The organism is Rhizobium sp. WSM1274 (assembly GCF_025200775.1).
GTDB classification, from domain to species: domain Bacteria; phylum Pseudomonadota; class Alphaproteobacteria; order Rhizobiales; family Rhizobiaceae; genus Rhizobium; species Rhizobium leguminosarum_I.
This window is the reverse complement of sequence record NZ_CP104141.1, coordinates 225,722-307,811: the sequence shown is the minus strand read 5'-3', so window position 1 is coordinate 307,811 and position 82,090 is coordinate 225,722. Positions and strand designations below refer to the sequence as shown.

The 82,090-nt window shown below is 60.4% G+C and carries 83 protein-coding genes (1 of these 83 only partly in view); 39 read left to right on the top strand and 44 right to left on the bottom strand.

Annotated features, from left to right (window positions below; all coding sequences use genetic code 11):
- Positions 1-241: 241 nt before the first annotated feature.
- On the bottom strand, positions 242-418 hold the full coding sequence (locus tag N2600_RS33285) for a hypothetical protein (protein WP_260112086.1): 177 nt from the start codon (positions 416-418) through the stop codon (positions 242-244).
- An 847-nt stretch (positions 419-1,265) separates the two neighbouring features.
- The gene (locus N2600_RS33280) at positions 1,266-2,351 is read right to left on the bottom strand and encodes an ROK family protein (RefSeq protein WP_260299760.1); all 1,086 of its coding nucleotides are present in this window, start codon (positions 2,349-2,351) and stop codon (positions 1,266-1,268) included.
- A 123-nt stretch (positions 2,352-2,474) separates the two neighbouring features.
- On the opposite strand from N2600_RS33280, the gene otsB reads away from it, so the two are divergent.
- From otsB to N2600_RS33245, 7 genes are all read left to right on the top strand, one after another.
- Positions 2,475-3,254: a trehalose-phosphatase gene (otsB, locus tag N2600_RS33275; RefSeq protein ID WP_170255378.1), complete on the top strand. Its 780-nt coding sequence runs from the start codon at positions 2,475-2,477 to the stop codon at positions 3,252-3,254.
- A gap of 201 nt (positions 3,255-3,455) precedes the next feature.
- On the top strand, positions 3,456-4,340 hold the full coding sequence (locus N2600_RS33270; protein ID WP_170277447.1) for a helix-turn-helix domain-containing protein: 885 nt from the start codon (positions 3,456-3,458) through the stop codon (positions 4,338-4,340).
- Positions 4,341-4,564: 224 nt separating this feature from the next.
- Positions 4,565-5,638 carry an ABC transporter substrate-binding protein gene (locus N2600_RS33265; protein WP_222384941.1) on the top strand — a complete coding sequence of 358 codons (1,074 nt, stop codon included), beginning with the start codon at positions 4,565-4,567 and terminating at the stop codon, positions 5,636-5,638.
- Between the two features lie 71 nt (positions 5,639-5,709).
- The gene (locus N2600_RS33260) at positions 5,710-6,531 is read left to right on the top strand and encodes an ATP-binding cassette domain-containing protein (RefSeq protein WP_260299759.1); all 822 of its coding nucleotides are present in this window, start codon (positions 5,710-5,712) and stop codon (positions 6,529-6,531) included.
- A complete protein-coding gene (locus N2600_RS33255) occupies positions 6,528-7,787 on the top strand; it encodes a sugar ABC transporter permease (RefSeq protein WP_260299758.1) in 1,260 nt (419 codons plus the stop codon). Before N2600_RS33260 ends, N2600_RS33255 begins: the two co-directional genes overlap by 4 nt.
- A 26-nt stretch (positions 7,788-7,813) precedes the next feature.
- Positions 7,814-8,542, top strand: coding sequence for an SDR family oxidoreductase (locus N2600_RS33250; RefSeq protein WP_260299757.1), 729 nt, complete (start codon positions 7,814-7,816; stop codon positions 8,540-8,542).
- A 55-nt stretch (positions 8,543-8,597) separates the two neighbouring features.
- Positions 8,598-9,362, top strand: a complete 765-nt coding sequence (locus N2600_RS33245) for an SDR family NAD(P)-dependent oxidoreductase (protein WP_222384938.1) — start codon at positions 8,598-8,600, stop codon at positions 9,360-9,362.
- Positions 9,363-9,417: 55 nt separating this feature from the next.
- On the opposite strand, the gene N2600_RS33240 is transcribed toward N2600_RS33245, so the two are convergent.
- Complete coding sequence (locus N2600_RS33240) at positions 9,418-9,858, bottom strand: VOC family protein (RefSeq protein ID WP_222384937.1); 441 nt, start codon at positions 9,856-9,858, stop codon at positions 9,418-9,420.
- A 94-nt stretch (positions 9,859-9,952) separates the two neighbouring features.
- Positions 9,953-10,381 carry a Tautomerase enzyme gene (locus N2600_RS33235; protein ID WP_260299756.1) on the bottom strand — a complete coding sequence of 143 codons (429 nt, stop codon included), beginning with the start codon at positions 10,379-10,381 and terminating at the stop codon, positions 9,953-9,955.
- A gap of 120 nt (positions 10,382-10,501) precedes the next feature.
- Here N2600_RS33235 and N2600_RS33230 point away from each other — a divergent pair, with 120 nt between their 5' ends.
- Positions 10,502-11,101, top strand: coding sequence for a TetR/AcrR family transcriptional regulator (locus N2600_RS33230; protein WP_170259957.1), 600 nt, complete (start codon positions 10,502-10,504; stop codon positions 11,099-11,101).
- Between the two features lie 111 nt (positions 11,102-11,212).
- Here N2600_RS33230 and N2600_RS33225 read toward each other — a convergent pair whose 3' ends face one another.
- The 3 genes from N2600_RS33225 to N2600_RS33215 are packed head-to-tail and all read right to left on the bottom strand — an operon-like array spanning position 11,213 to position 14,478.
- On the bottom strand, positions 11,213-12,235 hold the full coding sequence (locus tag N2600_RS33225; protein WP_260299755.1) for a sensor histidine kinase: 1,023 nt from the start codon (positions 12,233-12,235) through the stop codon (positions 11,213-11,215).
- Positions 12,235-12,939: a response regulator gene (locus N2600_RS33220; RefSeq protein ID WP_260299754.1), complete on the bottom strand. Its 705-nt coding sequence runs from the start codon at positions 12,937-12,939 to the stop codon at positions 12,235-12,237. Before N2600_RS33220 ends, N2600_RS33225 begins: the two co-directional genes overlap by 1 nt.
- Positions 12,940-12,987: 48 nt before the next feature.
- Positions 12,988-14,478: a DUF4153 domain-containing protein gene (locus N2600_RS33215; RefSeq protein WP_260299753.1), complete on the bottom strand. Its 1,491-nt coding sequence runs from the start codon at positions 14,476-14,478 to the stop codon at positions 12,988-12,990.
- Between the two features lie 454 nt (positions 14,479-14,932).
- Here N2600_RS33215 and tkt point away from each other — a divergent pair, with 454 nt between their 5' ends.
- Positions 14,933-16,969 (top strand): transketolase, encoded by a 2,037-nt coding sequence (tkt, locus tag N2600_RS33210; RefSeq protein ID WP_260299752.1) that lies wholly within the window; start codon positions 14,933-14,935, stop codon positions 16,967-16,969.
- A 55-nt stretch (positions 16,970-17,024) separates the two neighbouring features.
- Here tkt and N2600_RS33205 read toward each other — a convergent pair whose 3' ends face one another.
- Together N2600_RS33205 and rapA2 are read right to left on the bottom strand one after the other, a co-directional pair.
- Positions 17,025-17,213 carry a hypothetical protein gene (locus N2600_RS33205; RefSeq protein ID WP_026154631.1) on the bottom strand — a complete coding sequence of 63 codons (189 nt, stop codon included), beginning with the start codon at positions 17,211-17,213 and terminating at the stop codon, positions 17,025-17,027.
- Between the two features lie 164 nt (positions 17,214-17,377).
- Positions 17,378-18,091: a calcium-binding lectin RapA2 gene (gene rapA2, locus N2600_RS33200; RefSeq protein ID WP_260299751.1), complete on the bottom strand. Its 714-nt coding sequence runs from the start codon at positions 18,089-18,091 to the stop codon at positions 17,378-17,380.
- 646 nt (positions 18,092-18,737) lie between these two features.
- Between rapA2 and rpsU the strand changes: the two genes are divergently transcribed.
- The 4 genes from rpsU (at position 18,738) to N2600_RS33180 (ending at position 20,368) form a co-directional block, all read left to right on the top strand.
- Positions 18,738-18,974 carry a 30S ribosomal protein S21 gene (rpsU, locus tag N2600_RS33195; protein ID WP_260299750.1) on the top strand — a complete coding sequence of 79 codons (237 nt, stop codon included), beginning with the start codon at positions 18,738-18,740 and terminating at the stop codon, positions 18,972-18,974.
- Positions 18,975-19,036: 62 nt separating this feature from the next.
- The gene (locus N2600_RS33190) at positions 19,037-19,231 is read left to right on the top strand and encodes a hypothetical protein (protein WP_017968820.1); all 195 of its coding nucleotides are present in this window, start codon (positions 19,037-19,039) and stop codon (positions 19,229-19,231) included.
- A gap of 12 nt (positions 19,232-19,243) precedes the next feature.
- Positions 19,244-19,822 (top strand): alpha-ketoglutarate-dependent dioxygenase AlkB, encoded by a 579-nt coding sequence (locus N2600_RS33185; RefSeq protein ID WP_260299749.1) that lies wholly within the window; start codon positions 19,244-19,246, stop codon positions 19,820-19,822.
- 66 nt (positions 19,823-19,888) lie between these two features.
- The gene (locus N2600_RS33180; RefSeq protein ID WP_170255370.1) at positions 19,889-20,368 is read left to right on the top strand and encodes a pyridoxamine 5'-phosphate oxidase family protein; all 480 of its coding nucleotides are present in this window, start codon (positions 19,889-19,891) and stop codon (positions 20,366-20,368) included.
- 42 nt (positions 20,369-20,410) lie between these two features.
- Here N2600_RS33180 and N2600_RS33175 read toward each other — a convergent pair whose 3' ends face one another.
- Positions 20,411-21,322, bottom strand: coding sequence for a LysR family transcriptional regulator (locus N2600_RS33175; protein WP_260299748.1), 912 nt, complete (start codon positions 21,320-21,322; stop codon positions 20,411-20,413).
- Between the two features lie 119 nt (positions 21,323-21,441).
- On the opposite strand from N2600_RS33175, the gene N2600_RS33170 reads away from it, so the two are divergent.
- The gene (locus N2600_RS33170; protein WP_170255368.1) at positions 21,442-22,317 is read left to right on the top strand and encodes an aldo/keto reductase family oxidoreductase; all 876 of its coding nucleotides are present in this window, start codon (positions 21,442-21,444) and stop codon (positions 22,315-22,317) included.
- Between the two features lie 99 nt (positions 22,318-22,416).
- Here the strand turns inward: N2600_RS33170 and ppk2 are convergent, their stop codons facing one another.
- The 7 genes from ppk2 to N2600_RS33135 all read right to left on the bottom strand — a co-directional run bounded on the left by ppk2 (position 22,417) and on the right by N2600_RS33135 (position 30,385).
- On the bottom strand, positions 22,417-23,331 hold the full coding sequence (gene ppk2 / locus N2600_RS33165) for a polyphosphate kinase 2 (protein WP_260299747.1): 915 nt from the start codon (positions 23,329-23,331) through the stop codon (positions 22,417-22,419).
- Positions 23,332-23,441: 110 nt separating this feature from the next.
- The gene (locus tag N2600_RS33160) at positions 23,442-25,094 is read right to left on the bottom strand and encodes a GMC oxidoreductase (RefSeq protein ID WP_260299746.1); all 1,653 of its coding nucleotides are present in this window, start codon (positions 25,092-25,094) and stop codon (positions 23,442-23,444) included.
- 83 nt (positions 25,095-25,177) lie between these two features.
- Complete coding sequence (locus N2600_RS33155; RefSeq protein ID WP_260299745.1) at positions 25,178-26,260, bottom strand: ABC transporter ATP-binding protein; 1,083 nt, start codon at positions 26,258-26,260, stop codon at positions 25,178-25,180.
- A gap of 7 nt (positions 26,261-26,267) precedes the next feature.
- Positions 26,268-27,152: a carbohydrate ABC transporter permease gene (locus N2600_RS33150; RefSeq protein WP_260299744.1), complete on the bottom strand. Its 885-nt coding sequence runs from the start codon at positions 27,150-27,152 to the stop codon at positions 26,268-26,270.
- Positions 27,152-28,039, bottom strand: coding sequence for a carbohydrate ABC transporter permease (locus N2600_RS33145; RefSeq protein WP_170281399.1), 888 nt, complete (start codon positions 28,037-28,039; stop codon positions 27,152-27,154). The genes N2600_RS33150 and N2600_RS33145 overlap by 1 nt, the downstream gene beginning before the upstream one ends.
- A gap of 103 nt (positions 28,040-28,142) precedes the next feature.
- On the bottom strand, positions 28,143-29,375 hold the full coding sequence (locus tag N2600_RS33140; RefSeq protein WP_260299743.1) for an ABC transporter substrate-binding protein: 1,233 nt from the start codon (positions 29,373-29,375) through the stop codon (positions 28,143-28,145).
- Between the two features lie 59 nt (positions 29,376-29,434).
- Complete coding sequence (locus tag N2600_RS33135) at positions 29,435-30,385, bottom strand: sugar phosphate isomerase/epimerase family protein (RefSeq protein ID WP_170281397.1); 951 nt, start codon at positions 30,383-30,385, stop codon at positions 29,435-29,437.
- A 220-nt stretch (positions 30,386-30,605) separates the two neighbouring features.
- Between N2600_RS33135 and N2600_RS33130 the strand changes: the two genes are divergently transcribed.
- Positions 30,606-31,676: a LacI family DNA-binding transcriptional regulator gene (locus N2600_RS33130; protein ID WP_260299742.1), complete on the top strand. Its 1,071-nt coding sequence runs from the start codon at positions 30,606-30,608 to the stop codon at positions 31,674-31,676.
- Positions 31,677-31,958: 282 nt separating this feature from the next.
- On the opposite strand, the gene N2600_RS33125 is transcribed toward N2600_RS33130, so the two are convergent.
- The 7 genes from N2600_RS33125 to N2600_RS33095 are packed head-to-tail and all read right to left on the bottom strand — an operon-like array spanning position 31,959 to position 39,446.
- On the bottom strand, positions 31,959-32,492 hold the full coding sequence (locus tag N2600_RS33125; RefSeq protein WP_170277466.1) for an NADH-quinone oxidoreductase subunit B family protein: 534 nt from the start codon (positions 32,490-32,492) through the stop codon (positions 31,959-31,961).
- Positions 32,493-32,504: 12 nt separating this feature from the next.
- Complete coding sequence (locus tag N2600_RS33120; protein WP_170277467.1) at positions 32,505-34,019, bottom strand: hydrogenase large subunit; 1,515 nt, start codon at positions 34,017-34,019, stop codon at positions 32,505-32,507.
- Positions 34,020-34,035: 16 nt separating this feature from the next.
- A complete protein-coding gene (locus N2600_RS33115) occupies positions 34,036-35,499 on the bottom strand; it encodes a hydrogenase 4 subunit F (RefSeq protein WP_170277468.1) in 1,464 nt (487 codons plus the stop codon).
- Complete coding sequence (locus N2600_RS33110) at positions 35,496-36,161, bottom strand: hydrogenase-4 component E (protein WP_026154626.1); 666 nt, start codon at positions 36,159-36,161, stop codon at positions 35,496-35,498. Before N2600_RS33110 ends, N2600_RS33115 begins: the two co-directional genes overlap by 4 nt.
- On the bottom strand, positions 36,161-37,117 hold the full coding sequence (locus N2600_RS33105; RefSeq protein WP_170277469.1) for a respiratory chain complex I subunit 1 family protein: 957 nt from the start codon (positions 37,115-37,117) through the stop codon (positions 36,161-36,163). The genes N2600_RS33110 and N2600_RS33105 overlap by 1 nt, the downstream gene beginning before the upstream one ends.
- Positions 37,108-39,129, bottom strand: a complete 2,022-nt coding sequence (gene hyfB / locus N2600_RS33100) for a hydrogenase 4 subunit B (protein ID WP_260299741.1) — start codon at positions 39,127-39,129, stop codon at positions 37,108-37,110. The genes N2600_RS33105 and hyfB overlap by 10 nt, the downstream gene beginning before the upstream one ends.
- The gene (locus N2600_RS33095) at positions 39,126-39,446 is read right to left on the bottom strand and encodes a helix-turn-helix domain-containing protein (RefSeq protein WP_170277471.1); all 321 of its coding nucleotides are present in this window, start codon (positions 39,444-39,446) and stop codon (positions 39,126-39,128) included. Before N2600_RS33095 ends, hyfB begins: the two co-directional genes overlap by 4 nt.
- 235 nt (positions 39,447-39,681) lie before the next feature.
- Between N2600_RS33095 and N2600_RS33090 the strand changes: the two genes are divergently transcribed.
- The 3 genes from N2600_RS33090 (at position 39,682) to N2600_RS33075 (ending at position 43,452) form a co-directional block, all read left to right on the top strand.
- The gene (locus N2600_RS33090) at positions 39,682-41,100 is read left to right on the top strand and encodes an NfeD family protein (RefSeq protein WP_222384922.1); all 1,419 of its coding nucleotides are present in this window, start codon (positions 39,682-39,684) and stop codon (positions 41,098-41,100) included.
- The gene (locus tag N2600_RS33085) at positions 41,097-41,882 is read left to right on the top strand and encodes a slipin family protein (protein ID WP_260299740.1); all 786 of its coding nucleotides are present in this window, start codon (positions 41,097-41,099) and stop codon (positions 41,880-41,882) included. Before N2600_RS33090 ends, N2600_RS33085 begins: the two co-directional genes overlap by 4 nt.
- A gap of 457 nt (positions 41,883-42,339) precedes the next feature.
- Positions 42,340-43,452: a site-2 protease family protein gene (locus N2600_RS33075; RefSeq protein ID WP_260299739.1), complete on the top strand. Its 1,113-nt coding sequence runs from the start codon at positions 42,340-42,342 to the stop codon at positions 43,450-43,452.
- Positions 43,453-43,629: 177 nt separating this feature from the next.
- On the opposite strand, the gene N2600_RS33070 is transcribed toward N2600_RS33075, so the two are convergent.
- Both N2600_RS33070 and N2600_RS33065 read right to left on the bottom strand, forming a co-directional pair.
- Positions 43,630-43,797, bottom strand: coding sequence for a hypothetical protein (locus N2600_RS33070; RefSeq protein ID WP_260299738.1), 168 nt, complete (start codon positions 43,795-43,797; stop codon positions 43,630-43,632).
- A 123-nt stretch (positions 43,798-43,920) separates the two neighbouring features.
- Positions 43,921-44,866 (bottom strand): IS630 family transposase gene (locus N2600_RS33065; RefSeq protein ID WP_222282285.1). Its coding sequence is split into 2 segments (ribosomal slippage): positions 43,921-44,526 and positions 44,528-44,866, totalling 945 coding nucleotides; the frame shifts between segments, so codons are not numbered across the junction.
- Positions 44,867-45,153: 287 nt separating this feature from the next.
- Here N2600_RS33065 and N2600_RS33060 point away from each other — a divergent pair.
- Both N2600_RS33060 and N2600_RS33055 read left to right on the top strand, forming a co-directional pair.
- The gene (locus N2600_RS33060; RefSeq protein WP_170277474.1) at positions 45,154-45,393 is read left to right on the top strand and encodes a DUF4167 domain-containing protein; all 240 of its coding nucleotides are present in this window, start codon (positions 45,154-45,156) and stop codon (positions 45,391-45,393) included.
- 315 nt (positions 45,394-45,708) lie between these two features.
- Positions 45,709-46,035 (top strand): hypothetical protein, encoded by a 327-nt coding sequence (locus N2600_RS33055; RefSeq protein ID WP_260299737.1) that lies wholly within the window; start codon positions 45,709-45,711, stop codon positions 46,033-46,035.
- A 390-nt stretch (positions 46,036-46,425) separates the two neighbouring features.
- On the opposite strand, the gene N2600_RS33050 is transcribed toward N2600_RS33055, so the two are convergent.
- Together N2600_RS33050 and N2600_RS33045 are read right to left on the bottom strand one after the other, a co-directional pair.
- The gene (locus N2600_RS33050; protein WP_260299736.1) at positions 46,426-46,686 is read right to left on the bottom strand and encodes a hypothetical protein; all 261 of its coding nucleotides are present in this window, start codon (positions 46,684-46,686) and stop codon (positions 46,426-46,428) included.
- A 326-nt stretch (positions 46,687-47,012) separates the two neighbouring features.
- Positions 47,013-47,459 (bottom strand): hypothetical protein, encoded by a 447-nt coding sequence (locus tag N2600_RS33045; protein WP_170277476.1) that lies wholly within the window; start codon positions 47,457-47,459, stop codon positions 47,013-47,015.
- A 995-nt stretch (positions 47,460-48,454) separates the two neighbouring features.
- On the opposite strand from N2600_RS33045, the gene N2600_RS33040 reads away from it, so the two are divergent.
- The 6 genes from N2600_RS33040 (at position 48,455) to N2600_RS33015 (ending at position 53,326) form a co-directional block, all read left to right on the top strand.
- The gene (locus N2600_RS33040; protein ID WP_020486284.1) at positions 48,455-48,694 is read left to right on the top strand and encodes a hypothetical protein; all 240 of its coding nucleotides are present in this window, start codon (positions 48,455-48,457) and stop codon (positions 48,692-48,694) included.
- Positions 48,695-48,712: 18 nt separating this feature from the next.
- Positions 48,713-49,177, top strand: coding sequence for a YbhB/YbcL family Raf kinase inhibitor-like protein (locus N2600_RS33035; protein ID WP_170277477.1), 465 nt, complete (start codon positions 48,713-48,715; stop codon positions 49,175-49,177).
- A gap of 421 nt (positions 49,178-49,598) precedes the next feature.
- Positions 49,599-49,871 carry a hypothetical protein gene (locus N2600_RS33030; RefSeq protein WP_260299735.1) on the top strand — a complete coding sequence of 91 codons (273 nt, stop codon included), beginning with the start codon at positions 49,599-49,601 and terminating at the stop codon, positions 49,869-49,871.
- 206 nt (positions 49,872-50,077) lie between these two features.
- Complete coding sequence (locus N2600_RS33025; RefSeq protein ID WP_260112069.1) at positions 50,078-52,072, top strand: protein-L-isoaspartate(D-aspartate) O-methyltransferase; 1,995 nt, start codon at positions 50,078-50,080, stop codon at positions 52,070-52,072.
- Positions 52,073-52,087: 15 nt separating this feature from the next.
- The gene (locus N2600_RS33020; protein WP_246709781.1) at positions 52,088-52,990 is read left to right on the top strand and encodes a hypothetical protein; all 903 of its coding nucleotides are present in this window, start codon (positions 52,088-52,090) and stop codon (positions 52,988-52,990) included.
- A 66-nt stretch (positions 52,991-53,056) separates the two neighbouring features.
- A complete protein-coding gene (locus N2600_RS33015; protein ID WP_017968767.1) occupies positions 53,057-53,326 on the top strand; it encodes a hypothetical protein in 270 nt (89 codons plus the stop codon).
- Between the two features lie 468 nt (positions 53,327-53,794).
- Here N2600_RS33015 and N2600_RS33010 read toward each other — a convergent pair whose 3' ends face one another.
- The 6 genes from N2600_RS33010 to N2600_RS32985 form a co-directional block, all read right to left on the bottom strand.
- A complete protein-coding gene (locus N2600_RS33010) occupies positions 53,795-54,100 on the bottom strand; it encodes an alkylphosphonate utilization protein (RefSeq protein ID WP_017968764.1) in 306 nt (101 codons plus the stop codon).
- A gap of 486 nt (positions 54,101-54,586) precedes the next feature.
- Positions 54,587-55,573, bottom strand: a complete 987-nt coding sequence (acuI, locus tag N2600_RS33005; protein ID WP_222384918.1) for an acrylyl-CoA reductase (NADPH) — start codon at positions 55,571-55,573, stop codon at positions 54,587-54,589.
- Between the two features lie 179 nt (positions 55,574-55,752).
- Entirely contained in the window at positions 55,753-56,757 is a 1,005-nt protein-coding gene (locus N2600_RS33000) for an NADP-dependent oxidoreductase (protein WP_260299734.1), read from the bottom strand.
- 156 nt (positions 56,758-56,913) lie between these two features.
- Positions 56,914-57,504 (bottom strand): TetR/AcrR family transcriptional regulator, encoded by a 591-nt coding sequence (locus N2600_RS32995; protein WP_170277484.1) that lies wholly within the window; start codon positions 57,502-57,504, stop codon positions 56,914-56,916.
- A gap of 51 nt (positions 57,505-57,555) precedes the next feature.
- Positions 57,556-58,374: an oxidoreductase gene (locus N2600_RS32990; protein WP_260299733.1), complete on the bottom strand. Its 819-nt coding sequence runs from the start codon at positions 58,372-58,374 to the stop codon at positions 57,556-57,558.
- A gap of 783 nt (positions 58,375-59,157) precedes the next feature.
- A complete protein-coding gene (locus N2600_RS32985) occupies positions 59,158-60,015 on the bottom strand; it encodes a PDZ domain-containing protein (protein ID WP_260299732.1) in 858 nt (285 codons plus the stop codon).
- Between N2600_RS32985 and N2600_RS32980 the strand changes: the two genes are divergently transcribed.
- Positions 59,992-60,252 carry a winged helix-turn-helix transcriptional regulator gene (locus tag N2600_RS32980; RefSeq protein WP_222384915.1) on the top strand — a complete coding sequence of 87 codons (261 nt, stop codon included), beginning with the start codon at positions 59,992-59,994 and terminating at the stop codon, positions 60,250-60,252. The genes N2600_RS32985 and N2600_RS32980 overlap by 24 nt on opposite strands.
- Positions 60,253-60,293: 41 nt before the next feature.
- Here the strand turns inward: N2600_RS32980 and hpaI are convergent, their stop codons facing one another.
- From hpaI to N2600_RS32945, 7 genes are all read right to left on the bottom strand, one after another.
- On the bottom strand, positions 60,294-61,109 hold the full coding sequence (gene hpaI, locus N2600_RS32975) for a 4-hydroxy-2-oxoheptanedioate aldolase (RefSeq protein ID WP_222384914.1): 816 nt from the start codon (positions 61,107-61,109) through the stop codon (positions 60,294-60,296).
- A 10-nt stretch (positions 61,110-61,119) separates the two neighbouring features.
- The gene (hpaH, locus tag N2600_RS32970) at positions 61,120-61,923 is read right to left on the bottom strand and encodes a 2-oxo-hept-4-ene-1,7-dioate hydratase (protein WP_222384913.1); all 804 of its coding nucleotides are present in this window, start codon (positions 61,921-61,923) and stop codon (positions 61,120-61,122) included.
- 1 nt (position 61,924) lies between these two features.
- Complete coding sequence (locus tag N2600_RS32965) at positions 61,925-62,794, bottom strand: fumarylacetoacetate hydrolase family protein (RefSeq protein ID WP_222384912.1); 870 nt, start codon at positions 62,792-62,794, stop codon at positions 61,925-61,927.
- 20 nt (positions 62,795-62,814) lie between these two features.
- A complete protein-coding gene (gene gabD, locus N2600_RS32960) occupies positions 62,815-64,269 on the bottom strand; it encodes an NADP-dependent succinate-semialdehyde dehydrogenase (RefSeq protein WP_260299731.1) in 1,455 nt (484 codons plus the stop codon).
- Positions 64,270-64,334: 65 nt separating this feature from the next.
- Complete coding sequence (hpaD, locus tag N2600_RS32955; protein WP_222384910.1) at positions 64,335-65,315, bottom strand: 3,4-dihydroxyphenylacetate 2,3-dioxygenase; 981 nt, start codon at positions 65,313-65,315, stop codon at positions 64,335-64,337.
- Positions 65,316-65,353: 38 nt separating this feature from the next.
- Entirely contained in the window at positions 65,354-66,871 is a 1,518-nt protein-coding gene (gene hpaE / locus N2600_RS32950) for a 5-carboxymethyl-2-hydroxymuconate semialdehyde dehydrogenase (protein WP_222384909.1), read from the bottom strand.
- A gap of 91 nt (positions 66,872-66,962) precedes the next feature.
- On the bottom strand, positions 66,963-67,355 hold the full coding sequence (locus tag N2600_RS32945; protein WP_260299730.1) for a 5-carboxymethyl-2-hydroxymuconate Delta-isomerase: 393 nt from the start codon (positions 67,353-67,355) through the stop codon (positions 66,963-66,965).
- A 102-nt stretch (positions 67,356-67,457) separates the two neighbouring features.
- Between N2600_RS32945 and hpaR the strand changes: the two genes are divergently transcribed.
- Positions 67,458-67,949, top strand: coding sequence for a homoprotocatechuate degradation operon regulator HpaR (gene hpaR / locus N2600_RS32940; RefSeq protein WP_407766908.1), 492 nt, complete (start codon positions 67,458-67,460; stop codon positions 67,947-67,949).
- Positions 67,950-68,000: 51 nt separating this feature from the next.
- Here the strand turns inward: hpaR and N2600_RS32935 are convergent, their stop codons facing one another.
- A complete protein-coding gene (locus N2600_RS32935) occupies positions 68,001-68,513 on the bottom strand; it encodes a flavin reductase (RefSeq protein ID WP_003550320.1) in 513 nt (170 codons plus the stop codon).
- A gap of 9 nt (positions 68,514-68,522) precedes the next feature.
- Positions 68,523-70,085 (bottom strand): 4-hydroxyphenylacetate 3-hydroxylase family protein, encoded by a 1,563-nt coding sequence (locus N2600_RS32930; protein ID WP_222384907.1) that lies wholly within the window; start codon positions 70,083-70,085, stop codon positions 68,523-68,525.
- 52 nt (positions 70,086-70,137) lie between these two features.
- On the opposite strand from N2600_RS32930, the gene N2600_RS32925 reads away from it, so the two are divergent.
- The 11 genes from N2600_RS32925 to N2600_RS32875 all read left to right on the top strand — a co-directional run bounded on the left by N2600_RS32925 (position 70,138) and on the right by N2600_RS32875 (position 81,738).
- Entirely contained in the window at positions 70,138-71,073 is a 936-nt protein-coding gene (locus N2600_RS32925; RefSeq protein WP_260299729.1) for an AraC family transcriptional regulator, read from the top strand.
- Between the two features lie 170 nt (positions 71,074-71,243).
- Positions 71,244-72,188, top strand: a complete 945-nt coding sequence (locus tag N2600_RS32920) for a helix-turn-helix domain-containing protein (RefSeq protein ID WP_407766912.1) — start codon at positions 71,244-71,246, stop codon at positions 72,186-72,188.
- Positions 72,189-72,314: 126 nt separating this feature from the next.
- A complete protein-coding gene (locus N2600_RS32915; RefSeq protein WP_222384905.1) occupies positions 72,315-73,721 on the top strand; it encodes an aldehyde dehydrogenase family protein in 1,407 nt (468 codons plus the stop codon).
- A gap of 3 nt (positions 73,722-73,724) precedes the next feature.
- On the top strand, positions 73,725-75,320 hold the full coding sequence (locus tag N2600_RS32910) for a GMC family oxidoreductase (protein ID WP_170260121.1): 1,596 nt from the start codon (positions 73,725-73,727) through the stop codon (positions 75,318-75,320).
- Between the two features lie 69 nt (positions 75,321-75,389).
- Complete coding sequence (locus N2600_RS32905; RefSeq protein WP_170260120.1) at positions 75,390-76,646, top strand: ABC transporter substrate-binding protein; 1,257 nt, start codon at positions 75,390-75,392, stop codon at positions 76,644-76,646.
- An 85-nt stretch (positions 76,647-76,731) separates the two neighbouring features.
- The gene (locus tag N2600_RS32900) at positions 76,732-77,598 is read left to right on the top strand and encodes a branched-chain amino acid ABC transporter permease (RefSeq protein WP_170260119.1); all 867 of its coding nucleotides are present in this window, start codon (positions 76,732-76,734) and stop codon (positions 77,596-77,598) included.
- Entirely contained in the window at positions 77,595-78,632 is a 1,038-nt protein-coding gene (locus N2600_RS32895) for a branched-chain amino acid ABC transporter permease (RefSeq protein WP_170260118.1), read from the top strand. Before N2600_RS32900 ends, N2600_RS32895 begins: the two co-directional genes overlap by 4 nt.
- Positions 78,629-79,333, top strand: coding sequence for an ABC transporter ATP-binding protein (locus N2600_RS32890; RefSeq protein WP_222293753.1), 705 nt, complete (start codon positions 78,629-78,631; stop codon positions 79,331-79,333). Before N2600_RS32895 ends, N2600_RS32890 begins: the two co-directional genes overlap by 4 nt.
- A gap of 1 nt (position 79,334) precedes the next feature.
- Entirely contained in the window at positions 79,335-80,054 is a 720-nt protein-coding gene (locus tag N2600_RS32885) for an ABC transporter ATP-binding protein (RefSeq protein ID WP_170260116.1), read from the top strand.
- 15 nt (positions 80,055-80,069) lie between these two features.
- Positions 80,070-80,786: an SDR family NAD(P)-dependent oxidoreductase gene (locus N2600_RS32880; protein WP_170255330.1), complete on the top strand. Its 717-nt coding sequence runs from the start codon at positions 80,070-80,072 to the stop codon at positions 80,784-80,786.
- Positions 80,787-80,796: 10 nt separating this feature from the next.
- Entirely contained in the window at positions 80,797-81,738 is a 942-nt protein-coding gene (locus N2600_RS32875) for a helix-turn-helix domain-containing protein (protein ID WP_260112056.1), read from the top strand.
- A gap of 21 nt (positions 81,739-81,759) precedes the next feature.
- On the opposite strand, the gene N2600_RS32870 is transcribed toward N2600_RS32875, so the two are convergent.
- Positions 81,760-82,090, bottom strand: the 3' portion of a protein-coding gene (locus N2600_RS32870) for a nuclear transport factor 2 family protein (protein WP_260112055.1). It continues 59 nt past the right edge of the window; the window shows 331 of its 390 coding nt (coding positions 60-390); the start codon falls outside the window, past its right edge — the gene reads right to left on this strand; it ends in the stop codon at positions 81,760-81,762.

The window sequence follows — 82,090 nt, the reverse complement described above, 5'->3', positions numbered from 1 at the left end:
TCACGCAAATCCTGATAAATCGGGTCATTTTGCGCAAATGATCGTGAGTCTGCCGATTCCGTCAAGCGATTTCTTGGTTAGCCAATGGATAACAAACCGGATTCGACAAAAAAATCATCTGGAATTTCGGAATCTTAGCTGAGTTGTCAGCTGACAATGGCGGTCGTGTCCGAATCCATCAAAGCCAATAATAAAGTATCGCAGCACATCTTCGATGCGACTCAGCGTCGTTACCGGATCATCATTTATAAGCGGACGAATGGTGCAAGTTTTCGGTTTCCAGCCCATGGACGGGTTCATTGCCGGAAGACTTGTCATTTCCGTCCTGTGTTTCAGGATCGCGGCGTGACTGGGCAAGGCCGAGCATCTGTTCGAGACGACCAGCATTGAGCGGAGCGCTTATTCCCTTGAAGTTCATGATCCATCTTTCGTCTGCGCATCGATTGCGTGAAGGCGCAAAGGTTAAGCGCAATTTGGATCTGCCGAGAACCATCCGTCGACGTTATCACCATCTTTTCCGATGCGAGGCGAGAAAGGGGAGGAGACCTCCATCTTTCAAGCGCCGCTCTGAAATGCAGTCTTCGGCGGCGGCGCTCGCCGTCTCGGATCTCTTCTGCGCGCAAAGATCGAAGAGCGCCGCGCAGGTGCCGCCTGCCATGCGAAAGGCCACATCTTTGCCGACACCGGCGAACCGGCGCTGTCTCCGATCATGCGGCATCGGAGTTCCGAGCTGCCGGTGTGGGTGTTACTCCAGGACAGCGCTGTTGCTGCGCGCCATCGGGGAGGGGGCGTGCAGCCTGAATGTTCTTGCCGATCTAAGTCGGCGGAATGCTGAGGGGGCAGGTGCCGTTAAGGAAGTTGGGGGTCGTATGTCCGAGATCCGATCAATCGTCAGGCCAAGCCGCTGCCACCGGTCCAATCACATGCCGGCAGTTGAGCACGAACAGGGTTGACGACATCCCGATGCGTCATCAACCGCAAAGATCACAACAGCGCATGCTAGGCGAATCAGGTCTCGGCGGGTATGATCGGCAGGTGCCGTTGTCGCACACGTTCTGCCGCTAGCCCGATTGATCAGATCCCACTCCATGTCTCGCAAAGCGGCAATCTTTCCTAACGGAACTTATCGACCAGTTCGCTTCCGCCTAGGGAATTCCTTCTTGTTTACCTGCTATTTACCATAATCCTCCACGGCGCCGGCCGAGCCCGCATCGCGGTCGCTCGTGCGTTCCTTGACAGCAGGGTTGCGCGGCGCAAGGATTCCACTAACGCGCCTTCGTTCCCTCGCGATTGGTAAAATGCGCGTTGCCCAATCCCGTGCCGATGGTAAGCACTGCCCATCTCGACACGTCGTTCATAAAAGGGATCTGCGACAATCCCTGCACGACGGCGTCGTTGTGCATCATCACGAATGTGCTGTCGTCGCCGATCTCAGGAATAGCCTTCATCAGTGCGGCGGGAAGGTTGAAGCTGTCGCTCTCCCAGTTTCCGCCGGGCAGGTTCTGTCCGCCGCGTTCGATCGAGCCGTCGGCTTTGATGATGCCGGGACATGCTATGCCGATGATTGGCGCAGGCTTCAGATTGGCTTTCTCGGCCTTGCCGATTTGATCCTCTAACATTGCGGCCAGCTTCTCGACGGTCGCGGTGCGGCTCGGCTCGTCGTCGGCATGACGCCAGATGGCGGATTCCCAGACGCTTGCATCCCCAAAATTTGGCACGTCGTCCTTTCCGAATTTAACAACGCCAGCGCGAACATTCGTGCCGCCGATATCGACGGCGAGGATCGCCTCGTGACCTTTGAACATCCAGCGCGGCATCAGGTGGACCGCGCCGATCAGTCCGGCCTCATCGGGGTGGTGAACGATCGGCACGACTTCGACGTCGACCCCGGCCGCTTTGAGAATGACCATCGTCCTGGCGATAGTTAGTTCGCCAAAGTGGCTCCGACGGAAGCCGCCGCCAACGACGATGCGTTCTGTCTTTCCCCAACGTTTATCCTTCAGAAACTTGCCGATCACATCGGCAAAGTCTTGCGCAAAATCCTCCACTGCTCCCATGACCAACGCCGCCGCCGCCAAATCATCGCCCTTCAAAAGGGCGTCGATTTTTTTCTTGGAGAGTTTCTCCGTCGCGGTCTTGCCTATTGGGTCGTCTCCGACCTTGCGGATGCGTTTTCTCCAATCGTCGAGCTTCTGTTGGAACGTCTTTTTATTTGCGTTGTCGCCAACGAAACCATCCTTGTCACGCAGTTCGTTGTTGTAGTCGTCGATCGTCACCAATGGCAGATTTAAAGCGCCATGTGCCAGCGGGGCATTGACCTGATCACGGGGATCGGAACTGCTTTTGGCCATCAATGTACCTTCTACGGCGCGAGTGCTCGAACGGGCGGCGAGATACAACGCGGACCAGCCTTGTATGTTCCGGAGTCTGAAAGGCCACCTTGTCCCCGTCGACTAGCGACCTAGCTTCAATAATTGCAGAGTTTGGAGAATGCCGTGCAGGACGACACCGCTACTCAGGAAATGCTTTCAATGGTCTTGGAGGAACCGGACCACTGGGCGATGTTTCTCGATATCGACGGGACGCTGCTCAACCTTGCGCCTACACCGGATGCGATCGAGGTGCCGGAGGAGCTTCCTGGACAACTTCATAGGCTGTCGAACAAGCTCGGCGGTGCCTTGGCATTGGTCACCGGACGATCGCTTGCCTATGCAGACGCGCTGTTCAAACCCTTTGCATTTCCGACAGCAGGCCTGCACGGCGCAGAAATCAGGAACGCCGCCGGCATGCAGACGATCGAGGCGACAGCTGAGTTTCAGGCGCTGAAGCGTGCCCTGACCGCGGAAGCCGAGCACTATCCTGGCGTCTTGATCGAGGACAAGGGCGCGGCCGTTGCCGCCCATTACCGGCTCGCGCCTGAATATGAAAAGGTGCTCGAAGACCGGATGCATCATTATGCGGAGCTCGCCGGCCCGAACTGGGCATTGCAACTCGGTAAGATGGTATTCGAGCTGCGTCCGGCACGATCAAGCAAGGGCGATGCGCTGGAGCGGTTTTTTCAGTCCGACCCGTTCAAGAACCGCTCCCCGATTACTATCGGCGATGATCTGACCGACGAGTCGATGTTTGCGATCGCCAATGCGCGTGGCGGCGTTTCCGTGCGTGTTGGCGCAATCGGTGCCCCGAGCTGCGCCACGAGCCGGCTGTCCTCTTCTGCGCTGGTCAGAAACGTCATTGCAGCCTTGGCCGCTTGAGGCCGGCCCCGGGCAATGTGCAAATGCGGATTGCTGTCGTCTTTACGACGGCTGCGCAGCGTCAATTGTCAAAAAAGTATCGGTTTTGACCGGGAATCGTGGTGGCGGGCGTGACACGAGCCCATTACACTCCGCTTCAACAATAAAGCCAAAAAGGGAATTTGGCTGGCGGGCTTCGAACCGTCCTCGGAGGAGGAAACAATGGAACCTGACTTGGAAGTCATTCAGATCAGGCCAGGCGAATCTTTCGCAACGAAGGCGCATGGCTATCCCTATCATACGGTTCGTTGGCATTTTCACCCGGAATACGAACTGCATCTCGTCGTGGCGACAACGGGACGCTATTTCGTCGGCGACTTCATCGGCGAGTTCGAGCCTGGCAACCTTGTGCTTGCCGGGCCTAATCTTCCCCATAACTGGATCAGCGATGTCCCGAAAGGATCGAGCATTCCGCTTCGATGTCAGCTCATCCAGTTCAGCGAGAATTTTATCAGCGACACGATGAAGGTGCTGGCCGAACTTGGCCCGTTCGATCCAGTTCTTGAAGCCTGCCGCCGCGGCGTGCTCTTCGGCGCCGACACGAGCCGGCAGGTTGCGCCTCTGATGAACGAGGTGCAGCAGGCCCATGGTGTGCGTCGCATCGAGCTCTTCATGATGATCGTCGGCCTGCTCAGCCGGGCGCAGGATTCCCAGCTTCTCGCCAGCCCGAACTATCTGCCGGATCCATCGGGCTACATGTCGGCCGGCATCAACAAGGCGCTCGCCTATATCAGGGAGAACCTGACGAAATCCTTCGACGAAGCGGATCTCGCGGCGATCGCCGAACAGTCGACCGGCGCCTTTTCGCGCGCGTTTCGCCGCCATACCGGCATGTCGCTGGTACAGTATGTGAAACGCCTGCGCATCAATCTCGCCTGCCAGATCCTGATGAGCGATGACCACGCATCGATCACCGATATCTGCTTCGAGGTCGGCTTCAACAATCTGTCCAACTTCAACCGGCAGTTTCTCGCGGAAAAAGGCATGACGCCTTCCCGTTTCCGGCGGTTGTTGGGTGACAATATCAACGTGGCAAAGGCGGCCTAGAGGAGCCGAACGAGCACGTCCAAAGGACGAGGGAGGACGAGGAGGAGGAGGAACGAAAACTGACACTGACTTGAACGCGGGCACGCGATGAGCGGCTCGCGACCGGAGATGCTTGTCCTCAAAAACGTCAAACCACCGGGACAGGCGCGACCGTTCATCCAGCCGAACGGCCACAGCGAAAACAGTGCAATCACGAACCTACACAATTATTTCAACGGGAGGAGATGGAAATGATGAAATTCTCAACACAGGCGGCAGGCGCCGCGGTATTTGTCCTGTCTTTGCTGGGCGGTACTTCCGCCTTTGCGCAAACGGCCGTTTCGGATGCGACAGTGGCATTCCTCATGCCCGACCAGGGCTCGACCCGCTACGAGGAGCACGATCACCCGGGCTTCGTCGCGGAAATGAAGAAGCTTTGCGCGTCGTGCAAGGTTCTCTATCAAAACGCCGATGCCGATATTGCAAAACAGCAGCAACAGTTCAATTCGGCCATCACGCAAGGCGCCAAGGTCATCGTGCTGGACCCGGTGGATTCGGCGGCCGCCGCATCGCTCGTCCAGCTCGCACAGAGCCAGGGCGTCAAGGTCATTGCCTATGACCGTCCTATCCCGAAGGGCAAGGCCGATTTCTACGTGTCCTTCGATAACAAGGCGATCGGCAAGGCAATCGCGGAATCGCTCGTCCAGCATCTGAAGGCTGAGAACGTGCCGACCGACGGCGGGGGCATCCTGCAGATCAACGGCTCGCCGACCGATGCGGCTGCCGGGTTGATCAAGGACGGTATTCACGAGGGTCTGGCGAGCGGTGGATACAAGACGCTTGCCGAATTCGACACGCCCAACTGGCAGCCCGCCAACGCCCAGCAATGGGCCGGCGGCCAGATCACCCGTTTCGGCAAACAGATCGTCGGCGTGGTCGCCGCCAATGACGGCACCGGTGGCGGCGCCATCGCAGCCTTCAAGGCCGCGGGTGTCGATCCCGTGCCGCCGGTGACCGGCAATGATGCGACGATCGCCGCGCTGCAGCTGATCATAGCAGGGGATCAGTACAATACGATCTCCAAGCCGAGCGAAATCGTCGCCGCCGCCGCTGCCGACGTCGCCGTGAAGCTCCTGGCCGGAGAAACGCCGAAGGCAGAAATGACGCTTTACGACACGCCCGCACAGCTCTTCGTACCGGCTGTCGTGACCGCCGAAAACCTAAAGGCGGAGATCATCGACAAGAAGATCAACACTGCCGAGGAGCTGTGCACCGGCCGCTATGCCGACGGTTGCAAGAAGCTCGGCATCACGAAGTAATCGAGCCAAGGGAAAGCGCGGCCGGGCCACCGGTCGCGCTTCCGATTTTCGCTTTTTCGAAAGGCCAGGCGATGTCTGAAACCTCTCATATTCCTGACCCTACCCGTCGGCCTGTCCTCAGTCTGCGGAGAATATCGAAGAATTTCGGGGCGGTGTCGGCGCTCACCGATATCGAACTCGACGTGTATGCCGGCGAGGTCGTGGCGCTGGTGGGTGACAACGGCGCCGGCAAATCGACGCTGGTCAAGATCCTGGCCGGCGTGCACCAGCCAAGCTCGGGTGCGATCTTCTTCGAAGACAAACCGGTCAACCTGTCGAGCCCGAGCGCGGCTCTCGACCTCGGCATCGCCACCGTCTTCCAGGATTTGGCGCTTTGCGAAAATCTTGACGTCGTCGCGAATATCTTTCTCGGCAAGGAGCTCAGTCCGTTTCAGCTCGATGAGGTCGCGATGGAGATCGCCGCCTGGAAGCTCTTGACCGAGCTTTCCGCCCGCATTCCGAGCGTGCGCGAACCCGTCGCCTCACTCTCCGGCGGACAGCGCCAGACGGTCGCGATCGCTCGATCGCTGCTGCTCGAGCCGAAACTGATCATGCTCGACGAACCCACAGCTGCACTTGGCGTTGCCCAGACCGCCGAGGTGCTTGACCTCATCGAGCGCGTTCGGGAGCGCGGCCTCGCCGTCATCATGATCAGCCACAATATGGAGGACGTTCGTGCCGTCGCGGACCGTATTGTCGTCCTTCGGCTCGGCCGCAACAACGGCACCATGCCGCCTGACGCATCCAACGAACAGCTTGTCAGCGCCATCACCGGCGCTTCCAACAATTCCGTCTCCCGCCGCGCGATGCGCCGCAAGGCGCAAAGCCAACAGAACGAGGAGGGCAGGCCATGATGAAGACCATCCAGAATGAACCGGCAGCACCGGCACTCCTCGACCGAAGTGACGAAAGAGTGCACCATGACGATAGCCTTGCCGGCTCGATCCGCGCCTTTGGGGATCGCATCCGCTCTGGCGATCTCGGTTCGCTGCCGGTCATTGTCGGCCTGGCGATCATCTGGACGGTGTTCCAGGCGCTCAATCCGGTGTTTCTCTCCAGCAGCAACCTCGTCAACATGCTGTTCGACTGCTCGACGGTCGGCGTCATCTCGCTTGGTATCGTCTGCATCCTGATGGTGGGTGAGATCGATCTGTCCGTCGGCTCCGTCAGCGGCTTCGCCTCGGCACTGGTCGGCGTCTTCTGGGTCAACCAGGGCTGGCCGGTGGTCTTGGCTATTCTCGCCGCGATGATAGTCGGCGCCCTGATCGGCTCGCTCTACGCGTTTCTCTTCAACCGCTTCGGCATGCCGAGCTTCGTGTCGACGCTATCGGGGCTGCTCGCTGTTCTCGGCCTGCAGCTTTATATCCTCGGAGCGACCGGCTCGATCAATCTTCCCTATGGTTCCTGGCTGGTGAGTTTCGGCCAGATCATGGTCATGCCGGACCCGGTCGCCTATCTGCTGGTGGCACTTGCCGGAATTGCCTACTTCTTCGCCAGCTACCGCACCTCGGCGCGCCGGCGGGCCGCCGGCCTGTCGGCGAAATCGGCTCGCGGGCTGCTTCTGCGCGCCGTCATCATCACACTGGCTCTTGAAGCTGTCGCGTTTTATCTCAACCAGTCGCGCGGCATTCCGTGGATGTTTGGGCTTTTCGTCGGGCTCACCGCCGCGATGAATTATGCGCTGACACGCACCAAATGGGGACGCTCGATGCATGCCGTCGGCGGCAACAGGGAGGCCGCCCGTCGTTCCGGCATCAACGTCTCTCGCATCTATACGAGCGCTTTCGTCATGTGCGCCCTGCTTGCGGCAACCGGCGGCGTGCTCTCCGCAGCGCGGCTGGCGACGGCAAGTCAGCAGGCCGGCACGGGCGACGTCAATCTCAATGCCATCGCCGCAGCAGTTATCGGCGGCACGAGCCTGTTTGGCGGGCGCGGCAGTGCCTATTCAGCCCTTCTCGGCATCATCGTCATTCAGTCGATCGCAAGCGGGCTGACGCTTCTCGATCTGTCATCGTCACTTCGATACATGATCACCGGCGCTGTCCTTGCCGTCGCCGTCATCGTCGACTCGCTGGCACGCCGATCGCGAATTTCGCACGGCCGAGCCTAAAGCAACCGAGAAAACAGAGGAAGAAAATGGGACAGGATCTGTCTGGAAAAGTCGCGGCCGTCACCGGAGCAGCGTCGGGTATCGGCCTGGAATGCGCCAAGGCTTTGCTTGCCGCGGGCGTTCGGGTGGTGCTGGTCGACCGTAACGAGGAAGCGTTGCGGGAAATCTGCTCGAAACTCGACGCCAACGCCATCCCCTTGGTCATCGATCTCATCGATCCAAAAAGCGTCGCAGGAATGATGCCTGAGATTCTGGAGAAAGCCGGCCAGCTGGACATCTTCCACGCCAATGCCGGCTCGTATATCGGCGGCGAGGTGCTGGGCGGCGATCCGGATGCCTGGGACCGGATGCTCAATCTGAACATCAACGCCGCATTCCGTTCGGTGCATGCCGTTCTGCCGCACATGGTCGAGCGCAAGACCGGGGATATCATCCTGACAAGTTCCGTTGCCGGCATGATCCCAGTCGTCTGGGAGCCGATCTACACGGCCTCGAAACATGCCGTCCAGGCATTCGTCCATACGCTGAGGCGGCAGGTGGCCAAGCATGGCTTGCGCGTCGGCGCCGTCGCTCCAGGCCCCGTGGTCACCGCCCTTCTCAGCGACTGGCCGCAGGAGAAGCTGGATGAGGCGCTCGCCGCGGGCGGCCTGATGGAGGCGAACGAAGTGGCCGAAGCCGTGCTCTTCATGCTGACGCGCCCACGCAACATCACAATCCGCGATCTTGTCATTCTGCCGCAAAGCGCCGACATCTGACGAAAGTGCGATCGCCTTCAACAATCGCGGAACGCCTACTCAAGAGGAAACGGCCATGATCTTCGACAGATTTCGCCTGAACGGACAGGTGGCATTGGTGACCGGCGGCACGCGCGGCATCGGGCTTGCGATCGCCGAGGCGCTCGGCGAGGCGGGCGCCAAAGTCCTCATCACGGGACGAACCCGCAATACAGCGGCGGAAGGCCAGCTCTCCAAGGCAGGCGTCGATTGCGATTTCATCGCCGCCGACCTCATGAAGGAAAGTGCTGCCGACGAACTCGTCGCTGAAACCCTTTCACGAACAGGACGGCTCGACATCCTCGTCAACAATGCCGGCATCGCCATTCATGGCGACAGCGGCGAGTTTTCCGATGCCATCTGGCGCGAGATCATGACCGTCAATGTCGACGCCGTCTTCCGCGCCTGCCGTGCCGCACTCGCACCCATGCGGCGCCAGGGCGGCGGCGTCATTCTCAATATCGGCTCGATGTCGGGCATCGTGTCCAATATCCCGCAGAACCAGGTCGCCTACAACACCTCCAAGGCAGCGGTCCACATGATGACCAAGAGCCTGGCCAGCGAGGTTGCCGCTGAAAACATCCGCGTCAACGCCATCGCCCCCGGCTATATCGAGACCGATTTGTCGCGCGGCGGCATCGACAATCCCGACTGGTTCCCGACCTGGCGCAACATGACCCCGATGGGACGCGTCGGGCAGCCGGAGGAGGTGGCGGGTGCCGCATTGTTCCTCTGCTCGGCGGCGGCAAGTTATGTCACCGGCGAAGTGCTGGTTATCGACGGCGGTTATACGACGCGCTGAGACGCGGACGCGAGATTGGGGGAGGGTGCTCGCGGCCGCTTGGTCGGGGCGAGGCTTAGAGCAGGATGGCGTCCGAAAACCGCTCACGCTTTTCGGCATCATGCTCTAGGCAATCGAGCATCCACTGGACGCCAAAACGATCGGTGAGCTTGCCGTAGTAGCTCCCCCATGGCTGGACGGCCAGTGGCGTCGTGATTTTGCCGCCTTGGACTAGCCGAGCGAAGAGCCTGTCGGTACTGTCGCGGTCGTCCGTGATCACGATATGGGCGGAGCCTCGCATCGGCTCGGCATCGTGATTGTCTGAGGCGAAGAACAGAATACCAGGTCCTTCGAAACGAGCGTGCATCACCTTGCCCCGCATGGCTTCGCTGGCAACGGACATCCCGTCAGCGCCGTGGCGCTTCAATTGCGTGATCCGGCCAAGCCCGCATTCGGCATAGAAGGCGAGCGCCTCTTCGCAACCGGTGGAAAAGAACAGATAGTTGGCAAGCTGCATGGCTGGCTCCGTCAAGGCGCCGGACCGCGACGCCTTGGTGTCGCCGGCCCGGCATTGCGTCAAGTCTGAGATTTCCGAGCGTACGCAGCGATCGTTACGAGGCGGCAACCGCACCCTGGACGGCGCCGACGAGATCGGCGTTGTTGTAGCTGCGGCCGGCGATACCCCAGGCCCCTTCAGGTGCGTAGACGATGTTCGACCATATGTGTTCGCGCTTGAGCCGGCCCTCGGCGGCCCGTTCGATGACATCGGCCGCTTTTTCGAAGAAGGACTGTCTTGCTTCAGCGCTCACCAGCGCTATCTCGGGCAGCTTGAGCTCGACGAATGCTGCAGCGACCGGCTCTCCCGCCGCAAGCACATGCTCCCGCGGCAGCACGTTGATCGTACCGATAATATTGGCTGTCATGAAGTCATTGCCGGTCAAGCCGGCGGCATCGAGCACTGCCTCCGTCAATCCGGCAAAGGCTTGGGCCTGAGCCTCCTGCGAAAGCAGGCCTTCAGGCACGGTGAGTGTGATAGGCATCGTATATCTCCCTGTTTGAACCGTGACCGCTTTTGATATATACCGATCACTCTTTATACGTACACATCGATCACTCTCTTAGCAAGGCATAAAGAGTGATCACTCTTACAAAGGATATTCATGCGATACAGTGCCGAACACAAGCAGGAGACCCGAACGCGCGTCATTGCGGCGGCTGGACAGGTTTTCAGAAAGGAAGGCTATGGCGGTGCGGGTATCGATGCATTGACCAAGGCGGCTGGCGTGACCAACGGTGCCTTCTATGGACATTTCAAGTCCAAGGGCGAAGCCTTTCGCACCGCCGTGCTGACGGGCCTCGAAGAGCTGCGGCAAGGAATTGCGGCGCTAAAGGCCAGTGAACCGAAAGACTGGCTAACGACATTCGTCGGCTACTATCTCGGCTATAAAAGAACCTGCGATCTGGGCGAGAGCTGCGCTCTGCCGAGCCTTTCCCCCGACGTCATGCGCGCAGACGATGAAACACGAAGCGCCTATACGACAGAGCTCAAACGTCTCATCGATGAAGTTGCTGTCGGCTTGCCGGAGGGTGAGATACCGGGTCAATCCAAAAGGCGCCGGGAAGATCAGGCGATCTTGCTGCTCGCCATGCTCAGTGGCGGTGTGACCCTCGCCCGCGCGGCTTCCGACCCGGCGCTATCCAAACGCATTGCCGATGTCATCGCGCAGGCTGCATTGACGGCGATAGAGCCTGGAAACTGATCCCTCAGGGCAGCGCGGGGCCTGATATTCCGTGAAGTGGCCTCGAAGACAAGTTGCGGCTCCCCGTCAAGAAGCGCAGTCAGTTCCGCCGCACATCGCTTCGGCGCGACCTCAGCCAGATATAATTTGCACGGGTATGGTGATCTCGAACTCGGCACCGGCGCCGGTCATCTGCAGCAGGCGGATCGTACCGCCATGGGAGCTCAGCATGGCGCGGACGATACCGAGGCCCATGCCGGTACCGCCCTGCTCGCGGCGGGTTGAGAAGAACGGCTGAAAGATCCTTTGACGATTTGCGTCGGAAATACCGGTGCCGTCGTCACGGACGAGAATGATGACTGTTCGGGCGTCGGCCGATACTCTGAGTTCCAAGAGCGTGGCGCCGTGCTGAAGAGCGTTTTCGGCAAGATTGGCAAAGACGATGCCGGCGGCTTCCTGAGGAAGGGCAACCGATATTTCTGTATCGCCTGCGCTGGAAATATCGAGAGCGGGAAATCGCCCGCGCAGCGAGGATAAGATGTCCGTCACGCTGCTTTTGCCCTCGGCCACGGGCGTTTCCGCCTGCGCAAGTTCCCGCAACCGCTGCAACAATGCATCGAGCCGGTCGGCGTCGGCGACGATGTTGTCGAGAAAGCGCAAACGCTGCACCTTCGTCATGGGCCTCTCTACGTCATCGTCACGCAAAAGTTCGGCGGCACCCCGGATGGCCGTCAGCGGCGATCTCAGCTCGTGGGAGATATGGGCGGCAAAGGAGCGGACATATTCGGTGCGATCGACCATTTTTCCGGCGAGATCGAGGAAGCTTTGCGACAGGACGGCGATCTCGCGCGTTCCATAGCTTTCCAGCGGCCGGATTGCTCCCTTGCCGCCGCGGGCGATCTCTTCGGTCCGAGCGATCAAAGCGTCGATAGGCCCAGTGATGGTGCGCGTCAGCACATAGGCAACGCCAAGCGTCAGGATGAAGACGACGGCGAGGGCGCCGATTTCCGCCGGCGCCATCCGGTTCGAACTCGCCTCCACGGCACGAAACCAGATGACGATCAGGATCGGCAATGCCATAACCGCGAGAAGCACGACATAGACGATCAGCGCCAGCGTCGGCCGCCATTTCGTCCTGACTTTCGGCGCCGGCATCAGGCCTTCCTCCCGCTTTCGATGCCGAGCTTGAAGCCGATACCGTGAACGGTTGCGATGATCCCCTGGCCGCCGGCCGCCAGGAACTTGGCCCGGATATTGCGGATATGGCTGTCGATCGTCCGGTCAGCAACATAGGTACCGGCGCCATAGGCCGCTTCCATCAGTTGCTCGCGACTGAAAACCATATCAGGGCGTGACAACAATGCGTCCAGGATTGCGAATTCGAGCGCTGTCATTGCGATGGTGCTCTCGCCAAACATGACCGTCCTGCCGCGCCGATCCAGGCTGAGCTCACCGGCGACGAGGGTGGCGTGGCGTCTTTCAGGCCCCGCTTCATTGCCGCTACGCTTCAAAATCGCCTTGATCCTCGCCACGAGTTCGCGCGGGCTGAACGGTTTGGTGACATAATCGTCTCCGCCGATTTCGAGACCCAGTACCCTGTCGATCTCCTCGTCACGCGCCGAAAGGAACAGGATCGGCAATGCCGACGTCCTGCGGATCTGACGGCAGACTTCCAGACCATCCATGTCGGGCATGCCGATATCGAGGATGATGAGATCGATGCCGCCGCGGCGGAAGGCGGTCATTGCTTCAGTGCCGCTGCTGGCGGCCAACCACGCGAGGCCGGCGCGCTCGAGCGCGAAGCAGATCACGTCACGGATGTGAGGTTCGTCATCGACGACGAGAATGCGAGGTGCCATCCACCAGTCCTGCGTTTGGTTGTCGTGCCTGTTGTTATCGTTCTCGTTCTATCTTGCAATGGAAGACCGGAGATAGTTATCCAGTCGTGCAGACCGGAAAGTCCAGCTCCGCCAGTCGCTCGGGCGCCGCTCGAAATCCACGGCGAGGGAATACCGTGCTCTTTGCGCTTCGTACATCTGGTCGATCAGCTGATCCGGAAGCTTGAGGAGATAGAGATCGAGGGCCGGAATGACGGAAGGACCGAGCGAGGAGAGATAATTGAGGTCGAGCGGCAGACCTTCCTGGCTAATTTCCTGGCTGTGGGCGACATTGAAGCGGGCGATCACAGCCGGGAAATCGATGAAGGCGCTGATGTAGAGGACCGCGATCAGGGAGGCGAGGTTGGTGGCGATCAGCCACTCGTTGGACCGGTTGAGCACGATACGCAGCAGGATCAAGGCAAGGCCGATGGCGACGATGCCCATCCAGAGACCGGCGGCGACACGCAATTCGGTCAGCGAATAGGCCTCGACGTAAAGCTCGAGCCGCAGCATCGAAGACAGGCAGAGAAGGATGTTCTGGCCGATCCAGGCATAGACGAAGCGGCGGATCAGCGAGCTTTTATCGCCGGGGCCGTCGGGTCGCATGGCAAGCAGCACGAAACCGGCAGCGAGAAGCGCTGTCGCAATCAGCGGATACGCGCCGCGATGAGCATATTCGGCGTGGCTCATGTGATCGGGCAAATCCGCGCCGCCCCAGAGATAGACGAGATCGAGAACCGTCTGCACGGCAAAGAGCGCATTGAAGAGAAGCAGCGAGCGCAACAGCGAGGCATGGCCGAGCGGCGAATTTTTGGTCGGCACGATCATGAACGCCCTTTCGGCTTGCAGCCTCGCAAATCGACGCTTCAGGCGTGGCCGCAGCAAAGCCCAGACCACAGCGGCTGTCATTATCCAGAAGCCGATCCGCCAGGGATCGAGGAACTGCAGCAGAACGTCGAAGCGGATGCTGCGCAGCGTGACCTCGATGACGGGATTTGCCGCTGCAAAGAGGAGCAAGAACACCGATGCGAGAATGAGCGGCATGACCCAGAGGCCGGCGCTCCGCCGGACTTCGGTGAGGGAGGAACGTTTCGCCGGTGTCGCAAGATATTTCCCGACATCCTCGGCAAGCCGCAAGGGAATGACGAGCGCGAAACGGGAAAACACCAAAGGCAGGCCGTTGAGGCTGCGAGGCATGAGCTTGCCGCTGACGAGAGCCACAGACATCAGCGCGCTGAGGCAAAGGGCAAAGCCCATTACTGACGGTGTTTCGAGCAGAGGTGCCGAAGCCAGGAGCGACAAGCCCAGCAAGAGAGCCGCCGTCGAAGGCGATAGCCCCTTCATGGCCGGGAGCAGAATGCCGGCGCAGATGGCGAGCGCAAAAAAGAAAAGGTTTATCCCGGGCATCTCACCAAAGATCAGAAAATCTGCCAGCGCCACGAGGCCAAGCAGTACGGCTATTCGGCCGGGATAGCGCCTGATGGGCATCGGTGCTGTCAGAATGTTGGTAGTGTCCATTGCTGGTCCTCTCGTAAATGCCGCCCTTCGGTCACGATGAGCATGCTTACGGAGATCTCCTCGAAAGGAGTCCCTCGAGGCCGACCCGTCTCTGTCAGCCACCATCCGTCATTGCGGAGGCGGTCCGGCACAGCGGGCGGTGTGATGCGGGGCGGAATGTCGTTCTTGCTCATGGCATGGAGATGCCCGACCGGATTGCAGATTTTGTGCAAACAGTGAGGAGCAATTCAGGAATATTGCCTTGACCTGCGAGGTCATTGAGGGGCTCGACACGATCAGGTCCCGGAAATCGGTCTTTCCTTGCGCGGTTGGTATCCACAACTGGAAACTCCGCACTAGGTTCAACTGGACCCATCAAATTCGCCGTGGCGAGCTCTCAGCACCACGGTGAACGAGATAACGAGGCAGACGGTCTCTGCCTTCACAATCTACGTATCGCGAGGAGTTTCTCCCAATGCCGGACACCCCACAAGCTCCGAAGACATTCCCAGCTCCCAAGGATCAGCGCCTCCGGGATCTCGCCGACTGCATTCGTTTCCTCTCCATGGACGCGGTTCAACAGGCAAAGAGCGGTCATCCCGGCATGCCGATGGGCATGGCCGATATCGCTGCGGTGCTTTTCTCCGAGTTTCTGAAGTTCGATGCAGCCGATCCATATTGGTTCGATCGCGATCGCTTCGTCATTTCCAACGGTCACGGCTCGATGCTGCTCTACAGCCTGCTTTACCTGACGGGCTACAAGGACATGACCATCGAAGAGATCAAACGCTTCCGGCAGATCGACAGCCGCACCGCGGGTCACCCCGAATATCGCCATGCCGCCGGCATCGAAACGACGACCGGTCCGTTGGGGCAGGGGATTGCAAATTCTGTCGGTCTCGCACTCGGCGAGCGGATTATGAACGCCTCGTTCGGCGACAACCTGGTCAATCACCACACCTACGTCTTTCTGGGTGACGGCTGCCTGATGGAAGGCATCAGCCACGAGGCGATATCGCTTGCCGGACATCTGAAACTCGGAAAACTCATCGCCTTCTGGGACGACAACTCGATCTCGATCGACGGTGCGACCAGCCTTGCTGAATCCGACGACCACCCGGCGCGTTTCCGCGCGGCGAACTGGCACGTCCAGCAAATCGACGGTCACGATACCGATGCGATCCGCGCCGCAATCATCGAAGCGCAGAAGGTGACCGATCGGCCGTCTATGATTGCCTGCAAAACCATCATCGGCTTCGGTTTCCCGACCAGGGCGGGAACGCAGAAGGCCCATAGCGACGCACCCGGCGAAGACGAGATCGCCGGCGCCCGCAAGATCCTCGGCTGGACGTCGCCGCCCTTCGAAATACCGGAAACGCTTCTGAGCGACTGGCGAAAGATCGGCGCGAAAGGGCAGTCGGCGCGGATGGCCTGGGCGGTCCGCGTCCAGACTGCTTCGCCGGGTAAGCGAGACGATTTCGAGCGGCGGATAAAAGGAGAGCTTCCATCCGGCTGGCGCGCCGCCATTGCTGCGGCAAAGCGGGAACTGTCGGACTCCGAAAAGGATCTCGCCACCCGCCAGGCGAGTGGCATCGTGCTCAACCATCTCTTCGATGCGATCCCCGAGCTTCTTGGCGGCTCGGCGGATCTGACGCCTTCGAACAACACCAAGGCCAAGAGCCAGGTCGAGATCAAGCCCGGCGAATATGGCGGATCCTATCTCCACTATGGTGTCCGCGAGCACGGCATGGCGGCAGCGATGAACGGCTTGGCGCTGCATGGGGGGCTTATTCCCTATGGCGGCACGTTCCTGACATTTTCCGACTATTGCCGCCCGGCGATCCGGCTCGCGGCGATAATGGAGGTGCGTTCGATCTTCGTGATGACACATGACTCGATCGGATTGGGCGAGGACGGGCCGACACATCAGCCGATCGAACATCTGAGCGCATTGCGCGCCATTCCTCGGCTCGCCGTCTATCGCCCGGGCGATCCGATCGAAACGGCCGAGTGCTGGGAGGCGGTCATGGATGCGCCGCGGCAGGCAGCACTGATTGCTCTGTCCCGCCAGCCAATGCCGCTTTTACGCCGCGACCCGTCCGACGAGAACCGCTCGGCAAGGGGAGCCTACGTTCTCCAGGAAGCTGAAGGCGGCGAGCGGCAACTGACGATCCTTGCCTCCGGCTCGGAACTGCATCTGGCGGTCGAAGCCCGCTCGGTGCTGCAGGACGAGGGTATTCGCACGGCCGTGGTTTCGATGCCGTGCAGGCTGCTGTTCGAGAAGCAGGATGCCGCCTATAAGAAATCGGTGCTGGGCGACAGCCGAGCCAGGGTCGCCGTCGAAGCAGCCGTGCAGGATTCCTGGGATCGCTATCTCGGCTTGGACGGCGTATTCGTCGGCATGCATGAATTCGGATCATCCGGCAAAATCGATGACGTTTACAAGAAGTTCGATATCACCACAGGCGCAGTGATACGTGCCGGACGTGAGGTGGCCGGAAAGCAAGCCTAGCGTCGCGAGTCGGAGCCCACAGGCGTCCCAAGCAGGCCACTAGGTCGAGCGCCCCCTATCTAAATCTTGGGGCGCGCTTGGCATTGTGGATCAGCTCGGAGGCGGTCGCGAACGGCCCGAAAAGTTTGAGCAGCAGCGCTTGTTCCTCGGCATCTATATGGTGACGCCCACAAAACTCCGTCACGGACCAGACTTTCGTCAGATCGTCTGTTTCGATCTGCCTGGGTTCGATGTGTTCGGTCAACGTCGTGTCCTCCGAACATCGAGACTACGCCACGCCGGCATTTATAAGAACTAGCTAAAAAGTATTATGCCGCATTGCAGACCGGCTGATGTGACAAGCGGATACACGAAGACGCCCGCCGATTGCGCGGCGGGCGTTGTGTTTCACCGATTTATTGCTGCTGATCAAGCAAGATGAGCGTCGGTGCCCGTGATGTTGAGCGTCAGAACGCCAGCATCCGTGTGGCCTTGGCCATCGGAGATCTTGTAGTACTGGACGGTTTCCGTGACGTTCTGGCCGGCAGCCAGGTCTTCCGTCAGCGTGTAGGTGAATTCGCCATTCGGCTTGACGTGGAAAACGCCATGGTCGCCGACGATGTCGGTAACAGCGTCGAGGCCGCTCTTGGCGCTGACGTTCGTGCCGTCGAACTGACGAAGGAAGAGCTTGCCGTTGTCGCCGGCAATGTCGTTGTCCAGAACGTTGCCGCCGATGGCGTCGCCCTCGGTGAAGCTGTAGTGGTCGTCGACAGCAATAGGCTTTACCTGGGTTACGCCCTGGATGTTCAGCGTGAACAGGCCGACATCGGTATGACCGCTGCCGTCGGAGATCTTGTAGGAAACCTTCTCCTGAAGCAGTTCACCATTGGTGAAGCCGATCTTGGCAGCGTCGCTCAGGACATAGGTGTAGCTGCCATCGGGCTTGACGAAGAAGGTGCCGTAGTCGCCCTGGATCTCGGTGACCTGGCTGTTGCCGGCCTTGGCGCCAACGCTCGCGCCATCGAAGGCGCGCAGGAACAGGTGGCCGTTGTCGGAGGAATCGTTGGAAAGCAGATTTCCGGAAATAACGTCGGTTTCTTTAAATGTTGCACTATCATCAGTTGCATGTATCGGCGAAGCCATAGCTCTCTCCTCAAATTGTTTATTGGCGGGTCAATTTTGACCTCAGCGAGCGGCTCCTTTAACAACCCATTAATACTACAAGTCAATGGCCTACTTAACAGAAGGTTAATTTCGAAACCAATCTCCCCCGTTGCTTCCATTTCGGCGGATCAATGTCACTTTCAAGCCAAATTGAAGAAAATTTGACAAAATCTATACCCGATTAACTTGAATAAAACGGCACTGAGTATATCTAAAGGCGATTAGCGATGCCTGCGCCATGCCACCCGGGCCATCCGTTGCAATTTTACCCGCCGATACCTATGTTGCGGAAATACCCGATCAAGCGGAAATCTAAGCCGTTGCTGGCCCATGATTGAAACGCTTGTACATCCGTACGCGCCGTTATGGCTGCGTGACGGGCAATCCCACAAACAATCGATGACGCCGGCCTAGATCGGCAAAGGATTTCTTTTTGAACCACATAAATACAGCCACCGCGGTTGCGGCGGCGAGACCGCGTGAGAATGACGAGGCTGTCCGCCGCGTTGCTGGGAGCTGGAAGCCGTTTCCCTGCCTTCTCACCCGCCGCGAATTGCGGGCTCTGATCGCCGAGCAGCTCGGCTGAGCGGCGATCGTCGCACCACCCAAACAAGGAGAACTTGAAATGCAGGTACTCGTCAGAGACAATAATGTCGATCAAGCGCTCAGGGTCTTGAAAAAGAAAATGCAGCGCGAAGGACTGTTCCGTGAAATGAAGGAACGGCGCACTTATGAAAAGCCGTCCGAACGGCGCGTCAGGGAAAAGGCGCAGGCGATCAGCCGTCAGCGCAAGGCTGCACGAAAGAAGATGCAGCGTGAAGGCCTGCTTGCCGGGCCGAAGCGGGTCGCCACTTCCCGCTAGCAACCCATTCCCAACCGGCTTTTGCCGGACTTCAGTGGGTACATTCCCCGAAAGGACAGACAATGGACGAACTCAATAGCCTCACCGTTTCCGAGGAACGCCTCGAGGATTGCCGCGATGTGGTGGACCCGGATCTGCAGGATCTGATCCAGCGCGCTCTGACATCGGGCTTTTCCCGGGAGGAAATCCTCATCGCCGTCAGCGAACTGGTCGCCGAAGACTTCGCGATGGTCATGAAAACCCCAAGCGTCCATTGAGGCACGAGCGCAGTGAGCATCATCGTGCAGGAGGATCTCTTTCGTGCGGCCGACGGGGCGCTCCCTGAGGGGTTCCGATATTCTGCTGACATCGTTCGTCCGGATCTTCAGCGCACGGTTCTGGAGGCAATGCCGACCCTTGCCTTCAAAGCCTTCGACTTTCATGGGTTTGAGGGCAAGCGCAGGACGGTTTCCTTCGGCTGGAAATACGACTTCGACAGCCAGCGTGTCAGAAGAGCCGATGCGATGCCGTCGGTGCTGCTTCCCACTCGCGAAGTGGTGGCGCGCTTCGCCGGCATCGAGCCCGATGCGCTCGTGCAAGCGCTGGTCACCGAGTATGGCCCGGGTGCTCCGATCGGCTGGCACAAGGACAAATCGGTCTTCGGCCGGGTCGTCGGTGTCTCCTTGCTCTCGTCTTGCACCTTCAGACTCAGGCGGCGTGACGGTGCCAAATGGCAGCGGCGATCGCTCGTCCTTGAACCCGGCTCGGCCTATCTCATGGCTGGCGCTTCAAGAACGCTCTGGGAACATTCCATCCCGCCCGTCGATCGCCTGCGTTATTCTATCACCTTCAGGGAATTGGCTGAATAGACCGCCCATTCGGAACATCGGCCTCGGCAGATGGTTCCTTCGTCTTTTGCACAGATGGAGATGACGATGACAGAGCATGACGATGCGACGCGGGTATGGGAGTTGATCGACAAGATCGGGTTTTGCATGCTGACGACCCGCAGCGGCGACGATCTCAAAGCGCGCCCGATGTCCGCCTATACCGCGCAGATCGAGAATGCGATCTATTTTCTGACGGATGTCAGCAGTCACAAGGACGATGAGATCGCCCGCTGGCCAAACGTGTGCCTGGCCTTTGCCGACACCAAGGGACAGAAATATGTTTCCGTATCGGGGACGGCCGAGGTGCAGAACGACCGGGAGAAGATCAGGGAATTGTGGGCGACGCCGGCAAAGGCCTGGTGGGATAATCCCGACGATCCTTCCATCCGCATCCTCAAGATGACCCCGTCTTCGGCCGAATATTGGGACAGCCCGGGCACGATCATCAGTTATATCAAGATGGCCGCCGCCGCGGTCTCGAACAGCAAACCTGACATGGGCGACAATGCCGAGGTCACACTCTAACGCATAGAAGCGCTCAACGACGTTCCCTCTGGCCGAAAAACATCAAGCCTGATTGGCTGATGCCTTGACGAAATCGATGAACGCACGGAGCGGCGCCGGCACCAGACGCCGTCCGGGATAGTAGAGGAATGGCCCCGAGAAGCGCTGCCACCACGGTTCGAGGATGGGCTCGAGCACGCCGCTGTCGAGATGCGGGCGCAACCAGTCCTCGAAGAGGCAGACGATCCCTGTTCCCGATATCGCTGCATCGACGGCCAAGTCGGTCGCTCCGCCGACCCGCACGATCAGCGGGCCCGTCGGATCGACCCGCACGATCTCACCATCGCGCTCAAACTCCCACGGAGCCGTCATCGCACCACTGGAAAAGCGACCCAACAGACAGGCATGGCCAAGCAGCTCGCTCGGATGTTGCGGCCGGCCACGGCGATCGAGGTAATTGGGGGAGGCTGCAATGGCAAAGCGCTGGACGCGTGGCCCGATCGGTATCGCGATCATGTCCTGCTCCAGCCGCTCATCATAGCGGATGCCGGCGTCGCAGCCGGCCGCGATCACGTCGACAAAGCTCTCGTCGGTTATCACCTCCAGCCGAATATCGGGATAGGCGGCGAGGAACGGTGGAACGATGGCGGGCAGCACCAGCCGCGCCGCGCTGACCGGCACATTGAGGCGCAACGCACCGGCCGGCCTGTCGCGAAATCCGTTGACGACGTCGAGGGCAGACTCCACCTCGCTCAAAGCAGGGCCGAGCCGCTCCAGCAAGCCCTTGCCCGCTTCGGTCGGGACAACGCTGCGTGTCGTCCGGTTGAGGAGCCTGACGCCGAGCTGGGCCTCGAGGCGACGCACCGCTTCGCTGAGGAAGGAGGCGCTGCTGCCGCTGATGCGCGCGCCCTCGCGAAAACCCCCGGCACGCGCCACGGCAACGAAGGCATTGAGATCACCCAGATCTGCTTTCACTGTTCGCCACTCCGCACAGCCTGTGCTGATTATAGCCAATTTTCACACGCGCCAACCATGCTTATCTTGGGCTTATCTTGGGGCCTATCTTGGCGTCATCTCTTGAAAGGAATTAGATCATGTCCATTACCGATCAGTCCGGCACGTTCAACCTCGGCGGCCGCAGCGTGAAGCGGCTCGGCTATGGCGCCATGCAGCTTGCCGGACCTGGCGTGTTTGGCCCGCCCAGAGATCATGGCGCGGCCTTGGCTGTGCTGCGAGAGGCGATCGCGAGCGGCGTAAACCACATCGATACCAGCGACTTCTATGGCCCGCACGTCACCAACCAGATCATCCGCGAGGCGCTGCATCCCTATCGCGACGATCTCGTTATCGTCACCAAGATCGGCGCCCGACGCGGCGCGGATGGATCGTGGATTCCGGCCTTCTCGCGCGAAGAGCTGACGGAGGCAGTACACGACAACCTCCGCAATCTCGGCCTCGATGTGCTTGATGTCGTCAATCTGAGGATCATGTTCAACGTGCACGGCCCGGCCGAAGGGTCGATCGAAGCACCGCTGACGGTGCTGGCCGATCTTCAGCGGCAAGGCCTGGTGCGTCACGTCGGGCTGAGCAACGTCACATCCAAGCAGATCACCGAAGGGCGTGGGATCACCGAGATCGTCTGCGTGCAGAACCAGTACAATCTGGCGCATCGGGCCGACGACGCCCTGATCGACAACCTCGCGCGCGACGGCATTGCCTATGTACCATTCTTCCCGCTCGGCGGGTTCAGTCCGCTCCAATCTTCCACCCTGTCCGATGTCGCCGCACGACTCAATGCCACGCCTATGCAGGTGGCGCTCGCCTGGCTGCTGCGTCGCGCGGAAAACATCCTGCTGATCCCAGGCACGTCGTCCGTCGGCCATCTCAGGGAGAACCTCGCCGCCGCCGGACTCGTGCTGCCGGATGACGCCGTCTCGGAATTGAACCGCATCGCTGACGTCGCCGCCTGAAGGTCGCCGGCGATCCGACGCTATGCCACGCTCTTCCGTGGCGTAGCGTAGCAACCCCTAAATCGATTCCGAGTTAGGGCCGCCTTTGCGGCTACGCCGTCAATAGCGCTCCGGCACGAGCATTTCAGTCGGAACTGGCGCCCTGTTGTAATCAGCGTGACGGATGCGGTCCGGCAACTGGATCTCCGGTTTCGGAACGTCCTCATAAGGGATCTGATCGAGAAGATGGGCAATGCAGTTCAAACGCGCGCGTTTCTTGTCCACCGCCTGTACCACCCACCAGGGTGCGTCCTCCGTGTGTGTCCGTACCAGCATTTCTTCTTTGGCTTTGGTGTATTCCTCCCAATGGACACGGCTTTCCATATCCATCGGTGAGAGCTTCCATTGCTTCAGCGGATCGTGGATGCGCATCTTGAAGCGGAATTCCTGCTCCTCGTCGGTGATCGAAAACCAGTACTTGATCAGCACGATGCCGGAACGGACGAGCATCCGTTCGAATTCAGGCACCGAGCGGAAAAACTCCTCGAGTTCATCAGGGGTGCAGAACCCCATGACGCGCTCGACACCGGCGCGATTGTACCAGCTTCGGTCGAAGAGCACCATTTCGCCGGCGGTCGGAAGATGCGGGACATAACGCTGGAAATACCATTGATGACGTTCCCGCTCGGTGGGCGCGGGCAGCGCGACCGTCCGGCAAACGCGCGGATTGAGCCGCTGGGTTACGCGCTTGATCGCGCCTCCCTTGCCAGCCGAATCCCGGCCTTCAAACAGCACCACCACCTTCAGCTTCTTATGCTGAACCCAATCCTGCAATCGCACCAGTTCATGCTGCAGCCGGAAAAGTTCGCGGAAGTAGGTCTTTCGCTCGATCGTCTGCTCGGCCGGTTCCGACATTCCTTCGGCGACCAGATCATCCAGCCGGTCTTCCTCCATCTGCATTTCCAGCTCTTCATCGAAGCTGTCGGCAATCTCGGCCTTTATGCGGTTGAGCTGGTCCTGATGTGTTTGCGACATGGGTTTCCCTTCCTGCTTTTGTTGACAGGAGCACGTCAGTGCGAAGTTTATATGACGACCACTGATCGAAGGCTGAAACGGTTTACCCGGGTCCCTCGTTCCAAGCGCGGCTACAGCCGTCCTGTCCGGTACTGGTCGACAAGATTTCGGCAGGCGCGGATCGTCAGGGCCATGACGGTGAGCGTGGTGCCGGCGATGCCGCTGCCGGGGAAGGCGCTGGCGTCGGTGACGATGAGGTTCGGGGAATCCCAGACCTGGTTGTAGGGATTGAGCACAGAAGCTTGCCGGTTTTCGCCCATACGCGCGCCGCCCGTCTCATGGATTGCAGCGCCCATGCACATGGTCTTGCGGAACCATTTGCGGAACATGAAGCGGCTGAAGGCGTCGGCTTCGGGAAAGGCGCCCTTGCCCATTTCCTTGAGGCCGGTGGGCGAGCCGATGAATTCGAGGTCGCCGCCGACCTCCTTGATCATGGCGATCAGCGTTTCTTCCTGCTTTCTGAGCAGCGCCTGCTCCTCCTCCTGCATGACGCAGCGGATATGCGGCACGGGGATGTTCCAGGCATCCCTACGCCTGACATCGAGCGTGATGCGGTTGTCGGCATAGGGCAGCATGCGGCCGAAACCGAAGAATGCGAGACGCGCATCTCTGTCCCCGAAGACCGGCGCGCGCCCGACGCTTCCCTGGTAGTCGAAATCGCCGCGGGCGGCATCGCCCTCTTCGAAGCGGGGAATGAAGATCCCGCCGGACGGATTGTAGAACGGGTCGGTCGGCGCGGAGTCGTCGGGCGCCCAACCCTTCGCCTTCGAAAAGGAGCCGAAGGCGAGGCACGGCAGTTGGTCCATGAAATAGCGACCGAGGGCCCCCGAGCTGTTGCCGAGCCCATCCGGATGTTTCGCCGAAGCCGAATTCAACAGCAGCCGCACGCTCTCGATCGGCGAGGCCGAAAGCACCACCGTCGCGGCGCGCGCCGTCAATACCGCGCCCGTGTTGCGATCGATGTATTCCGCGCCGGTGGCGCGGCCGGTCTTCTCATCCGTGGTGATGCGGCGAACGACGGCGTCGTAGCGGACGGTCAACTGGCCGGTCGCCTTTGCTTCTCGCAGCGGTCGCGGCATCCGGTCGGCGTCGGGCGCAATGTAGCGCCAGGAGACGACGTGCCTTTCCGGCCAGCGGTTTTCGACCGCCTGCTTGAAGATCTGTTCGGCGGGCGTCAGGCTTGCCGGCTTCGCATAGATGCCGTCCGGCAGCGTGGCCACGTTGTCCTTGTTGCCGTAGAGCCCGAGATAGGCCTCTACCTCGTCGTAAAAAGGAACCAGCTCGTCATAGGAGACCGGCCAGTCCACGCCCTTTCCGGCGCGCGAGCGGATCTTGAAATCGTCGTCGGTCCAGCGCAGCAGCACCCGGCCGAAACTGTGGAGCCGCCCGCCGCCCTGGCGGCCGCGGATCCAAAGAAAGGGTTCGCCCTTCGGCGTCGTATAGGGATTCTTGCGGTCGTTGACGAAGAAGTGGCTGAAGCGCTCGGTGAAAAAGGCTGCGCGCGCCTGGATCGGCTGGCCCTTGAGGGTGGCCCGCGCGCGCTCCCAGATATTGATGCTGCTTGCCGGCGCCTTCTTGCGCGCGGGATCGAAATCCTTCGGCCCGACGGCCGGGCCGGCCTCGAGCAGCAGCACCTGCAGTCCCTGTGCCGTCAGTTCCTTTACCGCAAAGGAACCCGCCGCGCCGGAGCCGATCACCAGCGCATCATAGACGATCTCAGACATGTCTTTTCAAATCCTGTCCTGAAGCAATCCTCAAAACGGCGCGAAAGGCGTCCGGAATTGCGGGAAAACAAAGGGATGGCGCGTCACAGCCGCGATCCGTCAGCGCCGAAGAGGGATGCCTTGGCGATATCGAGCCCGGGAGCCACGGCATCGCCGGACTCAAGGGTGACATCGCCCATCAGCCGGAGCGACAGGCTCTGGTCTGCCCAGTCGAACCAGACGACGGCGTCCGAACCCATCGGCTCGACGACGGACACACGGCCCGGAATGGTGGGCAGGCCGCTCGTGGCGCCATCGAGCACAAGGTGTTCCGGGCGAAAGCCGAGCGTTGCCGGTCCTTCCGCTGCGTCCGCTCGAAAGGAATAAGCGGATAGATCGACAGTGAGCTCCTTGCTCTGGAAGACCAGCGCGCCGTTGCCGCGCTCGATCCGGCCCTCGGCGAAATTCATTGCCGGAGCGCCGATGAAGCCGGCGACGAAGAGATTGGCCGGACGGCGGTAGATCTCGGCCGGCGAGGCGAGCTGCTGAATGACGCCGTCGCGCATGATGGCGATGCGGTCGGCCAGGGTCAGGGCCTCGACCTGGTCGTGGGTGACGTAGATCATCGTGTTGCCGAGGCGCTGGTGCAGCTTCTTGATCTCGACGCGCAATTCGTTGCGCAGCTTGGCATCGAGGTTCGACAGTGGTTCGTCGAACAGGAAGACATCCACTTCACGCACCAGCGCCCGGCCGATGGCGACACGCTGGCGCTGGCCGCCGGAAAGCTCGGCCGGACGCCGGTCGAGCAGCTTGTCGAGCTGAAGAAGCGCTGCGGTACGGGAAACACGAGCCTCGATTTCGGCCTTCGGCAGGCCGGCGACGCGAAGTCCGAAGGAGAGGTTCTTGCGGACCGACATACGCGGATAGAGCGCGTAGGACTGGAAGACCATGCCGATGCCGCGGTCCTTCGGCTCCTCCCAGCTGACGTTCTTGCCTGAAATCCAGACCTCGCCTGATGTGATGTCCTGGAGACCGGCAATGGCGTTCAGAAGCGTGGACTTGCCACAGCCGGAGGGGCCGAGCAGCACCAGGAACTCCCGCGGCGCGATATCGATCGACATCTTCTCGATCACCGTATGGTCGCCATAAGCGATCTTCAGATCCTTGACGGAGACGGCAGATTGCATGGAAGCGTTACCCCTTGACTGCGCCGGCCGCGATGCCGCGCACGAACCAGCGGCCGGACAGGAAATAGATGGCAAGCGGAACGATGGCGGTGAGGATCGTCGCCGCCATGTTCACGTTGTAGGTCCGCTCGCCCATGGTGGTGTTGACGATATTGTTGAGCTGCACGGTCATCGGCAGGTTGTCGCGCGCGGCAAAGACGAGACCGAGCAGGAAGTCGTTCCAGATGCCGGTGAACTGCAGCATGGACACCACCACGACCATCGGCACGGCAATGGGCAGCATGATCTCGAAAAAGATGCGCCAGAAGCCCGCGCCGTCGACGCGCGCCGCTTTGCACAGTTCCTCCGGCACGCTGACGAAATAGTTGCGGAAGAGCAGCGTCACCAGCGGCAGGCCGAAGATGATATGCACGAGAATGATACCGGCGAGCGAATTATAGAGGTCGATATTCGCCATCGCTCGGACCATCGGATAGAGGAAAATCTGGTAGGGGATGAGGCCACCGGCCATCAGCAGGCCAAAAAGCAGGTTTGCCCCGCGCGGCCGCCAAAGCGACAGCGCATAGCCGTTGACGGCGCCGATGAAGACCGAGAGCGCGACCGAGGGAAGGGTGATCGCCACCGAATTCCAGAAGCCGCTGCGAATGCCGACGCAGACGGTTCCCATGCAGGCGCCCGACCAGGCAGTTGCCCAGGCGGAGAAATCGAGCGTGCCTGGCAGGGCAAAGATCTGCCCGAGCCGGATTTCGTCCATGGACTTCAGCGAGGTGACGACCATGGTGTAGAGAGGCAGAAGGAAGAAAAGCGCTGCGACGACAAGGAAGGCATAGAGGCCGATGCGCCCGGCGGTGATCTGTGCCGGCTTCGGGCCATTCGGGTGAGAGCGGGCCATCACGAAGCCCCCTTTGCTTTGCCACGTATGTGCATCGCATAGCGGAACGGGACGACTGCGATGATCACGCCGAGGACAAGCACCGTCGCGCCAGCCGTGGCGAGGCCGAGGTTCTGGCGCCCGAACAGATTGTCCATGATGAATTTCGCCGGCACCTCCGTCGCATTGCCGGGGCCGCCATTGGTCATGGCGACGACAATGTCATAGGTCTTGATCACGCCCATGGCGAGCAGCATGCCGGCCGCGGCCAGCGCAGGCCCGAGCTGGGGCAGGATGATCGAGACATAGATCCGCCAGACGGGAATGCCGTCGATCCGCGCCGCCTTCCATTGCTCGCCTTCGATGCCGCGCATGCCGGCGAGCGCAATGACCATGACGAGCCCCGCACCCTGCCATACGCCGGCAAGCACCAGCGCATAGATCGCCATGTCGCGATTGACCACCCAGTCGAGGACGAAGCTTTCCCAGCCGAGCGAGCGCACACTCGCCTGGATGCCAAGCGTCGGATTGAGCATCCATTGCCAGATCAGCCCGGTCACCACGAAGGACATGGCGTAGGGATAGAGGAATATGGTCCTGAAGGCGCTTTCGAAGCGGATCTTGCGGTCCAGCGCCGCGGCCAGCAGGAAGCCGAGCAGCAAACAGCCTGCGACGTAAAGGACGCCGAAGATCAACACGTTTTGCAGCGAGGCCAGCCACTTGGCGGAAGAGAAGAGCTTCGAATACTGCGCCAAGCCGACATAAGTCGAGGACGGAAAAAGCGTCGAATTGGTGAAGGACAGCCGGATCGACCAGGCCATGGTGCCGATGAAGACCACGACCGCAACAAACCATGTCGGTAGCAGGGCGATGGTCGCGGAAAGATTGGGCTTGCGTTTGATGGACATCGGCCAGCTCGTTGACAGGTAGAAAGCAGGGCTCGCACCGCCCGCGCGAGGCGGCGGCCGGCAGCTGTGGCGTCGACATCAGGCCGACGCCACAGGCGCTATCCTACTCGAAGATGGCGAAGAAATTGTCGGCCGCGGCGGCCGTATCCTTCGAGCCGCCACTCCAGTACTCGTCGACGAAGTCGTCGAGCGCGCCAACCTGCTGGGGCGTCAGCACGATTGCCTGATCCGGCACGATCGCACCCGCGGCCATCAGCTCGACACCCTTCTGGGCGCAGACGTCCAGTTTCGACTTGTCGACGTCGGAGCGCATCGGAACCGAACCCTTCTTGAGGGCGAATTCGACCTGGATAGCCGGGTCCATGACGACTTCGGCGAGAAGTTTCTGTGCTTTATCGGTCTCAGCCTTGCCGGTCTTCGGGAACCAGAGGGCGTCGGCGATGTAGACCATGCCCTTCGACTCCGGCACGATCATGCAGCCATAGTCTTTGCCCGGCTCCTTGCCGGCAACGGTGAATTCGCCCTTGGCCCAGTCGCCCATGAACTGCACGCCAGCCTTGGCGGTGATCAGCATGGCGGTCGCGTCGTTCCAGTTGCGGCCGGCTGCACCCGCATCGACATAGCCACGCAGCTTGCCGAGGATCTCAAGGGTCTTCTTCACGCCTTCGACGGATGCCGGGCTCTTGTCCTTATCGACATAAATCTTCAGGAAGCTGTCGATCCCCACCTGCGAGAGCAGGATCATGTTGAAGACCTTGGTTTGCTGCCAGGGCTGGCCGCCCCAGGCGACCGGAACGATGCCGGCAGCCTTCATCTTGTCGAGATCGGCGAAGAGCTCGTCCCAGGTCTTGGGTTCTTGCGATATGCCGGCCTTCTCAAAGGCTTCCTTCGAATAGAAGATCCAGCTTTCGCCATGGGCGCCGGTCGGCGCAAGATAGACCTTGCCGTCATAGGTGATGAGATCATGGATCGATTTCGGCAGGGCGTCGGCCCATTTGCCGGCGGCGGCCACGTCGTCGATCGGATTGAACAGGCCCTGGTTGATGAAATCGGCGGCAGCGAGACCGATGACGCCCTGCTTGGCGCCCGGCGCGTCACCGGCGACGAGACGGTTCTGGAAGGCGGCATCGGCCGCGCCGAAGCCGGCGATCGAGGAATCCTTCCAGACGCCGCCGCGCTTTTCGAACTCGGTCTTGATAACGTTGAGGGCAGCCGCTTCGCCGCCCGACGTCCAGGATGACATGATCTCGATCGTCGGCTTGTCCTCGGCATGAGCCGAGGCAGATAGGCCGGCGAATGCCACGCCGGCTAGAAAAAGCTTCATCATGTTCTTCATTGTTCCACCTCTTGAAAATGCCCTCTTTGCGGGGCGTTTTGTTGTCTCGGGAATGACTGTCAGCGATAGATCGGCAGGAGCGCCTGCCGGACGAGCGTGAGCCCGTTGGCGATGTCGCGGACGGGATCGGGCGCGGCATCGAGTTCGAGGATCGCCCAGCCTTCATAGGCCCGGTCGCGCAGCAGCCGAATCCAGGCCGGCCAATCGACCCGTCCGAGGCCGAAGCTGCAGAAATAGGGCTGGTGGCGTTCATGGATATGTTTGTCGATCGGTGTGTCGGCGGGCATAGGACCGATCGCATCCTTCCAATGGGCGATGATCATGCGCTCGTGATGACGATCGACGAGCTGGATTGGATCGGAGCCGGCAACGATGATATGGGCCGTGTCCGGGCACATGTGCACATAGGCCGGATCGGTGAGCAGCATCATCAGATCGACGTCGCGCGCGGCGGCAAAGATCGAGTGCGCCTCGGTGTGCAGCGCAAGCCGCACGCCCCTCGCATAGAGGGTCGCGCCGAGCCGGTTCAGGAAATCGGCGATCACCTTGGCGCGGTCGAAATCGTGGAATTGCACCGGCTGGGCGCCGAGCGTCTGGCGCAAGGGGGCGCCGATCACCATGATGTCGCTGCCGCAGGCTTTCAGGAAATCGGCATATCGTTCCGCCTTGTCGATCAGCGCGCGCTGCGCCTCGGGCTCAGCGAAGTCACCGGCCGCCTCCAGTTCCGCGAAGAAGCCGCTGCACAGCGTCAGGCCCCGTTTTGCCAGCTCGGCTGCGAAGGCGTCGACGGAACCGTAGGTCTTGATCGCGTCCTGCCAGTTGAAGGGAGAGAAGGTCAGCTCGACACCGGTGACGCCGGAGGCTTGGACGCTGTCGAGAATCTTGTCCCAGAAGGCACACGGCTCGGCGCGGGCATAGCCGACGATCGCATCATGGCTGTCGACGCCCCAGAAGCCCGGATGGAAGAATGTCACGAGATCGACGCCGAAGCGCAGCCTGTCAGTAGCCATAACCTGTCCATTTATCGAGGCACGACCTACCCGCGTGCGGAAGAGCCCTTCCGCATCCAATAAGCCATGATTTTCAAGCATTAAGTGATGGCAATCGTTTGCCATGACTAGATAATAGCCAAGCCGGTTTTTTAAGCAAGCGGTTTTTGGCAAACGTTTGCTATAAATCGCCGCCTGCCTTAGAGTTGCAAATCGAAGCATCCGGGAGACCGAAATAAACATGAACAAAAACAAGGATGTGGTGGGAGAGGAGTCATCGGGTGCATTGATGGCCGATGTCGCGCGGCTCGCCGGCGTTGCGATATCGACAGTCAGCCGAGCGCTCGCCAATCCCGGACGGGTCAACGAGAAGACGCGCGCCAAGATCAATGCTGCAGCCAGGCAACTGGGCTACACGCCGAACGCCATGGCGCGCGGCCTCAGGGTCGGCAAATCCAATATCATTATGATCATCCTGCCGGGATCGCTCTACTACGGCGCTTCCCAGATCATTCCGCAGGTGCTGCAGAGCATCAACAAATCGCTGATCCAGGGCGGCTACAACCTGATGATCGCCAACCTCGATCGCGACGAGATTTCCGAACGGCATATTCTCGACCTCGCTTTTGGCGGGAGCGTGCGCGGCGCCATCATCCTGTCGTCGAAGCTCCCGGAGGTCGACGGGCGCTCGCTGGCAAATTCCGGCCTGCCGATCGTGTCGATGCTGCTCGACATGAGCGATGCCGGCCTGCAGAGCGTGATTACAAACGACCGCGAGGCCGTGCGCGACGTCACGGCCGAACTGATCCGATTGGGTCATAGACGGTTCTTCTATCTTGCGGGGCCTGAAGGCAACTATCACGATGTCGAGCGTTATGGCGGCGTGCTCGAGGCGCTCGTGGCGGCAGGATTGTCGGAGGGCTCGGTGCGTCGCTCGGGCGGCCATCTCGATTACCAGCACGGCTTCGACATCGGCGTCCAGGCAGCGGACGATTTCGCCGAGTTGACCGAAAGGCCGACGGCAGTCATCGCAACCAGCGACGACATGGCCATTTCATTTGTCAGCCGTGTCCAGCGGAGAGGCGTGAGAATTCCCGGTGATCTGTCCGTCGTCTCCTTCGACGGCTCCCCGGTCTGCGAATTCTGCTCTCCGCCGCTCTCGACGATCAAGCAGCCGGTGGAAGAGATGGGGCGCGCGGCGGTGGATCTCCTGCTCGGCGCCATTGGCCAGAGAGAGAATGCGCCGGCGGTGCGTACCGTCATCCGCAGCAGCCTTATCCCGAGGGAGAGCATCGCCGCTCCGAAGAACTGACGGAGCCGGCTTCGGCGATGCGAGGGGAGTCCCGGTAGTCGAAGGCGCCGATGTCAGACGGCCAAATCTGGAGGATATAACTGTCGGTTCGGCGTCTACACCCCAGCGCGTAGTCAGATCTTCTTCGGAGGTATTGAGCCTGCTCTTGCGCGACCGACGTCGTGAAGTTGGTGGATTGATCCGGTATCGAACAGCCACAAGCACCGTTATTGTCGCGGCGACGAACCGAGCACCTATTGCAATAAGCCCAGCTTGGAAAAGTCGAACCAATGGAGATTGCCATCACGAAGCGCGGGTTCCCATAGTCACATGTTCGAGCAGCGCGAGCAAACCTTTGAGGATGTCTGTCGGTGATGGCGGACAGCCTGGAAGATGGAGATCTACCGGTATGACTGCCGAAACCCCGCCTACAACGGCATAGCTATCGGCAAAGCAGCCGCCGTCGCGCGCGCAGCTACCCAAAGCGACAACCCATTTTGGATCAGGCGTGGCGTTATATGTCCGCTCCAAGGCCTCGCGCATGCTCCCGGTTACCGGCCCGGTGACCAGCAGCACATCGGCATGTCGCGGCGAGGCGACGAAGCGAATCCCGAAGCGCTCGATGTCGTAGAAAGCATTGCTAAGAGCGTGCATCTCCAGTTCGCAGCCATTGCAGGAGCCGGCGTCGACAGCGCGGATCGATAGGCTGCGGCCGAGATGCCGGCGAGCAGCCTTGTCGATGGCGGACGCAAGCTCTTCCATAGCAGCGTCCGAGCGGGAAGGAGCGCGTTCGGTCAAGGGCGCGCGGATCAGGCTTTCGAAGAGGAGTTTGCGCATGAGTGCCTGCCTTCAGAGATCATGACCGGAATAGGAACAGTTGAACGATTTGTTGCAGAGTGGAAAATCGGCGACGATATTGTCCTCGATCGCAGCTTCCAAAAGCGGCCATTGGAACCAGGACGGGTCGCGCAGATGGCATCGGTCGATCCTGCCGTTTTCGGCGAGGCGGAGCCAGACCAGCACATCGCCGCGAAAACCTTCAACAAGGGCCTGACCTTCGCGTGTTTCAGCAATGTCCGGAATATCGATGCATACCGGACCAGCCGGCAGTTGATCCAGGATCTGCGCGATCAGCGACAGGCACTGTTCCACCTCGCGAATGCGGATCCAGACCCGGGCATTGACATCGCCCTCGCCCAGGACCGGGACCTCAAAGAGGAGGCTGTTATAGGGCGGGTAGCCAAGCGCGCGCCGGGCGTCGAATCCGCGCCCGGAGGCCCGCCCGATATAGCCGCCGGCACCGTACTGGTGGGCAAGTTCCGGACTGAGGATACCGGTGCCAACCGTTCGGTCCTGAAGCGAGGCGGTATTGTCGTAGAGTTCGACCAGTGCCGGGAAGGTCTGCCCGATCTCGGTGGCCACAGCCCGCAGAGCAGCCGCTCCCTTGTGCTCCAGATCGGCGGTAGCGCCGCCGGGCGTGATGCGGTCCCGCATCAGGCGATGGCCAAATGCGATGTCGGCCGCGCGCAGCAAGCGCTCGCGCAGCACACCGCAATGCGTGTGCATGAGTGGAAAGGCAGCGTCGTTGCAGATGGCGCCAATATCGCCGAGATGATTGGCCAGCCGTTCGACCTCGGCCATCAGCGCGCGCAGCCAGATGGCGCGCGGTGGCACCTCAAGCTGCACGGCGGCCTCGACCGCCCGCGAAAACGCGTAGGCATAGGCGACCGTGCTGTCTCCTGACGTTCGTCCAGCAAGTTGCACCGCTCGGTCGAGGCTTGCGCCCGTCATGAGCGCCTCGATTCCCTTATGGACATATCCGAGGCGCTCTTCGAGACGGACGATCGTCTCGCCGTTAGCCGTGAAGCGGAAATGCCCCGGCTCGATGATGCCGGCATGCACCGGCCCGACCGGGATCTGGTGCAGGCTGTCACCCTCTGCGCGGAGGAACGCATAAGGAGCGGTTTCGGGTGGAGGGGGAAGTCGGTCGCCCAGGGGAAACTGCAGGCCCCAGCGGCCGTGATCGAGCCATGGGCGCGGATCGGGCAAACCCTGCGGGACCAACCCAACCAAATCGTGGATGGCGCGCTCTAGCCGGAGGGCCGGCGGATGGTATTGCGCGACAGAGGGATAGCCGCCTTCCAATCCTTCCAGAGTGATGAAGCCGATCATGCCCGTTGGCTCTTCCAGCAGCGCCATGTGGACTGCGGCGGTTTCGCCCCAAAGCCCAAGCAAGGTCCAGCGCCCTTGCGCGAGTGCCGCCGTTGCCGATGCCCAGACCTTTGGATCGACGGTCGCGCGTTGCCAGGGGCGATGGTGTTGAACCGGATGGCCTTCCAGAATGAGATCGGTCAGCGCTGGCATCGAACGGCTCTCCCTATCATCGAAGAAGGTTGGCTATATGCTGGAACCAGGCGACCAGCGGCGGCGGCAGGTAAATGCCTGCGCCCAGCACGAGCGCCAGATGGGAATACATCGGTATGTAGGAAGCCTCGGCCGGCGCGGTGCTGCCGCGCGGCTGTCCGAAGGCAACGCCGGTGAGCCGCAGCAACAAAGCACCGAAGGCGATCAGAAGGCCGAAGACGAGCGGAAGGGCGAGCAGGGGCTGACGGGCAAAGGTGGAGCTCACGACGAGGAACTCGCTCATGAAAATTCCCAGCGGCGGCAGGCCGGCAATGGCAACGACGCCGATCACCAGCCCCCAGCCGAGTCCCGGATGCGTTTCGGTGAGGCCGCGAATGCTGGAAAGCCTTTGCGTTCCCTTGATCTGTGCGATGTGGCCGACGGCAAAGAAGATCGCCGATTTGGTGAGCGAGTGCATGACCATGTGCAGCAGCCCGGCGAAATTGGCGATCGGCCCGCCCAAGCCGAAGGCAAAGACGATGATGCCCATATGCTCAATGGAGGAATAGGCGAACAGGCGTTTGATGTCGCGGCGGCGATAGAGCATGAACGCGGCGAAGACGAGCGATATAAGCCCCATCGTCATCATCAACGGCCCGGGGGCGATCGCCTCGGGACTGGCGGCAAGCAGTATCTTGAAGCGCAGAACGGCATAGAGCGCGACATTCAGAAGGAGGCCGGAGAGCACCGCCGAGATCGGCGTCGGCCCCTCGGCGTGCGCGTCGGGCAGCCAGGCATGCAGCGGCGCAAGACCGACCTTGGTGCCATAGCCGAGCAGCAGAAATACGAAGGCGACATTGAGGAGAGCAGGGTCGAAGGCGGCAGCGTGCTCGATCAGGAAGGTCCAGACCATGGCGTCATAGCCTTCGCCGACGACTGGCTGTGCCGCCATATAGACGAGAATGGTGCCGAACAGCGCAAAGGCGATGCCGACGCTTCCCAGAATGAAATATTTCCACGCGGCCTCAAGCGCTTCGTGCGTGCGGTAGATGCCAACCATCAGCACGGTCGTCAGCGTCGCAAGCTCGACGGCGACCCACATCAGACCGATATTGTTCGACACGAAGGCGAGGTTCATGCCGAACATCATGGTCTGATACATGGCGTGATAGAAGCGAAGGTTCGCGGGCGTTAGCCGGCCGGTTTCCAGTTCATGTGCGATGTAGCTGGCGCTGAAGATACTGGTGGTGAAACCGACGAAGGCGTTGAGGACGATGAAGACGATATTGAGATCGTCGACGAGGAGATACAGTCCCGGTATCGGCCTTGTGGTCACGAGCAGCGAAAGAGCAGCAAGCAGGGTCAGCAGGCTCGCGACGACGTTCAGCCGGGCCGTCAGCCGATAGCCGGGCAGGAGCGCCAGCATGGCCGCCGCAACGACCGGTATCAGAAGAACGGCCGTGACAGCATCGAAGGCCAGAACGGGGAAGAAAGCGTTCATTTCCGCCTTCTTCCCTTGAAATCATCGAGCGCACGGACATCGACGGTGTCGAACCGTTCGCGGATGCGAAACAGGAAGACGCCGATGACGATGAAGGCGATCAGGATCGAGAAGGCGACGCTGATCTCGACGACCAGCGGCATGCCCTTTGCGCCGGTCGCAGCGAGCACCAGCCCGTTCTCGAGCGACATGAACCCGACGACCTGGCTGACGGCATTGCGGCGCGTGACCATCACCAGCAGCCCGAGCAGCAGGACTGACAACGCGAAGGCAAGATCTTCGCGCGCCAAAGGATTGGCTTCAGGCGTGACGCGCAGCATGACCACCATCGCCAGTGCGACAAGTCCGATACCGGCCAGCATTGTCGGGCCGATGCCGACGACGGTCTCGATCTCACGGTGGATGCCGAGTTGCCGGATCATGCGGTGGAGCGCCACGGGGATGATGACGGCCTTGAAGACAAGCGCAATCGCCGCCGTCAGGTAGAGATGTGGAGCATCCTGGACGAAAGCTTGCCAGGCCACCGACAGCGTCAGCACAAGCGAATGCAGCGCAAAGACGTTGAGCAGCGCATAAAGGCGATCCTGATACAGCATCATCATGCTGACCAGCACCAGACCACCGGCAAGCATGTGGGCAATATCGAAAACAAGACCGCTCATCACAGGCTCCTCGAGACAAACAGCAGGAGGGTGGCGAGCAGGCCAAGCATGAGTGCCGCACCCAGAAACTCCGGCACCCGGAAGATCCTCATCTTGGCGGTGGCGGTTTCGAACAGGGCAAGCAGCATGCCGCCGACCGCAAGCTTGGCGAGGTAGGCGAGCAGGCCGACCGGATATGCGGCGAGGCCCGCCCCTGGGACCGCGAGTTTCCAGGGGACAAACATGCAGGCGATCAGGGAGATGTAGAGCAGCAGCTTGAGAGAGGCGGCCAGTTCGATCATCGCGAGATGACGGCCGGAGTATTCTAGCACCATGGCCTCATGCACCATGGTGAGTTCAAGGTGTGTTGCCGGGTTGTCGACTGGGATGCGGGCATTTTCGGCAATCGCCACCATGATCAGAGCGATCAGCGCGATGCCAAGCGAAACCCGTAACCCCACTTGTGGAGAGGTCATGAAGGCGGCGATGGTAGAAAGCTGGCTCGAGCCGGCGACAAGCGCAAGCGTAAAGATGATGAGCAGCATCGCCGGCTCGGCAAGCGTCGCGATCATAACCTCGCGGCTCGATCCGAGGCCGCCGAAGCTGGTGCCGACATCCATGCCGGCAAGTGCCAGCAAGAAGCGCCCGCTGCCAAGCAGGGAAATGATGGCGACCAGGTCTGCGGTCCAGCTGAACATGAGCCCCGTCGCGAAGGTCGGAATGATCGCCGCAGCAACCCAGGTGACAGCGAAAATCAGATAAGGGGCTACCCGGAACAGCCAGGACGCATTCTCTGCCAGTACCACTTCCTTGCGCAGAAGCCGCAGGACGTCGCGGTAGGGCTGGACAACGGATGGCCCCTGCCGGCGCAGCAATCGCGCCTTGACCTTGCGGATGAAGCCAGTCAGCAGCGGTGCCAGCAACACGACCGCTGCCATCTGGACTGCCTGGACGAGGAGGGCGGAGATCACGACCATAGCGCCAGCACAAGGAGCAGGAAGACGAGCGCCAGGAAGACCAGGCTCAGATAGCGCCTGATGGTGAGGAATTGCAGGTGATTGAGCTTTTCTGCGATAGACGCAACGGCGCCTACGATAGGCACGTAAAGCCCATCCCAAATCAGATCACGCGATACGACGGTAAGACGCGCCGGCCGCAGATCGCCCGGCGCTGGCATATCAACCTGTTCGCGCGCCCGGAAGGCGAGCGTCCCGAAAACCCGCCGGATGGGCTGGGCGAAGCTGCCGGCAGTATATTGCGTTGCAGGATCGGCCTCGGGAAAGCCGCAGTCCCAGGCGGGTGCCCGCCGCAGAGCCCGCGAGGCGAAGCGGTGGACGAGATAGGCCGTAAGCGACGCCGAGAACGCGGTGAACAGGAAGACGAGCAGGCCATTATAGGAACTGCGGGTCTCAGTGATCGGTACGATCGACAACCATGGGACCCCCATCTGTACCGGCATGCTGGTGCCGATCAGGGCGAGCGTCACGGGGGCGAGACTGTCCATGACGACCCCAGGCAGAATGCCGGCGAGAAGGCACAATGCGGCCGGCACGAACATGGCGGCAAGCGACAAGCGGTCGACCTCCCGTGCTTGCCCGACGACCAGCGTTCTTGGACGTCCAAGGAAGGTCACGCCGAATGCCTTGACGAAACAGGCAGCTGCGAGTGCTGCCGAAAATGCCAGCAAGCCACCGATAGCCGGGATGATGATCTTCAGCCCCCATTGCGGCAGCTCGGGGCTTTGAAGAACGGCCTGGAAGGCCAGCCATTCCGAGACAAAGCCGTTAAATGGCGGCAGCGCTGAGATTGCCATACAGCCGACAAGAAACGCAAAACTGGTAAACGGCATCCGATGGATGAGCCCGCCCAGTTTCTCCATGTCCGATTCGGCCGTCGCCACCAGCACGGCGCCGGCGCCGAAGAAGAGTAGGCTCTTGAAGAATGAGTGGTTGAGAACGTGAAACAGGGCGGCGGTGAGCGCCAATGCCGCCGCCAATCCCATGCCATTCGCCTCAAAGGCGAGTGCAAGCCCGAGGCTGACAAAGATAACGCCGATATTCTCGATTGTGCTGTAGGCAAGAAGGCGCTTGAGGTCCTTCTCCATCAGTGCGTGCAGGATGCCCAGCACCGCGGTCCCGCCGCCGAGAACCAGCACGACAACGCTTGACCACGCCGTCGGTGTGCCGAGCAGGTCGAAGACAACCCGGATGAAGCCGTAGACTGCGACCTTGGTCATGACACCGCTCATGAGTGCCGAAACATGGCTCGGCGCGGCCGGGTGTGCCAGCGGTAGCCAGACATGCAATGGCACGAGCCCTGCCTTCGAGCCGGCGCCGAGCAACAGGAGAATGAGCACAATGCCGGCTGTAGATGACGTGTGCTCGGCAGCGCGCATAGCGTCGAAATCGTAACTGCCTTCGGGGCCGGCGAGCAGGCCGAAAGCGAGGAGCAGGGCCAAGGTACCGAAGCTCGCCATGACGATATAGAGGTAACCTGCCTTCCGGTTGCCGGCGTCGCGATGGTACGCCATCACCAGTGCCCAGGAGGCCAACGACATAAATTCCCAGGAGAGCAGGAAGGTAAAGGCGTCGTCCGCCAGAACTACGAGGTTCATGCCAGCGAGAAAGGCCGGGAAAAACGGCAGTACCCGTTGCGGCGCACGTTCGTGACGGCCGTAGCCGAGCCCGTAGAGACTGGCGAGGGCGCCCCCGAGATTGACGACCACAAGGAAGAAGGCGGCAATCGCGTCGAGCCGGAAATGGGCTCCCAGCCACGGCAAGCCAATGGGGAGGGTGAGCGTTGACGTCGAGGTGGGAGAGATCGCCGCAGCAAGTTGGACGAGCGCGGTCGCAAAGGCGATACTCGAAACAACAAGGCTTGCGCCATAGATCACCTGTGTCGCGCGGCCGGACCGCGCAGCCAAGATCGCCAGGATCGCCGTTCCCAAAAAAGCCGTCGCACATAACAGCATGACGACCGCCGGCGTCATGGGTGGGGCCTCGGTGCGCGCACGGTTCCCGGTATTTTGGAGGATTTCCGCTGCATGGGCTCGACGCTGGCGGTTGCCTTCAGCCGGACCCCGCGCCCACCACCTTCGCTGACCGCGCCCTCGTTGATTACCTCGATGCCAGCGGTATCCAAGGCTTCGAGCAGCCGCATGAGCGAGTCCACATTGCCGCGAACCACATGGGCGCTTGACTCCATGCGCTGGATGGTCGGCACCGAAATCCCGGCCAGTCCGGCCAACTGCCGCTGGTCGATACCGAGAAGGGCCCTGGCGGCCCGCAGCTGAGCGGCAGTAATCACGATTCAACCATCGCTTTTATTACTCAGGCTCTGATATTCGAAGTCTACGGCCTCCTTATTGATGTTTCAAATCAATATTGCGAAGACATGAAGATCACGCTGAGGTCTCGAGACGCGCGTCAGACTTTGGTGGCGACCGACGGGCCTCCAAAGTCTCATGCGCGCGTTGCGATAGCCGCGGGTGGCCAAGACGCTTCCGCTTATCTTTTGGTGATTCTGGCGTATACTTGAAACTATGAATAGTTATCGCGCGATGGTGCGATCCTGGAGGTTTTGCCGACAAGCAATTCGAATCTTCGCTCTGGCACTCATTTTGGGTTCGGCATCCCTATTTTCCGCCGCACCGACAGCGGGTTCGGAGCGCGTCGCCCTGTTATTGCGGTTGAATGGCGCCGTCAGCCCGGCGTCGGCCGACTATGTGAAACGCAGCCTTGAGCTTGCCAACGAACGCGGAGTGACGCTGGTCGTTCTGCAAATGGACACACCCGGCGGCCTCGATACGTCAATGCGGGAAATCATTCGCGCAATCCTTGCCTCGTCCGTGCCTGTCGCGAGTTTCGTAGCCCCGAGTGGCGCACGTGCGGCCAGCGCTGGCACTTACATTTTATATGCCAGCCATATCGCTGCCATGGCGCCAGGCACCAATTTGGGTGCGGCAACGCCCATTGCCTTCGGTGGGAGCGGGTTCGACGGTGACGACGACCGTGACCGCAAGCAGCAACAGCCGCGCAACGCCCCAGAGGCAAAAGCAGTGAACGACGCGGCTGCCTATCTTCGAGGGCTGGCTGAGCTTCGCAATCGCAATGCCGACTGGGCAGAACGGGCGGTGCGCGACGCCGCAAGCCTTTCATCGATCGCTGCCCAACGTGCAAAAGTCATCGATTTCACCGCAACCACAGTTGATGATCTGTTGGCGCAAGCCAATGGTTATACGGTGCGCGTGGGAGAGGCGGACATACAGCTCGATACAACCGGTCTCATCGTCCAAAACGTCGAGCCCGATTGGAGGACGCGCCTGCTCTCGGTCATTGCCGATCCGAACGTGGCACTCATCCTGATGATCATTGGTATCTACGGCCTGATCTTCGAGTTTCTTACGCCCGGTGCGGTGATCCCTGGAACAGTCGGCGGCATCTGTCTTTTACTCGGTCTTTATGCTTTGGCCATGCTGCCAGTAAGTTACGCAGGAGTCGGCCTCGTCGTTCTTGCTGTCGCGCTGTTCGTTGCGGAAGCGCATACGCCGACGTTCGGCATCCTCGGCCTCGGCGGTGCGGTCGCGCTCGTTCTTGGCGCAACAATTCTCTTCGATACGGATGCGCCGGATTTGGAAGTGAGCTGGCCAGTCCTGGTTGGCGTCGGCATTTCAGGCCTTGCGTTCAGCTTCATTGTCGCTCGGCTTGCGTTCACCGCCCGCCGGCACGCCGTCGTGACGGGTGCGGAGCAGATGATCGGCATTTCCGGCAAAGTTTCCGATTGGACGGACACCACTGGCTACATCGTCGCCCATGGAGAGCGCTGGAGGGCGGTCTCCGCCGAACGGCTCACAGTTGGAGTGGATGTGACGGTCATCGCTCGAGAGGGGCTAACGCTGGAGGTTGCCCGCAAGCCGCTCGGAGATCAACGGCCGCTGGAAGGCAGGGAGAAAAGCGCATGACCATGTTTGGAGATTTTATCTTCTATGTCGTCGGGATCATCCTGTTGCTGGTTATCATCGCGAGTGCGGTCAAGATCCTGCGCGAGTATGAGCGTGCCGTTGTTTTCACACTTGGCCGATTCACCGGCGTAAAGGGCCCCGGATTGATCCTGCTCGTTCCCTACGTGCAGCAGATGGTGCGGGTCGATTTGCGGACACGCGTGCTCGATGTACCCAGCCAGGACGTCATCTCTCATGACAACGTCTCTGTCCGCGTCAGTGCGGTGATTTATTTCAGGGTCATCGATCCTGAAAAGTCGGCGATTCAGGTCGAGGATTTCATGACAGCCACGAGCCAGCTTGCCCAGACGACGTTGCGCTCGGTGCTCGGCAAGCACGATCTCGATGAGATGCTCGCGGAGCGCGACAAGCTCAACGAAGATATCCAGAGAATGCTCGACACTCAAACTGACGCGTGGGGTATCAAAGTCGCCAACGTCGAGATCAAACATGTCGACATCAACGAGTCCATGATCCGTGCGATTGCCCGCCAGGCAGAGGCCGAACGCGAGCGGCGTGCGAAAGTCATAAATGCCGAGGGCGAGCAGCAGGCCGCGGCGAAGCTGGTGGAAGCGGCCGAAATCCTGGCCCGGCAGCCTCTGGCCATGCAGTTGCGCTATTTAAGCGCATTGAACGTCATTGCCGCAGAAGGGAACTCAACGATTATATTCCCCTTCCCGATGGAACTAGCTCATCTCCTGGCCGCCAGGGCGGACACACCAACTAGAGCATCGGGCGATTAACAAGCAACGCACCCTGCTTCTTTGAAATAGATCCAGCAGTCGTTCCGTGTGAACAGGTCCGCAGACTTCCGACGGCTTTCCACAAGTCGTCGTAAGTTCTGGCCTTTTTCTTTCGCAGCAGCGTCTTGAGTTTGGAGAAGGCCATCTCGATGGGATTAAGGTCCGGAGAGGGGGCCACGCGGCTATCGCATGTGCGAGGCGCCAGATAGCGATGGCCAGTATTTCCATTATCTCTCCATGTGGCTGTTTTCGCTGGCCAGACTGGGCATGCCTGACTGTCGTATATGTCCTTCATGCGGAACTTCAACTGCCGCTGCGTGTTTCCTGCAGATGTCTGACAACGACTTTCGTATACATTGCGATATCTCGGCGCTTGCATCGCTGCGGACGCGTATTCGCGGCTTTGAATGGCCGCGCGAGGCTGCCGGCAGCGGGTGAGAACGGAAGGAAGTGCCTGATGGGTTGGTCCTTCAAGATCGGGACGGTCGGCGGCACGATGATACGCGTTCATATCACCTTCGCGCTCCTGCTCGTCTGGATATGGCTTGCGCATTATCGGGTCGGCGGCGCGCCGGCGGCGTGGGAGGGCATTGCCTTTATCCTATCCGTCTTTGCCTGCGTCGTATTACATGAGTTCGGCCATATTGTCGCTGCACGCTACTTCGGGATCAAAACGCCGGATATTACCTTGCTGCCAATAGGAGGTGTCGCCCGTCTTGAGCGCATGCCCGAAGAACCACATCAGGAACTGCTGATTGCCATCGCCGGTCCGCTGGTCAATCTGGCGATTGCCGGGCTGATCGTTCTCGTGCTCGGCGCATCGGTGGGCGTGGAGCAGATCATCGAAGTCGACGACCCGAAGATCGGCTTCTTCACGAGGCTCGCCGGCGTCAACATCTTTCTGGTATTCTTCAACATGATCCCCGCCTTTCCGATGGACGGGGGACGGGTGCTGCGTGCCGCTCTCGCTTCGCATCTTACCTGGTCGCGTGCGACGCAGATTGCCGCTGTGATCGGCCAGGGGCTTGCGTTCGTCTTTGGTTTCATCGGTCTCTATTATAACCCGCTGCTGATCTTTATCGGTATTTTCGTCTATCTCGCCGCGGCGGCAGAGGCGCAGAATGCGCAGATCCGCGAGATCTCCGGCAGCGTTCTGATCAGCGATGTCATGGTCACCAAATTCGCAAGGCTCGATCGTTCGGCGAGTATCGACGAGGCAATCGAGATGCTGCTTGCGACAACGCAACGCGAATTTCCAGTGGTTGATTCTGCCGGCCATTTTGAAGGTCTCCTGACGCGTGACGACATGATCCGTGGCTTGAAGGACAAAGGCCCCAACATGCCGGTCGCAAGCGCGATGCGCGTCGATATTCCAAAAATCCATCATCGCAAGAGCCTGGAAGAGAGCCTACGATTGATGCAGCAGGGAAATGTGCCAGCCATCGCCGTTGTAGACGGTGCTGATCATCTCATCGGCCTCATCACGCATGAGACGATCGGAGAAATGATGATGGTCCGCGCCGCGGTATCAGACGGTTTTCGATTTGGCCGCCTGCGGAGACACCAGTGAGATTAGCCGTGGGCTCACGGCCTTGTTCAAAGAGCCTTTGATAAGGAATCAGGCAGCGGATCGTGGCGGGACATGACAAAAACTTCGTCAACCTGCCGCCCAACGAAAACGAGAAGTACCTGTCCGCCTGAGTCGGGCGCGGGTCCTGCCTGCCCGCTAGCGGCCTGCGATGCCGGGTTAGAAAGACCGCAGCGCGGGCAGGCCGTCGATCAGCTTGGCGGTCAGTCCGGGATCAGCTCCTTCCAGGTTGAAACGGCTATAATGCAGTTTTATATAAAATGCATTCGAGGGTTGAGGCGTCGTGTGCCAGAAGAGGCACATGTTTGCTGTGTGGCTTTTATTCATCGCCATTCTCCGGGCCGCTGACCATTTCAGTCCGAAACAAAGCAGCCAAGTTTGGTCTTGTCGCTTGTGGGCATATGCAAGGTTTCTGAACTGAAACGGTAATTGCACTAAAGCGGGATTGTTTTATGTCCGTTCATATCCGGCTTCCTTGAAGTAGTTTTGGCACTCTTTCGGCGAGACGGTTTGAAGGGTGGCTGCCAGCGCGTCGTCGATGGCCTGTCGGGTTCGAGCCTGCGCCTTGCGCAGCTCGTGCTTGATCTTGGCGAAGAGTTTTTCGATCGGATTGAGATCGGGGGAATACTGCGGCAGGAAGAACAATCTGGCGCCGGCCTTGCGGATGGCGGCACGGATAGCGCCGGCCTTGTGCGAGCCGAGATTGTCCATGACGACGATGTCGCCGGGTTTGAGCTCCGGTACCAGCACCCTCTCGACATAGATGCGAAAGCGTTCGCCATTGATCGGGCCGTCGATGATCCACGGTGCGCTGACGCGGTCGGCCCTGAGGGCTGCGACAAAAGTCATGGTATTCCAGTGGCCGAAGGGCGCATGGCCCAACAGCCGTTCGCCGCGCGGCGCCCAGCCCCTGAGCGGCGTCATATTCGTCTTCGTCCAGGTTTCGTCGATAAAGACAAGGCGAGATGGATCGATGCGATGGCGATGCTTCAGCCAGCGCGCCCGCCGGGCGGCAACATCGGGCCGCTCGCGCTCGCTGGCGACCAACGTCTTTTTTATAACTCAGCCCTTCCTCATGCACGAAGGTCCGGACGGCGCTGTAATCCACTTTCAGGCCGCGCTCTCCGAGTTCCGCCACCAACCCGCGCAAGGTGAACGCCTGCATGTGGCAGCGATCGATCAACCAGACCCGATGTTTACCTGAGATCGCCCGTGGCTTGTGCCCGCCCATCTGGCCGGGAGCCGCGCTGCCCGTCTCACGCAAGCGCCGGACCCAGTCGATCGCGGTGCTGATGCCAATGCCGAAGCGCTTTGCCGCCGCTCGACACGACAGGCCCTCGCGCGTTACTGCGCCAACAACGCGTTCCCGAAGATCATCCGAAAAAGGTTTCGCCATCCAGACCGGCCTCCTGCACCGGCCAGAATGGTGAATCTGATTTGCACCAGAAAGGGAATCCCTGTTCCGATTCCGACTAAAACAATCCCGCTCTAAGATGCTTCCTGATCATCGGCCGAACCAGGCGCTTTCCGGCTCGAGCTTTTAGGGAAACTGATCATCATCGGTTTCAGCCGCGAAAAGTCGCGGGATTGTCGCAGCCAACGGCCGCGCTCTCAACGTTTTCTACTGTCTCGCCCATATCCACAACCAAGGAGCAAGCCACGTCGCTGGCTTGAAAACACACAATGAACAGACCGCAATCGCCTAACATTGGCTTGAAAAAGATATCTGCAAACACCGGCTCTCGAAGATCTTCCCGTATGGCCGGAAACGCAAAACAGCGTCATGAGCATTATCTCGCTCTTGCCCGCGAAAAAGCTTTATCCGGTGATCGGATCGAAGCCGAAAACTACTATCAGCATGCAGAGCATTATTTCCGCAGCGCCGCGGCCATTGAGCCAGCCGCACAGGAAACAAATCTGTAGTGGCGAGCGCCAGGCCCGCTTTTGCCCGATGCGACCGGCTCCGGCGGAAGCCAGCCTGAACAGCGCGTCCATCAGGGTCAAACTCCGCTTTCCTCTTGCCGAACGGGCGCCGTATGGCGGCGAAAGCACGCATATTGCTGAGCTTTTGGAACGGTCGCGTGTTTGCGGAGTTTCGACCTAAGCTGCCGCGGCGCTAAGGCTACCGTAGCCAGCGAACAATAACCTGTGAGAAGCCGTGCCGCGGTGCCTACGTGGGCTAGCACGGCGATAGACGACCAACGAGCGGCCTCGTTGGAACCGAAAGGGAGAATGATGATGGCCAGGAATGCAAAACAGGAACTGGTGAATTTCGTTGTCAGGCGTGCGCTCGATCCGGTCATGAAGGCAAAGCCGGACGGTCGACCGGAGGCTGAGAAACGCACGTTGGAACATGTCCAGGACGCGACCCGATCGGAGATCGAGCGCTATCGCGGCTACGGTTCTGCGCAGGAGGTCGTCGTCAACTTTCGGCGCGACCTTAATTCACCTGCCGCCGAGAAAGTTCATGCAGATCTCAAGGCACTGCACCTGCCGACCATCAACGACATCGAGAATGAGTTCGATGCAAAGGTGGAAGACCTTGGGGTTCAGGTTTCCTCCTAGCCTGCGGCCGGGTCGGAACATGCCGTCTCGCTCGTGTCGCAGGCCGCCTTCTGCGTCGTATGAAGTTTGATGTGCGGCTGGAAAAGTCGCGGCCCGGCAAGTTCGACTGCGCTGTAGTAGGTCCCGATATAGTGTGCATTTCTCGGAGATGGCTCTGAGCGCGCGGAGAATTATGGCGTCGCTTACTTGAGGATGCGGGAACCTTCTTGGTTCTCAGCAGCGATCGTGTGAAGGACGAGATATACCATGTCTTCGAAGCGATCGTCCGGATCGGCACCACTTGCTGCAGCGGCAGCCGCGATTCGCAAACCAGCGTGGCAATAATCTCGTCCTGCTTCGGCAATCGCCCGTTCTGGATCGGGCGTGGCGGGTGATAACTCCTCGCCGACTCTATCCGCTGAGCGTGCTTACTTCTCCAATGAATGCGGACCAAAAATGAACGACCCGATTTGGACCAATGTATTCAATTCGATAGCCGTGGCCATGCGCTTTTCCCATGAAGCTGTTTGTGCCCATCAGGTCTGTTGTGAAGGCATCCTCATCTGCGTTTGTCGTTTCGGCAAAATTCGCCTTTAGCCAATTCATGCCGCGCTCCGAAGTAGCAACGACCTGCCAGATGCGCTCGGCGGTCTTTTCCACCCGTAAATGCATTTGCCGAAATCATTTGCCGAAATTGTTGCGCTGCTAAGAGATCGGGACTTACGGCGCGCCGGCCCGTTCGCCCATGAACTGAGCTGAATGGTAGATGTCTTCTCCCTCCGTTTGCCAATATTCTCACGATAACGCCTTCGGCGGCCAGACGCCGTTCACTGAAAGTGATTGCCGTGAAGTGGCCGTCTCCATGACGCTCGACCACATCGGCTTCTGGCGCGCCATTCTCTCAACAATCGTCGGGCTGGCCGATGTAAACCCAAACCGGCCTCCAACGTCTGCCTTGGTGTCGTCGCTTATTTCAACGGCGCTTCGCACAAATGGACCTATCGCACGAAAAAGTTTCGCAGCCTGGCCAAAATGCTTTGCCGATCGCCTGCGGCGATCACTGCACGGACATGACGAGCGGCCGTCGCGGAGCTGACCGTCGCCCCGAAGTGGCAATAGCAGACAAGTCTATGCAGCTGGTTGTCACTCAGTTCGAAGAACCTCTGGGCTTCGCCGTAGCTGTCGTTCTCCAGACCGGCTGCTCGCATCACCGGGTCGGCAAACGCCACCGAGATCGGCGAATGGTGGGCGCGCATGATCGCACGCTCCCCGGCCGGCTGATATTCCGTCTGATGCAGGGTTGAAAGTGCATGATGCTCACTGCGCTCCAGAAGTTCCGCCCAGCGTTCAAGGCGTTCGCGGCGCGACATTGCCGGTGCCGGACGCGGGTAGTCGAGATTGATGCTGGCGACGGTCTGCAGTTGTTCAAGGGCATGGTGCTTCATCGAAGCCTCCTTTTCGGACGATAGCTGGTCCAAGCATCTGGGACATATTCCCAAATTGAGCGTGACTTCGACGCGCGATCAAGTGACGGAGATTTTTTGTCGCGCTTCGATTTCCTCTCCGGACGAGAGCTGGAACTCGCTCCTGCCCGTTTGCGCCCGCCAACGGGCGAACTTAGGATGCGTTCAGGCTGCCGACTGCGTCGGGAATGTTTTGAGCTACCAAACCCAATTGTCGACGGAAGGTTCCGATAAAATTCCAGGTTGATGCGAGCACTTCAACATTGCCCCGTCGGATTCCACAGGGCTCCCTGTTCAACCATTGCTTCGATGCATGCCTGCAATCTCATCAGGAAGCTTTTCTTAAGAGATTTGGTTTGAAACCGCGTTGTCGCGCAAATTGACCTCGATTTCTTTCTCCTCGAGGCCGGGCAATTCAGCGGTGATGTCATATGCTTGATCGGTTTCGTGCAGGTCAAAGCTCGGCCATAAACTCCCAGCGGTATTTGCGGTGGCGGCATCGACCGTCGGGGAAAAAGCGGTTGATTTCTCAACGGAACGACATGAACGGATCGAGCCCCGGCGGATGGAGGCCCCGAGAGGGTGTCGAAGTCGTTATGTTACGGTTTGTCATGGCTTTTCTCCTGCTTCGTTGCTGGCTGTCGCCCAACAGGTGGCAATTTAAGGAAACCACCGGTCCGCAAAGATATTCCGCGGGCAAACGAGAAAGATGCATGCTGCAAATAGCCGCAAATTAAAGACCATCGGCAAAGCTGTTACGGGCCGCCGCTCCGGTGACAAAAGCCGAATTCCTACGGCATGAGAATCCGGGAGTGCCCCACAGAAACTTAAGCACCATTCTTCCAAATCCAAGGGAACAATGAGAACGCCGGTGGGTTCGACTATGCGATTAGAAAAGTCGGGCCGTCCACAGCGATCGGCCGCGGGCAAATTCACCGAATTGCAAGGCATGCGCCTGCTAAGGAAGGAAAAATGTCATGACGGGCAGAAAGACTCATGAGCAACAACTTCGCGTTATCGAAAAACGCGAGAAAACCGCAAATGCCGACGAGGCGTTCGACGCGGCGGCAGATCTGCATCGAAATGAACAGGCAAGGGAAGCCTATCGAAAAGGAACCGACCTGAAGGCCGACCCAGATCTTCGCAGTGAAGATCGGAACATGGTCCGGGGCCTCAATCAGGAAAGCGGGCACAAAAAAGGAAGCGGCTCTTCCTGACAAGGAAAGGAAATTGTCATGGCTTTGACATTGATCAGCAAGGCCTTTGCGCAAGATCAACCAATCCCCAGCAAATATGCGCGGGCGGGCGAGAATCTTTTTCCGCCGCTCGCCTGGAGCGGCGCTCCCGATGAAACCAGAAGCTTTGCTCTGGTCGTCGAGGATCCGGACGCTCCAAACGGCACTTTCCGTCACTGCGGTATTGCCAATATCCCAGCGCAATGGACTGCGCTTGCGGAAAGCGCCGACACAGCGCCGGAGCGAGCGCCGCGGTTTTATAAGAACGATTTCGGCAATGCCCGTTACGATGGCCCGCAACCGCCGCCCGGCGATCGCCCTCATCGCTACATCTTCCGCCTTGCCGCCCTCGATGTGGCGAAGCTCTCGATTCCGGATGCCGCCGGCATAGGCACGATGTGGGCAGAGGCAAAGAAACACGCACTGGAGGAGGCAAGCGTCACAGGTACGTACCAAACACAATAGCCAAAGGAGATAACAATCCATTTGGACAGCGAGACGCAGCAATGCGTCGACAACTGCCTGCGCTGCCAGAGCATCTGAATGGGGCGTCAAATAGGTCTTCGGCTATTCTGTGACGGGATTAACCATGTTTTCCGAGCGCTCAATCGCGCAGGCGTCTGTATCGCGACGTCTGGTCCCGGCGCCTCCTAGATGGCGTCCCGAGGGTGGTGCCGACGCACATTAGTTTCGAGCAGATGCGCAAACATCTCCTTGGCCGCCGATGAAGGAGGATTCGCATAAGCGGCGTGAGCCGCGGCACGGTGCACCAGGTCGTCAGCGCTCTGATACCAGGGAAAACCTGAAGTGCTGTTGTTGATCCAGTGGTGTCGTCATCGGAACATTCCGAAGGCAATCCGGCTCAATAGGAGAAAAGGAGCATAAGATGCGTACGTTTCGACGATATCGGAAAGGCGAGGCGAGTGTCGGCTCAATTGTCATCAAGTTCTATCACTCGGGTGACCAAATCAGAGGATATATCAGGAAGGTCACCGACCCCAAGCAGGAGAAGGATACCGTTTTCCCGAGCGAGGAACTGCAGGTGGACGATGCGTTTCTGATGGCCGAGAACAAGCACCGGGAAGCGCCCGACACGCCCATGTTCGTCGAGCTTGCGGAAGGTATACGCTGGAATCCCACCTGGGGCAGATTGATTTGATGCGAGGGAATTGACGGCAAGATGGATTTGCCTCCAGCGCTGAATTTGATCCTGACTCAGGCGTTGAAACCATTGTCGAGGCGATCGAGCCGCTGATGTTGCGGGCTGGCGAGAAACGCAACAAGCAAGTGCCCCGACATCGGGGGTCGGCCTGTTGCATAGCCATAAATTACTAAGGAAACGGCCGCAAAAGGAAGGAGGCCGGGATGGTCGACTACCAGCGCATGCGCGATCACATGGTCGACGTCTACATAAGACGGCGGGGGATACGGGATGAGCATGTCCTGAAGGCGATGCGCACCGTGCCGAGAGAGCGTTTCGTTGCCGAAGGCATGGCAGAGTTCGCCTATGAGGATGCGCCGCTCCCGATAGAGGAGGGGCAGACCATTTCGCAGCCCTATATCGTCGCCGCGATGATCGAGGCGGCGGAGGTGCGCCCGGGCGATCGTATTCTCGAGGTCGGAGCCGGTTCCGGCTACGCGGCCGCGGTGATCGGCCAGATCGCGGCGCATGTCTATGCGATCGAGCGCCACGGGGCCTTGGCTAGGTCGGCAAAGCGGCGGATGGCTGATCTCGGCTATGGCAATGTGGAGGTTCTTGCCGGCGACGGCACCCGCGGACTTCCTGAACAAGCGCCGTTCGACGCCATTTTGGTGGCCGCGGGTGGTCCTGTCGTGCCGGAGGCGCTGAAGGAACAACTCGCAATCGGCGGGCGGCTCGTGATTCCTGTCGGTGAAGAGTTCAGCCAGACACTCTGCAAGGTCATCCGGCGCACCGAGACCAGCTACGAGGAAACGAATCTTGGGGCTGTGATGTTCGTGCCGCTGATCGGGGAGCAGGGATGGTCCGAGGATGGCCGCCGCACCGCGAGCAATCACAAGCCCGGCGCCTCACGAAAGCAGAGCCTGCCGGAGATGATTGCCGAAGCGGCCGAAGACCTGCCCGGTTTCGACGACCCCGCCTTCGGCCGCTTGTTCAACCGCTTTGTTGATCGGCGCGTGGTCTTGCTTGGGGAAGCGAGCCATGGGACGCTCGAATTTTACCAGGCCCGAGCCGCGATCACACGTCATTTGATCGCCAATCACGGCTATAGGATCATTGCTGTCGAGGCAGATTGGCCGGACGCGGCGAAAGTTGATCGATACGTCCGACATCGATCCGCGTCCGACCGTAAAGAGTCTCCGTTTCAACGATTTCCGACCTGGATGTGGCGCAACACGGAAGTTCGGGCACTGACGGAGTGGATGCGGGAGCACAATGCGGGTCTCGACGCCATGGAGGATCGGGCTGGCTTCTACGGGCTCGACATCTACAACATGTCCGATTCGATCGGCGCCGTGCTTGACTATCTGGATCGGGTCGACCCGCAGGCGGCAGCGGTCGCGCGCGAGCGCTACGGCTGCCTGACGCCCTGGCAGAAGAATCCCGCGACTTATGGCCGGGCGACACTCAGCCGCGGTTATGCAGAATGCGAGCAGGCGGTGATCGACCAATGCCAGGAGCTCTTCCGCCGGCGGTTGGACTATGCCGACAACGACGGCGATGCCTTCCTCGATGCCACCCAGAATGCCCGGCTGATTGCATCTGCGGAACGCTACTATCGCATCATGTACTATGGCGGAGCGGAAAGCTGGAACCTGCGTGACAAGCATATGTTCGAAACGCTGCAGCATCTGCTTGACGCGAAGGGACCGGATGCCAAGGCGATCGTCTGGGCCCACAACAGTCATATCGGTGACGCGCGCTTTACCGATATGGGCGCAACGCGTGATGAGTTCAACATCGGCCAGCTTTGCCGAGAGGCTTTCGGAGACGACGCGGCTCTCATCGGTTTTGGCACCCATAGCGGTACGGTGGCGGCCGCCAATGACTGGGATGGAGATATGGAGGTCATGCGCGTAAACCCCTCCCGAGCCGACAGCTATGAAAGGATGTGCCATGATGCGGGCAAGCGCCGCTTCCTCCTCGACTTGTTGCCTGGCAGGCACGAGCCGCTCAGGCGCCGCCTCTCGGAGCCGCGGCTCGAGCGTTTCATCGGCGTTGTCTACCGGCCAGACACAGAGCTGTGGAGCCACTACAGCCAAGCGATCCTTCCCGAGCAATTCGATGCCTACGTCTGGTTCGATGAGACCCAGGCAGTGACGCCGCTCGGGCCGGAGCACCATCGCGGCATGCCAGAAACCTATCCCTTCGGTGAATAGACGATGCTTCGCGACATGGATTATGTCCTGGCCAAGCTCGACTGGATGCGCAGCGAACGCATCTGGCCCAATGGGTTGCGCTATCTCTGGACCGACGCGTTCGGTGTCGTGCTCTATCTGTCGCTTTACCGACAGACTGGTGAAGAGCGCTGGCTGGATGCGGCGGAGGAACTGGTCGGCGAGGTCGGGCGCGTCCTGGGGCGGCCACGTGGCTATCGCATCGGCGAGGCGTCAGACCGAGATGGCCAGTACTTCCATTATCTTGCCATGTGGCTGTTTGCGCTGGCCAGACTGGGCGATGTGAAGCCGGAGTACCGCGCGAAGGGCATCGCAGTCGCCAAGGCGATCCACCCGGCTTTCGTCCTGCCCGGGCGCGGCGTGATCTGGAAGATGCAGGAGGATCTGAGTGCGCCGTATCCCGGCTATGGCCTGGGGGCGATGGACGCGTTCGATGGGTATGTTTCCTACTCTCTTCTCGATCGGAACGCGCTAGCCGCCGAAATCGCCGAAATGCGAACGCTGATCGAGCGGCAGTACCGCACGCTGGACATCGACCAGGATCTCGGTCTTGGCATGATGCTGTGGCTCTGCCATTTCTTCCCGACAGAGGATTGGGCACGCGTCCAGACGGAACGGAGCCTGGCGGCGCTCGATCGATTGTGGATTGACCCGCCGGGTTATTACGGGCGTGCCAGCTACGCACCGCATGTCCGTATTGCCTTCGCCAATTATGGCGTATCGCTGGGATTGCAGGCAATCGATCGATGGCCGGAGCGGGTCGACCGGCTGAACACCTATTTCGATGTCTACCGCTCAAATGACGAATATGACAGGGAAGCGATCACCCATGTCATGGCCTGCGCCTCGCATCTTCCCGGCCTCTTTCTGAACGCTGACAACCGAGACAGGGGCGGGTAAGGCGAAGTGCTTCACTGGAACAAATCTTTCAGGTTGTCGTTCGCCGATCAGTGAAGGATTACCTCAATGAACGACATGGCAGACGAAACGGAAGCGCGGTTGAACGCCCACCGCCGGCTCTTTGTGTCACTGCTCACAATCATCGCCGGCGATCCAAAGTTTCATCAGGCGTTGGAATCGCTGGCGCACGAAAATGAAACCGTCGGCGATCAGGAAGAAGATCCCGGTGCCGAACCGAGCAGGGCTTTCGCCATTCAGGGCCTGGCGAACGACGAAATCCGTGCAATTCTCAAAGATGCCCTCGCACGGGCGCTCGCCCGAAAGCGAAGCCGGTGACTGCAAGAGATACAAATTTGAATCCGACATGCGGCAGCGGTCGAATTGAACGGCCATAGGCAAACCTACATCGCCGGCACGAACTTCGGTCCATCCGATGCTGCGCGCCGATCTGTTCGAGGCGCTGGTCGTGTTGATCCGCGAGCCGACGCGACCGATGGGTCTTAGCCGGCGTGGCGCTGGTCAAGGCCGACGCGCTCGACGGTCATGCGTCCGTCGAGCTGCCCAAAATTCTACGGGCTGCGAATCCGACAAGCCATGAGCCGCTTGCGTCCCTGACCGGGAAGAGGTGAATGCCCTCCAGGACTATGCAGCCAAACACGGCGGCGCTGGAAAAGCATCCTGAGTCGGGTGTGAATGGGCGAAGCGCCCTATGACGACGGTGGCACCCTGCGCCGGCTGCGCAACACCCACGGTCCGACCTGCCTCGATCGCTATCGCCTGCCGAAACGCCAGGCAGATCGCCGATCAGCGCTTGCGCACAAACTCCGTGCGCAGGACCAGCCCCTTGATCGCATCGTGGCGGCAGTCGATCTCTTCCGGGTTGTCGGTGAGCCGGATCGACCGGATGACGGTGCCCTGCTTCAGGGTCTGGCCCGCGCCCTTGACCTTCAGGTCCTTGATCAGCACGACGGAATCGCCGTCGGCAAGAAGATTGCCGGATGCGTCGTGGACTTGCGCGGCTTTGGCCTTGTCCGCAGCAATTTCGGAAGCGGGCCTCCACTCGCCGGTTGCTTCGTCATAGATGTAATCGTCGTCATTCTGGTCGCTCATTGCATTGCCCTTTCTCGGGAGAGTCCTTTTTGACCGTCCCTCATGTCATGCGCGTCTATCGTGGAACGGCGTCGAGATCAAACGGCGGGCGTTTTACGTCGGTTGCACTGAGCGGATCAGCGAGCCTCGCGGAATGTCGGAGCATCCGGCCGCGCTGGCGCAGAAGGCTGCTGGCGGATTAATTCAGATCTGGCGCGGGGCCGCTTGCGCGCCGCGTGGCGGCCGGTCAAGCCGTTTGTGGCAGCAGGCACGCGGGCTTCGCAGGTCCGGGGACCCGCTTGCCCGCTCACCGGCTCCGCTCGACCTGGCCAACCCGGACCCTGAAACGCGCGGCTTGCGCCGGTTCCTTTCGACCGCACCGGAGGGCAGACCGGCCAAGGGGCCGGAACCGCTTCGGAAAACCGAGAAGGAAACCATCACGGCAAAGCCCGCAAGCCGCTCCCGTCAAGCCGCCCAGTGCCAGCTGACCATCCGACCACACGAGGGTTAGGCATTGACGTCGACGACCGTGCGACCCTGAACCTGTCCTGCAAGGAGCCGTCGCGCAACGTCGGTCACGTCGGCCAGCCCGATAACTTTCGTCGTGCGAGCGAGCTTGTTGAGATCGAGATCGCGGGCCAGACGCGACCAGGCTTTGAGGCGAACCGATTGCGGCGCGTTGACGGAATCAATGCCGGCGAGCGTGACGTTGCGCAGGATGAAGGGCAGGACGGTCGCGGGAAGATCGAGGCCCTGGGCGAGGCCGCAAGCGGTCACCACACCGCGATACTGGGTCTGGGCCAGCACGTTCGCCAGCGTATGGCTACCAACGGAGTCTATCGCACCGGCCCATCGTTCGCTGGTAACAGGCGTGCCCGGTTCGGAAAGGGTTCGGCGATCGATGACATCGGCTGCGCCAAGCTCGCGCAGATAGTTGGCCTCTTCGAGACGCCCGGTTGATGCGACCACACGATAGCCGAGGTCGGCGAGAAGGGCGATCGCGATCGATCCGACGCCGCCGTTGGCACCCGTGACAAGGATGTCGCCCCGGTCGGGCGTAATGCCGCCATGTTCGAGCGCCAGCACCGACAGCATTGCCGTGTAGCCCGCTGTTCCGACGGCCATGGCATCCAAGGTAGACAGGGGGGCCGGAATCTTGACGAGCCAGTCGCCGCTCAGCCGGGCCTTTTGCGCGTAGCCGCCATGATGGGTCTGGCTCAGTCCCCAGCCATTGGCAACGACGCGGTCACCGACTTCGATGCCTGGATAGGAGGACCCCTCGACCGTTCCCGCAAGATCAATGCCAGGAATGAGCGGGAATCTCTGGATGATCGGAGCACGACCCGCAAGCGCCATGCCGTCCTTGTAGTTCACAGTCGAGTAATCGACGGTGATCGTGACATCGCCCGGCATGAGGTCTTGTTCTTCCAATTCGACCAAATCCGTCGATATCGTATCGCCGCTTTTGCTGGCCATAAGTCCTTTGAATGTCATTGATCTATCCTCTGATTGTTGTTTTCGGTGGCTCCCAGGGGTATCGGCCCGCCGTCCGATAGCGCTCGGCGGGATGCTCCTGCCTGGTGTTCGGAAGGATGGCCAGGCGAGCCGCCTGATAGGTATCTGCAAACCGCGTCAGTTTCACCGGTCGCCAATCCGGTGAGGCCGGACGGATTCTAGCCTGCGACCGCTATGACGACTTTGCCCTTCGCGCGCCCTGTCTCGACGTAAGCTAAGGCATCGCCGGTCTTCTCGAACGGGAAAACCTTGTCGACCACCGGGCGGATCACGCCCGATTCGATCAGGGAGGCGATCTCGCCTAACTGTTGACCTTGCGCTCGCATGAACAGGAACGAGTAGCGCATGCCAAGGCGCTTGGCTTTTTTCCGGACCCCTCGGCTCAACAAGTGCAAGACCAGTTTCAGGAAAAGGTTCAGACCGCGTTCCTTGGCAAAAGCCGGATCGGGCGGACCGGAGATGGAAATCAGCTGGCCGCCCGGCTTGAGCACGCCGAACGATTTGTCGAGGGTCTTCGCATCCTGGCTGTTCAACACGAGGTCGTAGCCCGACAGGACCTTCTCGAAATCCTCCGTCTTGTAGTCGATCACCACATCCGCCCCGAGACTTTTGACCAGATCGACATTCTTCGTGCTCGTCGTCGTCGCAACCATTGCCCCGAGGTGCTTGGCGAGCTGGATGGCAAAAGTCCCGACACCGCTGGAGCCGGCCTGGATGAAGACCTTCTGGCCGGGCTTCACCTTGGCTAGCTCGACCAGCGCCTGCCACGCGGTCAGCCCGACCAGTGGGATGGACGCCGCTTCGGCCATGCTGAGGTTCTTGGGCTTCAACGCAACGTCCGCTTCATCGATGGCGATGAATTCGGCGAATGTTCCGATCCGATGATCCCGCGGACGGGCATAGATCTCGTCACCCACCTTTAGACGCCTGACGGCGGCTCCCACCCTGACAACCGTCCCGGCGACGTCGTGTCCGAGCACGAAGGGCGGCCGATAGGGAAGGATAAGTTTGAACTCTCCATCGCGGAGTTTGGAATCAAGCGGGTTCACTGCGGTAGCTTGAATCCGGACGAGGACGTCATTGGCCTGCAACGCCGGCTCCGGCATGGCGACCAGGCGCAGAGCGCCTTTCTTTTTGTACTTATCGACGACGAATGCCTTCACGGCGTTTTCTCCAATGTTAAATTTTGCGGGTGGTCCCAGGCATTGAGGAAGGAAAATGCCTTCGGCTGTGGGTTGAAGGTCTGCTCGGTCATCGTCTTTTCCTGTCTGATGGAGGACGACGCGCCGGGTGTGCCGGGCTTGTCGCAGAAACGAGGGTCATGGTCGGAGCTCGGCGTCCACCAGCGCCAGGGCGTTGCGGAGCCCCTGCGCGAGGAGGTCGTCGGAGAGCTGGCGGTCGGTCAGGGCGCGGCAGAGTTGTAGCGTCCCGGCCATCAGGCCGAGGAGACTGAGCGCCTTCACGCGGGCCGAGAGCGGATCTTCGGGTGCCAATCGGGCGGCGAGGCCGTCGATGACGACCAGCACGCCGTCGGTGTATGCCTGCCTGATTGCGTCCGCGCTGCGCCCGATCTCGTCGAGCAGGGCGGCGTTGGGGCAGCCGTCGCCGGGGTTGTCCCGGTGGTGGGCCGACAGGTACCAGCGCATGAGCTGTTCGAGGCCGGCCGGGCCGGGCTCCGCCAGCTCGACGATGTTCGCGTGCAATGTGTGCAGTTGGTCAGTGACCGCCTCCGCGACGAGGCTGTCCTTGGATTCGAAATGGGCGTAGAAGGCGCCGTTGGTGAGGTCCGCGTCCTTCATGAGCGTCGCGACTCCGGAGCCGTCGATACCGTCCCGCTTGAGCCGGCGACCGGCCGTCGCAATGATCCTCTGCCGCGTCTCCTGCTTGTGTTCTTTCGTGTAACGCACCATGCCTTCCTCCTTTTAAGCCGGGTTTGCGCTCCGGATACCGCTGTGGCCAGGTCAGTTCGGCATCCGGTTGAATCTGCGGATGACGCGGTCGAAGATCCGGGCCGGGGCGACGTTGTATACCGCCTTGATGATCCGGGCGGTCGTACCGGCGGTGCGCCGTAGTTTCGGGTTCCGGTCGGTGGCCGCCGCGACGATCACCTTGGCGACGACGGCGGGGTCGTCGCCGCTGCTGAGGTTCTTCTCCAGCAGATCGTCGTAGTTGCGCCGTCCCGCCGCGTAGAGCGGCATGGGGGTGTCGGCCACCACGCTGTGACCTGCGAACGGCGTGTTGATCGGGCCGGGCTCGACGAGCAGGACCCGGACGCCGCAATCGCGAACCTCGTGGTCCAGCGACTGGGAGTAGCCCTCGACCGCGTGCTTGGTCGAAACATAGAGGGCCATGAACGGGCTGGGGACGAACCCGCTGAGGGAGGAGACATTGATGATGCGTCCGCGGCCCTGGGCGCGCATATGCGGCAGGACCGCCTTGGTCGTCCGCATGACGCCGTAGACGTTGATGTCGAAGATGTCCTGCGTCTGGGTGATCGAGAACTCCTCGACCGCGCCGGTTGTGCCAACGCCGGCGTTGTTGACCAGGACGTCGATGTGCCCGAACCGTTCGATCACCTGCCTGACCGATGAGGCGACCGATTCGTCGCTGGTCACGTCGAGGTCGAGGTACGTCACCCCGGCGGGCGCGGCGAGTTGCGCGGTGTTGCGGCCGGTTCCGATTACCTGGAAACCTGCGGCGGCCAAAGCGATCGCTGTGGCCTTGCCGATGCCTGAGGTGGCGCCTGTTACGAGCGCAACCCGCGGAGTTGCTGTCATCATGAGCTCCTGAAATTGGAATTACGATCATACGACAATAGCGATTGAGTGGTCACAAGGCAAGGATTAAATTATGTTCGTACGTTCACGGAGGGGCGGGACGAGGACGCAGCCGGTGAACGGCGCCGGGATTGCCGGTCGAGATCGCGGAGGGGCGGCATTCTTGAAGAATGACTGGCAGAGGACGAAACGGAGGTTTCAGATTCCGGTTCCGTCGTTTGGACCGCTGACGGCAATGTCTGAATCGGGCGGCGGCAGCCATAGTGCGAATGTCGGGTTTGGAGACGCGTTACGAATGACCGGCGTAAGATGCTCGTTCGTGCTGATCAGGACGGCGACCGCTCACCACCCGGTACTGCAGGCGATTTTGTCCTCGATGCCTGGAACGAGTTGACCGTGTTGCAGTACGCACTCTGGCTCGGCTGTGTTTTGCGCCTCGATCTTGCGCCAAGCATGAGGATCCTGGCAGCGGAGCGGTAGAAATGGCCGATCACGATGTAAGTCGCCGCGACAGTCAGATCGACCTCGATATCGCTGCTGACATAGGTAGATGCGTCGCCACATCGACCGGAGAACCTTCAGCCCGCCATTCGTGCCGCCGGAATGGCGTTGGGCGGGGGCTACAAATGAGCGTCGGCGAACGAATTCATTTGCCGGTGACGACTTTGATTTTGGCACGTATCTCCTGAGCAACATGGCAGAAAACCAACTGCTCCAGTTGCAAGACTGGCGCAGTTCGTTCGTCGAAATTCGGGCGAGCGCTTCTCGCCGGCACGTCGGCTGGATTCAGCCGTCGTCACCTGAATCATCCGAGCCGTCGTCACCCGCATCGTCCGAGCCGTCATCGCCTGAATCGTCCGAGCTGTCGTCGCTGCTGTCGTCCGCATCGTCGCTGGAATCAGCGTCAGCCGACTCGTCCTCGGTCAGGTCCTCTTCGACCGTCGCCTCCTCGCTCTCCTCGGAAGTCTCAATTTCCGTCGATTCCGTGGAAACATATTCCTCGTAGGAGGACGAGCTTACCGTCGTGTCAGTCTCCCAACTGGAGATTTCGCTGACCGCGGTCGTCTCGTTGTAGGATTCGAGTGTGATAATTGCGGCAACCGCGATCACTGCCCCACCACGCGCGACGCTGAAGGACATATCGGAATGGCCGGCCTTCAACTGGCGGCGCACGGCAACATCGACGTCGATCGGCTTATGAACCTTATGGCCCTGTACTTCAGCCAAAACGTCGCCCGGCTTGATCCCCTGCTTGTCGGCAACGCCGCCGGGCTTGACGGAAAGCACCAGAACACCGTGCGCGCCTTTGTCGAGCTTGAACTTCTTGATCACGCCCTTGTTGATCGGCAGCAGCAGCGCATCGAGCGCCTTGGATATCATCGGCCCGGATTTCGCATGGGCCGCCGGCGGGTTTGCCGCGAAGGCGGAGTGAACCCCGGCAAACGGAGAAGCAATATGTGCGACGACGATCAGTGCTCGGAAGGCACGACACGAATTCTTCAAGACCATCTCCTGGGTTGGCGCGAACAAGCTCTTGCTTCGTTCGGCACGGAGACGGTAGTCGACGGCTTCTAAAGATGTCTTAAGCAATGACCTGGAAAATAAAATATAGAAAACACTATGTACTTCACTTGCTTGGTTCAATATTGGCGGCGTGGCGACATCGGTGCAACACCAGCAGCAGCCACACGCGGATCTCCGCGTAAACCAACAACACGACGAATCTTCGCCGAGGTCCCTCCGCGTGTGGAATATGCGCTAACCCCGGCAGCCTATAAGCTCGTACCAGTGTTCGATGGGTTGGTCGCTTGGTGGCAGCGACACAAGATGCATCGGATAGTGAGACTCAACGACTCCGCCCATGCAAGCGAGAGCCGCTGATCTACGTCCGCAAGACGATTGAGGCCCGCTTGGAGGAGATCTTAGTAAACCTTCGTCGTGGCTACTGAACTTCCATGGCCGGCTGCACTCGCCTTCTGAAAGTCGGACAGCAGGCGCGATGCGCCGTTCGCCAACAGGCCGACATCGTTTCCAATGGCGACGAAGGTGGCGCCGAGTTCCAGATAGCGTTTGGCAAGCGACTGATCGGCGGTCAGGATACCGGCTGCCTTGCCGTACGACTGGATACGGATCAGCGCCGCTTCCACCGCCTGTTGTACCTCGGCGTCGCCAGGCCTGCCGAGATGGCCCATGTCGGCGGCGAGATCGGCGGGTCCGATAAAAACGCCATCGACGCCATCGGTAGTGGCGATGTCATCGAGTGCGGCCAGCCCGGCGCGGCTTTCGATCTGCAGCAGCAGGCAGACCTCATCATTGGCGGTCTGCAGGTAGTCGGGAATACGATTGAATGCCGAAGCGCGGGCAAGCGCTGCCCCGACGCCTCGCACGCCGTGCGGCGGATATCGTACCGCACGCACCATGGCTCTTGCCTGGTCGCCGCTCTCGATCATCGGCACCAGCACCGTCTGGGCGCCGATATCGAGAATCTGCTTCAATATCCAGACCTCGCCGATCGGTGCCCGGATGACCGGGTGGCTCGGCGAACCCTTGAGCGCCTGCAATTGCGCCGTCATCAGAGGGATGTCGTTCGGCGCATGCTCACCGTCAATCAACAGCCAGTCATAGCCGGCACCAGCCAGAATTTCGGCCGTGTAGGGATTGGCGAGCGCCAGCCAGAGTCCGATCTGCGGACGCCTCTCGGCCAAGGCCGACTTGAATGTGTTCTTGGGCGCGGGCATGAGCGCTCTCCTATGCGAAATAGATACTGACCGTCCCATAAGGTCCGAAGTCGGCGACGATGGTGTCGCCGTGGCGCGCCTCGATCGGTCTGATGAAGGAGCCGGCAAGGACGATCTGGCCCGCCTCGATGCCGTCGCCATATCGGGCCAGCCGGTTGGCAAGCCAGGCAATGCCTCGCGCCGGCTGATTCAAGACACCGGCACCCAGGCCGGTTTCCTCCACCTCGGCATTGCGGCTGACGATAGCCCCCATCCAGCGCATATCGACGTTGTCGGGCCGCGCCATGCGCCCGCCATGCACGATGCCGGCATTGGCCGCGTTGTCGGAAATCGTGTCGACGATGGTGCGGGCCTTCTTTGTTTCGGGGTCGACCCTGAGGATGCGCGTATCAAGAATTTCCAGGGCCGGGGTGATATACTCCGTGGCATTCAGCACGTCGAACACGGTGATGCCTGGGCCTTTCAGGGGAGCCTTCATGATGAAGGCGATCTCCGCCTCGATCCGCGGCTGGATGAAGCGATCGGCAGGGACCGTTGCGCCGTCCTCGAATAGCATGTCGTCGAACAGCACGCCGGAATCGGGCGTGTCGATGTTCAGCGCATATTGCATCGCCTTCGAGGTCAGCCCAATCTTCCAGCCGATCACCTTGCGCCCGGCGGCGATCTTCTTCGAGACCCAGGCCGACTGCACGGCATAGGCATCATCCATCGTCATGTGCGGATATTTGAGCGACAGAAGCTGCGTCTGTTCGCGCATCCGCTCGGCGATGTCGAGTCGCTCTGCCGCCTGCCTGATATCGTCTGAAGTCAACATTTCACACCTCGTCAGCGATCGTGTTGCGCAAGATGCCGATGCCATCCGCCTCGACCTCGACAACGTCCCCTGGCTGCAGCCAGATCGGCGGGTCGAAGCGGGCACCGGCGCCGGTCGGCGTACCGGTGACGATCACATCGCCGGGAACGAGTGTGGTGAAGGTCGAGATGTAGTTGATGATCCTGCGGAAGGAGAAGATCATCCGGCTGGTGCGGTCGCTCTGGCGCACTTCGCCATTGACCCGCGTCTGGAGCTTGATGTCGGCAAGCTGGCTCTCATTGCGGTAAGGCACGAGCCACGGGCCGATCGAGCCAGTGCTGTCGAAGTTCTTGCCCTGGGTGACGTTGAATTTGGCATGGCGGACCCAGTCGCGGATCGTGCCTTCATTGCAGAGCGACAGGGCTGCGATATGGGATAATGCCTCGGCCTCGGGAATCCGGCGGCCGCCCTTGCCGATGATGATGACGATTTCGCCTTCGTAGTCGAGCTGCGGGCTTTCCGGTGGTCGGATCAGCGGCTGATCGTGGCCGGTGAAGGAGCGCGGAAAGCGGATGAACAGGGAGGGATTGGATGGCGCTGCCTGCCCATCCTTGTATTCCTCGTTGCGGTCGGGGAAGTTCACGCCGACGCAGATGATCTTCTCCGGGGCGGGAACAGGGACTTCGTAACGGATGTCCGACACCGGAAAATCGGGCTCCAAGCTCGCCGCTTCCTCAGCGAGCTTCAGCAGCACGCCGTCGGTTATAACCTCGCGCAGCGTTGGCCACTTCGTGCCATGGCGGGCGGAAAGGTCAATGATTCCATCTCCGGCAAGAACGCCGTATCCACTGTGGTCGTTGCGGGTAAAGCTGACAAACTTCGGGTGGGACATCGTTTTTCCTCCTATTCAGTTCAGCCGATGCCGCCGAGGCAGACATATTTGATCTCGGTGAATTCCTCGATGCCGTATTTCGAGCCCTCACGGCCGAGACCCGACAGTTTGACGCCGCCAAACGGCGCTTCGGCTGTCGAGATCAGGCCGGTATTGACGCCGACCATGCCGTATTCCAGCGCCTCGGCCACACGAAATACCCGGGCGAGATCCTTGGCGTAGAAGTAGGAGGCGAGGCCGAATTCGGTGTCATTAGCCTGCTCGATGACGTCGGCTTCGTTCTTGAAACGGAACAGCGGCGCCAGCGGCCCGAAAGTTTCCTCGCGCGCCACCGCCATGTCCCTGGTGACGTCGCCCAAGATGGTCGCCTCGAAGAAGGTGCCGCCCAGCGCATGCCGTTTGCCGCCCTGCAGGATGCGCGCGCCCTTGCCCAAGGCATCGGCAATATGCTCCTCGACCTTGGCGAGGGCGGCCTTGTCGATCAGTGGCCCAAGGATGACGCCCTCGTCAAAGCCGTTGCCGATCTTCAGCCTGGCGACCGCAACTGCCAGCTTTTCTGCAAAGGCGTCATAGACGCCGTCCTGCACGTAGATGCGGTTGGCGCAAACACAGGTCTGGCCATTGTTGCGATATTTGGCAATCAGCGCCCCTTCGATCGCCGCGTCGAGATCGGCATCGTCGAAAACGATGAACGGCGCATTGCCGCCAAGCTCGAGGCCGAGTTTTTTGATGGTCGGGGCGCTCTGCTTGTAGAGTTCGGTGCCGATTTCGGTCGAACCGGTAAAGGTCAGCTTGCGCACCACCGGGTTCGAGGTCATCTCGGCGCCGATGGCCGCGGCCGAGCCGGTGACGACGCTGAAGAGACCCTTCGGCAGGCCGGCGCGTTCTGCCAGGATCGCAATCGCGATCGCCGAGAACGGCGTCTGCGAGGCGGGTTTCAGCACCATGGCGCAGCCGGCGGCAAAGGCGGGACCTGCCTTGCGGGTGATCATCGCATTGGGGAAGTTCCACGGCGTGATTGCCGCGACGACGCCGATCGGCTGCTTCATCACCATGATGCGCTTGTCCGGCTGGTGGCCGGGGATCAGGTCGCCATAGATGCGGCGGCCCTCCTCGGCAAACCATTCGATGAAGCTCGCACCATAGACGATTTCACCGGTCGCCTCGGCCAGCGGCTTGCCCTGTTCCAGGGTCAGAATACGGCCAAGATCGTCCTTGTTTTCGATCATCAGCTCGTACCATTTGCGCAGGACCGCGCAACGGTCCTTGGCAGTGCGCGCAGCCCAGCCCTTCTGGGCCACACGGGCTGCCTCAATGGCCGTCCTGGTCTCGGCGGCGCCCAGCTTCGGCACCCGACCGATGATCTCACCGGTCGCCGGATTGTTCACCTCGATCGCGTTGTTCGGATCGGCCTCGATCCAATTGTCGCCGACAAGAGCGGCTTGGCGGAACAAGGAAGGATCTTGCAATTTCATGGCTGGCTCCTCACCAAGCATTGAGAAAACAGCGGACGCTTTCGCGCCCGCCCAGCTGGGGAAATTCAGGGCGCGACGATCGGCTGGGCCTTCAGCGCGGAATCGCGCACCTCGGTGCCGGCAAAGGTGCTGCCCTCCTCGAACCAGGATTTCGGCGCCGGAGCCCCCCAGAGCGTCTGGCGCTGCGGATCCTTGAGATCCCATTTGATCGGCTCGAGATCCGGATCGACCGTCTGATAATCCGAGCAATAGATCTCGATACGATGGCCATCCGGATCGCGGATATAGAGGAAGAAGGCATTCGAAATACCGTGCCGGCCCGGTCCGCGCTCGATATTGGGCAGCCAACCGGTGGTCGCCATCAGATCGAGCAGATCGATGATATTGAGCGGCGTCGGAACCCAGAACGCGGTGTGATGCAAACGCGGACCGCGACCGTTGGTAAACGCGATGTCGTGGACGCCACCCTTGCGGTGCGTCCATGCCGCCCAGAGCTTCCCGGTTTCCTCGTCGGCGGTGTACTCCGTCACCCGGAAGCCGATCTCATTGTAGAAGGCGACACTTTCGTCGACATTCGGTGAGAAGCAGTTGAAGTGATCGATACGGAGCGGCTTCACGCCTCTGTAGAGGGCATATTTCTGGTGGATCGGCGGCAGGCGGTCCATCTTTGAATAGAATTCCAGCGGAATGCCGTGCGGATCGCGGGTGCGGAAGGTACGCGACTGGTAGGGCCGCTCGACCCATTCGACCGGCAGACCCTTGCCCTTGAAGAAATGCTCAGCCTTGTCGAGGTCCTCGTCGGAAAACACCTTGAAGCCGAGATCGCGTGCTTCGGCGACGACGTCTTTCTTCAGGACGATGCAGTGATGCCCTCGTTCTTCGAGCGCACGCAGATAGATCGTGTCTGGCGTCTCGTCGGTCACCTGCAAGCCGAGCGTATCGACGTAGAAGGCGCGCGATTTCGTAAGGTCGGTCACGGCAAGCTCGACATGGCTGAGGCGCACGATGTTGAAAGGCGGATAAAGATTGGGTGTGGGCAGGGGCATAGGGTTCTCCTCCAAATTCAATAGGGTGTCCGGTGCACTCAGCCGCCGAGTTTCTGGATCGCATGCGCCTTGGTGGCGAAAGCAACGTTTTTGGTCTCCATATAGAAATCGAAGGACCAATCGCCGCCGTCACGGCCGATCCCGGAGTTCTTGACGCCGCCGAAAGGTGTCGGCAGATGGCGGACGTTTTCCGAATTCACCCAGATCATCCCCGCCTCCAGAGCATCGGTGAAGCGGAACGCACGGGTGACGTCCGAGGTCCAGAGATAGCCCGTCAGGCCGTATTGCACGTCGTTGGCAAGGGCCAGCGCATCGGCCTCGTCCTTGAAGGGGATCGCGGTCAGAACGGGCCCGAAGATTTCTTCCTGCGCAATGCGCATTTGGTTGTTGGCGCCGGTGAAGAGGGTGGGGGATACGTAGCATCCGCCACCCGGCCCTTCGAATTTCGTGCCGCCGGCGGCAACCGTCGCGCCGCCGGCTTTGCCGATCTCGATATATTCCAGCACCTTCTTTTCGTGCACGGGGTGGATCAGCGGGCCGACCACAGTTTCTGGATCGAGGGGGTGGCCGACCTTGATGCGCCTGGCCTTCTCGGCGACCATCGCCGTGAAGCGGTCGTAGATGCCTTCCTCCACCAGCAAGCGGGAGGAGGAGGTGCAGCGCTCGCCGTTCAGCGAATAGATCATGAAGACGGCAGCATCGGCGGCGCGCTCCAGATCGGCATCGGCAAAGACGATGACGGGGTTCTTGCCGCCAAGTTCGAAGTGTACCCGTTTCAGCGTATCGGCACCCTGTTTCATGATCATCGAGCCGGTCCGGCTCTCACCGACAAAGCCGATCGCCTTGATATCAGGATGCTCGGTCAGCGCCTTGCCGGCGTCCTCGCCGAGCCCGTTGACAAGGTTCCAGACACCCTTCGGCAGACCAGCCTCTTCGGCGATTTCGACCAGCAGCCGCGCCGTCAGCGGCGAGAATTCCGCCGGCTTGTGGACGATCGTGCAGCCGCTGGCGAGCGCCGGCGCAATCTTCCATGTCGACAGCATAAAGGGCGTATTCCATGGCGTAATGACGCCGACCGGGCCGATGGGTGCGCGGGTGGTGATATTGACTTGACCATCCGCACGCAGCGTTTTGCCATCACGGGCTTCCACGGCGCGATCGGCGAAGAAACGGAAGTTCTCGGCTCCGCGAAGGGCTGCCTTCGCCATGAATTTCAGCGATTGGCCGGTATCCATGCATTCGACGAACGCGATCTCTTCGGCGCGCGCGACGATGGCATCGGCTATTTTGTGCAGCAGCGCCTTGCGCGCATCGCCGGGGATTGCCGCCCAGGCGGGAGAGGCCGCCTTCGCTGCCTTCGCTGCCCGGTCCACATCGGCCGCCTTGCCATGCGCCACCTTTGCCAGCACCTTCAGATCGACAGGAGAGATGATATCGAAGGTCGTGCCGTCGGCGGCCGGCACCGCTTCGCCATCGATATGGTTCAGCACGCCCCGCGCGCGGAAGCGGGCCAGATAGGCCTCCGCTTTTGCAATGTTGTTTTCAAATGTCGACATTTTTTCTCCAATATTGCTGGTCTTGCCGCGCCGGACTGCGAGGCAGTTGCCGCGCTTTTCCGTTTGCTGCGTCTGGATTCAGGCGAGCTGCTTAGCTGTTCGTTTTGCGAAGACGCGGATGAATGGCGTTTTTCTTCCAGCTGAGCGCCGGATCGATCTCACGGATTTCAAGCGTCAGTGCAAAATGCGGCGCCTGGAAAAGGGATTCCAGGTGCTGCGTCACCGCCTGGAAGATAGCTTCTCCGGTCCGGCGCTTGTCATCTTCGCTGCGTCCCTCGCCGATACGGAAAGACATGTCGATGAAGGCATTATCGGCAAGAAGATCCGCAATCGCATAGGCTTCGCACCGAATAGCGCGCACCCGCACCGCCCCGACCTCGAACAGGCCCGTTTTCAGGATTTCCATATGGACCACGCGACAAAGCGCGTCGAAGTCCACGGTTCGATCGATATTGGCCGAATAATCCATCGTGAAATGCGGCATCGTTCCTCCCGCGCCACAGTGACTTATATATTTAACATGTTAACAATATTTACGGCCTTGTCAACGATGATGGGCACTCGGCTCGTTGCGTGTCGCAAAAATATGATCCATAGAACCCTTATGACGAGACAACCCCCTAAGACGAACGGCATAGTGCAGGACGCTCTTCTCCCGCGCGACACTCGCCGCTCGCTGCCGATTGCGCTGCTTCGGGCGCGTGAGGCGGTCATGGGGCATTTCCGTCCGATGTTGGCGCTGCATGACGTGACCGAACAGCAATGGCGGGTGATCCGCATTCTGGCCGAAGCCGGAACGTTGGATGCCTCGGAGATGTCGGAGCGGGCCTTCATCCTTGCCCCGAGCCTGACGCGGATCATCCGATCCCTGGAGGAACGCGGCTTCATCACCAAGACAAAGGATACTGAAGACGGTCGTCGAATCCTTCTTGAGATCACGGCCGCCGGGCTGAAAGTGATCAATGAAGTCAGCCCAGACAGCCGTATGATTTACACGGCGCTGGAGCAGCGGTTTGGTCGGGAACGGATCGATACGCTACTGGATATGCTCGACGAATTGGCGATGCTGCACAAATAGTTGGATGTCTCCCATGCCTTGATAAAGCAAGGCTGCAGACAGCCCGCTTGTTCAACCTCCGAAGCTGCCAATTTGCGTCGGGACATGAACGTAATTCCGGTCAAAATACAGTAACGCATTGCCATCGGGGCGGGATCGGATGCCGGCGATCCGCCCGATGAAAATGTGATGGCTGCCGACAAGTCTTGCCTCGGACAGCTCGCAATCAAATGAGACGATCGCATCCGCGAGAGCATCCGTACCTGAAGGCATTGCGACCCAATCCGCAGAGGCGTAACGCGCCTCCATATCGGCGGTTGCTCCGGCGAATTTCCCGGCTAGCTCTCTGTGGTCGTGACTTAATACGTTCACGCAGAACCGGTGGTTTTCCAGAAACAGTGCAGTTTGGGCGGATCGGCTATTCATGCAGACGAGCAGCGTCGGCGGCTCATCCGTGACGCTGCACATGGCCGTGGCGGTGAACCCGCCGCGACCGGCGGGACCATTGGTGGTGATGACGTTGACCGGCGCGCAAACGCGCGCCATGGCGTTGCGGAACTCGGTTTTGGAAAAGGCTTCCTCCATGGTCGCCTCCTATTCCGCGGCCGACTTGAACGGGTCTGCGGCACCGATCGGCGGCAGCCAGGTATCGCCGGTCCAGCCGTTTTCGTCGTAGTCGCTCATGCAGGTGTCAACCAGGGCCTCCATTTCGCGCAACCGTCCGCCACGCTCGGCCCCCTTCAGCACCTGAAGCCGGACTTCTTCCGGCGCTCCGGCATAGTTCAATTCGTAGAGCGCATGCCGTCCGCCGAACTCGGTTCCGGTTGCGTCCCACAACAGCTTCATGATCTTAATGCGTTCGATATGGCCCATGTCGTTGGAGCCGCGCACATACTGGCCGAGATAGCGGTCGATCTCCGGATTGCCGAAATCCTTGGCCGAGGACGGCAAATAGATCAATCCCGAGGCAACGACCTTGCGGACCGTCTCGATGACGCGGGGATAGGCTTCCGACATGAAGGTGCGGTAGGCAAGGGCCGCTTCCAGATTGGGCAGTACTGCGCCGTTCGCCCAGGGGATCGGATTGTAGGCCATGGCGTTGGAGAAGCTCCAGAACATGTGGCGCAACGCAATGACTTCACCGAGTGCGGCCTGATTGCCGCGGAAGGCATCACCGCCAGTTGCTCGCAAAGCCTTGGCGAGCAGGCCTGCCAGGAAATCAAGTTTGACGGCGAAACGCGTGCAGCCCTGGAAGCAGTAGCCGTGCATGAAGCCGGAAGCGGGATGAAAGGACAGGATCTTCGGCGCATCGCGCAGCACCAGCACGTCCTCCCAGGGGATGAAGACATTGTCCAGAACGAGGATGGCATCGTTCTCATCGAAGCGGGAAGAGAGCGGGTAGTCGAACGGCGTGCCGACACGGTTTGCGGTTTCCTCATAGGAAACGCGGCAGAACATCTTGATGCCGGGCGCATTCATCGGGACGATGAACATCACCGACAGAGACGGATCTTCCGTAACCGTCGCCGAGCTCTGTGCCAGGAAATTGTAGTGCGTCAAAGCAGAGGACGTCGCCACCACCTTCGCACCCGAGACGTAGATGCCGGCGTCGGTTTCCTTAGTGATATGAACGAATACGTCCTTTACGGCATCCGCCGGCTTGTGGCGGTCGATCGGTGGGTTGACGATCGCGTGGTTCATGAAGAGAGCAGCTTCCTGGGCGCGCTTGTGCCAGGCGAGTGCATTGTCTTTGAAGGGACCATACCAGTCGGCATTGGCGCCCAGCGTATTCATCAATGCTGCTTTGTAGTCGGCGGTGCGGCCCATCCATCCGTAGGACATGCGGGCCCAATCGGCGATCGCGCCCTGTTGAGCGACGAGATCGGCGGAGGACTTTGCGACACGGAAATATTTGTGGGTGTAGCCTCCAGAACCGGTGTCGGTGGGCGATGTCAGGCGATCCCTCGTCTTCTCAGCATGCAGTGCATCGTAGAGCCTTGCAAGCGATCGGACGGAATTGCGCATGGACGGATGCGCCGTCACGTCCTTGACGCGATCGCCATTAATATAGACCTCGCGGCCGTCGCGTAGGCTGGCGAGATATTCTTCGCCGGTGAAAGGCCGCTTTGTATCGGCCCGGAACTCTTCTGCTCTCATCGTCTCCTCTTATGATGTCAGTCAAAGCTAGTCCTTGCGTCCGACCTCCACCATGGACAGAATAGAGAAATCACTTGTACTTTTCTTGGTGGCCGGCATGAACGATATCGTCCCAAGTTTCTTTGTTTACGGCGAACCGGATCGTCCTTTGGAGATCGGTTTTCTTCATGTGGAAACAGTGATGGCCCGAGTAAATCTCCATTCCGGCCAAGTTCGAGCCCACAAACATGACCGGATGATGCAGGTCACTTTCTGGACCAGTGGTAGCGGGTCCTATTTCATAGAAGACCAACGTTTGGACTTTTTGGCGCCCGCCGTTAGTTTCGTGCCGAGCGGCGTGGTCCATGGTTTCAACGTCGATCCGCTCGTCTCCGACGCGATCGTCGTGTCGATCGCCGACAGTCTGCTGCCATCGATCGCGGGTCAGACGATCCTGCCGCTGGATCGTCCGGTGATGGTGACGGGGCGGGGCGCGGAGGCGCTCTGGGAGAGGCTGGGGTGCACCATGCGATTGATCCTGGAAGAATATGCCGAGGGAAGAGGGCAGGCCGACAAGATTATCCCACCGCTGACCGCCGCCGTACTGACCCAGATCGGACGCTTGGCGTCAGACGCCCCGATGCTGGCGCAATCGCCACAACGCCTGCTTGCTGGCGAGCTTCGACGGCTGATCGACCGGCATTTTCGTGAGAACTGGCCAGTCGCGCGCTACGTTTCGACCCTCGGCACCACGCCGCATCTTCTTGCCAAGGCAGGGCACATGGCATTCGGCCAGGGCGTCAGGGACATGATCGCCGCGCGCCGCCTGCTCGAGGCCAAGCGGCTGTTGCTCTTCACCATCCGATCGCTCGAGAACATAGCCTACGAGGTGGGCTTGAAGGATGCCGCTTATTTTTCGCGCTTTTTCCGCGCGCGCACCGGTATGCCGCCCAGTGAATGGCGGCGGCAAAACATAGCTGGCGAGAAGAGTCGGGATGACGGATTCTAGTTAACATGTGAAATATATTGACAGGGCGATCGATCTTCGACACTCTTTCAGTTTACCGGTCTCAGGTGTTGCCGCCTTTTTGCGCTTGTGGGAGAGTCGCGCGAGACGGAAATGTCGTTGACTGACACTGTTGGGAGGCAGAGTTGGAGCTCTTGAACAATCAGGCCCTGATGCAACACGCATGGGCAACCGTTCCCTATGATCAATGGACCAGTGATCTCCAATCGATCTGCGGCAACTTCAATCCGAAAGCAATGGAGAGCGGCAAGCCCGTAACGGGGGCAGCGCGGCGTATCGATGTCTGCGGTATGGAGTTCGCCCATGTTTCCAATGATCTCGATCGCGTCCATCGAGATTGGGATGACATTCGCCGAGACGCCAACGAACACCTTTTTCTCATCATGCAGCTCGAAGGGTCCTGTGGTCTCGAGCACGTCGGCCTCCAGGCAGTCCTGGATGTCGGTGATTGCATTCTCGTCGACTCGACCCGGCCCACGACATTCCATTTCGGTGGACAGTTCAGCAATCATCTGTCGCTGCATTTGCCACGCCAGATCATGTATGCCGAAAGCCCGATCGATTTCGACATCGCCCGCAAACTCGAGGCCTTTGACCCGATGGCGATGATGCTGCGTGCGCTGGTGGCGAAGATCATGTCCAATTCGGCATCGGATGCCGCGTCTGCCAATCTGCGGCACCTGATGTTCAATGCGACGCGACAGGCCTTCGTCTCAAACGGCGACGCCATGTCCGCTCTCAACGACAGCGCTTCGCGGCGGCTGGAAATGGTCGACATACTGATCGACCGACACCTGACCGAGAGCGATCTCAGCGCCAAGTGGCTGGCGACACGGATCGGCGTATCCATCCGCACGCTGCAACAGGATTTTCAAGGTATCGGCATGACCTGCACCACGGTCATCCGTGACAAGCGGTTGCGCCTCGTGCGTGAAAAGATTGCGCAGATCAAAGATCAAAGAAGCCCAAGGACGATCGCGGAAGTCGCCTATTCGGCCGGCTTCAATGATATTTCCTATTTCAATCGCAGCTTCAAGGATCTGTTCGACTGCGCGCCGACCGATCTGCTCAGGCCGGTGACATCAACCGCACAATAGTGCGGTTTGAATACTTGATGAGCCGACGGCCTGTTGCGTTTGAAACCAAGTCGCGGCGCGCTCCTGCCCAAGACGGCTTTCTTCTGCCCCGTCATACTCCTTCCAAAGCTCAGGGAGGAGCCAATCGTGAAGCAGTACAGTCTGTTCATCGGCGGAGCACGCATCGAGACCGCAACCTATGCCGACATTCGCAACCCATCGACCGGCGAAATCGTCGGTCAGATGCCGCTGGCGACGGCGGCGGATCTCGACCTTGCCGTTGCCGCCGCCTCAGCCGCCTTTCGCACTTGGAGCCAGGCGCCGGAAGAAGAGCGCCAGGCCGCCTGCCGCGCCATTGCCGAAAAGATCGCAGCCAATGGCGAGGAGCTCGCGCGGCTTTTGACGCTGGAGCAGGGCAAGCCTCTCAATGGTCTCGGTTCCCGGTTCGAAATCGGTGGCGCGCTTGCCTGGACACGCCACACCGCCGAACTGAATCTGCCGGTTGAGATCCTGCAGGACGACAATGAGGGCCGCGTCGAATTGCATCGTAAACCCATTGGCGTCGTCGGTTCGATCACACCCTGGAACTGGCCGGTGATGATCGCTTGCTGGCATATCGTGCCAGCGGTGCGAGCCGGCAATACGGTCATCATCAAGCCCTCGCCGCTGACACCACTTTCGACGATCCGTCTTGTCGAGATCATGAACGAAGTGCTGCCGCCCGGCGTCGTCAATGTCATCACCGGCGAAAACAGCATTGGTGCAGCACTTTCCGCCCATGACGGCATCGCCAAGATGACCTTCACAGGCTCGACCGAGACCGGCAAGAAGGTCATGGCTTCGGCTGTCGCGACGTTGAAACGCCTGACGCTCGAGCTTGGCGGCAATGATGCCGGTATAGTTCTTCCCGATGCCGACCCCGCGCAGATCGCCGAGGGCCTGTTCTGGGGAGCCTTCATCAACAACGGCCAGACCTGCGCAGCGCTGAAGCGCCTTTATGTGCACGACAGCATTTATGAAGACGTCTGCGCACGGCTTGCCGACTATGCCGGCAGGATCGTGATCGGCGACGGCCTTGACGAAACCAGCATTCTTGGCCCGGTCCAGAACGAAATGCAGTTCAACAAAGTTCGCGAACTTGTCGATGATGCGCGCGCCAATGGCGGCCGAATTCTCGCCGGCGGCACGCCGATCGACCGGCCGGGCTATTTCTATCCGATCACGCTTGTTGCCGACGTCGACCATGGTGTGCGTCTCGTCGACGAAGAGCAGTTCGGGCCGGCACTGCCGATCATTCGTTACTCCGATATCGATGAGGTCATCGCTCGCGCCAACACCAATCCCGCCGGGCTTGGCGGCTCGGTCTGGTCGGCAGACGCCGAAAAAGCCAAGCGCTACGCAATGCAGCTCGAATGCGGCTCGGTATGGATCAACAAGCACGGCACGATCCAGCCGAACGCGCCCTTTGGCGGCGTCAAGCAATCGGGCATGGGTGTCGAGTTCGGCGCCGAAGGGCTGAAGGAATTTACCACCATCCAGACGGTTTTGAGCTGAGCCATGACCAACTTCGACTACATTATCGTCGGCGGCGGATCGTCGGGCTGCGTGCTGGCAAACAGGCTCTCCGAGAACCCGGCGAACAAGGTTCTGCTGATCGAATCCGGCCGGCGTGACGCCGACCCCTGGATCCATATTCCAGCCACCTTCTTCAAGGTTCTCGGCAAAGGGGTCGACATTCACCCCTATGCATCCGAGCCGGAGAAAGGTCTCAATGGCCGCCCTTGCATTACCCCGCAAGGAAACGTGCTTGGCGGCGGCAGTTCCGTCAATGCGATGATCTACATCCGTGGCCACAGGAACGACTACGATACCTGGTCGCAGATGGGGTGTCACGGCTGGTCCTACGAAGATGTGCTGCCGGCTTTCCGATCGCTCGAGAACAATGAAAGCCTCAATGGCGAATTTCATGGCCGCAACGGTGGCCTGCACGTCTCGAACCCCCGTCACCGCCATCCACTAAGCGAAGCCTTCATTCAGGCAGCCACGCAAGTCGGCATTCCGTATAATCCGGACTTCAACGGCGCAGCCCAGGAAGGCGTCGGGTTCTATCAGAGTACGACTTACCGGGGGCGTCGTTGGAGTTCCGCGCAGGCGTTCCTGCGTGACGCGGAGATCAGGCCGAACGTCACGATCCTGACCGAACGCAAGGTCGCCCGCATTCTGTTCGAGGGTCGGCGCGCGACGGGTGTGGCGCTGCAGGACGGCACCATATTCACCGCTTCCAAGGAAATCGCGCTGACGGCGGGTGCGATCGCGACACCCAAGATCCTGCAGCTTTCGGGCATCGGCGAGGCCGAGCATCTCCGCTCTCACGGCATCAATGTGGTGGCTGATCTGCCGGGCGTCGGCGCAAACTATCAGGATCATCTCGAAGCGCCGGTTCAAGGCGAGACCCACGAGCCGATCTCCATCCTTGGGCATGACAGCGGGATTCGCGCCGCCGGACACATGGCGCGCTACCTGCTGTCGCATCGTGGCCTGCTTTCGTCGAACGTGGTCGAATGCGGTGGTTTCGTGGATACGGCCGGCATCGGCCAGCCGGATGTTCAGTTCCATGTCCTGCCGGTTCTTGTGGGTTTCGTCGACCGCGATCCCGAACCCGGTCATGGTCTCAGCATCGGCCCCTGCTACCTCAGGCCGCGCTCGCGCGGCACCATTCGCCTCAGAAGCGCCGACCCGAATGACAAGGCGGAGTTCAACGCCAATCTCCTCTCGGACCCGGCCGACCTCGATACGCTGGTGCGCGGTGTCGAGACAGCGATCCGCATTCTGGATGCACCAGCGCTTGCGAAACTTATCAAGCGACGCGTCCTGCCGAAACCGGGGGTCGAAAATGATCCGGCGGCATTGCGCGACTACATCCGGCAGACCGCCAAGACCGTTTTCCATCCGGCGGGCACGGCGCGCATGGGGCGGCCAGACGATCCGATGGCGGTCGTCGGGGCCGATCTGAAGGTGCGCGGCGTCGAGGGTCTGAGGGTATGCGACGCATCGGTGATGCCGACGCTGGTATCGGGGAACACCAACGCTCCGGTGATGATGATTGCAGCCCGCGCCGCCGCGTTCATGACAGGCAAGGCGATCGCCGGCTGAGGCAGAGATTCCACGATTGAAGACGTTCGCGGGGAGTGCGGACAATAACGGAAACTGGAGGAGGAAACGATGAGAATAGATATGAGGGGGCTGGTGGTCGGCCTCGGCCTGATGCTGCTTTCGGCATTCAGTGCTCATGCGGCTGCGTCCTGCGGCGACAATACCGGCAAAGCCGCGACCGGTGATCCGATTGTCATCGGTGCGATCACCGGCAAAACCGGTCCGGACGATTTTTCGAACTCGACAAGGGCCGCCAAGGCCTATTTCGACTGCTTGAACGCCAATGGCGGCATCAAAGGGCGGCCGGTCAAATATCTGGTCGAAGACGATCAGTGGAATCCTGAGACGGCCGCTCAGCTGGCCGCCAAGCTCGTCAACGACGAGAAGGCGGTGCTGATGGTCGGCAATTCGAGCTTTGTCGAATGTGGCGCAAACGCGGATTTCTACAAGAAATCCGGCATTGTCGTCGTCGCTGGCGTCGGCGTTCCTCGCGAGTGCTTCTTTGCCGAGAACTACGCCGCGACGAATGCCGGGCCGCGCGTCTCCACGCTGGGCGCCATGGGCTACGCATTGGATCAGCTCAAGGCAAAGTCGGTGGTTTGCATCGGTCCGAACATCCCGAACGTCGGGACATGGTCCTGCGACGGCATTAAGTCTCTGGCCAAGGAAAAAGGCTTTATGGCGGAAACGATCCTGATGGATCCCGGTACGGCCGATTCGACCTCGATCATCCTGCAGGCGGCGGCTTCCAAGCCTGATGTCATTATCCTCGCCCTTCCCAAGGGCGTCACAATCCCGCTTCTGACTGCGGCCGAAGAACAGGGGCTCAACCAGACCATCAAGTTCCTGAGTGCCGCATCGGCTTATGACCTTTCGGTGCCCGGGACCATTGGCGCAGGCTGGGATGGAAACTTCTATGTCAACATGGAGTTCAACGATCTCGAGGCCGTGACGCCCGACAATCAGAACTGGCTTGCCGTCATGGACAAATATGGCCAGCCTTCCGATCCGCGCGACACGTTCGCCCAGGCCGGATATCTTGCCGCCCGGATTGCCGAGAAGGCACTGATGTCACTTGATCCCAAGGACATCACGCGCGAAAGCACCAGTTCCGCCATCCGGCAGGTCAAGGGCTTTGCCAGCGATATTTTCTGCGCGCCTTGGTATTTCGGCGATGGTCAGCCGCGCCACAATGCAAATTCGACGACGCGCATGGCAGTCAGCAAGGGTGGCAAGTGGAAGGTGATCTCCGATTGCGCGCCATCGCCCGATCCGGAGTTGGCCGACATCCGCGCCTTTGAAAAGAGCGCCGGAATAGCTCCGTAAATTGAGGCATCACGCATCGTCCCGTGGTCCGAGCCACGGGATAGCTGCCCCCGCCGTCTCTTCGGCCGCACATCGGAATCCGCTCATGACCTTTTTACCATTTCTGATATCGGGTCTCGGAATTGGGGCCGTCTACGCCCTGTCAGGCGTCGGCCTTGTCATCCTCTTTCGGGCAACCGGGGTCCTTAACTTCGCCTTCGGCGCGTTTGGTGCTATCGGCGCGCACTGCGCCTGGCAGCTTCTCGAATGGAAAATACCGCTTTCCGTTGCCATCCTGGCGGCCGTCGTCGTGTCCACGGCCATCAGCTTTCTTTACGGGCGGCTCTTTGCACCTATGCTATCGCATCGCGATACGGTCGTGCGTGCCGTCGGGACCTTGGCGCCGGCCCTGGTGCTGATCGCACTGATGGGAATCATCTGGGGTGAACTGCCGCGTCGCCTGCAGTTTCCGACCGATCAGATGTTCGTTTCTCTCTTCGGCGTTCGCCTCACGTACACGCGCATCATCGCTATCCTGCTTGCCGTCGTCATGGTCGGCGCGATCACGCTGCTGCTCAATCGGACGCGCCTTGGGCTCGACATGCGAGCCCTGGCCAACGACCGCGACCTGAGCGCAATCCTCGGTGTTCGCATTCTCTACACAGAGACGGCGGCATGGGTCATTACCGGGATTTTTTCCGGTTTCGCCGGCCTGCTGCTTGCCGACCTCGTCCGCCTCCAGGGCACGTTCCTGACTTTGCTGGTGATCCCAGCAATCGCGGCGGCAATTCTCGGCCAGTTGCGCTCACTTTGGCAAACGGCCGTCGCCGGGCTTCTGATCGGCATTGCCGAAGCTGCGCTCACCCCGGTCGCCTGGATATCACCCTATCGCGCGGCCGCACCTTTCATTATCGCGCTCGTCGCGGTCACGATCTTGGGGAGTACGGCCAAGGCCGTATTGAAGGACCGATGATGACTTCGCAGCAGACCATACAGGCATTGCCCGAGCGCGTTCCGGTGGCCCGGTTTCCCAAACAGCTTCTCCAGGTTCCCGCGACGATGGCTCTGTTTGCCGCCGTGGTCATGTGTTTTGCCAATTCCTACTGGCTGTCGGCCGCAACGTCAGCGGTAGCGCTGTCGCTCTCGGTGGCGGGGCTGGCAATCCTTTATGGGCAGCTCGGCCTCGTCTCGCTTTGCCAATTTGCGCTCGTCGGGGTTGGCGGCTGGGTAACGCTTCGTGTCGGCCACGCCTTTCACCCGCCGTTCGAAGTCAGCCTTCTGGCGGGAGGTATCATCGCTTCCTTGGTCGGCCTTGCCTTCGGCTTGCCGGCGTTGCGCCTGAGAGGGCTTTATCTTGCCCTTGTCACGCTGATGCTTGCGGGCGCGTTTCAGATCATCATCAGCGCCTGGGGCTTTCCCGACGGTGGCGATGGTTTTCTCGGCCGCGCCGACGGTTCGGGCCGCGCCATGCTTCCCCGGCCCGGAATTGCCGAGGGAGCGGTCGCCTATTTTCTCTATGTTTGCCTCGCCGCGACGATCGCTCTGCTGATCGCGCAATGGCACAAGCTGGGGCGACCAGGCCGCGCCTGGGCTCTGATCCGCAAAGGCGAGACGGTCGCCATTGCCAGCGGTGTCAATGTGCTGACCTATAAGGCATGGGCATTTGCGCTCAGCGGCTTCCTCGCTGGTGTCGCCGGTGCACTGCTGGCCGGAAACGTCGGCCAGCTCGACGGTCGCGCCTTTGGCGCCTTCGAGAGCTTGAACCTCTTCGCGCTGGCAATCGTCGGCGGAGTCTACAACTGGTACGGAGCGCTGATTGCCGGGCTGCTGTTGCGGGCGGTGCCGGCGCTGCTGACCGATCTCGGCATCGACGGATATGTGACCATCGGGATTTTCGGCGTTGCGCTGTTCCAGGCATTGGCGACGGCACCATCCGGCATTGCCGGGCAGATCGCCTCGCTGGTCACCCGGCTGCAATTCCGTTCGGCAAAGGAGAGGGCGCGATGATCGCCATCGACAATCTCGTCGTCCAGTTCGGCGGCGTCAGGCCGATCAATGAACTAACTGCGACACTCGCTGCGCCGATCGCCGGCCTGATTGGCCCGAACGGTGCGGGGAAGACAACCCTGCTGAATGTTCTCTCCGGTTTTGTCAGGCCGGCTCAAGGCAGCATCGCACTGAATGGCGATCAACTGCTGGATCTTGCCCCGCTGCAGCGCGTCCGCGCCGGCCTCCGCCGGTCATTCCAGACCGAGCAGGTGGTCGAGGACCTGTCGGTGTCGGGCAATCTCACCGCAATCGCAGATCACGTGGTCGCACCACTTCACCGTGCGGCGGCCGTCGATGCCGCACTTGCTTTTGTCGGCCTTCGCACCGTGGCCGATAAGCTGGGCCAGTCGCTCAATCTGTTCCAGCGCCGTTTGGTCGAACTCGGCAAATGCGTGATCGGCAATCCCAAACTCATTCTGCTCGATGAGCCCGCAGCAGGCTTGACCGACGAGGAGGGAGGCATGTTTCGCGAACTCGTATTGCGCATCCCCACCGAAGTCGGGGCGCAAGTATTGGTGATCGATCATGACGTCGAGCTCATTCGCGCCATGTGCAGCGAAACGATGGTGCTTGACTATGGAAAGCTGCTGGCGCTGGGGCCGACGGAAGCGGTGCTTGCCGACCCGAACGTCCGCCGCGCCTATCTGGGGGAATTCTGAGATGGTGGCGATCTCATCCGTGGCCGTCCAAAACCTCGTCGTCGAGCGCGGTGGCAAACGGGTCATTCACGATGTCTCCTTTGCAATACGGAGTGGAGAAATCACGGCATTGCTGGGTGCCAACGGCGCAGGCAAATCCAGCACGGTCATGGCGCTTGCTGGCGTCCTGCCAGTCGCTGGCGGCGCGATACGGCTCGATGCGATGTCACTCAACGGGCTTTCGCCCGATCGCATCCGCCGGGCCGGCCTGGCGCTGGTGCCGGAGGGGCATCGGGTGCTCGGCCAGCTCTCGGTGGAAGACAACATCCTCGTTGCCGCCCTCGACGGGTCACCATCCGGTCGCCGCGAGGGGCTCGAAAGGGCCTATGAGATATTTCCGGAACTTGCCCAGCGCAAACGCCAGCTGGCTTCCGATCTCTCAGGGGGGCAGAAGCAGATGGTCGCGATGGCACAGGCATTCATCGCCAAACCAGGCTTCATGGTGGTCGACGAGCTTTCGCTTGGGCTGGCGCCGACTGTGGTGAAACGGCTGGCGGAAGCGCTGAAGATTGCGGCCCGAAACGGCATCGGTGTGCTCCTGATCGAACAGTTCGCCAATCTTGCTCTCGATCTTGCCGACCACGCGATGGTCATGGAGCGCGGCCGGCTGGTCTATGACGGTGCCTCCGAAACGTTGAAGGCCAATCCCAAAATCCTGCATGGCGCCTATCTCGCCAGCTGATCTCAAGGAGAGACGATGACCTTTGCCAACGATCTTTTTGCCGACCGCACGGTCGTCATTCCCGGCGGAACATCGGGCATCGGGGCTGCGACGGCTCATCGTTTTGCCGAGCTCGGCGCCCGGGTCGTCTGCTGCGGCCTTGGTGCCTCCAGCGGGCCGCGCAGCGAGCGGATCGAGAGCCGGGAAATCAACGTCCTTCAGCCCGACGCTCTTGCCGATTTCTTTGCGACCCTCGATCGGATCGATGTCCTTGTAAACTGCACCGGGATCAGCCGCGATCGTGACGAATGGAAGAAAGAGACATTCGATGAGGTCATCGCCATCAACCTGACATCCGTCATGGATTGTTGTCGCCTGGGCCGCAGCCGGATGAAATCCGGTTCGTCCATCATCAACATTGCGTCGATGTATTCGACGTTCGGCGCGGCCGATCGGCCAGGTTATTCGGCCAGCAAGGGAGCGATCGTACAACTGACAAAGTCGCTGGCGCAGGAATTTGCGGCGGAGAATATCCGCGTCAACGCCGTCGCGCCGGGCTGGATCGTAACGCCGCTGAGCCGGGCATTGTTTGCCGATGAAGTCGTTTCGGCGCCGATCAGAAACCGCATACCGGCGGGACGATGGGGCGAGGCGGCGGAAGTCGCCGACGCGATCGTCTTCCTGTCGTCTGCGGCCGCACGCTACATAACCGGCGTCTGCCTGCCGGTCGACGGCGGCTACCTGACCTCATGAGGAAGACAGCATGGAACCGGTTTTCTCATCCGTTAAAGTTGCAGGGGGAAGGGATTTTCCGAGCGTTGCCCGCAGCTTGTTCGGCAATGTGCGGCTCGATTTTCAATCGGGTGACGAAGATCAAAGCCAGCTGTTGTCGGCAATGCTCGGTGCCTGCCGCCTGACGCTGCTGGAAGCCGATCCGCACACGGTTTTTGGCGAGCGCGTGACCCTCGGCTCGGACTCTCCCGATGCCATCAAACTGGTCATCCAGACACATGGCTTTTCGTCCCTCAACCAAAATGGCCGTAGCGTTCCAGTCGGCGCCGGCGCGAGCATCATGTATGATCCAAGCCGTCCCTATGTGCTGACCAACAGAACGGCTGTCCGCCTGCTTCTCCTGCAATTGCCGCGTGGCGCGCTTCCAGTTCAAGCGGTCAACCGGCTGATGGAGCCATTTGTCGCCATGCCCGAACATGCGGGGATGCAGCGCATCCTGCTTTCGCTGATGGATTCGACAATCCGGGAGATCAGCGAGTTGGACGATACCGCACGCGCCAGTCTCGGCCAGACGATGATCGAACTGGTTCGCACCATGATCGGCGTCGATCCGCAACGGGAACGATCAAGCGCCCATTCCCTCGACCTGCTGCGAAGGCGTATGAAGGACTTCGTCTCGGACCACATTTCTCGGCCCGATCTCGACGTCGCCATGATCGCGCGCCGCATGGGTTGCTCCGTACGCTATGTCTATCGCGCGTTCGAAGTCGAGGGCACGACGCCGGCCGACTATATCTGGAGCCTGCGACTGGAAAGAGCCGCGTCCCGACTACGGGACGCTACATGCCGCCCGGGGGAAATATCGGAGATTGCCTTTGGGCTCGGGTTTTCTTCGAGCGCGCATTTCTCCCGGGCGTTTCGCGGCCGCTATGCGCTTTCGCCCTCCGATTGGCGAAAGGGCGGCCCGGCGTGAATTCGCCAGGCCGCCACGCGTTTATCGCATTGCGTCCGCCACACGCAGCGTGTCGGTGAATTGTTCGAAGCCCCGGATCTTGCCGCCTGCAACGCTCCAGACGTGAACGACACGCGCCTTGAAGGACTTGCCGGTCTGTCTGTAAGTCCCGGAATAATCACCGATTCCGATCACATCGCTGCCGGCATCCAGCAGCCGATCCAGGGCGAACGTGTAGCCGTCGAAGGCTTCTCCGAGTGCGAAGAAGACGTTTTTGAAAACCTCTTGCGGACCGACATAGGTGCCGGCACAGGGAAAGCCATCCATTTCGGTCCATCGGCAATCGGCGGCGATGTCGGCAAGCATGCCGTCC

Excerpts from the sequence above, each read along its gene's own strand:
- N2600_RS33285 (WP_260112086.1), bottom strand. The coding sequence starts at position 418 with ATGAACTTCAAGGGAATAAGCGCTCCGCTCAATGCTGGTCGTCTCGAA.
- N2600_RS33280 (WP_260299760.1), bottom strand. The coding sequence starts at position 2,351 with ATGGCCAAAAGCAGTTCCGATCCCCGTGATCAGGTCAATGCCCCGCTG.
- N2600_RS33270 (WP_170277447.1), top strand. The coding sequence starts at position 3,456 with ATGGAACCTGACTTGGAAGTCATTCAGATCAGGCCAGGCGAATCTTTC.
- N2600_RS33265 (WP_222384941.1), top strand. The coding sequence starts at position 4,565 with ATGGAAATGATGAAATTCTCAACACAGGCGGCAGGCGCCGCGGTATTT.
- N2600_RS33260 (WP_260299759.1), top strand. The coding sequence starts at position 5,710 with ATGTCTGAAACCTCTCATATTCCTGACCCTACCCGTCGGCCTGTCCTC.
- N2600_RS33255 (WP_260299758.1), top strand. The coding sequence starts at position 6,528 with ATGATGAAGACCATCCAGAATGAACCGGCAGCACCGGCACTCCTCGAC.
- N2600_RS33250 (WP_260299757.1), top strand. The coding sequence starts at position 7,814 with ATGGGACAGGATCTGTCTGGAAAAGTCGCGGCCGTCACCGGAGCAGCG.
- N2600_RS33245 (WP_222384938.1), top strand. The coding sequence starts at position 8,598 with ATGATCTTCGACAGATTTCGCCTGAACGGACAGGTGGCATTGGTGACC.
- N2600_RS33240 (WP_222384937.1), bottom strand. The coding sequence starts at position 9,858 with ATGCAGCTTGCCAACTATCTGTTCTTTTCCACCGGTTGCGAAGAGGCG.
- N2600_RS33235 (WP_260299756.1), bottom strand. The coding sequence starts at position 10,381 with ATGCCTATCACACTCACCGTGCCTGAAGGCCTGCTTTCGCAGGAGGCT.
- N2600_RS33230 (WP_170259957.1), top strand. The coding sequence starts at position 10,502 with ATGCGATACAGTGCCGAACACAAGCAGGAGACCCGAACGCGCGTCATT.
- N2600_RS33225 (WP_260299755.1), bottom strand. The coding sequence starts at position 12,235 with ATGCCGGCGCCGAAAGTCAGGACGAAATGGCGGCCGACGCTGGCGCTG.
- N2600_RS33220 (WP_260299754.1), bottom strand. The coding sequence starts at position 12,939 with ATGGCACCTCGCATTCTCGTCGTCGATGACGAACCTCACATCCGTGAC.
- N2600_RS33215 (WP_260299753.1), bottom strand. The coding sequence starts at position 14,478 with ATGGACACTACCAACATTCTGACAGCACCGATGCCCATCAGGCGCTAT.
- tkt (WP_260299752.1), top strand. The coding sequence starts at position 14,933 with ATGCCGGACACCCCACAAGCTCCGAAGACATTCCCAGCTCCCAAGGAT.
- rapA2 (WP_260299751.1), bottom strand. The coding sequence starts at position 18,091 with ATGGCTTCGCCGATACATGCAACTGATGATAGTGCAACATTTAAAGAA.
- rpsU (WP_260299750.1), top strand. The coding sequence starts at position 18,738 with ATGCAGGTACTCGTCAGAGACAATAATGTCGATCAAGCGCTCAGGGTC.
- N2600_RS33190 (WP_017968820.1), top strand. The coding sequence starts at position 19,037 with ATGGACGAACTCAATAGCCTCACCGTTTCCGAGGAACGCCTCGAGGAT.
- N2600_RS33180 (WP_170255370.1), top strand. The coding sequence starts at position 19,889 with ATGACAGAGCATGACGATGCGACGCGGGTATGGGAGTTGATCGACAAG.
- N2600_RS33170 (WP_170255368.1), top strand. The coding sequence starts at position 21,442 with ATGTCCATTACCGATCAGTCCGGCACGTTCAACCTCGGCGGCCGCAGC.
- ppk2 (WP_260299747.1), bottom strand. The coding sequence starts at position 23,331 with ATGTCGCAAACACATCAGGACCAGCTCAACCGCATAAAGGCCGAGATT.
- N2600_RS33160 (WP_260299746.1), bottom strand. The coding sequence starts at position 25,094 with ATGTCTGAGATCGTCTATGATGCGCTGGTGATCGGCTCCGGCGCGGCG.
- N2600_RS33155 (WP_260299745.1), bottom strand. The coding sequence starts at position 26,260 with ATGCAATCTGCCGTCTCCGTCAAGGATCTGAAGATCGCTTATGGCGAC.
- N2600_RS33150 (WP_260299744.1), bottom strand. The coding sequence starts at position 27,152 with ATGGCCCGCTCTCACCCGAATGGCCCGAAGCCGGCACAGATCACCGCC.
- N2600_RS33145 (WP_170281399.1), bottom strand. The coding sequence starts at position 28,039 with ATGTCCATCAAACGCAAGCCCAATCTTTCCGCGACCATCGCCCTGCTA.
- N2600_RS33140 (WP_260299743.1), bottom strand. The coding sequence starts at position 29,375 with ATGAAGAACATGATGAAGCTTTTTCTAGCCGGCGTGGCATTCGCCGGC.
- N2600_RS33135 (WP_170281397.1), bottom strand. The coding sequence starts at position 30,385 with ATGGCTACTGACAGGCTGCGCTTCGGCGTCGATCTCGTGACATTCTTC.
- N2600_RS33130 (WP_260299742.1), top strand. The coding sequence starts at position 30,606 with ATGAACAAAAACAAGGATGTGGTGGGAGAGGAGTCATCGGGTGCATTG.
- N2600_RS33125 (WP_170277466.1), bottom strand. The coding sequence starts at position 32,492 with ATGCGCAAACTCCTCTTCGAAAGCCTGATCCGCGCGCCCTTGACCGAA.
- N2600_RS33120 (WP_170277467.1), bottom strand. The coding sequence starts at position 34,019 with ATGCCAGCGCTGACCGATCTCATTCTGGAAGGCCATCCGGTTCAACAC.
- N2600_RS33115 (WP_170277468.1), bottom strand. The coding sequence starts at position 35,499 with ATGAACGCTTTCTTCCCCGTTCTGGCCTTCGATGCTGTCACGGCCGTT.
- N2600_RS33110 (WP_026154626.1), bottom strand. The coding sequence starts at position 36,161 with ATGAGCGGTCTTGTTTTCGATATTGCCCACATGCTTGCCGGTGGTCTG.
- N2600_RS33105 (WP_170277469.1), bottom strand. The coding sequence starts at position 37,117 with ATGGTCGTGATCTCCGCCCTCCTCGTCCAGGCAGTCCAGATGGCAGCG.
- hyfB (WP_260299741.1), bottom strand. The coding sequence starts at position 39,129 with ATGACGCCGGCGGTCGTCATGCTGTTATGTGCGACGGCTTTTTTGGGA.
- N2600_RS33090 (WP_222384922.1), top strand. The coding sequence starts at position 39,682 with ATGAATAGTTATCGCGCGATGGTGCGATCCTGGAGGTTTTGCCGACAA.
- N2600_RS33085 (WP_260299740.1), top strand. The coding sequence starts at position 41,097 with ATGACCATGTTTGGAGATTTTATCTTCTATGTCGTCGGGATCATCCTG.
- N2600_RS33075 (WP_260299739.1), top strand. The coding sequence starts at position 42,340 with ATGGGTTGGTCCTTCAAGATCGGGACGGTCGGCGGCACGATGATACGC.
- N2600_RS33070 (WP_260299738.1), bottom strand. The coding sequence starts at position 43,797 with ATGAATAAAAGCCACACAGCAAACATGTGCCTCTTCTGGCACACGACG.
- N2600_RS33060 (WP_170277474.1), top strand. The coding sequence starts at position 45,154 with ATGAACAGACCGCAATCGCCTAACATTGGCTTGAAAAAGATATCTGCA.
- N2600_RS33055 (WP_260299737.1), top strand. The coding sequence starts at position 45,709 with ATGGCCAGGAATGCAAAACAGGAACTGGTGAATTTCGTTGTCAGGCGT.
- N2600_RS33050 (WP_260299736.1), bottom strand. The coding sequence starts at position 46,686 with ATGCATTTACGGGTGGAAAAGACCGCCGAGCGCATCTGGCAGGTCGTT.
- N2600_RS33045 (WP_170277476.1), bottom strand. The coding sequence starts at position 47,459 with ATGAAGCACCATGCCCTTGAACAACTGCAGACCGTCGCCAGCATCAAT.
- N2600_RS33040 (WP_020486284.1), top strand. The coding sequence starts at position 48,455 with ATGACGGGCAGAAAGACTCATGAGCAACAACTTCGCGTTATCGAAAAA.
- N2600_RS33035 (WP_170277477.1), top strand. The coding sequence starts at position 48,713 with ATGGCTTTGACATTGATCAGCAAGGCCTTTGCGCAAGATCAACCAATC.
- N2600_RS33030 (WP_260299735.1), top strand. The coding sequence starts at position 49,599 with ATGCGTACGTTTCGACGATATCGGAAAGGCGAGGCGAGTGTCGGCTCA.
- N2600_RS33025 (WP_260112069.1), top strand. The coding sequence starts at position 50,078 with ATGGTCGACTACCAGCGCATGCGCGATCACATGGTCGACGTCTACATA.
- N2600_RS33020 (WP_246709781.1), top strand. The coding sequence starts at position 52,088 with ATGGATTATGTCCTGGCCAAGCTCGACTGGATGCGCAGCGAACGCATC.
- N2600_RS33015 (WP_017968767.1), top strand. The coding sequence starts at position 53,057 with ATGAACGACATGGCAGACGAAACGGAAGCGCGGTTGAACGCCCACCGC.
- N2600_RS33010 (WP_017968764.1), bottom strand. The coding sequence starts at position 54,100 with ATGAGCGACCAGAATGACGACGATTACATCTATGACGAAGCAACCGGC.
- acuI (WP_222384918.1), bottom strand. The coding sequence starts at position 55,573 with ATGACATTCAAAGGACTTATGGCCAGCAAAAGCGGCGATACGATATCG.
- N2600_RS32995 (WP_170277484.1), bottom strand. The coding sequence starts at position 57,504 with ATGGTGCGTTACACGAAAGAACACAAGCAGGAGACGCGGCAGAGGATC.
- N2600_RS32990 (WP_260299733.1), bottom strand. The coding sequence starts at position 58,374 with ATGATGACAGCAACTCCGCGGGTTGCGCTCGTAACAGGCGCCACCTCA.
- N2600_RS32980 (WP_222384915.1), top strand. The coding sequence starts at position 59,992 with ATGTACTTCACTTGCTTGGTTCAATATTGGCGGCGTGGCGACATCGGT.
- hpaI (WP_222384914.1), bottom strand. The coding sequence starts at position 61,109 with ATGCCCGCGCCCAAGAACACATTCAAGTCGGCCTTGGCCGAGAGGCGT.
- hpaH (WP_222384913.1), bottom strand. The coding sequence starts at position 61,923 with ATGTTGACTTCAGACGATATCAGGCAGGCGGCAGAGCGACTCGACATC.
- N2600_RS32965 (WP_222384912.1), bottom strand. The coding sequence starts at position 62,794 with ATGTCCCACCCGAAGTTTGTCAGCTTTACCCGCAACGACCACAGTGGA.
- gabD (WP_260299731.1), bottom strand. The coding sequence starts at position 64,269 with ATGAAATTGCAAGATCCTTCCTTGTTCCGCCAAGCCGCTCTTGTCGGC.
- hpaD (WP_222384910.1), bottom strand. The coding sequence starts at position 65,315 with ATGCCCCTGCCCACACCCAATCTTTATCCGCCTTTCAACATCGTGCGC.
- hpaE (WP_222384909.1), bottom strand. The coding sequence starts at position 66,871 with ATGTCGACATTTGAAAACAACATTGCAAAAGCGGAGGCCTATCTGGCC.
- N2600_RS32945 (WP_260299730.1), bottom strand. The coding sequence starts at position 67,355 with ATGCCGCATTTCACGATGGATTATTCGGCCAATATCGATCGAACCGTG.
- hpaR (WP_407766908.1), top strand. The coding sequence starts at position 67,458 with ATGATCCATAGAACCCTTATGACGAGACAACCCCCTAAGACGAACGGC.
- N2600_RS32935 (WP_003550320.1), bottom strand. The coding sequence starts at position 68,513 with ATGGAGGAAGCCTTTTCCAAAACCGAGTTCCGCAACGCCATGGCGCGC.
- N2600_RS32930 (WP_222384907.1), bottom strand. The coding sequence starts at position 70,085 with ATGAGAGCAGAAGAGTTCCGGGCCGATACAAAGCGGCCTTTCACCGGC.
- N2600_RS32925 (WP_260299729.1), top strand. The coding sequence starts at position 70,138 with ATGGACAGAATAGAGAAATCACTTGTACTTTTCTTGGTGGCCGGCATG.
- N2600_RS32920 (WP_407766912.1), top strand. The coding sequence starts at position 71,244 with ATGCAACACGCATGGGCAACCGTTCCCTATGATCAATGGACCAGTGAT.
- N2600_RS32910 (WP_170260121.1), top strand. The coding sequence starts at position 73,725 with ATGACCAACTTCGACTACATTATCGTCGGCGGCGGATCGTCGGGCTGC.
- N2600_RS32905 (WP_170260120.1), top strand. The coding sequence starts at position 75,390 with ATGAGAATAGATATGAGGGGGCTGGTGGTCGGCCTCGGCCTGATGCTG.
- N2600_RS32900 (WP_170260119.1), top strand. The coding sequence starts at position 76,732 with ATGACCTTTTTACCATTTCTGATATCGGGTCTCGGAATTGGGGCCGTC.
- N2600_RS32895 (WP_170260118.1), top strand. The coding sequence starts at position 77,595 with ATGATGACTTCGCAGCAGACCATACAGGCATTGCCCGAGCGCGTTCCG.
- N2600_RS32890 (WP_222293753.1), top strand. The coding sequence starts at position 78,629 with ATGATCGCCATCGACAATCTCGTCGTCCAGTTCGGCGGCGTCAGGCCG.
- N2600_RS32885 (WP_170260116.1), top strand. The coding sequence starts at position 79,335 with ATGGTGGCGATCTCATCCGTGGCCGTCCAAAACCTCGTCGTCGAGCGC.
- N2600_RS32880 (WP_170255330.1), top strand. The coding sequence starts at position 80,070 with ATGACCTTTGCCAACGATCTTTTTGCCGACCGCACGGTCGTCATTCCC.
- N2600_RS32875 (WP_260112056.1), top strand. The coding sequence starts at position 80,797 with ATGGAACCGGTTTTCTCATCCGTTAAAGTTGCAGGGGGAAGGGATTTT.